Raw genomic sequence first — 115,343 nt, 5'->3', positions numbered from 1 at the left:
GTGAGAAAATAAGCAGGTTAATAATTGGGGAGCTCAGCCGTATGTCAAAGAATCATACTCTTCCAGAAAACGCGATTGAACACGTAAAAACCTACCTCTTAGAATTGCAAAATAAAATTTGTTCGAGACTTGAGCGACTTGATGGCCAAGCTCAATTTATTGAAGATGCCTGGAAACGTCCCACCGGTGGTGGCGGAATTACTCGTGTTTTAACGGAAGGCTCAGTCTTTGCAAAAGCAGGTGTCAATTTTTCTCATGTCTCAGGAACTCATCTTCCTGCTTCAGCAAGCGCACACCGCCCCGAATTAGCAGGGAGAGATTTTAATGCGCTCGGCGTATCATTAGTCATTCATCCTGATAATCCCTATGTGCCTACATCACATGCAAATGTTCGTTTTTTTCTTGCAGAAAAAGATGGATCTGAGCCAGTTTGGTGGTTTGGTGGCGGATTTGATTTAACTCCCTATTATGGATTTGAAGAAGATTGCAGGCATTGGCATCAAACTGCCTTACGTGCCTGCCAACCTTTTGGCCAAACGATTTACCCTAAATTCAAACAGTGGTGCGATAATTATTTTTTTATCAAACATCGGAATGAAGCACGTGGAATTGGGGGCTTATTTTTTGACGATTATAATGAAATAAGTTTTGATCACAGTTTCGCTCTGATGCAGAGCATAGGCAATCACTATATTGAGGCCTATGCTCCAATAGTGTCACGTCGCAAGTCACATTCTTTTAGTGAAAGAGAAAGAGCATTTCAACTTTATCGAAGAGGACGCTATGTAGAATTCAATTTGGTATATGATCGTGGAACCTTATTTGGCTTACAATCTAATGGCAGAACAGAATCAATTTTAATGTCCTTACCACCTGAAGTCACCTGGGAGTACAATTGGCAACCTGATGCACATAGTGCAGAAGCAAAACTTTATACCGATTTTCTGCCGCCACGCGATTGGTTAGCGTAATACCAATAATGTAGCCTGATCAGTGCAGCTGCACCCAGGTTGCACATGCACTATTATTTTTCTGGCAAAACCACCTTTTTGAAATTGATCTTAGCCAGCAATGCAACAACAGCATTTAATAGGCTCAAAATTAAAAAAATTTTCGGGATTGCTGCGCTAAAGTGTAATAAAACAATAACCATAAACGTCCCTGTAACCATGAATAAGGCGTTATAAATATTATTGGTCGCAATAATCCTAGCTCTAGAATGAGGGGGGCTGGCAACCTGTAAGTAGGTATATAAAGGAACTACAAATAAACCTGAGCTAAAAGCTAACATAAATAAATCAAAAGCAATACGCCAGTAGGTAAACCGTGTGAAAAAGGTATTTAAAGTAAGTAATGAACCTTGCTCTGTCAAAGGAGTAGCCCAATATAAATCCATAGTAAAACAGGAAAAAGCAAACATGGCCCAAGGAATCATAGGGAAACTAATTCGTCCTTGAAAAATAAAATTCACTGCCACTGAACCGCATGCAATTCCTATGGAAAACAAAGCAAGAAATAATGCAAAAACTGTATTATTTGCTCCTAAAACATAATTTGTATAATCAGGTAGTTTTGTCAGGATTACCGCTCCTAGCAACCAAAACCAAGATAAAATCAAAATAGATAATAAAATACCGAAATGCTCTGTAACCTGCTTTAACATCTTATACGTCACTCGCAAAATCTGAATATCGACTTTTATCTTTTCGGAGGTAGATGGGGCTTTGGGGATAAATAGACTTGAAGTTAAACCGGCAAGTGCAATTACCACTGTCAAGAAAATCGCCATATAAGGTTTAGGATTATTCATGCCAATAGATAAAGTACCCATAGTAGTTCCCAGTAATATGGCAATAAAAGTACTTCCATCAATCAAACCTGTTGCACCCAGTAAATCTTTCTTAGGCAAATGATCAGGTAAAATGGCATATTTTATCGGCCCAAAAAAAGTTGAATGTACTCCTAAACCAGTCAAAGTAAGCATCATCAGAAAAATATTACCCCAATACAGGGAAAAACTACCAATAATCATTAAAAGTAATTCTAATATCTTAATCAGCCGAGTCATTAAAGCTTTATCGTATTTATCTGCTAATTGCCCTGCAGTTGCTGAAAAAAGAAAAAAAGGCGTTATAAATAAAGCACCCGCTATTGCTTGGTAAAATTCAGATTGAGATTGGTCATGTGTTAAATGGTAACTAATTAAGGTGAGCATCGCTAATTTGAATGCATTATCGTTGAAAGCACCAAAAAATTGAGTAAGGAAAAAAGGCAAAAATCTACGTTCTTTTAAAAGGTAAAAAGCACCTGTGCCCATTGGAAAAACTCCATTGATTAATATAACCGTTCATATGTATTCACTAAAAGATGAATACTACACTGAACGGCTATATAATTCTGCACTTGCTATCAATAAAAAACATGTAAATCTGATTGATTCAACTTTAATGTTGAAGGAAGAAGATGATTATGCTTTAAAACCAATCCTGCAAGTTTATCATGTGCCACTGCCTCGCGTACGAGTTGAGACAAGCCAGTTTCTGAAATTCTATTATCCGATAAATCGACGTATTTTAAATTTTTATTTGATTTTAATGCTTGAGCAATAAACTCAGCTCCAGTATCTCCTATTTTGTTACTTCTAAGATTAAGATGAGTCAAGGAATTTGATTCAGTAATCATGGTGGAAATTTCCTTGGCACATTTTTCATCCAAATTATTGTAGGATATATCCAAAATTTCTAATGTTGAATGCTGCGACACAAAATGATGCAATGCCTTCATTCCGCCCAAACCAAAATCATTACAGCTTAGAGCCAACTCATTCAATTCAGTATTTGCTTCTATCGCTTCTAACAAATGCTGCACTCCGGCATCACGCAACCAATTTAATGATAAATCCAAAACCCTCAGCTTTTTCTTTTGTAAAAAGAAGAAAAAATCAGAAGGAATTTTTTCTCCTATCCAATTATCTACTAATTTGATTTTATCCAGCTTTTTACTGGATAGAGATTCAAATAAATAAGTAATGTGATCGGTATCAATATGATTTGAGTAAAATGAAATTTCATTAACTTTTGATAATAATTTAAGGATGTCATGTAATGCATGATAATCTTTGTCATCCAACCTGGAATGATCAACACTAATTTTTTTTATTGATTTACATTGCTTTGAACCCTTTGATTGTAAATACTTCTTAAGGTGGGGAAGCGCCAAGTGGTGTTGTAACTGAAAAAGTTCTATTTCTTCTAACTTTCCATGGTCATGTTTCAGTCGAACTGTCATATCGCACCCTCTGTAAATTGAATCACTATTTAAGTGTAGATGATATTTTTCTTTTGGATGTAATGACTTGTAAAATTTTAATGAAGATGTTTCTCTTGATTGGATATCCCATAAATACACGAAATTTTTTACAGAATATCCACTCTTCAAATAATTAAATTTGCGCAACTAAACGGGTTAGTACATTACCCGGTCCTACTTCTATAAAAACTGTTTCCCCTTGGTTTTTTAAATAACGAATTGTTTCAGTCCAACGAACAGGATGAGAAATTTGCTTTACCAAATTTTCCTTAATCATGTTGTCGCAATAAAACCCTGCCGTAACATTGGCAATCACTTTAGTCTTGAGTGGGGAGAATTCAAATGGAGTAATAAATTTTGCAAACTCATCAGCAGCTGCTTGCATATAACGGGAATGAAATGCACCACTAACTTTTAAAGGTACACACATCAACGCTTCATTGGCAAGTAACTCATTAGCTTTGGCAATATCTGCAGCGAGTCCAGAAAGAACAATTTGTTTAGGCGAATTAAAGTTGGCAAAATCTACAGAATCCAATCCATTGACTCTCAGTATAAATTTAATTCGCTCTTCAGGTAAATTAATTACTGCCAGCATTCCCCCGCCACTTGCTTGAGCCATCAATTCACCACGTTTTTGCACTAGCTTTAAGCCTGTAACAAAGTCAAAAGCACCTGCTGCAAATAAAGCAGCATACTCCCCTAAACTGTGCCCTATGAGATATTGGGGTGAGGGTTCTTCAGCAGTCCTAGCTAAAAAAGAAAGCGCTTCAATAACGTACAATGCAGGTTGCGTATATTCAGTATTACTCAATTGCTGTTTTGGATCATCTAAGCATAATTCTTTAATGGAATACCCTAAAATTTCATCAGCTTGTTTTATTTGCTCAGGGAAATGTGAAAATAATTCAATTCCCATACCTTTTATCTGAGATCCTTGTCCGGGAAACATATAAATAGTCATAAGATTTTCCTTTTCTAATGCATCATTCCAAATACCACTCATAATAAATAGAACCATGATTAATGTCATCTAATAAATTGAATGCAGTATGTGTCGTGATGAATCTAACTATTTCTTGTTTTAAAATAAGGCCTGTTTACATTTCTACTCTCTTGGACAAACTGTCCCTGTTTTTCTGTGCTTTGCTACTCGCAAATTAGTGCTATTTTGACACAAGCGAAATGTAAACAGGGCTCTAATATTCGCCAAGGAATTGACAGGCCAATTATTAAAAATAGAGCGATATCATCACCACTCCAAGAAATGTAATAAAAATTTGGAAACTCTAAAGAGTTTTATGGCAAGTAAATTGTGCCTTCTAAATAAAGATGACTCGTTCCATAAAGAAAAACTCGTCCCTCTTTTACCTCGCATTGCAATTTACCCTTACGGTTACCCCCTTGCATCGCATCAATGCGTGATTTACCAAATTGTTCACACCAGTAAGGTGCAATCACACAATGAGCTGAACCAGTCACTGGATCTTCTGGAACATTGCAACCTGGATAAAAACATCGTGAATAAACATCAGTATTTTTACCTGGAGCAGTTAAGATAAGACCTCTATATTCCAAACGTGCTACTGCATCTAAATCTGGATCTGCTGTCCTCACGTCGTTTTCATTTTCATAAACAAACATTAAATCAAACTGACTTTTTAAGATGTTCTGAGGTTTTTTTAAATTTAACTGTTGTAATTTGGATGATAGTTCAATTGGGTGACAAGGTAATTCTGGAAAATCCACCATTAAACCATTCTCATTGTTGTAAACAATAAGCAGCCCGCTTTTGGAGTTAAATTTTATTTTTTTATCCTTAAATCCTAATTTTTCAAAAATAATATACGCACTTGCAAGTGTTGCATGACCACATAAAGCGACTTCTTCATTTGGTGTGAACCATCTTATATAAAATCCGTCTCCTTCAGGAACAAAAAAAGCTGTTTCTGATAAATTGTTTTCTCTAGCAATATGCTGCATTTCTTTATCAGTTAGCCAATGTTCTAAAGGGCAGACTGCCGCGGGATTACCTTCAAAAAGAGCAGATGCAAATGCATCCACCTGATACATAGATAACCTTTTCATACCACACCCCTTAAAGTAAAAAATAAATAAACAAGAAGAAAATATATGAAGATACTTTAAGAAAAATTCAAGAGGCTTGAAATGTTTTTTGGGGGATTTTTTAGACAAAAAAAATCATTGATTAATTGTCACATCCATATGATTTAAGTTTTCTCGCGCTCAGCAAAGAGCATACGGAAACAAAATCCATATTGCAACCATAACCAAAAGTCCATTGCATGAGAAGTGAACCCAGGTTAAAACAAATTTCTAACCCAGGCTAAACTTAACACGCAGCGATAGCTGAGAATATATTGATTCGTTACCTTACTTATTCAGCAATAATTGTAACGTCTTGTGCTTTTAGTCCTTTAGGTCCTTTATCAAGCACAAAGGATACTGGATCATTCTCGTGAAGGGTTTTAAATCCAACACCTTGGATATCTTTATAATGAACAAAAATATCGTCACCAGTTTCATTAATGATAAATCCAAATCCTTTTTTCTCATTGAACCACTTTACATGGCCCGTTTCTCTTTGCGACATTAGCTATCCCCTTTGTCTTAAGCTTTACTATCCAACAAGTACAGACGTTTATTTTCAGCACAAAAATATTTACTATTAACGCACTGAGTAATAATAAACATACACTTATGCAGGAAATAATTCCTTACATACAGATAAGCATAGCAGTTTTTTATTGATTGTTAAGGATTTTTTAAAAAAATCGACATCTTTATAATTTTTTTTCTATTGGAAATACATAATGAATCAGATGAAATCAGCTTTTATAAAATTAGCACTTGATTGCCAAGTATTAAAATTTGGTGAGTTTACTTTAAAATCTGGCCGTATCAGTCCCTATTTTTTTAATGCAGGATTATTTTATCAGGGCAATGCTTTACGGCAATTAGGTCAATTTTATGCCAAAACATTACTAGAGTACCAAGCTGAATTCGACCACTTATTTGGCCCAGCTTACAAAGGCTTGCCTCTTGCTACAGCCACAGCTATTGCCTTAGCTGAATTAGGACAAGAAACCACCGTTACTTTTAATCGTAAAGAAATAAAAAATCATGGTGAAGGCGGCCAATTAATTGGTGCGCCATTAATTGGGAAAACAATTATCATTGATGATGTCATTACCGCAGGTACAGCTTTTAGAGAGTCACAAATTCTAATTAAGGAAAATGGTGGTCAATTAACTGGAGTTATTATCGCTCTCGATCGATGTGAGCGAGGACTAACTCAGGAATCTGCACTGGCCGAAATTAAAGCCCAAGGTATCAATGTATATTCAATTATCACTTTATTTGATTTAATCGATTATTTAAGAAGTACAAATCAAAACGAGCAAGTAAAAAAACTCGAAGCGTATCAAACCGCATATGGGTGTTGATCCCACAACACTCTAAACTCTAACCTGGGTACAGCGTAGCGGAACCCAGGTTATACCAGGTTATTTCTTCAATAAAGCAAGCGTTTATTTTTATTTCATTGACAGAATTAAAAACAGCCAGTATATTTGTCTAATGTTATAATACGCTAATACATTAATATGAAAACACATACAACAGTAAAACATTCTGCTCTTCCTGATTTAATGCACGCCATTAGTTTGCTTAAAAATAAAGAAGAAGCCTTGCAATTTTTTACCGATTTATGCACCCCAGCAGAACTCGAAGCAATGGCAGATCGTTGGCAGGTTGTTCCTTTATTACGACAAGGTATTCCCTATCGCACTATTCATGAACAAACTGAGGTCAGCGTAACTACAATAACTCGTGTGGCACGCTGTTTAAGTTTTGGTACTGGCGGTTATGAGCTAATCGCGAAGAGATTGGAGATGTCGTGAAAAATCGTTTACGTTTGGCCTTACAAAAAAAGGGGCGTTTATCTGAAGAATCTTTGAGACTTTTGCAGCAATGTGGTTTGAAATTTCGTATTAAGACAAATAGCTTACTTGCTCATGTTGATAACTTTCCTATTGATTTACTTTTTGTCCGTGATGATGACATACCTACTCTGGTATTTGATGGCTTATGTGATGGCGGAATCGTTGGTGAAAATGTCTTACTGGAAGCTTCTCTTGCCAATCCACAAAAATTATATAAAACAACAGCATCATTAGGCACTTGCACTTGCCGTTTATCCATAGCTATTCCTGAGTCCACAGAGTATCAAGGTCCAGGAAGCTTGGATGGCAAACGAATTGCTACCAGTTATCCTAATTTACTAAACCAATATTTACGTGACAAAAAAATATGTGCGGAAAGTCTTGTATTATCCGGATCAATTGAAGTTGCACCACGAATGGGTATGGCGGATGCAATTTGTGACCTCGTTTCAAGTGGTCAAACTTTGGAAGAGAACAAACTCTTTGAAGTAGATACCGTACTGTTCAGTCAAGCCGTATTGATCCAAAGCGATCGGAGCTTTTCTTACATGTTTCAGGAGTTATTTGACATGCTCGCACGAAGAATTCAGGCAGTACAACAAGCGCAGGAAAGAAAATACATTGTTTTTCACGCTCCGAAATCAGCTCTTAATGCAATTGCAGAAAAATTGCCTGGAGCTGAGTCACCTACAATCCTTCCTTTACCCGGAAATACGAATAAAGTAGCGGTTCAAGTTGTCTCCAGTGAGCGTGTATTTTGGAACACTTTAGAAACCATTCAAACCCTCGGAGCCAGTTCTATATTGGTTTTACCTATAGAAAAAATGTTGGAGTAGTATGATGTTATCGATTAAAAATTGGCAATCCCTATCCCAAGATGAAAAAGAAATCTGTCTCACACGTCCCATGCAAACATCCTCGGTAAAAAGCAAGGTACAAGAAATTATCAAACAGGTACGGACCCTTGGGGATCACGCATTACTTACCTTTACAGAGCAGTTTGATGGGGCTCGATTGAACAGTCTGCAAATCCCCAAACAAAAAATTGAAAATGCGTGCATTAGTAAACCGTCTCTTGCTGCCATTACTGAAGCAATTAAAACGATTACTACCTACCACCAAGCTCTTTTACCAGAAAATAAAAATATAGGTACAGCCAATGGTGTAACTATTTACAGTATCTACAAACCCATTCAACGAGTTGGTTTGTATGTACCAGGTGGCAATAGAACTCCTCTAATTTCTTCATTATTAATGCAGGCCATCCCTGCCCGTGTCGCTGGATGTCCTATAAAAATATTTTGTACCCCTCCTGATGCATCCGGTTCAATTAACGAACATTTATTGGTTGCAGCAAGATTATGCGGCATAGATACCATTTATGCGCTTGGAGGAGCACAAGCAATTGCGGCTATGGCTTATGGTACTGAAACCGTTACTAAAGTAGAAAAAATTTTTGGGCCGGGAAACAGTTATGTTACGGAAGCAAAAACTCTAGTTGCTTCAGATCCTTATGGCGCAGCAATTGATATGCCCGCTGGACCTTCCGAAGTCATGGTCATTGCTGATAATCAAGCAAATCCAGCATTTATCGCTGCTGATCTACTGGCGCAAGCCGAACATGGAGTTGATTCTCAAGTCATTCTGATTTGCGATTCACTGCAAATCGCGGAACAGGTAAACCAACAACTATATGCACAATTTAATACTCTATCAAGAACAAAAATAATCAAACAATCACTGGAAAACAGTTTGATTATTGTGTGTGCAGAAAAAAAAGAGCAACTGCATATGATTAACTCCTATGCTCCCGAGCATTTGATTATAAACCGCGAGGATGCAGACTCTTGGGTTGATGAGATACACGCTGTAGGTACCGTATTTCTTGGTTCCTGGGCAGCTGAAACACTTGGTGATTATGTAACTGGATCAAACCACGTTCTACCAACTAATGGTTTTGCCAAAAATCATAGCGGTCTTAGCACACTCGATTTTCTCACTCACTTTAATGTTCAATCAATTAGCAAAGAAGGAGTCAAAGCGTTAGGGCCTGCAGCAATTGCCCTAGCTCAAATTGAAGGATTAGATGCTCATGCGCACGCTGTAGAAATCAGGTTAAACTCACTGGAGATTTAAATGTCAGTACTTAACTTAATACGCCCTGAATTATTAGACAATCAACCCTATAGTGTTGGTAGTGCTCCCATGAGACATCGATTGCATGCAAATGAGCTTCCTTGGTCTGCATTAAGTACGAATATTAATTTAAATTTTTATCCAGAAAAACACCTGCAGAACAAACTGCAAGAACAATTGGCGAAACACTATCAAGTTGAAGAAAAGCAAATTGTACTCACTCGGGGTTCAGATGATGGAATTGATTTAATTACACGTTTATTTCTCAGTGCAGGAAAAGATGCATGCCTGCAATTTCCGCCTACTTTTTCTATGTATTCTTTTTATATCTATTTACAACATGCACAACTTATTGAATGTCCTTTAGATTCTCAAAACAACTTTCAACTTTCTCTACAAGACATTCGTGGTAATTGGCAAAATAACTGTAAGATTATTTTCTTGTGTAATCCCAATAATCCTACAGGTAACTTAATCGATATAAACTTTATTGCAACACTTTGTAATGAGTATAAAAATCGCTCTGTTATCGTTGTCGATGAGGCTTATATCGAATTTGCTCAAACTCAAAGTGCAACGCGCCTCATTTCTCAATTCGATAATTTAATTGTTCTGCGTACTCTGTCTAAAGCTTATGGCTTAGCTAATCTTCGTTTAGGAATCATTTTAGCTCAAGCAAATGTAATTCATGCCTTGAACAAAATTATGCCACCCTTCCCTCTTTCCAGCGTAGTGATTGATTTAGCACTACGAGCATTAGAAAAAAATGAGTGGTTTTTTCAGGCAATCAATACAATTAAAGAGTCTCGAGCAAAGTTAATGAAGGAATTGCAATTATGTCCTGTTATCAAGAAAGTCTACCCGACTGAAGCAAATTTTATTCTTGTTAAAACCAAATATACATCCGAATTGGTTTCTTGGCTTGCTCATCAAGGCATAGTAATCAAAAGTTTTTCACCTAATTCATCGTTACATAATCATTTACGAATTACCGTAGGCGATGAGCCACAAAATCAACTTTTGCTGCGCGCTTTATCTTCTTTTCAAAATAATGTTTCAGGATATTAAAATGCAAAAAATCTTATTTATCGATCGTGACGGAACCTTAATTGAAGAACCTTTTGATTATCAAGTAGATTCTTTAGATAAAATTAAGCTCACACCTCGTGTTATTCCCGCATTACTGCAATTACAAAAGGAAGGCTTTCGCTTTGTTATGGTGAGTAATCAAAACGGTATAGGTACCGCTGCTTTTCCCGAAGATGATTTTATGATTTGCCATGAATTTATCTTAGATATTTTCTCGTCACAAGGAATATTTTTTGATGAAGTTTTTATTTGCCCGCACATGCCCGAAGACAATTGTTTGTGCCGAAAACCTAATACGGGCTTGGTGAATCAATTCCTAAAAGAAAGAGCAATTAATAATTCATGTACCTGGGTTATTGGGGACAGAAAAACTGACCGACAATTTGCCGACAATCTGGGGATCAAATTTTTGCCCGTCTCCAAAGAGCATGGTTGGGAACAAATTACTCAAACACTACTGAATCAAAAACGAACTGCAGTAGTGCAAAGAAAGACAAAAGAGACCGAGATAAAGTTAATCCTGATTTTGGATACGGACCAGAGCAGCTCCATAAATACGCCATTTCCATTCTTTAATCATATGCTGGAGCAAGTAGCCAAACATAGTGGATTCAATCTTGAATTATATGCAACCGGTGATGTAGAAGTTGATGATCATCATTTAATTGAAGATACCGCGATCGCTTTAGGGGAAGGGCTAAAAAAGGCACTTGGCGACAAATGGGGTATTAACCGATATGGCTTTACTTTACCTATGGATGAATCTTTAGCCTCTATCGCCATAGATATTAGTGGTAGAGGTTTTTGCGATTTTAAAGGCCAATTTACCCGAGAATTTGTTGGAGGCCTGGCAACTGAAATGGTTCCCCATTTCTTTAATTCATTTGCCACTGCCCTTGGTGCAACCATTCACATTGAAGTGAAAGGCCAAAATCATCATCACATGATTGAAGCCTGTTTCAAATCACTAGGACGAGCACTAAGCCAAGCCTGTATGAAAACAAACCATACTCTACCATCTACCAAGGGAGTTTTATGATTGCCATTATTGATGTCAGCGGCACCAATCTAACCTCTTTAGTAAATGCATTAAAAAGACTAGGTTTTAATTATCAATTAACGCACGACGCAAAAGAAATTGAAAAAGCAAGCCATGTGATTTTGCCTGGAGTAGGCACTGCAGCCTATGGTATGAATGCACTACGCCAGTATGAGTTGATTGACGTCATTACTTCGCTAGAGCAACCCCTACTGGGTATTTGTCTTGGCATGCAATTATTACTCGAAAGCAGTGAAGAAGGTGATGTTCATTGTCTTGGTATGCTTCCTGGAAGAGCACAACGCATACGCCAGCAAGAAGGTTATCCAGTGCCTCATATGGGTTGGAATCAATTGCACTGGTGCAAAGAAACACTCTTGCTGCGAGAATTAAATAAAGAAGATTATGTTTATTTCGTTCACAGTTATGCGCTTGGTGAGAGTAAGTATGCTTTAGCATATTGTGAATACAATGAACTTTTTACAGCAATCATTCAAAAAAATAACATTTGGGGTATGCAATTCCATCCAGAAAAATCTGCGGAAACGGGAATGACTTTATTAAAAAATTTTTGTAGCTATTAAACTTTATCGGAAATTCGCTACAGAGAGGAAGTGCAAGGAGACGCGGGCAGAATCAGAGTGTACAACAAGTACATAAGGATTCGAGCACCGTCTCGACAAAGCAATCCCCCTCTGTAGCGAATATCCGAAAAGTCGTTAACTGATTTAAAATGTGGAGGCTGTATGATCATTATCCCTGCAATTGATATTCAAGCAGGTCGTTGTGTGCGTTTACGGCAAGGACAATTTGACCAAGTCACTCAATTCGATACGTTACCAGTAGAACGTGCAGGCTACTTCGCCCAATTAGGAGCAAAGCGTTTGCATGTAGTTGATTTAGATGGTGCTCAAACAGGAGCAATGCAACAACTGTCCTTAATCTGTTCCATGCAAAACACCGGGATCTCGGTGCAAGCTGGCGGAGGAATTCGCTCTTTAGAGCAGGCAATGCTATGTTGTTCAGCAGGGATATCCAATCTGGTTTTAGGTAGTATTGCCATTACCAACCCAGAACTGACTGCGCTCATTATTAAGGAAATCAATCCACAACACATTATCCTGGCTTTAGATATTCGCATGAAAAACAAGATACCTATCCCTGCTATTCATGGTTGGCAAACAACAACAAATAATAATTTATGGAATGTTGTTTCTCATTATCTGCAATTAGGAATTAAACAAATACTTTGTACTGATATTGCTTGTGATGGAATGATGCAAGGACCAAATTTTGAACTTTATGAGGAAGCAATAGAACGTTTTCCTCAAATTGAATGGCAAGCTTCAGGAGGTATCCGTAATGCGGATGATATTAATCGACTGGACACCTTGGGAGTTACTGCAGCAATCTTGGGATTAACCCTTTACCAAGGTACTTTTGACCTAAGCACAATGTTATCATAGTTTGCGTGGTCTATCTTATTAATTTGAGTATAAATTATGTTAACCAAACGAATTATTCCATGTCTTGATGTACGCGATAATCAAGTAGTCAAAGGCGTTAAATTTCGTAATCATCGTGTTGTTGGCAACATTCTCGGACTTGCCGCAGATTATTCTGCAGCAGGTGCAGATGAGTTAGTATTTTATGATATTACCGCAAGTTCTGAACAGCGTTCCGTTTGCCCAGATTGGATCCGTCAAGTTGCAGAAATAATTAATATTCCTTTCACTGTAGCCGGTGGAATTCGCTCACTTGCTCAGGCAAAATCTATTTTAAATTCTGGAGCCGATAAACTATCCATTAATAGCCCGGCATTAGAAGATCCTAACTTGATTAATGAACTAAGCCGGAATTTTGGAAGTCAATGTATTGTAATAGGAATAGATAGTCAATGGATAGATAATGATTATTATGTCTATCAATACACCGGAGATGAAAAGAAAGTCCTTAACTCCAAACGTAAAACTAGAGAATGGATCAGAGAAGTACAAGACAGAGGTGCAGGAGAAATTGTACTAAACTGTATGCAATCAGATGGCGTACGTACAGGGTATGATTTGTATCAATTGAAGCAGGTGCGGCCTTTATGTCAGGTGCCATTAATTGCGTCAGGAGGCGCCGGGTCGCTGGATGACTTTACTAAAGTATTCCTTGAATCTCAAGTAGATGGAGCTTTAGCTGCCAGCATTTTTCATAACAAAATTTTGTCGATACACGAAATTAAATTAGCACTTAAAAAACAAAAAATTGAGGTACGATTATGATTCATATGGAAATTAATTCTTTGGATTGGAAAAAAATGAATGGTTTATTACCAGCCATTATCCAAAATGCTGAAAATGGTAATGTCCTCATGTTAGGTTATATGAACCAGGAGTCATTGATCGCAACACTTACTACAGGTCAATTGAATCTCTACAGTCGAAATCGAAAGCGCTTATGGCGTAAAGGAGAAAGCTCTGGTAACAGCATGTCCGTACAGCATATCAGTGTAGATTGTGACAGCGACAGCCTTTTAATTCAGGTTTTGCCTAAAGGACCCGCTTGTCATTTAGGATACACGAGTTGCTTTCAGCCTGAACATAATACAAATCTTGGTTTTATACATGAATTGATCGAACTGATTCATGAGCGTGCAGAATCAAAAAATGAAAACAGTTATACAGCACAACTATTCGAATCCGGGCTCTCTCGCTGCGCTCAAAAAGTAGGTGAAGAAGCCATTGAAGCAGTAATTGCTGCAGTAAATAACAACCGTGAAGAATTAGTCAATGAGTGCGCGGATTTGGTCTTTCACCTGTTTGTTTTATTAAAAGCATGTGGGCTGAGTTTTTATGATGTATTGCAATGCTTACAAGACAGAGATAGATCGGTTCATACCTAAATATAAAATAACAAAACGGTTATTCAGTTTAGCCCTGGGTGCAGCACAGCACGCCCAGGCTACATTGAAATCTATTATACAACTGCCAATAAAATCGCAGTAAGATAATTTCCTTCTGGAAAAGCGGTTAATGTAGGATGACAACTTGCTGGGCCATAAATACCTAAAATACGTGCTTGTTTCCCTACTGCTCCAGCTTGAAGACTAACCAAAGAACAAAACTCCTGAGATGAAAGCGCTGAAGAACAATTACACGTCATTAATAAGGAACCTGATTTCATGTACTTAAATACCTCGCGGTGTAAAAACCGATAATAGTTTTTAGCACGCTCAACATGTTGCTTTGATGGAACCAACTTAGGAGGATCGAGGACAACGAGCTCATAATTCCCTGCTTTTCTTAAATATTCACGTGCATCAGCCTCGATAAATTCAATTTGATGCACATCATTTAATGCCGCATTTTTTTTAGCTTGAGTTATTGCTTGAGTAGAGCTGTCCACCGCTGTCACCTTTAAGGCCCCTGCTTTAGCAGCATGTAATGCAAAGCCACCACTATAACAATAAAGATCTAATACGCTCTTTCCTTTGGATAACTGGGCAATACGTTGGTGGTTCTCTCGTTGGTCAAGAAACAAGCCTGTTTTCTGTGCCTGAGCAAATTCAACCTCGTAAATAACCCCTGCCTCAAGAGCCTGAGTTTTATAATGTTGCTCTTGTAGGATAATATGTTTCCAGCCATCTTGACTCAAGGGTTTACTTTGCGATATCCATAGAATTTGATCTTGAGGAAATAAATTTTGTAATATTTGGATGATAATTTTTCGATTGAGCTCAACCCAATAAGCGGAGCTTGCAACAACGCAAGTTTGATTAAACCGATCAATTGTTAAACCAGAAAGTCCATCTGCTTCGCTATTAAACAATCGATAAGCAGTAGTTTCCTCATTAGGCAGATTTAAACATTCCCTTACTTGCTTTGCTTGGAATAATCGATGTGTAATCAAGGTATGTAAGTTACTGATATCGATGGATTCATTAGCAAGAGCCAAGACCCTAACTCTATAAAGAGAGTGCTCATTATAAACACCTACACCAATAAGCTCTTCGTCTGCATTATAAATATCAATCAAATATCCTGTAACTAATTTTCCATGAGTTTTTGCAATAGCCTTAGGGAATATCCACGGATGACCACGTAGTACAGTATTTTGTTTTGCTGCAAGCAAAATAACTTTTGCATTCATTTTCTATTTCCCAAAGAACAAAAATCGGCTAATCTACACAAAGAACGCTAGACCTGCAATAGTTCATAATTTTGTAAAACCTAAGAAAGCAGTTCCCCCCAATAAACTGGTGGAAAAATAAAAGTTAGGAACAGTATAACAAATATGAAAAAACTCTTTATCTCCCTTTTTGCTATTACATTTAGCAACGTATTCTGGTAATAGATATGGAAAATACACAAAAGTTCTCTTATGGCCTCACTTTAGGAGCATTAGGCGTTGTATTTGGGGATATTGGTACAAGCCCCCTATACGCCTTAAAAGTAACATTGGATAATATCCCTATTACTCAATTACATATTTTAGGGGTACTGTCACTTATTTTCTGGTGTTTGATTCTTATTATTTCACTCAAATACTTAATTTTGATTTTGCGGGCAGATAACGATGGTGAAGGAGGAATTCTCGCTCTTTTGGCACTAATGAAGTATAAAAGTACTAAATACACGCCTTTATTTTATATCATTGCAATTTTTGGAGCTGGATTACTCTTAGGTGACGGAATGCTGACGCCAGCTATATCTGTAATCAGTGCCGTAGAAGGTCTTAGTACTCTTTCGCATGCATTTACGCCCTTTATTCTGCCTATAGCTGTAATTATTCTGCTTCTTCTTTTCACATTACAAGCAAGTGGAACTGGAAGCATAGGAAATCTATTTGGACCAATTATATTGATTTGGTTCCTTACTATTGCAATTCTTGGCATCATACAAATTGCTAAAAACCCTATCGTGCTTACTGCAGTCAATCCTTATTACGCATTCGATCTGATGCGTGATACAGGATTAAAAGGATATTTGTTATTAGGCGGCATTTTTCTTGTTGTCACCGGAGGTGAAGCACTTTATGCAGATATAGGACATTTTGGGAAAAATCCTATACGTGCTGGTTGGTTTGCAGTTGTTCTTCCTTGTCTGATATTAAATTATTTTGGTCAAGGAGCGAACTTACTTTTAAATCCCGATGCAATCAGCAATCCCTTTTACATGATTGCACCTGAATGGTTTTATATTCCTTTGATTGCTCTTGCTACGATTGCCACGATAATTGCCTCACAAGCTGTAATTACAGCTACGTTTTCTTTGACAAAGCAAGCGGTTTTGCTCAGCTTATGTCCTCGTATACCTATAGTACAAACATCCAAGGAGTTTTCCGGGCAAATTTATGTACCGCAAATTAACTTTATCTTGTTTATTGGTACATTAACTTTTTGTATTGCCTTCCAAACTTCAGATAGACTTGCTCACGCATACGGAATTGCTGTGAATGCAGACATGCTTCTCATTGATGTGATGGTTGCCTATGCTGCAATATCAATTTGGAGATGGTCAAAATATACGGTCATGTTTATATTTGGCTTTTTTCTTATCGTAGACTTAGCATTTCTTGGTTCAAATTTACATAAATTTTTGACTGGTGGTTGGGTTCCGGTTATTTTTGCTTTACTCATTGCTACCATTATGTATACCTGGAGATTTGGCCTGGAATACTTACGTGAAAATTATTATATGAATAAGGATGATATTTCTAAGATTCTCAAGCAATTAGAATATAAAAGTTTAAATCAACTCACCGATTTGACAGCAGTTTTTATCACCGATGTATATGATAAAAGCGGAGGCAGTTTCCTGCATTTTCTTAAATTAAGTCGGGCAGTTCCTGAACGCGTACTTATTCTTAATTATGTTGTAGATAATACCCCACACATACATTACAGCCAGCGTTATGAAATTACATGTTTGCATGAAAAAGTGTTCAACCTCACCCTGCATTATGGTTTTATGGAAACTATTTCTATACCCAGAGCTTTGGAGCGAGCCTCTAACAAAAATCTTTTTCCTTTTAAATTAAATGTTGATCGCATTACATATATGGTAGAAATTCCTAATATTACCGCGTCAAAATCAAAAAAAACATTAACTTTTTATTGGCAAGAGAAGTTGTTTTCCTTTCTGATACGCAATTATTCCGCCAATTTAAATATCGAATTTTATAAACTACCGTACAACAGAACAATGGCAATCGGTACCTATTATATTATGTAATCTCAGGAGTTCTTTATGTGGTTTAACAATGCACTGATCTATCAATATGAGCTGGATGAATCTTGTGATTTAACAGCATCTCTAGCTGAAAATATTCTAAAACCTTGTCCTCCTCATGCTCGCTTTGTTTATGGCTGGCTTCCTGCTTTTGCAGATGAAATGGTTCAGGAGGTTGCAGGAAGCTCGCTGATTTGTATGGGCAAGGAAGAGCGTTTGCTCCCACGGGGCGTGGTTAACAAAATACTTGCCGAAAAAGTACAAATACTTGAAACCCAACAAGGTCGCTCAGTTAAACGAGCAGAAAAAGCGCAAATGGCCGAAGATATTGAGTTTGAATTATTGCCAAAATCATTTTGTATCCAAAAAAGGATGCTCGCTATCCTTGATAGTGCCAGCAAAAGAATTATCGTTAATGCTTCCAGTAATAATCAAGCATCACAACTCACCTCTCTTTTGCGTAAGTCCGTAGCAGGTATTTCGATTGAACCATTAACACATACAGAAAATCTGGCTTTACGCTTTGCGGAGTGGATTCATTCACCCAATACCCTCCCCAATCATTTTCAATTAGCGTCTGATTGTTTGCTTTTTTCTCTTGATGATGAAAAAAAACGAGTGCACTGTAAAGGTTATGAGCTACCAGCAGAGGAAATTTTAACTTTATTATCGCAAGGTATGGCAACCGCAGAAATTTCTTTAATCTGGAAAGAAAGAATTCAGCTTACTCTAACTCATGACTTTGCATTCAAAAAGCTCAAAAGTCTTGATTATCTTCTTGATGACTTTAACGAAATTAAACAACTTGATGAAGAATATCAACAACGCGACGCAGCATTTACTTTATTATCCGGAGAATTACGCGAATTGACTCATGATCTTTTAGCGGCACTCGCAATAAAAGAAAAAGAACCTAAGTTAGTGGAGGTTATATAAAGGGTTATACACAATAAAACCTGGGTATTATAAGTTCTATCCAGGTTGACGTTCAAGCTTTATTCGTAATAAGTCACCATCTACCAAGGAAGGTTTGTATTGGGTGCATTTTGGAGGAAAATCGCTCCAATCACAGAGCCACCTGTAGCCTAGGTGTAAGGCCGTGAAACCCCTGTTCAGGTCCTACGGAACTCCATCCAGGCAATGCACATCCAAATAATGTAAAAAATCCACCATAACCTGTTACGCATTCTTCTAGGCCGATTAGTTAGATACTATATGTTGCATTTTAGAGGTATGATAAGTTGCTTTGTAAACCACTAATGCTTCCTCAGCAGCTTGGTTAAAACCCAACGCCATATTCGCATCATACATAACCACTAAAGCCTGTTTTGCGCTTGGAGCTTGTGGGTAGTTTTTCACTACATAACTCGCTCTATTAATTGCTGCAACATACATCTTGCGTTTAAAATAGAATGTCGCAACATTCAATTCATGTTGGGCAAACATATTTCGCAAATACACCATACGCTGTAGCGCATTTGCTTTATATTTACTCTCAGGGAACTTTTGAATCAGAACACCGAAATCAGAATAAGCCTGAGTTTGTGTACCAGGATCTCTCCATGATTCATCTAGAGGTAAAAATTTTGCAAAAACCCCGCGACTTTGTTGGAAATTAGCCATACCACGCATGTAATAAGCATAATCAACATTCTTAGCCCTTGGGTAAAGATGGATAAATCGTTCCGCAGAAGCGGCAGCCGAAGGATAGTCTTCATTTTTATAATAAGCATAAATTAATTGCATCTGTGAATGCTCAGTATAATCACTAAATGGATACATTGTTTCGATTGCTTCAAGATGTTTTATTGCTGTTGCATATTCTTTTTTACGTAAATCTTTCTGAGCTTCCGTATAAAGTTGCTCGGCAGTCATTCCTTTGTAAGGATTAATATCTTCATCGTCTTTACCCCACCATGTCTTACATGCAGATAAAGAGACGATAAGACCTACTAGGAACAACATTTGAATTCGTTTCATAAACTACACCTATCTAATATATATATCTGTTGTATCCGCAACAACAGCCACAAAAATTTGGAACATTATACCTAGGACTATTTATTTTGCGAACATTCTTCTGCTTTTTTTGAAAAATGGAAAGAATAAAAACAATATCAAAAAAATTACTTGTAATTGTCTAGAACATTAAAAAAATATTTGCAAAACCAAGGTTGTTAGGATAGTATTCTCGCCTGGAGAGATGGCAGAGCGGTCGAATGCGGCGGTCTTGAAAACCGTTGAAGGGCAACCTTCCCAGGGTTCGAATCCCTGTCTCTCCGCCAAAATCTTGCTCCACCTCTTTATCACCTTCTTAATTCAATATCAAAGCAAATAATTTCATTATTGATATTATTTAACTCATTGATATAGTAGCATTATATAGGAATTAATGGAGAAAGCTCTATGATGAGGAATACACTAAAGCGTTTTGGCAGTGTGACAAAATTATTGCATTGGTTAATCTTTATTTTAATTATCGCCCAATTTTATTTTGTCTGGTCTCTTAGCGATAACTCACCACTCACAGCACTCTATATAATGCTGCACAAATCAGTAGGATTTACTATTTTATTACTCGGAATTTTATTTTTTATTTGGCATATTATAAGTATCAAACCACTTCCATCAATAACTCAGCCACGATGGCAATACATTACTTCAAAAGCAGTCCATCATACTCTTTTTATTCTTATAATACTCATGCCCATAGTTGGCTACCTTTTAACATGTGCTGGTGGAAAACCTATTAACTTTTTTGGTTGGTTTACTCTCCCTTGCCTTATCTCAAAGAATGATTATTTAGGTAGTATTATGTTTTCAACGCATCAAGCGATTGCCTATTTAATCCTCATTCTGGTAGGAATTCATTTCCTTGCAGCTTTATATCATCATTTCATTTGCAAAGATAATGTATTAAAACGCATGTTTCCTTTTACTTCTATTGAATAGTTTGAACACTAATGCTATGAAAACCAATGATTTAAACCGAGTAAAGAATTATACTTTACTCGGTTTAAATCATCTACGCATATTCAGGGGCGGAAGGATAAACTCTTGTATACGATCCAGAATATGGAGGTGGAATGTCAGAATATGTAGATGGTGTATCATTAATCGGATTATAGTAACTTGGGATATATACCCTTTGAGGGAGTCTGCAATCAAAATTCAGCTCCCCTACTTGAACCATATTGATATCCCCTTTACGTAAATGTCGTAATTTTTCTAATAGCTCCTGGACCTTTTCATTCTCTTTACTAAAATAACGCGAGAAAAAGGAAGGTATTGGTTTCTCGTTCCCTAACAATTTTGCCATTTCCGCACGCAAGGCAACCATCGCGCATCTTACGATTATGGGATCCAGACCTTTCTCATCTCTCAAAAAAGCTTCTTCTGAGGCAGTTAATCTAAATCGTTCCGGGTCTGATGGATCCATAGACTCATTATTCACTGACTTATTAAGCGTATCATACAACATACTCATCGCAAAACATCCAATACCTGCTCCAATGATAGTAAGCAGTACAGCTCCAGCAATCACTACACCAACAGGGTTAATCCCTGCTGCTACCGCAAGAGCAATTAATGGTGCAGCTCCAAAATTAAGCGTTAAAAAAGCTGAACCTGCACCAAATCCAATAGAAGTAGCGAACATTAATGCGCCCTTTAGCCAGCCTTCACCATAGCAAAAACGCTCAATGCTGTTTGCAAATTCATTAAGCATATAATACAAAGCAATAAAAGCTAAAACGACAGCAATCAAAGCCATAAGGATCAGAAGCAAGGCTGCCATCAATTTAGCCAAATCGTCACTTGAAGATGAATCATGGCCATGGTGGTTAGAAGGCCAGCAGCAGGAATCAGTGCCCGCATGGTGATGATATGAATGATTGTGGGAGTTGATTATGGAACTTAGAATTAACCAATCAAGAAGCGTTGGATCTTGATAACCATAATAATTATAACTATTAATCACATACTTAGCCTTTGGATTAAACTGAGGCGTTAACGGATTAAATGTACTTTGCTGAGAAGGCTGCATTCCTTGATACAAAGGTAACGCGTTAAATAGTGCATTAAAAGCGGCATATACTTTTAATTTCTCTGCTGGGGCCAATTTAGCGAGTGGGCTTTGACTCCATGGTGATTCTAGAGAATATTGCACCGCGAGAAACATTTCATTGTACGTAGCATTAACATCTAAGCCGCGATTAACACAATTTTGATAATGACTTAGTACATGACCATATAATTGCTTTAATTTAAGATCAGTAAACTTCTTGCTTAAATCAGGCATAGCGATACTCCTATATATTAGGTTACGTAGACAAACTTTGCTATCCCAGCCTTATTATATTAATTTTAAAAAAATAAATAAGTTAGCACATTTGTCTATAAACCTAGTGCCTCACAATTTGTGCGCGATTAATTAAACTTTTTACATACAAGTCATAATCCATCATGCCATAGCTTGCTTCTATTTGTTGAATTAAGCTATCTTGCTGCTCCCTGTCTAATGTACTTAATTTCCCATCATAAATTTGTTTCAATCTTACAACAACATAATCACCATTTGGCATGACAAGGCCATCACGGCTTTCTGGCCGTAATAAATTGAATGCCATATCATTTATATTCGTATCTACCTTATCATTGTCACGAGTAGACCTAGCTACTAATTTCCATGATAAATGGTTATTGTCAATCAATTCTTGTTGTTGCTTATCCTCAACTGGATTTAATAAATTCTTTCCAATTTCTTTTGCTTTAGCTTCAGCAATTTTTTTAATCAAAATTTTGTTAATTTGATCGTGAACAGCTTCTAAAGACTGCTCCATTTCATCCCAATGTTGATTGACCCTTACAACTACCAGCGAATCATTATCAATTTGTATTGGTTCGCTGTTATTGTTTAAATCAAGAACATCATGACTGAATGCAGCATTGATTACCTGTGTGTTTTTTGTAATATTATCTGTGCCACCTAATCTTGAAAAAGGCTGGGTTTTTTCAATTTTTAAATTCAAAGCTTCTGCTACAGGCTGGAGAGAATCTGGAGATTGATAGCTTAAATCAGACAATTGTTCCATCGCTTGCGTATACTTTGTTTGGGCCGCTTCAGCAATCAGTTGCTCTTTAATCGATGAGGCCACTTCGGGAAAAGGTTTTACTGAAACAGGCTTATATGCGATTAATTTAAAAATTTCATATCCATGTTTTGTTTTTTCAGGAGGAGAAATCTGTCCTGGCTTAGTTAAATGAGATAAAATTTGATTGTAATTATTTTGCCCCGCAGTAATCCAGGGAAGCACGCCTTTATCTATTACTGAAAGCTTGTCATCTGACATCTGTGAAACAAGATGTTCAAATTGCTCTGGATTTTTCTGTAATGTTTGATATGCATCGTTTGCTTTTTGCTGAATCTTTTCCAAATCAGATTGACTCGCATTCTCTGGAACAGCGAATAAAATATGTGCCACTTGCCAACTTGCGGGGATTAAATAGCTATTTTGATTGTCTTCATAATACCGTTTTACATCATCATCAGATATTTTTATCTTATTTTTAATATCATGCATCGATAAAGTGACATAATCTAAACTGACTTTTTCTGGCGCCATAAATTCTTTTTTATGCATCTTATAATAATTTGCAATTTCCTTTGGAGAAACATGAATATCTTTTTCGAAGTGCGTTACAGGAATAGTTAAATAATCATAGTCTCTACTTTGCATGTACAAACTCACAAAGCGATCAATTTCATCGGGTAAAGCAAAAGAACTACCCATAAAAACAAATCGCTGCTGATTTAGTAGCATTCCCTGTTTCACTTCATTTTGAAAACTTGATTGAGTGAATAAAGCGGCACTTAGTGCTTGCTGATATTTTTGAGCCGAGAAATGGCCATCTTCCTGAAATTGAGGAATACTCAAAATTGCTGCATCGGCTTGGTTCAAGCTCACATCAAACCCATTATTAAGAGCTGCTTGTACTAAAACCTCGTTAGTAATCATTTGATCTAAGACTTGATTTTGCAACTTTTTTTCATCAGCAGCAGTCATTTGTTCAATATCTTGCATGGAGCGGGCACGTCTGTAATTGTTTTCAAATGATTGTATTGTTAAAGGAGTTCCATTGACGAGCACCTTGGAGTTAGTTGTTTGATGTGATTGCAGATAATAATCTACACCAAAAAGTGTAAACGTAATACCGATTAAGATAACCACCAACCAAGCTACAACACCCTGTATGCGTTCATTTAACTTTTGTAACATGTCACGAGATCCATAGTATTAATAAATATAGCATTTTTGATTTAGCGAGGGCTGATTATAACCCAGACTGAAAAAAATCAAAACAAAAAAACGTTCACCTATTCAGCAAAACTTTTCTTTCCTGAATTAGCCAGAAATTAGAGTGAAGTGAGTATGTTACCTTTTTCATCATCCAATCTTTCTCTTAAAAACAAGTAAAAATGAGAAGGAAATAAAATTTTGAAGTAAGCATTCATCCAGATAAAAAAAACGCGCCTTTCAGCGCGTTAATCTGGCGGAGTGGACGGGGCTCGAACCCGCGACCCCCGGCGTGACAGGCCGGTATTCTGACCAACTGAACTACCACTCCATTTCTTGGTGGGTGCTGTAGGGATCGAACCTACGACCCTCGCCTTGTAAGGGCGATGCTCTCCCAGCTGAGCTAAGCACCCTGAAAACTTATGCTTCTTGCACTGCTTCTTTCAGGTTTTTACCCGCTTTAAACTTGGCTACTCGTGACGCTTTAATTTGAATAATTTTACCAGTTTGTGGGTTTCTACCTGTTCTTGCTGAACGATTGCCTGTTGAAAAAGAACCGAAACCAGGTATTACTACTTGATCACCACTTTTTAAAGCATCAGTAATAGTACTAGTAAAAGTTTCGAGAACTCTGCTTGCGTCAGCTTTAGTTAAACCCGAACCACTTGCTATAGCATCAACTAATTCGCTCTTATTCATTGCTTCCCCTATACTGTTAATCTTCCATACTTCTAAGTTAATTTAATCGAACTCATTAAACTAACCGGTCGAGTAGTTACTTCCTTGAAATGCCCGCTAGTAGCGGGCTACGAAACGAAATATACCTCTAATTAATGGGTATGTAAATCATTATTTTTAATTTTTTTTGATCTTTTACCCACTATAGTCTCAGATTGTACATTTGTTGGCTTTTCTACCCAAGGACAGCGTTGTAAAGCCAGCTCCAACACCTGTTCTATAGTCTTAACAGGGTGAATTGTTAGCTTACGCAAAACGTTATCCGGAATCTCTTCCAAGTCCTTTACATTTTCCTCAGGGATAATAACATGCTTAATTCCACCTCGATGAGCTGCCAATAACTTCTCTTTAAGACCACCAATTGGCAACACCTGCCCTCTTAGCGTTATTTCGCCTGTCATTGCCACATCCGCTTTCACAGGAATCTGGGTCACTACAGAAACCAATACGGTACACATACCTATCCCTGCGCTTGGACCATCTTTTGGTGTAGCCCCTTCGGGTACGTGGACGTGAAAATCATTCTTATCATAAAAATCATCGGCTAAACCAAATTTTTTAGCTCGGCTTCGCACAACCGTCATCGCTGCATGAATGGACTCTTGCATGACTTCACCCAGTTGACCTGTGTGAGTCACCTTGCCTTTACCAGGCATCATTGATGCCTCAATTGTTAATAATTCGCCGCCAACACTTGTCCAAGCCAAACCTGTAACTTGTCCCACTTGGTCAAACTCTTCAGCCAAACCATATCGGAATTTTTTTACACCCAAATATTTTTCAACATTGCTTGTAGTTACAGTCATTTTTTTTACTTTTTTGTTCGATAAAATTTCTTTTACGACTTTTCTGCAAACACTAGCAATATCGCGTTCTAAATTACGTACACCAGCCTCACGAGTATAGTGACGAATGACATCTCGAATCGCACCCTCACTAATATGTATTTCATTGTTACTCAGGCCGTTCAAGACGACTTGTTTCGGTACAAGATATTTCTCAGCAATGTTTACTTTTTCATCTTCTGTATATCCTGCAAGTCGAATCACTTCCATTCTATCTAATAATGGAGCAGGAATTTCCAGGGAGTTTGCTGTTGCAATAAACATAACGTCACTCAAGTCATAATCTACTTCAAGATAATGATCATTAAACGTATGGTTCTGCTCGGGGTCTAAGACCTCGAGCAAAGCTGCAGCTGGGTCTCCTCGGAAATCCATAGCCATTTTATCCACCTCATCCAGCATAATTAGCGGATTTTTTACACCAGCCTTACACAGTTTCTGAATAATCTTTCCTGGCATTGACCCGATATATGTTCTTCTATGGCCGCGAATTTCTGCTTCATCTCTAACACCACCCAGAGCAATACGGATAAACGTACGGCCAGTAGCATTTGCAATAGATTGTCCTAATGAAGTTTTACCTACTCCTGGAGGTCCAACAAGACAAAGTATAGGTCCCTTTAAGCGTTTTACACGTTGCTGAACAGCCAGATACTCAATAATGCGTTCTTTAACCCGTTCTAGACCATAATGTTCTTTATCCAATAATTTTTCTGCCTTAAGCAAATCAAATTGAATTTTGGTTCTCTTTTTCCAGGGTACTGAAAGCATCCAATCAAGATAATTACGGATAACAGTCGCTTCAGCAGACATAGGCGACATCATTTTCAACTTATGAAGCTCTGCATGCGACTTTTCTTTTGCTTCTTTAGGCATACCGGCTTTATTAATCGAATTTTCCAGTTGTTCAATTTCATTTCCTTCTTCGCCTAACTCGCCCAATTCTTTTTGAATTGCTTTCATTTGTTCATTGAGATAATACTCTCTCTGACTTTTTTCCATTTGCCGCTTAACACGTCCTCGCACGCGTTTTTCTACGTGCAACAAGTCAATTTCATTCTCTATAGCTGACATTAAACGCTCAAGCCGAGTTCCCACATCCTTTGTTTCAAGTAATTCTTGTTTATCATCTACCTTCAATGTTAAATGGGCAGCAATGGTATCTGCTAAACGTCCAGGTTCTTCTATACCAGCAAGAGGAGATAAAACTTCAGGTGGAATTTTTTTATTCAGCTTAATGTATTGCTCAAACTGCGACATTAAGGAGCGCATCAAAATGCCAATGTCGGGTTCTTGTACCGCTCTATTTTCATCTTCAATTATCTCAAGATCAGCTTCTAGATGGCCTTTAGCCTGATTGTATTCTTTTGCTCTAGCACGCTTTTCACCTTCAACTAAGACTTTTACAGTTCCATCAGGCAGTTTCAGTAACTGAAGGACACTAGATAATGTACCTATTTGGAAAATATCAGCAGCAGTTGGATCATCATTCGACGGTTTTTTCTGTGCTACTAAAAAGATTTGTTTACTATCAACCATTGCCGCCTCTAAGGCTTTAATTGATTTTCCTCGCCCAACAAACAAAGGAATAACCATATGAGGGTAGACCACTACGTCTCTTAATGGTAATACAGGTATGTTAGACAGATTTTCTGTCTCATTCGAAGTCTCTTTAATTTCAGTGGACATAATGAACCCTTATTCAAACGGAAAGCTTATTTTTATTCACGTGACTACCAAATTATAATTTAAAAGGAAGGGAGAGTTATTGCAAGAAATCAAAGCGTTATAATTAAGAAAGTTCCTTAAAGAATCTCTCCTACACTTAGTGTAGGAAAGATAAAGAGCAGAAATTCTACTCTTGGCCACCTGCTGCACTCTTTATCCCATCCTGTTCATAAATAAGAATGGGTTTAGATGAATTATTTACAGCATTCTCATCAACCACAACCTTAATTACTCCTTCAAGAGAAGGTAATTCATACATGGTGTCTAAAAGAATATTTTCAAGTATTGCACGTAAGCCTCGTGCACCCATTTTTCTTTCTAGAGCTCTTTTAGCAATGGCTGTCAATGCTTCTTCTCTAAACTCAAGCTCCACTCCTTCCATTTTGAATAAAGACTGGAATTGTTTGGTTAAAGCATTTTTTGGATTAGTTAAAATATCAATCAGAGCTGATTCATCCAACTCCTGTAACGTAGCAACCACAGGCAGCCGTCCAACAAACTCGGGTATTAATCCGTATTTAATCAAGTCGTCAGATTCCAATTGACTCAATACCCTGGATACTTCATCACTGGTTTCCTTTTTATTTTTTAATTGGGCAGAAAATCCAATACCTGACTTATCACTTCGCTCTCTAATCACTTTTTCCAATCCAGCAAAAGCTCCACCACAAATAAATAAAATATTTGAAGTATCTACTTGTAAGAACTCTTGTTGTGGATGTTTGCGGCCACCTTGTGGGGGAACTGAAGCAATTGTACCTTCTATCAGTTTTAAAAGTGCTTGTTGAACTCCTTCGCCAGAAACATCTCGGGTAATCGAAGGATTATCAGATTTACGTGATATCTTATCAATTTCATCAATGTAAACAATACCATGTTGCGCCTTATCTACATCGTAATCACACTTCTGTAGAAGCTTCTGGATAATATTCTCTACATCTTCACCTACATAACCTGCTTCAGTAAGTGTGGTTGCATCAGCCATAGCAAATGGAACATTGAGGATACGAGCTAATGTTTGAGCTAAAAGTGTTTTTCCGCTTCCAGTTGGACCAATAAGCAAAATATTACTTTTCCCAAGTTCAACCCCCTCTTCACTTTTATGTTGTAATCGCTTGTAATGATTATACACAGCTACGGACAAGACTTTTTTTGCATGTGATTGTCCAATGACGTACTCATCTAAGAAATTTGAAATTTCTTTAGGTGATGGTAAGCGTACGTCTGCCTCTTCATGTGATTCATGGGTTTCTTCACGAATAATATCGTTACACAGTTCAACACACTCATCACATACAAATACAGAAGGACCAGCAATCAACTTTTTTACTTCATGTTGGCTCTTGCCACAAAAAGAACAATACAAAATTTTATCACCACTTCCGTTACCGGATTTACTCATAACCAAACCCCTTCTTACAACGATTATCGGAAAATAGATAATATATGTAAAATATTAGTCAATCAGAAAAAGATATGCCACCGTTATTCAGTACAATTATTTTTAAAAATAAAGCAAAATACGAAGAAGTAATAATGAATCAACATAAAGGAACCCACTATCGCACTCCTCACCCTGGGTGCAGTGAAGCGGAACCCGATAAATCTGAACCACAAACCCAGGTTCCGCTTCACTGCACCTAAGCGACAATACATTATAGTTCAGTTCTTTAAATTTAATGAAAAAATAATTACTCTGATTTACTTGCTGACTCTCGATCATAAAGCACTTTATCAACCAAGCCGTACTCAACAGCTTGTGTGGCGCTCATAAAATTATCACGCTCAGTATCAAGCATAATTTGATCTGGTGTCTTTTTAGTATGCTTTGCCATAATAGTATTTAACCGCTCTCTTACAGCTAAAGTCTCGCGAGCATGAATTTCGATGTCTGTTGCTTGACCTCGATAACCACCTAAAGGCTGGTGAATCATTACTCGTGAGTTTGGTAAACAGAATCTCTTACCGTCAGTTCCAGCACAAAGTAACAAGGCAGCAGCACTTGCTGCTTGTCCTATACATAAAGTACTTACATCGGGTTTAATAAACTGAATGGTATCGTAAATTGCCAAGCCAGCAGTTACGACTCCTCCTGGTGAATTAATATAGAGAGAAATATCTTTCTCAGGGTTTTCAGACTCAAGAAACAACAACTGAGCAACCACCAAGTTAGCCATATGATCTTCAACTTCACCCAAAAGAAAGATAATACGTTCTTTCAATAATCTCGAGTAAATATCATACGAACGCTCACCTCGTGAGGTTTGTTCAATAACCATTGGGACTAATCCACTGGCATTGCGAATTATGTTCTCTGAATAGCCCGACATATAATTACTCTCCTTTTTTCTCTTCCGCTTCAGTGGCTGGTTTAGGATTCATTACTGAATCATAATCTTTGTTTTTATATTTAACTTTTGCATCCTCAGCGATTTTATCTGCAACCATTTCTTCCATAACAAGTGCTTCGATTTCAGCCATATTCTCTTTGCTATTTTGATACCAGGCACGAAGTTCATCAGGATTTTCATAAGCACTAGCAAATCGTTCAATCATTGCATTGACTTTATCTTTATTAGCAACAATTTGGTGCTTTTTAACATACTCTGAAAAGAGTAAACCAAGATGAACACGTCGTTTTGCTTGATCTTCGAAAAGCTCTCGTGGGAAATCAGGGATTTTTTCATTTTCATGATGTTCATGCCCAAAAAGACGATGATACATATCATGTTTTAAATGTTCGATTTCTTTGTCAATTAAAGCCATTGGCAATTCAATAGTATTTACTTCCATTAATTTATCAAACAACTTTTCCCTGTTCATCATGCTCACGCGACGCTCTAATTCACGAGTCATATTTTCTTTAATGTCTTTTTTCAGCGCGTCCATACCGCCTTCTTTGATATTAAACTTCGCTGCAAATTCATCATTAAGCTCAGGAAGTTTTCCTTCCATTACATTATGAATCGTAATTTTGAAAACAGCTTCTTTACCTGCTAATTCTTTATGACCATAATCCTCAGGAAAAGTTACTTTGATATCAAAAGGTTTCTCTTTTTTATTACCAATAATTCCATCTTCAAAGCCAGGAATCATTGATCCGGAGCCTAGAATTAATTCATGACCTTTAGCACTGCCTCCATCAAAAGGCTTCTCATCGAGGTAGCCTTCAAAATCGATAACGACTTTGTCATCTTTTTTGACAGTTCGAGATACATCATGCCATTCTTTATTTTGCTCGCGAAGTTTATCCAACATGCTTTCAACATCTTTATCAGTTACTTCTGAATGAGCTAGTTCAACTACTGCTTGATTTAATTCAGCAATCTCAAATACCGGCATCACTTCAAACGTCGCAGTATATTTAAAATCCTTCCCTTTCTCTACTTGTTCAGGTTCTACAAAGGGATAACCTGCAGGAATCAATTCATTTTTTTGCAATGCTTCATATAATGTGGATTGAACCATCTCGCGCGTAACCTCTTCGCGAACACTTTGAGAGTAACGGCCGACGACAACATGCATGGGTACTTTACCAGGACGAAAACCATCAACTTTAACTTTGCGAGCAAGATTCTTGAGACGTAAGCTCACTTCTTCCTCAACTTTCTCTGAAGGTACAGAAACTGTTACCTTACGTTCCAAACCTTTTAGGGTCTCAACAGAAACTTGCATCAATTTCACCTCTTGGAATTTATAATGTAATGGTGCGAAAGGAGAGACTCGAACTCTCACGGGTCGCCCCGCTGGAACCTAAATCCAGTGCGTCTACCAATTCCGCCACTTTCGCAAATCAGGTTGGATTATCAATCAGTAATTCGGTCTTGTAAAGACTCAGATAAAATCTTTAGCGATAAACCATTTTTTCTCAAATGGGGTGAACGATGGGACTCGAACCCACGACAACCGGGATCACAACCCGGGGCTCTACCAACTGAGCTACGCTCACCATAAAAACTTTTTACCAGAAATTCTTATGAACAAGATCTGGGCTGGCACGCCCGGCAGGATTCGAACCTGCTACCCTCGGCTTAGAAGGCCGATGCTCTATCCAGATGAGCTACGGGCGCATCTTGGTCGGGGTGGAGGGATTCGAACCCCCGACATCCTGCTCCCAAAGCAGGCGCGCTACCAGACTGCGCTACACCCCGTAAAACCCGTCCCAAGGACAGAGCGCAGATAATACTAGGTGCTTTCATCAAGGTCAATATCTTAAATCATTTAATTTTCATTAATTTTATTTAATGTGTGAAGATACTTATTTAGCTTAAACAAATCGATATTTTTTTGAACCATATAGCTGAATGTACATACAAATATTTAGACTCCTACTCCTACTCGTATATTCATCACTTTTCAGCTAGCATTAGTGATTATAATTAATTCCCAATGAATATTATGAAATTTAAACTACTTCCTATCTTCGACAATATGAATTACTTACATAAAAATCACGAACATGTCGTATTGCCAGATATGCGCTTTCAAAATGATTTTAATTACGCTTTAAGTTTTCTGAAAAGTTATACCGGTAGTCAAGGCACATTTAACAGCTACCGTAGAGAAACGGAGCGTTTATTGCAATGGTGCTGGTTAATTAAGCAAGCTGCAATAAACGAATTGAAACGTGATGATATAGAGCAATACATTCATTTTTGCCAAAATCCACCTAAATCATGGATCAGTTTAAAAAAGGTGCCCCGTTTTATTGAAAAAGAAGGAAAACGTATTCCTAATGAAGAATGGAAACCTTTTGTAGTTACCTTAAGTAAATCTGCAATAAAAAATGGACTTAAGCCTGAAATTGATCAATTCAATTTATCTCAAGGGGCTATTCAAGAAATATTTGCTATTTTAAGTACTTTGTTTAATTTTTTAATTGCTGAAGAGTATTTGGCCTCTAATCCGGTCACTCTAATTCGTCAAAAAAGTAAATTTATTCGAAAGAAACAACATAATGCTCCCATACGCAGACTTAGCTTGGTTCAATGGGGAGCAGTATTGGAAGCAGCCGAATCTCTTGCAGAAGAATCCCCCTTGAAGCATGAGCGAACGCGGTTCATGCTGAGCCTGTTGTTTGGTATGTATTTACGCATATCTGAACTGGCAGCAAGTAAACGGTGGATTCCGAGTATGAATGATTTTTCTAAGGACAGTAACGGCCACTGGTGGTTTACTACCGTCGGTAAAGGAAATAAAGAACGACAAATCGCAGTGAGTGATGCCATGTTAGAGAGTTTAATGCGATGGCGTTGTTTCCTAGGCTTGTCCCCTCTTCCCTCTCCAGCTGATAATACACCACTTATCCCCAAGATTCGTGGTAATGGTCCCATGAGTGATACTGCACCACTAAGAAGAATCATTCAGCGCTGTTTTGACTTAGCTGGTGAACAACTAAGAATAAAAGGTCATATTGAGGAAGCAGATAATTTGGCAGCAGCCACTGTCCACTGGTTAAGACATACCGGAATTTCTGAGGACGTTAAAATTCGCCCTCGTGAACATGTACGAGATGATGCTGGCCATAGCTCCAGTGCAACAACTGATCGCTACATTGATATTGAGAAACAGGCCCGCTACAAATCAGCCAGGAAAAAAACGATAGAGCCCGAACCAAGCTAGATATTTTTGTGTTAAAATTAATTCATTTGCAGCTAAAGATTTATCATGCTTACTCTTCGTCAAATTACTCTTAGTCGTGGCACTAAAATTTTATTGGACAAAGTCAATACCACTTTATATGAAAAGCAAAAAATAGGTCTTATCGGTCATAATGGTTGCGGTAAATCAACATTATTTGATTTTTTACTAGGAAAATTAACTCCGGATTTTGGTGAGTTTTTAATTAATCCTCAACTCACGATCAGTCATTTATCTCAGCAATTACCTGACAGCGATGAAAAAGCGTTAGATTTTGTCTTAGGCGGCGATGATAGTTATATGAAGTTACTCCATCGCTTGCACGAAGCAGAAACTATGGGTAATGATGCTGAAGTACTCGCATGTCATGAAGAATTAAGTCATACAGCAGGCTACAGTAAACCAGCCCAAGCAGCTACGATCATGTCTGGACTTGGTTTTAGAGGTGAACAACAACACGCCTCAGTAAATAGTTTTTCCGGAGGCTGGCGAATGCGTTTAAGCCTTGCTCGTTGTTTAATGAAACCAGCTGATTTACTTTTACTGGATGAACCTACGAACCATTTGGACATGGAAGCAATTTTTTGGCTCGAACGTTTTTTGAAGCAAAGTCCCAGCACGATTATTCTTATTTCTCATGACCGAGAATTTCTTGATGCTTTTGTTACTCATATTTTGCATATTGAGAAACAAAAGCTAACTCTTTATAGTGGTAATTACAGTTTTTTTGAAAAAACACATGCACAACAATTGGCTTTACAACAAGCTATGTATGAAAAACAACAAACAAAAATCAATCATATGATGTCTTTTGTAAATCGTTTTAGAGCAAAAGCAACTAAGGCAAAACAGGCGCAAGGACGTCTTAAAGCCATAGAGAGAATGGAAATTATTGCTGCAGCGCAAGTTGACTCACCTTTTTCTTTTGATTTCTTCCCCTGTCCGCGGGCAGGAAATCCATTAATTCAATGTAATATGGTTGATGCAGGGTATCAAACCGAAAAATCTATACTAAAAAGAATTAATCTTTCACTCAACCCTGGCGACCGAGTAGCCCTACTCGGTCCAAATGGTGAAGGAAAGTCAACTTTAATTAAAACATTAACCGGGTTTTTAGCTCCTTTGAATGGTACGATTCACCGTTCAGCACATTTAAAAATTGGCTATTATGCACAACATCAATTAGAACAATTAGACTGTAATTTAAGTCCAGTAGAAACAATTCAAGTTTTGTCGCCTGAAGTACGTGAACAGACAATTCGTGATTTTTTAGGCGGCTTTAATTTTACTGGTGATATGGCAGTACAACCTATAAATCACTTTTCCGGCGGTGAAAAAGCACGCTTGGCTTTAGCGAAACTTGTTTGGCTTAAACCCAATCTGCTCCTGCTTGATGAACCAACAAACCATTTAGATCTTGGGATGCGATCAGCCATTGAGCTTGCACTACAAAGTTATGAAGGTGCGTTAATCCTGATTTCTCATGACCGTCATATGCTCAGAACCAGCGTGGATAATTTTTATCTAATATACCAACAGAAAGTACAAGCTTTTGATGGTGACTTGGATGATTATTATTCTTGGTTACAAACTAAAGATGCCGTTAAAGAAAATACTATTGCCTCAGCGGTAAATGATTATAAAGAGAAGAAAACATTACAAAATCGTCTGAAAAAATTGGAACAATTAATTGAACAATATCAAAATGAAATTTCCAGGCTGGATACCCAACTGGGTGATTCCACTCTGTATGAGGACGATGCTCAGCAAAATAAACTCAATCAATTGGTACAAAAACGCACATCCACTCACTCATCTTTAAATCAAGCTGAAGAAGAATGGTTAGAAATTAGCAGCAGCTTGGAAGATTTGGTGTAGCCGAGGTAATGATCCTATAGAGGAACGAATTTATCCCAGACATTATAGTGAAGACGTTAGGATCAAAAATCCAGAAGATTTCTTTGAGATGATACAAAACCAAACAAGGTTGACTTGATGTTAGTCAGTCTGGAATGTGAAGATTTGGATCATGCTTACATTAGATGTAGATGAAGATGGAGAACCCTACCTTATTGATCCTGACAAGCAATTTTTTTTTGATTTAGATGAAAAAGAGGGTTTTCTTCAAAATGTTCAAGGTTGGATGAGGTTACGAAAATCAATTATTTAAATGGAGGCGTTAATTTTGATTTTAGGGATAAGGTCAATGTCTCAATATGTGTCTTAACTCAAGCAGATGTTGAGTACGGTCCCTGACCTGAGTATGAAAGTGAGTCTTCTCAACATCCGGGTTATCAATAGATAAAACTTTCTACTTACCAGAACGCAACAGTTCTAACATCGACTTTGCAGCCAATTGCTCAGCTTTTCGTCGATTAGATCCTTGACCAAAAGTCTTTTGCTTTGCCCCATTAACAATACAAGTAATATAAAAAATTTGATTGTGTTCATCCCCTTCAATCTTGGTCAAAGTGTACTCAGGAAGAGCAATTTTTTCAGCTTGCAAATATTCCTGCAGCCGAGTTTTGGCATCTTTTAAGCAATCATTTAAATTAGAATCTTCGAGTCTGGAACGATATAGTCCCAGAATGACCTTTTTTACAGGCTCTATTCCACCATCAAGAAAAATTGCTGCAAAAACAGCTTCCATCGCATCTGAAAGGATTGAAGCACGACGAAAACCACCACTCTTCAGTTCTCCCTGCCCTAAAAAAAGAAAATCTCCCAGATCAATTTCTTTTGCCAGCTCAACCAACATCTCGCCTCGAACCAAAAAGGAACGCAAGCGACTTAATTGACCTTCACTTTGGAAAGGAAATCGATGAAACAGTTCATTGGCAATTATAAAACTCAAAATTGAATCTCCAAGGAACTCGAAGCGCTCATAGTTTTCACTGCCTACACTACAATGCGTTAAAGCTTGCTTGAGATAAGCAATATTATTGAATTGATAATTTAATCGTCTGCATAACCTTTCTAAATCAACTTTCACTGCCTGTTATAACCTCTTCAGTATGATCAAAATCAAATAATAAGCTTACATTGTATACTAAAGGCTTAATTACCTGATATTTCAATTTCACTCTAAATTTATTAGCTCCAATGGGCTCAATCATTAACTGATTTCCCTTTAAACTTTCTACCCCATTAATATCCAGACGTTTATCCAAACTACTCTTTAGAGCATTAACATCAACCATGGGGTCGCCGGTTAATGAAGATGGAGATACCTCATTTAATCCTTTTATCGACTTGATAATGGAATAATACTGCAAATAAACTGGAACAACACGCATTACGATCGTTGCTGCCATAATAATAACTACTACTGTAAATAACATCCCTATAAATGTCATTCCCTTTTGTTTGTACATTCGTTATTCCTTTTTACTGGGGGCTATTCCAATTTACTATTGAGGCAAAATGGTGTGATTTTAGAACACCGAAACGCAGCATACATGAAGCATGTGAGTATCTGGGCACATAAAATCATACCATTTTGACTAAGATAGTAGAATTGAAAATAGATCCTAATCGAAGCATTTTACTCTGAAAATAAATACCAAATACTTAAGGGATTAACTTTCCTATTCTTGACCAACGAACGTTATCAGTCTTACCATTCCAACTCATCCAAACCAAAAATGCTTTACCTCGCAAATAGGGCTCAGGTACAAATCCCCAAAATCTGCTGTCAGCACTGTCATCTCGATTATCACCCATCATGAAATAATTTCCTTCGGGTACTACAATATCAAAGTCCACAGCAGGAACATCCATTCGCATGAAAATATTATGCACAGTACCATTTAAATTTTCTTGATATTTAGCAACAGGCTTTCCAGAACTTTCATCAATAGTGTACCCAAGAAAAGTCTGCTTTGCTTCCTTTCCATTAATTGTTAATACCTTATTGTGATAACTAATTTTATCTCCGGGAACTCCTATTACCCTTTTAATATAATCATAGGAAGGGTCAGGTGGCCATCGAAATACAGCGACCTCGCCTGTTTTAGGATCTGAGATTGAAACAACTTTCTTTTCCCAAACAGGAAGCCTTAACCCATAAATAAATTTGTTTACCGCTACGAAATCACCAACAAGCAATGTGGGTTCCAATGATCCCGAAGGAATACGAAAAGGTTCAATGAGGAATGAGCGTAAAATTAAGACAATAAAAAACACAGGAAAAAAGGATCGTGAATATTCAATAATACGATTGGGCTTTTGATCCTCAGTCCGTTTTTTTGACCAGAATATTATGTCTAAAAGGTAAATAAACCCACTGACAAAAGACAGGACAACCAATATTAAAGCAAAATTCATAAATTTATATCCTAATCAAACTTAAATTTTATAATGAGACGTATTAGCATTAATATGCCGCCCTTATATTAGGGTCTGTTTCCATTTCCACTATCTTTGCCAAACTGCACTGCTTTTCCGCGTTCTGATGATCTTATACTCCGTATGTGCTGCGTTTCGGTACTCAAAAATCAGGCCATTTTGGCTCAAGCTGGCGAAATGTATATAGACCTATTTCTTTTTATCCGTTTGAAAAACAGCCATAAAAGCTTCTTGAGGTATCTCCACATGCCCCACTTGCTTCATGCGTTTCTTCCCGGCTTTTTGCTTTTCCAATAATTTTCGTTTTCGGGTCACATCGCCACCGTAACATTTTGCCGTAACGTTTTTACGTAAAGCCTTTACCGTTTGTCTGGCAATAATATGACTGCCTAAGGCCGCTTGAATTGCTACATCAAACATCTGCCGTGGAATCAAATCACGCATTTTATCGGCAATTAGTTTTCCACGGCTATGTGCTGAAGAGCGATGAACAATAACTGAAAGCGCGTCCACTCGTTCACTATTTATCAAGATATCCATTTTCACCAAATCAGCTTCTTGAAAACGTAAAAAATTATAATCCAGTGAAGCATAACCACGACTCACAGATTTTAAGCGGTCAAAAAAGTCAGAAACCACTTCACTCATCGGAATATCATAGGTTACAGAAACCTGGCGACCACTGTAGGTCATATTAACCTGAACACCACGGCGTTCAATACACAAAGTAATAATTGCCCCAAGAAAATCTTGTGGCACCAGTATATTTGCTCTCACAATCGGTTCATACATCTCTTTAATTTGTGGAAGCGGTGGTAGAAGAGATGGATTATCAATCAACAGCGTCTCGCCTTTTTGGGTCAAGATTTGATAAACCACAGTAGGCGCAGTAGATATTAAATCAAGATTATATTCCCTCTCCAGACGTTCCTGCACTATTTCCATGTGCAACATGCCCAAGAAACCACATCGAAAACCAAAACCTAACGCTTCGGAAGATTCAGGCTCATAAAATAATGAGGCATCATTTAAACTTAATTTAGCTAAAGCTTCGCGAAATGCTTCAAAATCATCTGAACTTATAGGAAATAAACCGGCATAAACTTGTGGTTTTACACGCTGAAACCCAGGAAGTGGCTTATCTGCAGAATTTTTTTCCAGAGTAAGTGTATCACCTACCGGAGCACCTTGAATTTCTTTAATTCCAGCTACCAAATAACCTACTTCACCAGCATTTAATACATCGAGCTTAGTACGTTTGGGAGTAAATATGCCTACTTGATCGACTTCATAAGAACGGCCGGTAGACATCACCCTCATTTTATCACCTTTACGTATTGAACCATTTACAATACGAACTAATGAAACCACGCCAAGATAACTATCAAACCATGAATCAATAATCAATGCTTGCAAAGGTTCATTGATATTACCTTCTGGCGGTGGAATATGAGTCACTAAAGCTTCAAGCACATCCTCCACACCCAAACCGCTTTTGGCACTGACTCTTATTGCATCATGTGCATCAAGACCAATAATATCTTCAATTTCTGAGATAACACGTTCTGGTTCAGCTTGTGGTAAATCAATTTTGTTGAGTACAGGTAAAACAGATAATGATTGATCTATGGCAGTGTAACAAACAGCTACCGTTTGTGCTTCCACTCCTTGAGCTGCATCAACAACAAGAATAGCTCCTTCACAAGCCGCTAGAGAACGAGATACCTCATAGCTGAAATCTACGTGTCCTGGCGTATCAATAAAATTCAAGAGATAGGCTTTACCATCTTTTGCTGTATAATTTAACGAAACACACTGAGCTTTAATCGTGATGCCCCGCTCTCGCTCTATATCCATAGAATCAAGTACTTGAGCACTCATTTCACGCTCAGTTAATCCACCACAAATTTGGATAAATCGATCTGCCAAGGTTGATTTACCATGATCGATGTGGGCAATAATTGAAAAATTACGAATTCGCTTTAAATCACTCAACTGAAATAACCTTTTTGTAAATAGCGCATTTTAGCTTAAATATGCGTAGCCTTAAAGTATTTGCTAATACACCGCATTTTTAATAAGATTTAGAATTTAGGTTCATATTATTAGGAGGGGCTATGCGACAAATACCATGCTTGGGGTTTATTGCAATGATACTGCTACTTCTTTCATTCTCAACTTATTCAAATACAGCATTTACTCAAAGAAAAGATGTTCAACTTTTCATCAAAAACATGGTCAAAGAGTATCATTTTAATGCTAAAGAGCTTACACATATAATGAATCAAGTTGTCATTCGACCCGATATCATCGAATCCATGGAAAAGCCTTATGAAAAGAAAAATTGGGATGTTTATAAAGATTTGTTTCTGACCCCTATGCGCGTAAAGGGAGGATTAGACTATTGGATTGCTAACAGAAATGCATTAGAAAAAGCACAAAAAAAATATGGTGTTCCCCCAGAAATTATTATTGCGATTCTAGGTGTGGAAACTTTATACGGAGAACGACAAGGAGAACATAGAGTTCTTGATGCCTTGGCAACATTAGCGTTCAACTACCCCAAACGCGCACCTTATTTCACTAAAGAATTAAAAGAATACCTGCTTCTTTGTCGTGAGCATGGAGTACCTGCAACCCAATACAAGGGTTCTTATGCTGGTGCCATTGGTCAACCACAATTTATGCCAAGCAGTTACCGTAATTTCGCTGTTGATTTTAATCATACAGGCAAACGCGATCTCGTGTCTAACAATGCTGACTCCATAGGAAGTATTGCTAATTATTTCTACCATCATGGCTGGAAACCCGATGATGGAGTTGCCCAATACGCTAAACTAATAGGTACTCACTACAAACGCATTCAGGTCAATCCTAAAAGAGCAAATTATTACTATTCGCAATTAATTGCACATGGAGTTAAACCTGTAACTGCAGCACATAATCATCCTTCCCGTGCCGCATTGATTGAGCTGGTAACTGCTAAAGGACATGAATATTGGATAGCTTATCCTAATTTCTTTGTAATAACCCGTTACAATTCCAGCCCCCAATATGCGCTCGTAGTTTATCTGCTGGCACAACAATTGAAACAACAATGGACCGCAATGAATATAAAAAAACATAGAGCTTATGCTTAGGAATGGATACCCTTTTTCTTTTTGCAAAACATTTTGATGAAGCAGGATGTTTTTGCCTTAAAATAAATGTGGATGGAGCCTTAATTGCTCCACCAGCACGACGTAGTTTTGACGAAATTAAATCATTACAAACTGAATGTAAAACCTTAATTATTGAAACATGCGAATATGTTAGTCTTCTTAATCTGGAGTTATCATGGCTTCCAGAAAGAAAAGCAAGAGCTGCAATTCCTTATGCTTTAGAAGAGAAATTGGCACAACCTGTAGATGAGCTTCATTTCGCTTTTGATAAAGCACGATATCAAAACAATCAATACCTAATAACTGTTATAGGCAAACAGCGAATTCAATATTTAATACAAGTACTCAATGAGAATAACATCGAATTTTCTGCAATTACAGTAGATTGGTTTGCCTTAGAACCACAAGAACTATGTATCAGTGAAACGACATTAATCGTCAATGCAGATGATTTCAAAGGAGCACTTTCCGGGGAATTAGCAGAAATCTATCTAAAAAATCATCCACAATATCAACCCTTACTTTTTGCAGACAGTGCAATCCAAATTGATCCATCATTACCAAAAAGTCAGGAAACATCGTATACCTGGTTTGCTCAAAGAATAGTTAAATCTAAGTTAATGAATCTCTGTCAAGGAGAGATGCAACATGGAAATAAAGTAGATTTAATTAAAAAAGGATATCAGCTAGTTAGCGGCCTGTTTTGTTTTTGGTTAATTTCTCTACTCGTAGTAAATGGGATCAAACTGCATTTATTAAATAAGCAAACTCAAAAAATTGATGAACAAATTGCGGTGATTTATCATGAGTTTTTTCCTGATGCAAAACAAATCATTAGCCCTAAATTTCGCATTGCACAACTGTTAAAAAATAATAATACAGAAGAGCAAAATCGCTTTTGGTTTTTACTAAATCAATTTGCTAAGGCAATGAAAAACGAGCACAATACTCTAGAACAATTGCGCTATCAAAACAAAGTTTTATCTGTGACGATAATCAGTACAGATTTTGCCAGTTTAGAAGAGTTGGAAAACGAATTAAAAAAACTGCAACTCAAAGTAAAACAAACTCAGGCATCGACTCGTGAACAACAAGTTATTGCAACTTTGGAGTTAATGTGAAAGCATATTTAAGCACACTTAATGAAAGAGAAAAGTGGATGCTGATTGGAACTGCGCTGTTTCTTTGCCTTTATGTTTATTACTTGTTTTTATATAGCCCTTTGAGTCAACGAGTTACACAAAAATCAACTCAGTTAGTAGAGAAAGCAGCTACTCTGGAATGGATGCAAAAGATAAGACAGCAAAGTCAAGTAAAGCAAACAAAAAAGAAAGCAGTTGATAACAGTCAACTTTTGACAACACTGGCAACGCAGCTAAAAAATGATCTCACTCTAAAATTCCCCTATCAGTTGCAACAAACTGGCTCAGGAGATATTCAGCTTACTTTTGATGCTGTTGCTTTTAACCTATTTATTACCTGGCTGGAAAAAATAAATCAACACTATGCGATCACGGTGAAACAGTTTGAAGCAGATCGCTCGAAAACCCCAGGAATAACGCGATTAATGATTTTAATTAGCTCAGCATCTAAAATTACATAGCCTCATTTAATTATTTCATTAAAAATAGAGAAATTTCATGTCAAACTTATAGATTGTCTATCATTGGACACTGCTCCAGTTAATCACCGAGGCACTACTTTTAATTTCGGGAGGCAATGCGTTTAATGCTTTTTGTGCTTCTTCTGCTGTGTTGTAAGTTCCGTACACCCCCTTATAACGCGTTTTGCCATCTCGATCATATTTTACTTGAGCTATTCGATCATTTTTGGGTGCTTTATAAAGAACTTGTGCTACTCGAGATGCCTTATCATTTTCTACCAATTCAATAGTATATCCTTGCGGATTTTGACTATTGACCCAACTCTGATCCCTATCCTTAAATGAAGTTGGAGAATGCAATTCTCCAACATAATATGAATTAGGAACCTTAACTTCCTGTTTTTGTTGATATCTATAATCGTAATTAACCATATTGTAGCTCTTCATAGCATAAGGTTCTGTAGTGTCTGTGTATGAATACGCTGGATACGTCATGTAATCACTTTCTTTGGTACAAGAAGAGATTATGAAAGCACCAATTGCTATGAGTGCTAAATTTATTTTCTTATTCATTATCATTCCCCTATTTATAGTTCTTCTTATAGTTCTTCTTGTTTACTCCTTGTCTGTTATATCTACAAATTTAAGAAAAACTTTAGGAAATTGTGTTGTTAACGAACAAATTATGCCTTACAGTAATTGTCTTTTATTTTATATTGCAAAACTTATGTGGACATATCGACGCTCTGGACAAACAAATCAAAGAGGAAATCAGGATCATCGAGATCCTTATGAACGAGACCGAACACGAGTAATTCACTGTCCAGCATTCAGACGACTGCAAAGAAAAACTCAGATTTTAGGGACTGACGAAGGAGATTTTCATCGCACTCGCCTCACACATTCTCTGGAAGTTGATTCGATAGGTCGTAGCATTGTCCACAATCTTTTAATAAACCAAGAAAAACATATTGGACTCGCTGGTTTATTACCTAATGATGATCTCATTTCTGTTATTTGTTTACTGCACGATATTGGTCATCCTCCTTTTGGCCATGGTGGTGAGGTCGCTCTAAATTATATGATGCGCAATTATGGAGGATTTGAAGCAAATGGACAAACTCTGCGATTACTAACTAAAGTAGAAAGCAGCTATGGAACCTACGGTCTTGATTTAACACGGCGTGCGCTACTTGGTATTTTAAAATATCCAGTGAAACGTTCCGCTGTAGCAGCCCCCAAACAACCTCCAGTACATGAGTCCATCCATAAAACCATCAAAATTAATGACTGGTTACCACCTAAAGCATATTTTGATTGCGAACAACCTGAGATTGATTGGTTACTATCACCATTTTCTAATAGTGACAAAGAATTATTTCAATCACTTTCACAAATACCACATAATACAAAATCAGGAAAATCAGCCTATCATAGTTTTGATTGCTCCATTATGGATATTGCAGATGATATTGCTTATGGAGTCCACGATCTTGAAGATGCTATCCATTTACGTCTTATCAACCCTTCTCATCTGGATACAACCGAATTTAGACAATTATTAAACAACACCCTATTAACTGATCGACAAAATCATATAATTGATTCGCTATTTTCTCCAGATCTATATTCAAGAAAACAAACCATAGGGGAAATAGTTAATTATTTTATTACTTCGACGCAAATCATAATAACCAACGAAGATTTTGAGAACAATTTGTTCAAATACAATTTGTCACTCACTCCTGAAGCAAATGCCCTTCTAAATTATTTAAAGCAATGCATCTATAATAATGTCATTGATTCCCAGGAAGCCCGTACTTTTGAATATGGAGGTCAAACAGTTGTACTTAGACTCTTCGATGCTATTAGTTCAAATCCAGGTAGTTTATTAGATAACAAAAATAGAGTTTTATTTAAACAAGCTGAGGATGAAACCTCAGCTTATCGAATTGTATGCGATTATTTGGCCAATATGACAGATGAGTATGCTTATAGAATGCATGAACGGTTGTTTGGATTTAATACAAGAACAATTTTTGAACGACTTTAAGAATTACGTTAAAAAAGAATGGCATGACAGCTATTCCCCAATTATCACATAACGCTTAGCAGGAAATAATAGAATGATCAATTGAATGGCGTCCCCAAGGGGGTTCGAACCCCTGTTACCGCCGTGAAAGGGCAGTGTCCTAGGCCGCTAGACGATGGGGACCTTGAACGTTTTCCCATCAACATCAAAGATGTTGATGGTGGAGCTAGGCGGGATCGAACCGCCGACCTCTTGCATGCCATGCAAGCGCTCTCCCAGCTGAGCTATAACCCCAAAATTAGGTTCGCAGTTTAATGAGCCCCCCAAGATCTGTCAAGTAAATTTTTCACTTTTCCAAAAGAAGTTTATTTTATAATAAAATAATGAGAAATGAGTTTTTTTTCTTTTTACTGATGTTACTTCAAAGAAAGAGTATAGAGTGAATTATTGTGCAACCTACCCCTCTAAAAAAATACTCATTATATGAGTAATTTATTTACATATCGCATTGTATATATTCTTTTTTTTCCATTATAATACGCTTCACCATAAGCGAAATGAGAATACATTCATTGCATTTTTAACACTTAATCTCCAGTTAATAATAACGGTGTATGATTTTTATTTCTTTTGATTCTAGGAGTTTTGCTGTGCCCCAATATTCACAAAATAAATACCTTCAATCCTTACTAGAAAATCTGATTACTTCATACGAAACTGAAATAAACTACACTCCCTTAGAAATTGAACTGGATTCACAACAATTCGCTGAGAAAGATATTGATAGCCTATTCAACTTTATCAACGGCGATCGTAAGCGTCTCTTTATTTTCAAAATTCCAGAAAGTCAGCAGACATCTAATCGTCTCGCACTACTTGCTCGTCGAACAGTATTAAATAAAACAGCAGAAACCCTACTTAAAAATACATCGAATGAACCTAAAATTGACCCATTAAAGTATGCACTGAACTCTAAGTCACCTGCTGTTCGTGCACGAATCCAAATTCAGAGAAGTATTCTTTTACCTAAACCACCAACCGTTCAAAAAGACATTCATCTCGAACAAAGTGAATTTAGAGTAAACCCTGAGCTTACTTTAGTTCCTATTGTATTGCCTGATTTTCCTGAATTAGTCAAACAGCTCAGGGCCTTATGTATTGAATATCTTCAAGAATCAGCTATCCCACTCATAAAAGAACATAGTTATGCCTTTAAAGAGGGTATTATCCCGAGTAATCTTCCCAAAGGATTCTATATTAACAAAGACAAAAAAGCGCTTTGTTATACTGATGCACCGAGAAGGCTCCCTTCTGCGTTAGCTCCTGTACTTAAAAAACTAGAGTCCTTAACTTTACCTTCAGTTGAAGAAGTAACAGCGCTATTCCCTAATCTTCCTCGACAAACTCTTTCTACGCTACTGGAAACTAAATACTCAACTGCTCAAAAAAATATATTGTTCACTTTATTACCCACATATGAAAACGAACTCAAAACATTCTTACTTCAATTGTATCGATCGACTGAGCCGGCCCTCTCTACACAACAGCATGATGAATTCATTATTCCATTTCTTTGCAAACAATATCTACTTGGAGGTGAATCACATACTATTTTATTAGTGAGACTCTTTAATGCCTGTTTGAATAAAAAAATTAATCTTGAGTTTCTCAAAAATCCCGAAGTACAAAATTCATTATTAAGCACTCGCGGAATTAAAAATCTCCAAAAATTAATCCAACTTCCAGCAGAACAAAGAGAATGGTGGAACGAACTGGTTATTAACCATCTTAAATATGATAAAAATAGCTTTGATTTTAATACGTTTTTTGATGCTTATACTCAAATTTTTCTTCCTCGAATTGCAGAAAAAAATCTGACTTTACCCAATCCGTGCCCGATTAACCATCAAGGACATTTGCTTATTACCTTAAATCGGGTGCTGGATGTTATAGAACATGCTAAAAACCCACAGGAGCAGTGTCTTTCTTTGACAGAACTCAATTGGGGGCCAACAGGCGTACATTATGCCATGTTACAAAAACCTGCTTCAGAGCAATTTAAGCAAGTTGCTTCGTGTATGAAAATTGAAAATCCTGAGGACACCCTTACCGATCCTGATCTCATTTATCAACAAATCAACAGCGAAGACCTTGAGCTAAAGCCTTGGTTATTTAGATATATGGGACTGCATTGGAAAGCTGAGATCAGATTATCCGACATCCAAGAACAGCTTCACGAAATTGAGAAACTTGTATCTTGGTCCACAGTTCAAAAAAATCAACTCACTTTTATTTTAACATGCACTTTTGCAGATAAGACTGTACTAAGCCCCATACAATGGAAAGAAACTTTAAAAAATTGCATTCATTCGCTGCAGGAGTTGGATCCAAGTGACCGAAGTGACTTGCTGCAAGCATTTTCAAGGGGCTTTAAATTCAAACCCAGCCCGTCATTTGCACAAATCAATGCATTAATAAAACAATGCATTGAATTCAAAACTGCATTTCCCGATAAAAAATTCAAAGAAGATTTCATTGATCCATTTGTTTCATGTTTGGAAAATGAAGGACTTGAACTACTCAATACACTGCAAGAGCGTATTCAAAAAACGGATCCAGCCCCTGAAGTAAACCAATTTTCTCCGTCAGTTGTTGCATCTTTTGCAGCGATGCTGCAAAAAAATCGTCAGGCCTTCGCTCCAGAGGTGATCAAATTACTCGCGAAACTTAATGAACCCAATTTAACTCAAGAGAATATTGATAATTTATTATTAGCAATTCAAAACGTACAAAATAAAAAAGGTGAGGTTTTTCAGCGAGTTGTATTAAGTACTTTAAGCCAAATCAATCTCTCAAAATCACAAGTATTACCTAAAGTAGAACAAATTCAAGAGCTATTGGATACGCTTGCAAATTCAGCAGAAACTATTCCTGATGAATGTAAAATCTTAGACAAACAAGAAACCTGGTTAAAGGCACTCATCATTGAAATAAACCCTTTCCCAGGTTGTGTACTTGGAAATGGTGATATTTCCAAGCTCGATGACTTAATAGTTGATGCTCTAGTCGATGCGATTAAAAAAAGAAGCGCGATCTTTGACATAAAATCATTAAAAAAAGAACTGCAAGGACATTTGCAAAGTTTCATTGTTCCCAAATCATTACGCGAACAATTGGATCAAGAATTGATGCCACTTTTTGATGCAGTAGACGAATTAGTTACGCTATTACAAGAACCCAGCCCCAAGTTCCCACAGGTTATTGAAAAACTTCGATTTTTCGAAGATAAAAAACCTATATTACTCAATGGAATGTATAACCTCGTCGGAGAAACGAAAGGAGAATATATTTTAAGCTTTTTGCTGACAGGAAAAAGAAAAGCAACCGATCAAACTACAGGGAAAGCTTTAGCTGCTATTTTAGCTCCTGTCCATAACTTAATTGTCTCTCCAATGAAAGCTTTTTTTGAGAATCCTCAGAATAAACTCATTGTTAAAGATTTAGATTTTAATACCTGTCTTTCTTGGATGGCAACTTTTAATGAGACACATTCTTTAACATTCTTTTTCAAAGAAGAACTGATTCAGAAAAAAGTATTACCTGCTTTGAGAAAGACATTACTACAACTGAATACACAGGATCCTGAGTTTGACAAAAGCGTCCTTGCTGACGCTGCAGTAATTGATGAAAATGCCCCTTCTGATCTAACGCTTCAAAACTATAAAGAGAAAATTGAATCGATTGCAAATTATCTCAACTTGCTCATTGATCTCCATGACCGGCTTCCGCAACAATTTAATAAAATATATAAACAGCTTAATACAGGAGCCTTAGCTCGTCTCAATTATAAGCAAAAACAAATTTTAGTTGATCAGCTAATCAAAGAAAGCCCTGACAAGCTGGATCTTTATTTAAGGCTGACAACCCAAGCTTTAGAGGAGCAGCCCCATGCAGATAATACTGCGATTGAACGAGCGGTCAATGGAATAGTTGATCTCTTTAAGTTACCAGATCTTGAGCCAGATACCCAAATTATGTTCTTCAAAATGAGCATGGCTCATAATTTGAAAAATACAACTTCTTTCCCACTTGCGGCATTAAATGACTTCAAAAAATCGGAACTTCCAGACCCGATCAAGTCATCAATTATCAAACAAATTATTCAAATTTTAGGACTCTCTGATACAGATTTAGAACTCATTCAAGGTTTGGTCCATCAGACACAATTATTTTTACCCAATAATCTAGAGCAATCTGAACTTTGCATTGCATTACTTAATAAGGTCTCACAGGCTAACCCTAATCAAGATCTGCGCACCTATCCTCTAACTCTCCAAGAATTAGCTAAACTCAATCTTGATAATAGAACAAAAATTGCTAAGATTTTGATTGGCTTAGCCCAAAATAAAAAAGACTCCACAGTCAACCTACCTGCCTTGCTGGAAGTCGCAAGAGGTTTAGGACGACGTTCTCCTAATGATATAGATAGAGTTCTTAAATTATTTACTACACCCCCTTATCCCAATGCACAAAGTCTCAACTCTACGCTACTTGCGCATGGCTCTGATAAACTTCATGCCTATTGTTTAAGCTTTGATACGAATCCTTTTGCTAAAACCAATGAAAAAAGGGACTTAGCCCAGCAATTTGCAACGGATCGGATAAAATATGCTTTAGAAAATTTGCGCCATTTACTGCATGAAACAGATTTTCCTCATGCATTGCAAATGAAACTAGCAAGACAATTAACTTTTATTGAAACATTAGGCTACACTGACCCATTAAATCCTGGAGATTTTACAGATCTAAAAAATTTAACTGCCTCCTCACGTCAAGATTTAAAAGAAAATGCAAGCACACTCCTTAAACAACTGCGCTCAAATTCTATAGGTCCTGAACAAAGAGAAATAACCCATCTGAAGCTTTTAGCTTATTTAAGAGAAATCTACTTCCGAACTACGGGTTTATTTCCGAATACCACACAAATGCTTGTGCTGTTACTTGCATTACAAGATCCGTCATCCAATTTATTAATGCGTATCAAAACTGGAGAAGGAAAAAGCATTAATACCCCAATGCTTTCTGTTTTGCAGTGGGCACAAGGCGGTACTGTTGTTCAATGGACAGCCAATCCAACACTACTGGCTCGAGATTATGAAAACAACTGTGAACCTTTTTTTAATTTTTTGGGGATTCCGTCTGCACTCATTCAAGGGAATATCCCTACTGAAGCATTTCAACTGGATGGAATCAACTGCTCCACAGTTGAAGATATGGCCAGTTTCCATTTAGCGGCTAAAATAGCCAAAAAAGAAAAACTACTTAAAACTAATGGCCCAGTGCATATTGTTTTAGACGAATGTGATGATGCACTTTTAGACCAATTAACACTTTATAAATTGGTTGCAGAAGCTGAAACCGCTCATACCGAAAACCCTGCTCAATGGATTTATCCACTAGCCTACCAATTCATTAATTTACCAGCATATCGCAATGTTGATCCGGCACGAAGTGAAGTTTGGGATGAAGATGAAGATTTGGATCAATTCCGATTGTTTCTTAACAAACAAATTAATGAACAATTTAACGGTGACGTTGATAAACAAAATTATTTGATGGCATCAAGTAATACACAGCTGAAACAATGGATACATGCCAGTGGTGTCGCTGCAACTCTGATTGAAAACAAGCATTTCATAACTCAACCTGTTAAAGAAAAGGATGAAGCCGGCCATGAAATTACTAAAAAAATTGCCTGTGTTCCTCTAATTCGCAGTATCCCTAAAGCAGGCTCAATTTTCACTGAAGCAGTACAACAGGCTTTACAGGCCCGACTCAAAGCTGAATGTAAAGATCAAGCTCAATATATTTTTATTGATCCGGTTCCTTCTGTACTTGCCAGTCAATCTGCACAAGGGTTAATTAAATTTTTTCAAAAAACTTTAGGGCGTTTGCTTGGAGTTTCAGCAACTCCGGGAGATAAACGCGAGCTGGAAAGTTTAGATACATCACTGGGAACCCAAGCAATTAGTATCGCGCCTCATGCTGGTGACAAACGCATCGATCATGATCCAATTTTTACTTTAGATCGTGAACAAACCATCAAAGCAATACATCAGACATTTGATAAAATCAAATGTCCTATTACACCAACCACGATGACAATTGATCCTAATGAAGAGATTCAAACCTACGAGGAATATGAAAATTTAATTGCTAAAAGAAAAAATGCTATTGAAGAATGGAGTCGCAAGCAAACTCAACCCATCCTTATTATTAATGAAGATTTTGATGAAGCACAGACAATCGGCAATAGTTTAAATATATATAAAAAACAAGGACTTAAAATTCAGATTATTACCGGTAAGGAAACCCCTAGTGAACTGGATAAAATCATTAAGCAAGCAGGTCAAGTCAATACCATAACTGTAGGTACAGCAATGCTTGCAAAAGGAATAGACATCAAGACAGATCATCCTAAAGGTTTATTTGTAATACAAACTTATCTTGATACAGAGAGAATGACCACTCAGATTCCTGGTCGTACTGCTCGTAATGGAAAGCCCGGTGAATGGTTGCCAATTTATCAAGTAAAACCACCTGAAGATCTACTCAATAAGTTTTTTTATTATGTTTTCCCATGGACTCGACAACATATTAATGAACATGCGATTGAAGTATTAAGAGAGAAAATCCAATTACAAGCAACAGTTGACAGAATATACACTCAGAGTATCGATGAAGCACAACAAGTCTTAATGCAACAAATTGAAGCATGGGAAAGCTTAATCCTTGAGCTCTATCCTGATGATCCCAAAATACAATTCGAGCTCTATCAATGGCGTGAAACACTGTTGAACGAATTGACTCGCGCACAAGATCCAAATGTATCTCAAAGTTCTCTTAATGAGAGTATTGCTCAGTTTAAAAAATCTGCTTGCAAACTTTGGGAATCTGCACGAGAGGGAAAATGGGCAGCTAAGGCAGAAACGGCAGTTCATATGAGTCATGAACAATCCCTAAGGTTTAAGTATTTAAAGCAATTGGATTTCATTCAAGAATTAAATATTCAAGTAAAGCTGCGACAAAAAAGCAAACCATTTACTACTGGAATAAAAGCATTAATGCACCAAAATCTTGAAACAGTGATTGCAGATAAAGCAGGAGCAGTTCTAGAATATACTAAGCCCGCTGGTCAAGAAAAAAGTGATTTGGAATTGGCACAAAGCAAGCAAATTTTACCTCATTTGATTGGAGATTTTTGCGCTGTTTATCCAGAAGCTATAAAAGTTTTTTTCCCTAAAAATACATCACAAAATTCCTCCTTTATCCCTGAAATAGTTAGAACAGTAATTAATAAGTTAATCGAACAAAAAAATAAGGTATTACACCGCAAAGAAAAACAAGAAGTTACTGAAAGTATCATTCAATTTTATCAAAAAAAATTAATGACCGCCGAGGGCAAAGAAATTCAGGAATTATTAGCCCAGATCAGGCCCTTAATTATAGATCATTGCACTGATTTGACGAGGTTTTCGCTCGTCGAACAATTTAAAATGCAAGGCTTAGTCCTTACTTTTTCTACCCTTTATCGAAACTTAGGCTTACCTGAAGATCCAAATTTAAATAACTTACAAAAGGCATATAACGAAAAAATTATGAAAAAACTGGCCCAACATTTACTCAATGAATTTGCTTGGGTACATGAAAATCCAGTTCCCTTCCATGCTCTCTGCGAACGTACTGTAGCCAAAAAAGCTGCTTTGAATATTTATAACTTAGCTGAAGAGTTAATCAATTCACCTCAGGATAAAGACAAAACTCAACAACTCTATACAGCACTTCAGCATCACAGAGTCATTTTAAAAGATAAATATCTGTTTTCAATAAGTCACTCATCACCTCGAAATGTGATTAATGATGCTTTAGATGCCATTGATTCATTAAATAATGCGCCATATTGTGATCTTGACTTTAGACAAAAATGTCATGATAAGGCAGTTGCAGAACACCAAATTACTGTATTTCGTAGATTGTTAACAAATACCTCTCCTTATTTTTTCAATACTTATGATCCTACATGGGAGCATATGAAAAAAACACTACTCGAAATATGCCGCCAAAGCGAAGGCAATCCAAGTCATATTGTGCATGAATTGTATGAGGCAGCCGTACGTTTTAGCTCGTATAAAGCATATCATCCCTATTTAAGTCAACTTAATACTTTGAAAAAACAACTTTCACACTCTATAGAAGAACTGGATAAAGCCGATGGACTGAATCAAGACGCTCAAGAAAGTCTGTTTGCGCAAAAACAGAATCAATTGGCTACCTTATTGAAAGTAAATCCAAAACAGGTACGCATTCAAAGTGGTAGTGATGGTATGCAATCCTACATAGAACTACAAGTTGAAGATGCACCATTGCAAGAAGATTTTACTGGATATCAATCCACCTTCCTAGCCCGAGTAGAAGCAGAACGAAGTGAGCTCAGAAAGTTTCGCTCAGCTCTTGAGGAAAATAAAGATGCTCTTCTTATGTTAGCCAATGTACAAATAATTGAAATCCTTCCTGCGCAAAAACGTCCTGCATTTGAGAAATTATTTAGATTAAAAGGACTTTTAACTCTTGATTGGAATGTAGATTTTGATCGCAGCGAACTCCCCGATTTAATTCGACAAAAACTGGAAGATGCAGATGAGTTGAAGCGTTGGAATTGGAAAATAAATTCTGTAGATCAAAGTCGACTCAATATGATTTTTGGTAAAGAACCTGATATAAGTATTGTTAACTCTATTGATGAACAATCAAGAATCCAAAATGAGCTTGATAAAATTAAAGCAAGGATACAGAATGTTAATGAACAAATTCGTCTCAAACTTGAAGACATAACAGCTACAGAAAATATCATTAAAGCAGCAGATCAACGCATGCAAGAAGATGACTGTGGTTACTTTGAAAAAGGAAGCTTAATGGGTAAAAAATTGCTTCAACAAAGATCTATCCGTTCCTTTCAAGGCGAACTTGAACGACTATCGGATGATTTAGCTTCTATTAAAGAAAAAGAAAGAGAGTGTATGGATGCATTAAGTGATCATAATGTAAGGTTAGATAGAAAAAGAACTGAACTTATAGAAAAATTCCTTATCCAAATCAAACAGGATCTTACATCTTATCTCGATGAAACATCCAAACAATACGTCGCAGGAATAGAGAAAGAGCTTTTGGAAACCGAGCCAGCTATTGAGAAAATTGAAAAGGAAGAGATCCAAAAAACACGTTATCAAACACGGCGATTCTTCAAAACAAGTGAGCTGTTACGTTATGAAGCGAGCTTAGTTGGTGAAGAAGAAGAAATTCCAGCAAAAAGTGATAGGATAGCCCCCTCAGCTGTACATAATGAACAAGAAAATACAGGGGTTTTAGTCTATTAGTAATGGAAACTCTGAAAATAACTGTTTGTTTAAAACCATTGACAACAATTTAATAATGATGATAAAAAAACTCACCCAAACTGATTAGGCATAATAATGATTAAATTTTACACTTTTCTTTTGCTGGGTTTAATTGCTGGAACGAGTTTTGCAAAACCGTGCGGCAGTATACATAGAAGTTGTTTAAAACTCAAAAATCAACATTCTAAATCTGCTAAAATTGAATGTAATTGGCTGAATGAAGTAACCTCTTCGGGACACTCACAGGGATCCACTCAATTAGATTTAGGTTATGGTGACGGCCTTGGAGCTCCAGAACCGCGACAAGTTTCTTGCAAGTTAACGACTGGACAGACCAAGCAAGTTTTTGAATTTCATAATCCTTATTGGGGCTCGTTAATCGAATTTAATCTGGTCTCTGAAAAACAGCTTGAAGTACACATCACGGATGGGTGGAGTTCCAGAGAAACACGGTACACATTTAGCTGGTAATTCTAATAGAGCAGATCTCGTGTTTGGTATTTACTCGAATGGTTATGTTTTAGTGCAGAAACATTTTTTTCTATGTAAGCGCAGCATACCATCAGTGTGTGTATTGATTAGGAAAATTTTCACAAGATGCGTCAAATACAGCGGTTCCCTGATAGAGACTGAGCATTTATGATAATTCATGTAACGTAGCCTGCACGTTATCCAGGCTACGAAATCTTCAGCGGATCCTGACGGTAAAATTTAACGAGTAAATCATAAATCTCAGGATAATAGTGTCTGATTATTTCGGGGTTTTCAAAAAATAATTCAGAAAATACAGCAAAAAATTCAGCTGGCGATGTAATAGCATAAGGATCGATTGGAATAGAGTCATCTCGTTGAATACGACTTACCAAATCATCATAGCCCTTGTTAAAAATCTCAGTCCAATGCTGCGCGGACATTTCTTTATGGAGAGGAGGAAATCCATTCGCTCCACCGTTTCGCATATCCAATTTATGGGCAAACTCATGAATCACCACATTACGCCCACTTACTCCACCATGATGTAATGCATCGTCCCAAGAAATAATAACTGGTCCACGCTGCCATGACTCTCCGCTTAAATTCGATCTTCCCAAATGCTCTACCCCAAACTCATCGATTATCATACTGTCATGTGAGTATGCTCCGGGATATATTACGACTGAAACCCAGCCATCATACCAATCGAATCCAAGATTCAGAATGGGAATACACGCCTGCAAAGCGATATTTAATTGCATGGCTGGAGTTATTTGCAGGCCGCCAACCCCTTCCAACGATTTGTAATAAAGAAATAAAATAGCTAATTGCTTAAGTCTTATTTTTTCTTGCTCATTCAAACGTTGCAGCAAAGATAAATTTTGAAATGCTTCACTCCACTCTTCATCCGTTATAACTGAGTGGCGTACTATACGTTCGTACCACCATTTCTTTAACCAGTGAAACATGATGATAACCTTACTGTGACTAAAGAATAAACATATTTTTTAAAAATTTTAGGAAATTAACATCCTGTATCCATCTTCTCCAAATTCATGTTCCGCTACTTGATTAAGATTTAATTCTTTAGCTTGGCTATTAAAATGAGTCGAATCATTTCAGAGCTCTAGATTTTACCCTAATTTAACTCAAGAAATAAATTCCAATGTTCGATGAATAATGGATTCAAATAGTAAGCACTAAATGCATCGCAAATCACACCTATCCTCATTTATATCAACGTCTCTCTCGTAGTGCAATATCTCGGCATCTTCAGGAACTGCGGTACCTGCAGCAAGTACCGTGGCAACAGAGCGGGTAACGACAGAGAGTATGCTGTGAGGAAAGCTAATAATCGCCAATAGAGCACTAATTGCAGTGGTTAAAAGAGCAATACCGGAAAAAAATAATGCATAACCAGCAAACTGAAGCGCATTATCTCGAAGCTTTGGAGCACTAAATAAGGCACTCCCAGCAGCAACAAGCAAAGCCCCCATACAAAAAGCAGCTGAAGCAACAAAAGCAAATGCAGAAAATCCTGCGGTAACTATACCCGCTAGTGGATATACACCAGGAGCAATTAACTCTCCTGCAAATTCATAGCCATTTTTATAAGGAGTAAAAAAGCCTGGACGATTTCTATAAGTGGTGATTGCTCTTCGGGTGTTCTCCGCGACGGTTCTCCCTTCAAAAATGTCATTTACTTCTTTTTCGCCAATTAAATAAAGCATAAGATCATTCCTCATTTTGATCTAAAAACAACTTTAGTTCAATTAAATACTAACTGATTAAGAAAAAACATTAAAATAACACTATACTAATAAAAAAACGCTTTTCCACCGTATTTCAATGAGTTTCACCCAGGAGAGATATATGGAAATAAAGACTTTTCAATTCCTTAAAGATAAAGGATGGAGTTTGAAAGAGTTTCCTGATCTTGATTCAGAAAGTACCCTGGTTCTTATTTTTGCAGCTCCAGAATTTCTGGATTTTCAAGAGCCAATAATTCAATTGACTGGCTTTTACTCGAAATCCAAAATCATAGGTTGCTCTACTGCTGGTGAAATTTTAAATGATCATCTTTTTGACCACAGTATTTCAGTTGCGGTGGTTAAATTCGCAAAAACCTCATTAAAAATCGCAAAAGCTGAAGTAAGTCACAGCAAAGAATCCAAGAATACAGGCAAACTAATCTCTGAACAGTTAAAAGCAGACAATCTGCACAGCATTTTTATTCTGTCTGATGGACTTAATGTAAATGGTTCTGAATTAGTAAAAGGTCTAAATTCAACTAATAACATTGCTCAACTAATAATGACTGGTGGTTTAGCTGGCGATGGCAGTAATTTCAAGAAAACATGGACTATTTTAAATAATGAAATCCTTGATCATTATGTCGTTGCAGTAGGATTTTACGGTTCTGATATTCATGTTGGCCATGCCTCTAAGGGAGGATGGGATATTTTTGGTCCCGTTCGTCGAATTACCCGCTCTGAATCGAATGTATTATACGAACTTGATTATCAACCTGCATTACAACTTTATAAAGAATACTTAGGGGAAAAAGCTTCTGAGTTACCTTCATCAGGATTGCTTTATCCATTGGCTATTAGTAACCCTGCAACATCTGATAATGTCCAATTGGTTCGTACTATTCTAGCAATTAATGAGAAAGAGCAATCCCTAGTGTTTGCGGGAGATATTCCAATGGGATGGCATGCGCAATTGATGAGAGCAAATTTTGATCGATTAATTGATAGCGCTAACGAAGCGGGTTTGCTTGCAAATAAATTGATGTTAAACGACAGCTTAGAAAAATTAGGACCTGTTCTAGCTATTGATATCAGTTGTGTAGGCAGAAGACTGCTTTTGGGTGAACGAACAGAAGAAGAAATCGAATCTACTATGTCCGCCTTGCCGTCAGGTTCAACTCAAGTAGGCTTTTACTCGTATGGTGAATTATCCCCATTTACTGTAGGGAATTGCGAATTGCATAACCAAACGATGACGATTACAACTATTTATGAGACATAAACATTTAATGTTTAAAGTAAGATAATATGGAAATTCACAAATTATTAAAACGACAACTTGAACATTCACACATTGCTCAAGATAAAAAGCCAGAAACCGAAGAGCAGTGGAACACTTTTATCCAGCGTGTTAATAATGCGTATATGGAAGCAGATCAAGAGCGTTATTTACATGAACGCTCTATGAGAATTTCTTCCCGCGAAATGATGAGCTTGAATGAGAAGCTTGAGTTTGCGCAACACATCGCAGGATTAGGATATTGGTCTTGTGATGGCAACACGGGACATACAATCTGGTCTAATGAATTATTCCATCTCTTCCACTTAAATGTTATTAATAAACCCCCTTCACTTGAAGAGTTTCTGGAGTCAGTTCATGAGCAAGACAGATTTGAGTTATCTCAAAAGATAGAGCATGCTTTAAATAATCGTGTTGATTATGAATGTGAGGTACGTGTAAGAAACCCTAATGGAAAGTACCACTGGTATCGAATAATTGGACAATGCCAAAATGGGGATAAACAGCTTGCTGGTATTGTTATTGATATTCATAAAAGTAAAATTACCGAAGAAAAAATTAAAGAGTTAAATCAACAAATCTCATCCGCCGCACGTCGTGCAGGGATGGCTGAGGTAGCTACAACCATTTTACACAACATTGGAAATATATTAAACAGCTCCAATGTCTCAATTACGTTATTAAAAAATAGCTTCCAACAAGATTATCATAAAAAATTATTGAAAATTATGGAAATGATAGAAAAACATCAAATGGATTTGGCTGATTTTTTAACCCATAATCCCAAAGGCAAGATTATTCCCGAATATTTAATCACACTAACAAAAATTATCGTGGAAGAAAATGAAAAAAATAATATTGAAATTGAAAATCTGCAGAATGATTTGCACCATATAAATCAAATCGTAGATACGCAAAAATCGATTAGCGGGTTATCGAGCGTGAATGAAAAAATCTATCTTCCAGAGTTAATCGAAACTGCCTTAAATATTTCGTTGAGTTCTTCAAAAAATGCCAGTATTAAAATTACTAAAGAGTTTAAACCAGCACCTTTAGTTAGCGTTGATAAATCCAAATTGCTGCAAATATTAATTAATCTAATGCAAAATGCTAAAGAGTCAGTTCTAGAACACACAATTTCCTCCATTAAAGAGATCAAATTGATTGTACAGAAAACGGAAAAAAATTCAGTACAAGTCATTATCAAAGACAATGGGGTTGGCATTAATAGGGATAATTTACAGCGTATCTTTGCTTTTGGATTCACTACAAAAAAAAATGGTCATGGCTTTGGTTTGCACAGTTCGGCCTTATCAGCTCGCGAAATGGGTGGCTCCCTTTTGGCCAAAAGCGAGGGTAAAGGCCATGGCGCGCAATTTACCTTAACCTTGCCGATTACTAAATAGTTCTAGATGAATATGGAGAGCCTGATGAGTGATATACCGCTACATATTATGATTATTGATGATAATCCTTCGATACATCAGGATTTTATTAAAGTTCTGACTTCTTCAAATACCAGATCAGAACTGAATTATTTGGATAAACAATTATTTGATGATGAATCTTCTTTTATGGGATCCTGCGGTTTTGAGATTGAGAGTTTTTTACCTAAATTTATTTTTAATACCGCATGTCAAGGCCAAGAAGCAATTCAAAAAATTCAAAAAGATCTCACGAAAGGAATACATTATGCCTTGGCATTTGTCGATATTAGAATGCCTCCAGGTTGGGATGGCATTGAAACCATCAAACACATGTGGGAGATTGATCCTGATATTCAAGTAGTGATTTGTACTGCTTACTCTGATTACAGTTGGGAGGAAACAGTAAAAAAATTAGGTATGGGAGATAATTATCTTATCTTGAAAAAACCTTTTGACGTGGTTGCAGTAAGACAACTTGCCTGTGCATTAACAAGAAAATGGATCTTAGCTAATGATTCGAAGCTTCATGAGAAGATACTCCAGAAAACAGTAGAGGAGCGAACCGAATCCTTACAACAATCATTATCACTCTTAAGGTCTACATTTGAATCATCCGCTGATGGAATTTTAGTAATCGATTTGAATAACAAGCTCATTGATTGTAATTCGAAGTTTATTTCCATGTGGAATATCCCAGAATCAATGTTAGAGACTAATAATGGCAATATCCTTTTGTACTATATGCTTAACCAGATCATTCAGCCCAAAGAGTATTTGGCTGACATTAATCGTCTTAGAAAAAATATTGATGAGGTCAGTAGGGAAATTGTAACATTTAAGAACGGTAAAATACTGGAATGCTATACTCTTCCACACCGGTTGAATGAGGAAACTATTGGTCGCGTATGGAGTTTTCGTGATATTACAGAACAAGCAAATCTTGAAAAACAACTTAAATATCAAGCCCTGCATGATCCATTGACTCAATTACCTAATCGAGCCTTGTTAATCGATAGAATACAGGCCAGTATTGATCATGCGAAAAAACATGGGCAGCGATTTGCTCTCCTGTATTTCGATTTAGATCGATTTAAATTAATCAATGATAGTTTATCACATGAAGTTGGTGATCAGTTATTGAGCTTAGTTGGACAGAGATGGTCTACTTTAATTCGTGAAGAAGATACCTTGGCCAGGATTGGTGGTGATGAATTTGTTATGATTTGTCATGTATCGAAAAATCAAAATATTGGGAGCATTGCCAGTAAAATTTTAAATTCCATGAGTGAATCATTCAAAATAGCAAATCGAGACATAATAATTACTACTGCTATTGGAATAAGTATTTATCCGAAAGATGGAGAAACCCCAGGTGATTTATTAAAAAATGCCGATTTAGCGATGTATCAGGCTAAAGAGCGAGGAGGAAATCAGTATTTTTTTTATGCTTCTCAATTGCATGAATATTCGGATCAATGTTTTAAACTCGAATCTGATTTACACAACGCCATTAAAAATGAAGAGTTTTTTTTACTGTATCAGCCTCAATTTAATCTTGATAAGAAAGATTTACACTCTGTAGAAGCTTTAATTCGTTGGAATCATCCAGAAAGAGGGTTATTACTTCCCATGGATTTTATTCCTCTGGCAGAAGAAAGCGGATTAATTATACCCATAGGCGAATGGATTATCAGTGAAGTGTGCCGACAAATAAAGTCTTGGCATAAAAAAGGGATGCCATACATCCGAGTGGCGATTAATATCACTACCCGCCAATTACAACAACACAATTTCATATATACTGTAGAAAAAATTTTAAAAACACATTTACTTGATCCCCAATATTTGGAGTTTGAAATTACTGAAAATGTGGTTATAACGCATAGAGACATTATACACGCACTCAATCAACTCAAACAACTTGGCATTCGAATTGCTTTAGATGATTTTGGAACAGGAAATTCCAGTATCAATTATCTGAAACAATTACACATTGATTGCTTAAAGATAGATCAGTCTTTTATACAAAATATAGCTGCTTCACGTAGTGATGAAGTAATTATAGAAGCTATTATTTCTATGGCTCGTAGTTTTAATTTTAAAGTTCTTGCTGAAGGTGTAGAAAACCAAAAACAATTGGATTTTTTAAAACAACAGCACTGTGACGAAGTCCAAGGGTATTTTTTCAGCAAACCGCTGACATCCGCTGGAATTGAAAAACTTTTAAAGCACCGAACCTAATTGTTGGAACATAGGGACCATGATTCCTTTTAGTACCCTGGTGCAGCGCAGTGAGCCCCAGGATCTCAGGCCTTATAAACGAACCTCTTAAATCCCGGGGTCCACTGCACTGCACCCAGCTTACAAATAAACAGAACTCACCTCAGGTCTAATCTTTTTCCATGCGTTAAATGGGGAATGATTTGGAGCAGTCATTTTATCGACGGGAAGGTAAAAAGTTTGCTCTAACAAATGCTGGCCGCTCAATGCTGCATGCGACACATGATCAGTAAAAACTATCCAAGTGCTCTTGGATGGGAAATCAATTTGCACTTTTTCAACACTTTCCTGATAAGTGTCATCCAACTTCATCGAGTCATGTAAATGCAACATGTAATGATCATAAGGAGAACGCAAAGTTTTGGTTGCTTTAACAAGCCTCAGCATTCTTGCTTTTATTTTACTGTAAGGAGCAATTTTAGGTGCAAAACGATTAAGAACATCAATAAATGGCTCGCCAAGATTCCAAACTCGTGGTTCATTATGTGGATTAATATTACAAAAAACACGTAAAATTCTTAAACCATGTACTGGGCTCGCCGAAAATGAATCAACATGTAATCGAGTATCATCTTTACGTTTTGAGGAAATACGTCCATTAATTTGCGCAGGCCTGAAACTTGTTCTTCCCCATTGTAAATGAGGTACATAAGAAGGTAGAACCGTTTGAATTAATTGATGTGCAAATTCTGCATAACCATGCATCATATGCCTAAGCTTAGAATCCAAACTGTTAACATCCTTTTTAAAGGCACTTAACTTTTTGTTACGAATATCGTAACTTACATTTTTACGGCTGCCATCCAGCACGTTTTCTGACAGCAAAAGTGGGTCTACATCAGCGAAAAAATATTCTGGGAAAAACAAAACATTGCCTGTCTCCAATAGATCCACACTTTTTTGATGATCGATTTGTTCTATATTTTGTGTAAATAAATAAGAATTCATTATTTTACCCTAAATAATGTGTAATTCAGTAAAAATTTAATGCTATATCGCATATAATCCAAAAATCCAATTTTTACTTTTAGCTGGATCATATCATGTCATCTTGTCCTTGTGGATCACAAAATACTTATGAAGTATGTTGCGGCTTATACCTCTCCAACAAGCAACTACCAGAAACTCCTGAGCAATTGATGCGTTCAAGATATACTGCTTACAGCATGGGCAAAATTGATTACATCAAAAATACAATGAAAGGTAAAGCGTTATTAGGCTTCAATGAAGTAGAAGCTGGGCAATGGGCTAAAAGTGTAACGTGGATTGATTTAGAGGTAATGCATACAAGTATGACTGGTCCTGATCAAGGCTTTGTTGAATTTGCGGCACGTTTTTCAGAGCATAATCAAATAAAAATTATTCATGAGTTAAGTGAATTCCATAAGGAAAATGGTCGTTGGTTCTATGTCAGTGGGGTGCACAAAGAAAAATTAAATAAAGTCAGTACACCCAAAGTTGCGCGTAATGCGCCCTGCCCTTGTGGAAGTGGGAAAAAGTTTAAAAATTGTCATGCGAAATAAAATTAGAGTTAAATTATGAATGGTCACTTATTACTTAATATCTTTATCTTTCTTGCTTCAGCCAGCATCATGGTTCCTATTGCGAGTCGTTTCAAACTGGGCTCAGTCCTGGGCTATCTTATAGTTGGTATTCTTATTGGTCCATTTGGATTAAAACTGATAGGAAACTCCCAACAAATTATGAATTTTGGTGAGTTTGGTGTGGTTATGATGTTGTTTCTCATTGGTTTGGAACTGGAACCAGTAATGTTATGGAAGCTTCGCAAACTCATTATAGGCTTAGGTGGTTTACAAGTTCTCTTAACTACAAGTATCTTAACGACAATTGGACTCATGCTCGGTTTTGATTCGCGAGCAACTTTGACAGTAAGTATGGCTCTGTCGCTTTCATCAACAGCTCTTGTATTGCAAATGCTCCAAGAAAAAAACCTGCTCAAAACAGCAGGAGGTGAAACTTCATTTGCTGTATTGTTATTTCAAGATATTGCAGTAATTCCAATATTAATTATTATCCCTTTACTCGCGCAACATGGAAACATACAAGTTAATATCCATGAGACTGCATTCATTATGCATTTGCCAAGATGGTTATATGCTATTTTTGTTGCTGGCGTCATTGGATCCGTTATCCTAATTGGTCATTATTTATCTAGTTATTTGTTTTTAATTATTGCCAAAACCAATTTACGCGAAGTATTTACCGCTTTTTCTCTTGCTTTGGTAGTTGGTGTCACTTTATTAATGGAATCTATAGGTGTTTCTCCTGCCTTAGGTGCATTTATAGCGGGTGTTGTATTAGCCAACTCTCAGTACAAACATGCAGTTGATGCAGACATTCAGCCGTTTAAAGGAATTTTACTTGGATTATTTTTTATTTCTGTGGGGATGGGAATGAATTTCTCTCTATTTTCTCAGAAAGCAATGCTGATTCTCATCGCGGTGTTTGCCTTAATTACGCTTAAAGCTGCAATTTTATATTTTCTAGGATTCTTGTTTGACTTAAGCAAGCTGCAAGCCATAGGTTTTGCTTTTGCTTTATCTCAAGGGAGTGAATTTGCCTTTGTACTCTTTAAATATGCCGGTACAATTAAAGTAATCAGCCCAGAATATGAAGCTTTTTTTACTCTTGTTGTTGCTCTATCCATGCTTGCTACTCCCTTTTTAATCCTTCTTTATCATCGTCTTATCATACCCAAATTTATGAGTTTCTTACCCGAACATGAATATGACTCCATCAACGAAAGAAACGATATTATTCTTGCAGGTTATGGACGTTTTGGGCAAATTATTGGACGTTTGCTTAATGGTGAAAATATAAAAATTACGGTATTAGAAAAAAATGCAGAACAAATTGAGTTACTCAGAAAGTTTGGTTATGTCGGATATTTTGGAGACGCCAGTCGCTTGGATTTGTTAAAAAGTGCTGGTGCTGAACATGCCAAACTCCTCATAGTTGCTGTTGGAAATCCAGATGCGAATCTAAAGATTGTCAAGTTAGCAAAACAACATTTCCCTCACCTCAAAATTTTCGTTCGAGCTCGTAACCGTCGTCATGCTTATGAATTATATCGAGTGGGTGTTGATTATTTCATTAGAGAATTATTTGACTCCTCTTTGAGCATGACCAAGGAAGTTATGAAATTTTTGGGTTACAAACATGAGGACATTCAAAAAAAGGCAATAGCATTCCAAAAGCATGACGAAGAAACATTAATTCAATCGTTTGATTTTTTTGAAAAAGAAAGCGACCTAATCAATTTCTCGCGGCAAGCAAAAGGCGAATTGGAACGCATTCTGCAATCGAGTTAAAAGCTTAGGTGCAATGACTACAACAACACATAGCTATGGAGTATTAACTGTACATGATCAATTTTCAGCAAATTTCTTTAAAAACCTTTCTCAGTGAGTATTGGCAAAAAAAACCTCTAGTGATTCGCAATGCCATTCCAGATTTTACTAACCCATTATCTCCTGATGAATTGGCAGGACTTGCACTCGAAGAGGATGTTGAAAGTCGCCTTGTCTTTGAAACACCCGATGAAAAACCCTATTGGCATTTAAAGCGCGGACCATTTTCTGAAAATGACTTTAATCTCCTACCCTCAACCCATTGGACTGTGCTCGTACAAGGCGTGGATAGATTAATTCCCGAAGTTTATAATTTACTCAATCATTTTGATTTCATTCCACAATGGCGGATTGATGATATTATGATTAGCTATGCCACACTCCACGGCAGCGTTGGGCCTCATTACGATAATTATGATGTTTTTTTATATCAAGCTCTGGGACAAAGAGAATGGTCACTTACTACGAAAAGATGCAATAATGAGAATTACATCAAAAATCTCGAACTTCGTATCATGGAACAATTTGACGTCGAAGAGCGTTTGACTCTTGAAGAAGGAGATATGTTATATTTGCCCCCACATATAGGCCACCATGGTATTTCACTATCCGAGGACTGTATGACCTACTCTTTTGGTTATCGTAGTTATCAAGGCCAAGAATTATTGGATAGTCTTGGTGATTATTTAGCTGAAAAAGGAATGTTCAAAACATTATATCAAGATCCTGATTGGTCACATTTGCACAATACCTCTGAAATCAATCGCCCTGCCTGGCAAACTGCACAAAAATTGTTACAACAATTAATCAGTGACGATAAAATAATAAAATCCTGGTTTGGATGCTTTGCAACACGGCTGGATCAACAGGCAGAGATGCAATTACCTTTGCCGTTAGAAGAAAATGAAATAGCTGATTTATCGCATTTTATTAAGGAAATAAAAACAGGATCAGACCTCACCCGAGACGCAATATGCCGTTTTGCTTATCAAAATTCAGATGGACAATTCGAATATCAGTTTTATGTTAATGGCTGTGAATGGGATACAACTGGAGTTTCTCCTGATTTGCTAAGCTATATTGCCAATAATCGCCATCTATCCCATCAATCTATTGCTGATTATTTAAATACTACACAAAATCAAATATTTATTTATAATTTATGGAAATTGCAATGGCTATACATTGCAGAAAACTAGGGTCTTTTCCTATTTAGCTAACCTGAGTCAAAGTGGCATTTAATTTTCGTGTACCGGAGTACAGAAAATCAGGACAGTTTAGCGAAGATAGTAGAAAATAGAAATAACCCCTAAGGTTTAGTGACTTTCTGCCGCTAAATTAAGTTAAAGACAAAAAATTGTGTGTAAATTGGTTAAATTCAAAAACATAGAGTATAGTTAATATACATACCATAATAAGGACAGGTAATGAAAAAAATAATACTGGCTGTAATCTTGGTGTGCTCAACTGCCTTACTCGTTAACTGCGGCGGCCGTAATCCCTGTTGCGGGACTTGTGCGAGTGATTGTGGTGGCTGCGGCGGTTGCAATGGAAGTTGGTATTAAAAATATCAGGTAACTGCTCACACAATAGCGTTAAAATATGCAGCCTGGGCGAAAGTACCAGGCTCCAATTCAATTCTGCTACATTTATGAGAATAGCTACCCCATGTCTTCATTGCGTACAAGCTGAAACTGCAATTGGCCAAGATTGATTTTATGGCTAAATAAAGTAATAAGTGCGCCAGTTAATACGAATACAATGCCTACAGCGCCCCAGAAATTCAATTTTTCTCCTAGAAGCAATATACCAAAAATTACTACAAATACCGGTTCTAAAACGGATAAAATAGAGGCTTTTTCTGAACTGATGTATTTTAAGCTGTACAGCAACAAAACTATGGGAATTACTGTAGCAATAACAGAGATTCCAACTAAATAATACCACACGCCTATTGAGGATGGGATGGCGAAAGAGTGATTAAAAAGAGAAACCAATAAACTGGTTACCATACACCCCAGACAAACCATAAATGTAGATATATTTGGAGAGAGAGTGTTCCTTTTGCTGCCTATAATATAGCACGCATAAAAAAAAGCAGAAGCAATGCCCAGTAAAATACCCCACAGGTTAAACGACAATGCATCCAAGTCCACCATAAGCGTCATTCCCATTAAAATCACTAAAATGGCTAAATAATAAACCCGGGGTATCGATTGCTCGTAAAAAAAATAGTTGAGCAACATGATAAGTACTGGATAGGTAAAAAAGATAACCATCGCCAGTCCAGAACCTATGTAATAAGTTGCTAAAAAGTAAAGCCAGGTTGATATGCCATAAAAGAAAGCGCCCGTTAAAAAGGCAAAAAACATACTCTTATAAGAAGCGTTGTTTTTTTTTATTTTTGGCAGCATGATAATTAAAATAATCATGCTGGAAATTAAAAAGCGCCAAAACAACATGGTGCTCGCAGATAAATTGCCATTTATTGCGCTTAAACCAAAATAACCAATAAAACCATAAAGAAATCCAGATAAAATAGCAAAGATAGAACCGCGATACTCTTGATTTAATATCATGATAATACTGCCTGAAAAGCTGACTTAAACAAAAAAACGGGTTAGGCTCTTAATCCCACCTGAAAGCACAAAGGTAAAGTTAACCCTACATAAAAAACAAGGACTAGTGTATCATTTTTCCGCATAATAGCATATTGAAAATAAAAAATACATCCTGTATCATTTATTGACTTATAATTGAGACTGTAATCATGCTTCGTTTTTTGCTTTTTATCACTTATTTCTTTGTAGTAGCCACTAATATTTATGCAGACTCTGCTTCGTGTACTGAACATCAATGTATTGCTGTTGTTGATGCAGGGAGTACGGGATCAAGACTTCATGTTTTTGCTTATGATCTTGATGGAACAAACACACCTTCTCATATCACAGAAATATGGTCTAAGAAAATCAAGCCTGGATTTTCAATGATTGAAGCAAATCAAAATACTGTAGATGCCTACATGACAACGCTTTTCTCAGGAGCACCTACTCAGCACATACCTGTTTATTTTTATGCAACTGCAGGAATGCGTCTTGTGCCACAAACCAAGCAAAAAATTTATTATCAGGAAGTACAAAAATGGTTTAATCAGAAATCTGAATGGAGACTTGTAGAGGCAAAAACCATTACAGGGCATGATGAAGCATTATATGACTGGCTTGCGGTAAATTATCATATAGGAGCACTTAAATCATCTCCTAATGAATCAGTAGGTGTTATTGATATTGGGGGGGCATCAGTACAAATTGTTTTCCCCATGCGAAATAAAACGGATAATAAAGGAACACACGTTGAATTAGATCTTTACGGCCGCCATATCGATTTATCTGTTCACAGTTTTCTGGGTCTTGGACAAAATGAAATGGCTCACCAACTTCTGGACACAGCTTCCTGCTTCTCAGATGGTTATCCTCTTTCTGATGGAAGTTCTGGACAGGGTGATGCGTTTACCTGTGAGCAAGAGGTAACGCCTTTAATTAAAATGCACAAGGTCAGTAATGAAGTGCAACCTGATCTTTCTGCCAGCCAGATTAATTCGTGGTACGCCATTGGTGGGTTTCCAAATCTTGTAGAAAGCAAACCGTTCCAATTCCAAAACAATCAGTTGACCATTCAAGATTTGCTGCAACAAGCAAATACTCTGATTTGTCATCAACAATGGGAAAATCTCAGCAATCAATTCCCAAACAATGAATACATCGAGTCATATTGCCTCTTACCTGCATTTTATTATGCTTTGATAGTAGAAGGATATGGTCTAACAGTAAATCAACAGGTGAACTATATTCCTTCAGCACAAAATCTGGACTGGACTTTAGGTGTAGTATTGCATCATTGATGCTAAAAGACATTTAATACGGCTGCGACTAATGCAAGTTCACACGGCACCATTCCCTAACGCGTTTTATACACGGTAGTACCAGAGATCTTGCTAATAAAATACTCAGCATCTCATAAAATCTTATAATTCGTCTAAAGAAAAATCCTCGAGCCTTAAAGCGATTGGTTGGCCATAAAAAGAACATAAAGCATCACGAAATTTTTGCGCACGATGTGATAATCCATGTTTACAATAATGAACTACCTGCATATATACTGCCTGTTTAAAAACACTAGTATCTGATTCCGTACCATTTAAGTTGTCGATACTAATATAAAATTTATGCCCAGCAGCCTTTGAAAGAATCCATTCCATTGCTTGCGGTTTTACTTCAACTTGTTGAAACAAAGCCTGTTGTTCTGTAGTACGTCCATCAGGCATATACCAATACCCAAAATCGACTTGCTTTCTACGCTCTTCTCCGGCAATGAGCCAATGGGAGCATTCATGCAGAGCGCTGCTAAAAAAACCATGGGCAAAATATAAAGCGTTGTAAGGTTGCTGTTCACCGGCAGGTATATAGATAGGCTCATTATCTCCTTTAACCAGCCTGGTATTAAATTCTTCACCGAAGCAATTATAAAAAAGTGTTATTAAATCCTGATATTGATGCACAAATAGCTTTTCACTCATTAATTTATACATACTGGCTAATTTATACTAATATATTTAAAGAGTCATTATTTTTATGAGTTCTAGGAATATTGGAGTGCCGAAGATAAAAATGCAAAAAAAAGCACTGTCGTATCGATTAGGAAGATTTATAAATAAGCTTCGCTGGCCAATTATAGGCTTATGGTTGCTTGTGATATTACTCTGTATCCCTTTTTTACCGCACATCATTGCTCCATTTAAAACAACTGGATTTATTGATGAGAGTTCATCAAGTGCTCATGCTGAAAATTATATGAATAAAAAATTGGGATATAACGATAAGAATAAATTTCTTATTATGTATCATAGCAATAAACTTTTAGCGACCCAGGCTCAATTTAAGAAAAAAATTAAAGAATCATTATCTGATTTAAAAGATTTTCCAATTAAACACGAAATTATTTACCCTGACGACAAACATCAGATTTCAAAGGATAAACATACCGCTTATGTGGTGGTGATCATCAAAACCAATAAACAGCTTAGTGATGATTTATTAAAACAATTTACAGAAGCAATAAAGAAGCCATCACGCATGACCATGGAAATTGGCGGAGAGCCTCTTTTTATACAAAATGTGAACCAACAGACACAAAAAGACCTTTTTAAAGCGGATATTGTTGCAGCCCCAGTAGCGATTATCACCTTAATTCTTGTATTTGGATCGGTAATTGCAGCCACACTCCCCATTATTTTAGGTGGTGGGTGCGCCATAATTATTCTAACTACACTCTATTTTTTAGGACATCTGTTTACTCTTTCTATTTTTACCATCAACATTGCCTTATTACTCGGCCTGTGTCTTTGTTTGGATTATTCATTATTTTTTATTAGTCGATTTAGGGATGAATTAAAGAATGGATTAAATATTGAAGAAGCGATAGCAACAACTCAAGAAACTGCAGGTAAAGCAATTTTCTTTAGCGGTTTAGCAGTTTTTGTGAGCCTCAGCGCATTATTTTTATTTCCGGTCAATATTCTTTTTTCAGTTGCAGTTGGTGGCTTAGCTGCTGTTTTTTTCGCGGTACTCATATCAACTATATTTTTACCAGCAATTCTTGCCGTCCTGAAATCAAAAATAAACTTGCTATCAGTACGTCTATTTAGGAACAAAAATCACTCCAGTTGCTGGCGTTGGCTTGCGGAACGTGTGGTTCATCGCCCCTATCTCTTTTTCTTCCCCATCCTTATTTTTTTATTAGTACTAGGATATCCTTTGTTAGTGTCAAAATTTGGTATTTCAGACTATCGCATTTTCCCAGAAAAATCAGAAAATCGAGCATTCTACGATACGTATGCAAAGAAATTTCAGATTGAGCAATTAAATCCTATAATACTGGTTATCGAATCACCGTCCTCATCAATTTTGTCACGTAATAATCTTTCTAAAATATATAATTTTGTTCAAAAATTAAAGCGCAATCCACTGATCAAAGAAGTCAATGGTATCATTAGCAGTAATTCGGATTTAAAAAAGGGACAGTATTACACTCTTTATCATTTAGATAAAAAATTACTCGATCCCAGCGTTAAACAATTGCTTAAAACAACGACAACCAAGCATATGGCCATCATTAATGTGATTAGCAAATATCCAGCCGATTCCGAAGAAACCAAAGAACTTGTTAATGAATTACAGCAAATAAAAATAGGATCGGGTTTAAAACTACAAGTTACTGGAGTAGCTGCGAGTAATATTGATGTGCTTCATAGTATTTATCATTATCTACCTTATGCCATCATATGGATAATGGTATTTTCATATCTGATACTCCTCCTATTATTGAGATCTCTATTTTTGCCATTAAAAGCAATTATAATGACCTTATTAAGCCTAAGCGCTTCATATGGAGCCCTGGTTTTTATATTCCAGGAAGGATATTTATCTGGAGTTCTTAACTTCCAGCCACAAGGGATGCTCGACATTAGTTTATTAGTTATTATATTTTGTGCTCTTTTTGGTTTTTCAATGGACTACGAAGTATTTTTATTGACTCGAATAAAAGAGGCACATCAGTTAACCAAAGATAACAAAAAGAGTATTATTTTTGGTATTGAGAAAAGCGGTCGTATTATTACGAGCGCTGCACTGATTGTCATCGTGATTTGCTGTGCTTTTTTGATCGCTGATGTATTAATGGTTAAAGCTTTTGGCCTTGGCATCGCAGTTGCTATTTTCGTAGATGCCTTTTTAATACGAAGTTTTTTAGTTCCCGCAACAATGACTCTCTTTAAATCTTGGGTCTGGTATCTCCCAAAATGGTTGGATCGGCTCCTGCCCAAGCTGTAGTCCATCACTTAACATGAAGAACAATTTTTTTGAAATTCAGAATTTTTTTAGAACTTTCTTCCTAAAATAGGGGCTGTTTACTCATAATTAAAATCAATATTCACGCCCAAAGCAAGATCATACCATTTTGGGTTAATTTAACACTGAATTTCTGTGCAAACTATCACCATCCAAAGCAAAGAGATTCCCTCGCCTCACTCAGGACAACACGTTTTGCTTGTATTTTAGGCAAAACATGATTTTACTTTATTCATGGCAATGTCTTTTGCAGCCAGACTAATTTTCTGATAGAGTAACACGGATATTTCGGATCTAAATAAAATAGAGGATATTAAAAATGATACGAGGATTTTTTGCAGGTTTAATGTGTTTGCTTAGTTTCTCTGTTTTTTCATACGGTAGTCCTTGTGGTAATGCTGTTCCTACAAATGATGTAAATTTTTGTGCTTCATTTAAAATCGTTGCAACGTGTTATTGTACTTCTTCTGGTTTACCTTCCGGTATGTGTCAAGATATGAATATGCTTTATGCACGTATGGTAAGTGTATATGGCTCATTGGATAAAGCATGTGCGGCTCAACCCTACACTACAAAACAAGATTGTCTTGATAATTGGAATTGTTACCGCCTTGGTGGTGTGGATTCTCGCGGAAGAATATGTAGTTCCACTCGGAAATCTTGTCAATAAATTTATTAAATTATTAAAGTCAAAAAAATTTGATTCAGTTGGACTTCGGTCCAACTGAACTTCTATTGATTAAAGCGATCTTGGTAGAGTAATTATTGTGCATAATAAAAAATCAAAATTATTTTTATTCTCATTCTTATTTCTTTCTATATCTTGTTGTTTGGCAGAGAAAAGTGATCTACCACAGCACCCTTTTTATGTAGGTGCAATCGGCGGCTTCGGCTCAACCACCTGGAAAGGTTTAGTTCCAACTAAAGAAAATCAGAATATAGCTCTGATGCTCTCAACGCCAATAAAGGTTGAAGAAGGTGGAAGCGTGTGGGGTGTTTTAGCAGGATATGAATTTACTCACTTCTTTGCAATTGAAGTGAATTACACACACTTTCCGGAAGCGAATGTTAATTTCGACTCTATAAGTTTATTCAGCTTCAATCATGATGGATTAGAAACGTTGACATCTCAAACTGAAGTCCTAACTTTGATGGGGAAGCTCATGGTTCCTATTCCTCATTCTCAAATGAAAATTTTTTCCGGCGCTGGAGTGGCGGGCGTACATCGTAAAGATATTGTTGTTGATAATTGGCGTCCAGGACCTAATTTTAGTGTGGGCGTAAATTATAATTTTACAGAGCGGATAATGGGAGAGATTGCGGGATCTTTTACTGCTGGCTATGGTGAATCGCAGCTTAACCCAGCAGACGCGTATTATCCTTTTCTTTACTCAGTCGCTGCCCATCTGATTTTTCGTTTTTAATGTTTTTAAAACGAAAATGCTATAACGTCCCAACTTAATATAACTCGGATTATTGTATAATCCGGGTCTTCTATTACAACCTTTAAAATAATCGTTTAGCTCGGCGTACTATCTTATTTGCAACAATAGATGTGAACGGCTATCTTGCAGACACTTTTATAACTAATTTAACAAAACCCTAAGGTGATGGGTTTCCAAACTTACCTCTCTTATAAATGATATAACCTGATAAGAATAAAAATAACTACATGTGTTTACCAATATAGTATTCAGCATAGCATTTTTCTAAATTCGATTTTAGATTTACATTTTCAATCCCTAATCGCTCTACTAAAGTCAAGGTATGCCGTATATGGGCTGCTTTCGCTCGTGTAACTTTGAAAGGCATAACACAATTAATCTTCTGGGAATCTGAGCTTTCTTCAAGTAAATTTTTTTTGGTAAGCGCATCAACATGCTTGCATTTCTTTTCTGCATCCGGTAGAAAATTTTTTTCTTTTATAAGACAACGCATTACATGATAATAGGTATGTATTTGCTGATAAGTCAAATCAATATGTACTACATTATCATCACTATCATTATAAATATCCATAGTTGGATTTCGAGAAAGCAAAGGATTATGCATTCGTGCAAGACCTACTTTTTCTATAAGTTTATCTTGGATAGAAGAAGCTTTTGAGCTTTTATCGGAAAACCAATAGGAAAATATAAGAGCACTTGCAAATATACCTCCAGCAATACTCAGAAAAGTAAGTGCCGGTAAGATACCGACAAATGCAAGACATGTACCAATAAAAACTTCCAATGCAGGTATAGAAAACTTCCAATTTTTTATAAGAAAATACATACATGGTCGGACTGCGTAAGTATACGGAAATAAAAAAAGACTATAAATTAAGCTTCTACCCAGTGTATAAAACCAAAAATTGCGTGTTTTCCGTTTGGCATTATCCAGTTCTGCCTCAATGTAAGTAAAGTTTGTACCTGCAAAACCAGCATAATTTAAAAAATGGTCACAAAAACTATTAGGTCCTTGTTTTTCTTTGGGCGGGGTTACCTGAATAATATACCAATCATCCTTCCAAATTCCAAAAGCCGACACGGGATCATTTCCTTGTTTTTGCACAACAACTTCTGGTTTCTCAGTTAGTTTATCCCAATGATCAAATCTTCTTTTAAACCAGGCATCATGAAGTCCAGCAGGATTTAATGCATCAATGCGTGAAAGTTTATACTTTCCTTTATCAAGAGCAAGCAATAAACTTAAAGATCCTCCCAAGCTTACCCCGCATACATGTATTTTATTTTTTTGTGAGTCGAGCCATTCATGAATTCTTTTTCGTCCCATGCGATAAAGAGATTCACCAACTGTCGCAAAACCCTTGGAATCAGTATTAATCTGAGGTAAAAAACCCTGTCCTGCTGGATAAGTAGTTCCCATAAAAATTAAATGTGACTCTGCCTTCTCATTAAAAATTGGCTCAAGTCCATAAGCAAAAACACGATCTCTATCATGGATAAAATAGTGTCGCCATCCTGTTCTTCCTGTTAACTCAATTGGTTTAACCTGATATTCAACTAACTCCCAATGTCCATTAATGCATTGAGGGATTTTTATGGATTCAAACGGAGTTAAATCGCTATAAGGAAGTAAAGTTAAACAATTACTCAAGTAAAGATTGACTTGTTCTTGTTGCGTATCAGTTAACTTTTTCTCTTTTAGTTGTTCAAAAAGCTCTGAAAAGCCTTGTTGGAAAGCGAAACGTAATTCTCTTAATAATTCATGATCGCGTTGTACAAAAACAGCATAGGCTACTGCAGGAGTTAAAAACTCAGTCCACTGCTCCGTCCATCCCATCATTAAAAGTCGTACTGCATTGCGAGCAATAATTGGTGCCTGCCTCTCTCGATCTACGCCCTCAATAGGTTCAAATTTATGTTGTGGAGAAAAATTAAGATCCATTTCACCTCGAAAAGTAGCTTTTATAGGCACAATATGCATCCCCAAATAATTACAGTTTGTCATTATAACGCCACCCACTAAGTTCTATACATCGTTGCGAGCTCGTTCGGAGTGGATAACGCTATACCTTATCCCGGAGCAAAATTTTGAGAACATTCGAATTTAAATGCATTTGGATGTATTAAATAGGAACGTTCTTGATAGAGGAAATAAGTGCTTATTATAGTTTTTCTTGTTGCAGCGAAGTCACAACAGCCGGACGTTCTGCAGCAATGCTCATGAACTGCTCTATATGTTTATAGGCCGAAAGATCCATTTTAAAATAATAAGCCCATCGGACTATGACAAACAAATAAGCATCTGGTAACGTAAAGTCTTTACCCATCAAATAGGGTCCATTCGCAAGACGCTTATTAACATAGTTCAATCTGGCACTAATTACAGGCATAAAAATGCTTTTTGTTTCCTCATTAAGATTAGGATAGAAAAACATGCCTACCGTTTTGTGCAATTCTGTAGCAATGTAATTGACCCATTCCAGAGTGTGGTATCTTCCTAAATCACCTACTGGTGGTAATAGCTTTTGCCCCGGAGTGATATCTGCTAAATATTGCAAAATAACCTGATTTTCAGTCAGTAAATCTCCATTATCAAGATGAAGCGAAGGAACTGCCCCTTTAGGATTAATCAATAAATAGTTTTCGTCTGATCGTGTTTTTTTTGCTTTCAAATCAACTTCTTCGTCTTGAAAATCTAGCCCTAACTCATTAAGAACGATACGTACAGCTAACGAACACGCTGATTTAGTGTAATAAAGCTTCATATTCACTCCTTTGATTCATATTAAGGTATTAGAAAAACTCAAAAACTACTTATAATATGCTTTTTGTACACACTTGAACACTACTAAAAAATTAGCTCCTCTAACTAAGTCTATTCGTGATTTCCGTTGCAAGATCGTCTTCCACTTCTGCAAGTAAACTCATAGTAGCCGATTGTCTTTTAATGAAAGGAAGAGAGTCCCAGAAATATTCCTTTCTTAAAACGTTTAATACTTTCTGATTATCCTTATCCTCTTTCCACGTATGGATATTTCTTAATAATTCATCAAGAGATAAATTGTTTTGAGGTCCCACGATATTTAAATACAATTCTTTCAATTTCAAAAACTTATCCTGAGTATACTGAGAATTAGGCTCGAGAAATAGCATATTTTCCATTCGTGAATATAACTTTATGATTATCTTTTCTTTTGCCTTATCCGATTCATGAAAAGCTGTTGGAGGAGGTGGGAGCACATAAAAAGGAATATCTTCACTTGGTCTACCATATTGCAATACCGTTTCATACGGTAGATTCACAAAAAAAGAAGAAGAAACTGAAGAAGAAATGTGGGTATGCTGAATTGCTTCAACAAGCTCTATTGCTGAATGTCTGCACGTATTACTAATATTTAATTTACTAAGGTGTGTTTTTAACAGTTCTGTATTGATTGGAAGAAGTAACCTTTTTTCATCGGTAAATTCTAATGTCACCGCATCACTGTTCGTTATACTAGGTGATTTACAGGGCTTATAACATTTAAATTTATTATTAGATGATTGCAACGATTCTAATATCCTTACAAATTCCAAATATTGCTCATAGGTAATATCATAAGCTTGATAAGTGATCGAGCGTGCATCTTTACAAGATCGACTAATTCCTTCATCTTCTAAATGTGCGTCATTCGCAAAAAAAAGAGAATTACAGACGAATCGCAAGCTAAAGAGAAAGTTGGGATTTTCAATACCATCGCCAAACTTACCCACGCGACACAGCACATGTTGAACTTTGTTCTGGTCGTATAATCCAAGCATTAAAAAAGAATGGGGTCCTTGTTTATTAATTGAAATAAAAAAATGAGCTGTTTTTTTATTAAATTTCAAAAAACGTGGAGTTTTTGACATAACTAATCACTTTGAATCTAAGATGATGAATCATATCACCGATTATTTTATTGAACAATATGAGCCAATTTGATGCACTCAGAGCATTTTAAAATATACATCTCGTACATACAGAGCTGCAGGTCATACATGCATCAACCTAGAGTCATTGAAGGTACTTTATCAATTATTTGCTTGAGCTCTGATTTTCAATTGTTCCAAAGCATTTTGAAGGCGAGTTAACGCCCTTTCCCTTCCCAATAAAGTCAATGTCATATCGATAGACGGAGACATACCAGAACCTGTTACTGCTACTCGTAATGGTTGTGCTATTTTCCCCATATTAATATCAAACTGCGCGCTGATGTCATTAATGCATTCTTGTAAATGATCCTTTTCCCAGGATTTTACCGTTTGCAAACGTTCATAAAGTGCAGTCAATGGCTCTAAAATAACCGGTCGCAAATGTTTTTTTACTGCAGCTTCATCGTACTCAATTGAATCAGTAAAAAAGTACAGACTCATTTGACACATTTCAGTCAAAGTTTTACATCGCTCAGCTTGAATGGCAACTAAATCCGTTAATTTTGGCCCTTTAGAGAGATCAATACCTGCCTGTTCAAAGTACCAACGCAAGGACTCAGCCACCGCCTCGACTGGATCATTTTTTTGATAATGTTGATTTAACCAATACAATTTCTCATAGTTAAAACTTGAAACCCCTCTGCTTACATTCCTTAAATCAAAGCACTCAATCATCTCATTGATGCTAAAGATCTCTTGATCGCCATAAGACCAGCCTAAGCGTACTAAATAATTTAACAAAGCGTGGGGTAGAACGCCTAACTCTTTAAATTGCAATACACCCACAGCACCGTGTCTTTTTGACAAACGCTTACCATCTTCTCCTAAGATCATCGGTAAATGCGCAAATACTGGAATGGAGGCCTTGAGCGCCTGAAACAGATTAATCTGTCTTGGTGTATTGTTAATATGATCATCACCACGAATTACATGAGTGATTCTCATATCTATATCATCGATAACCACAGCAAAATTATAGGTTGGATGACCATCGGAACGTACCAGAATCAAATCATCCAGCTCGCTATTTGCCACATGGATTTCTCCATATACTTCATCGTGAAACGTTACAGTTCCCTGTTCAGGATTCTTAAAACGAATCACAAAAGGCTTATCAGATAAAGACAGATTTTTATCTCGACAATAACCATCATACCGAGGTTTCTCTTTAGCAGCTAATTGTTCCACCCGCAAAGCTTCCAGGCGCTCTTTGCTGCATTCACAACGATAAGCCTTACCCTCATCTAGAAATTGCTGTGCCACTTGTTTGTATCGCTCATAACGCTCAGTTTGATAAAATGGACCTTCGTCATAATCCATGCCTAACCAGGCCATGCCATCCAAAATAGCTCGTACCGATTCTTTGGTTGAACGCTCATGATCAGTGTCCTCTATGCGCAAAATAAATTCACCATGATGACGCTTTGCATAAAGCCATGAAAATAAAGCAGTTCTCACTCCACCCACATGTAAAAATCCAGTTGGGCTTGGTGCAAATCGGGTTCTAACTGTCATAATCTCTTCCACATTGTAAGGAATAAAATAATCGGGCTATAATAACTGACTTTGCAGCCTGGGTGAAGCAAGACATTTGAATATTTAGACTTCTTCCAGAGTAGTCTATATGCACAAATCATATCAGGTTACACAGTGCTGCACTCAAGCTAAAATAAAAATATTACCCGAACTACTTGGTGAGTTATTTTGAAAAGCATTGGTATTAAATATCAACTGAGAATTACTACCCTAATCCCTGCCTTTTTAGTCGCCCTGCTTCTCGCTATTTTTTATAATGGACTATTTGGTAATGACTTAAAACAACATATGTCGCGTCTGGGAGAAGCTTATATCCGTCAATTACTTCCTGCAGCTCAATACGCTATGCTCCGACGTGATGGTCGTACTTTGCAGGGGTTAATCAATGCCTCTACAATTAACCCTGAAGTAATCGCTCTTTCCTTTTACAGTAGTGATGGACAACTGCTAGCCTATCGTGGTGGGAAACATTCTCTGAATAAACCATTTAATCCACCTAAATTTACAGGAGATTACATTGAAAGCAAGCAAATTAATCCTTTCACTATTAATTTCATCGCACCAGTTACTATTCCCAAATTTAATCTTTACTCCAACTCATCCTTCAAGAATCTCCTAAGTCCTATGGCTACTCGTGCAGACGATATTTTAGGTTGGTTATCCATTGATATTGATACGCGCTCCATGATAATAAAGCGCTATCAAATGCTCATAGTCACTATTTTTATTACTCTGTTTGGCTTGCTTATGGGATTAACCATCCACTATTTTCTCTCCAAGCGTATTTATTTACCTATTTCTCGTTTACGTAGAAGCATGAAACAAATTTTGCGAAATGAATTCGAAACGGAAATAAAAACAACCAGCCCCGGTGAGCTAGGTATTATTGAACAAGGTTGTGCTCATTTGCAAAAAAAATACCTCGAAACAATTCGTGATTTGAATCAACATATTGAAGTAGCCACTGAAGATTTGCAGCAAAGTCTTGAGTTGCTAGAAGAAAAAAATATCGAGCTGTCACTCGAAAAGAAAAAAATAGAAGAAAAAAGTCGACAAAAATCAGAATTTATTGCCAATATGAGCCATGAAATTCGCACACCGATGAACGGAGTAATTGGGTTCACTAATGTTTTACTGGAAAGCAAACTTGATCCATTGCAATTGGATTATGTAAAAACAATAAAAACTTCTGCACAAGATTTATTAGGAATAATTAACGACATTCTTGATTTTTCCAAAATCGATGCAGGAAAACTTCTCCTGGATTGTATTCCATTAAATATTCGTCATTGTATTGATGAAGTCCTTACACTGGCAGCACCGAATGCACATAAAAAAGGAATTGATTTAATACCCATAACCGACATTAATGTGCCTAAAATTGTTTTGGGAGATCCCTTCAGAATAAAACAATTTATCACCAACTTGGTGACTAACGCCGTTAAATTTACAGATCATGGTTATGTGCTGGTTCGCACCAAAGTAGAACAAGAAACAGATAAAGATTATACTTTATGCATCACAATTACTGATACCGGTCTGGGTATTTCTCCCGAAGATCAAAGTAAATTGTTTACAGCATTTAACCAAGCCGATACAAGCATTACGCGACGTTATGGCGGTTCAGGCCTCGGTTTAGTTATTTGCAAAAAACTCTGTGAAGAAATGCATGGTCGGATTACATTTACCAGTGAACTCAATAAAGGCTCTAGCTTTACTGCTCATGTTAAAGTCGAAAAGCTGGTCGCTTATGAAATAGAAAAGAACCAAATACACCCCTTCGCTCATTTCAAAATGTTATGTTTTGACGATAATTCTCTACACTTGGAAGCTCTATGTAATGGCTTGGGTTATTGGGGAATACAATGCGTACCTGTAACCTCGTTAAACCACCTTGAAAAAGCCCTGGAGAATAACAAAGACTGTAAAATTGCTTTTCTCAATATTAATAGAGGCTACGAGCAAAAGATTGCTAAAATTATCTCGGAACATAATTATTTTCCTTATGTATTGATTTCCAAATGGCTCATTAATGATTACACTGCACTTGGTAGTAAAGGCTTTTTATATAAACCAATTAGTATTCAAAAGCTTCAAGATGTTATTGAATCACTTACTAGCCAGGAAAATATTGAAAAACCGATCAATCATGAATTGGATAGCTTAAGGGAACAATTACGTTTTATGCACCCGGATTTGCTTATTGCCGAAGACAACCCCGTCAATAAAATGCTTTTGAACTCTTTATTAGGCACCCATGCAAACATGACTTCAGTTGATGATGGTGAAATGGCTGTATCCGCGTGCCATGAAAAAAAGTATGACTTGATTTTACTTGACTTACAAATGCCGAAAATAAATGGTTTAGAGGCAGCGCAACTCATTCGCCAAAAATCACAACTTAACCACCATACGCCCATAGTCTTAATTAGTGCGAATGGCAGTGATGTGAATAGTATTGATCTGAAGAAAGCAGGCGTGGACTACTGTTTACAAAAACCTATAGATGAAAAACAATTACTCACACAAATTCTTCGTATTACAGAGAAAGCAAAACATGCTGCAATCGATTGGCAATTATGTGTACAAAAAGTATCGGGGAATCAAGCACTTGCAGAAGAGTTTCTTGCACGATTTGTTGAAGAACTTCATAAAAATCGTGAAGAATTTATCCAGTTAATGCATGATAAAAACATTAAAAAATTAGGAGAGGCAGCACATAAACTTCACGGGGCATGTTGTTTTTCTGGTGTACCCACGTTACAGAAAAAAGTAGTTCATGTAGAAAAACTGGCTGTACATGCTGCTTCAATTGAAGAATTGGCTACTCCTTTTGCAGAATTAATTCAAAGTATTGATGCAGTAATTAATGAGTACGAAAATCAGAAAATAAGAATTTAATGATTAACTAGCTCTATGCAACTTCTGCAAAAGATAATGAAGATGAGTAGTAACCTAACCAGGAGAAAGAATGACTGTAAAAAATGCAATATATGCTCAATCAGGTGGTGTAACAGCTGTAATTAATGCCTCAGCTTGCGCTGTAATTCAAACCGCCAAGTTATATCCTCAACACATAGGCAAAGTATATGCGGCCAAAAATGGAATTATTGGTGCTTTAAATGAAGAGCTTATTGATACATCACTTGAAAGTGATGCAGATATTGCCAAATTACTGCAAACTCCTTCTGGAGCATTTGGTTCATGCCGGTACAAACTCAAAAATGATGGTGATGAATATGAACGGCTGATTGAGGTGTTTAAAGCACATAACATCGGTTATTTTTTCTATAATGGTGGTGGCGACTCTCAAGATACAGCACATAAAGTATCGCAATTAGGTGCTAAAATGGGTTACCCAATTACGTGTATTGGAATACCTAAAACAGTAGATAATGATCTGCCTTTCACGGATGCCTGCCCAGGATTTGGCTCAGTTGCCAAATATGTAGCCGTGTCCACTAGAGAAGCTGGTTTTGATGTCGCTTCAATGGCTGCATCATCGACAAAAGTCTTTATTCTTGAAGTAATGGGGCGCCATGCAGGATGGATTGCAGCAGCAAGCGGCTTAGCCAGCCAACAACCGGATGAACCGCCGCATATTATTTTATTACCCGAAGTTCCTTTTCAACAAGCGAAGTTCTTGAGTAAAGTTGATGAATGCGTGAAGACTTATGGTTATTGCGTTGTTGTGGTTTCAGAGGGTATTCGCACTACAGAAGGTAAATTTTTAAGTGAAGCAGGAATTCGTGATGCATTTGGTCATGCCCAATTAGGAGGTGTTGCGCCAATTATTGCGCAGTTAATCAAAACTGAACTGGATTATAAATACCATTGGGCTGTCGCAGATTATTTACAACGTGCTGCGCGTCATATCGCCTCAAGAGTAGATCTGGATCAAGCTTATGCTTTAGGTAAGGCTGCGGTAGAATATGCTATCAAAGGTCATAATGCCATCATGCCTATTATCATTCGCGAACGAGATAAACCTTATCAATGGTCTATTGGCCATGTCCCACTAGCTGATGTTGCCAATCAGGAAAAGGCCATGCCTGCAGAATATATTGCTGCAGATGGAATGGGCATTACTGCTTCCTGCAGACAATATTTATTACCCTTGATTCAAGGTGAAGCCTACCCTGATTATATGAATGGACTACCTGATTATGTTCGTTTAAAGAATCAACTGGTACCTAAAGTGCTTAAATAGTCATAATTGTAGCTGAGTGAAACTTAGCCTTGTAGCCTGGGTGCAGCGCAGCGGAACCCGGGGATTTTTGATATAAATAAAGCCTCTTAATCCTGGGTTCCCGCTGCACTGCACCCAGGCTACAGTATCTAGATTTTCTTCAAACAGTTCCATTGTGATAAAAGAAATCATACCTTTTGAAAAAAATAAAAAAATTGTCTGATTAAATATTCAGGTTAGACAGCCTTACCTGTTAGGCAACCCTTCTATCATCTGCTACAATATTATAAAGGAAAAGAGAGTAAAGACGACTTCAGGACTTCCTTTTCTTGCCATGGCAGGTTGTATCGTTGTTCTGGCTATTAATGAGTTGTAACTTATTTGATAAATGGCATATTTTTTGCTTATTTATCGTTGTACCAATCATTAGGAGCAAATGATGAAAGAAAAAGGCTTTACTTTAATTGAATTAATGATAGTGGTAGCAATAGTCGGTATTCTTGCTGCCATAGCTATCCCGGCGTATCAGGATTACGTCGTCAGAGCGCGGGTAACCGAGGGATTAAGTATTGCTTCTTCAGCAAAAACGACTGTCTCTGAAAATGCAACAACAGGTAACAATGATTTAAGTCAGGGCTGGAGTTTTGCAAACCCAACTGCTAATGTGCAAAACGTTGTTGTTACTGCCGCTACGGGTGTAATCACAATTACCTATACAGCGCTTGCACAAAGTGTGGTTCTTACTTTAACTCCGCAAGCTAATGGAGCTGCTCTTGTTGCTGGAACACCACCAACTGATCCAATTACGTGGGTATGTGCCGTAAATAATGCGGCCAACAACCGATACGTTCCTGCAAACTGTAGAATTTAATTATATTCTTAAAAGCCGCTTCAAGGCGGCTTTTTTATTATGAGTTTTAAATATATTAAGAGTTTAATATGTCACGTAAAAATCGTATTGAAAAATTGCTAAACCAAGAATTAGTTCCTATTTATCTAAATGTCGAGGATGAGTCAGCCAATCATCATGTTCCTGAAGGTGCACAAACTCATTTTAAAATCACTCTGGTTTCTTCACGATTTATTGATTTATCACGAATTGCACGACATAAATTATTAAATCAGTTACTCAAAGGAGAGTTTGAGCTTGGATTACATGCCCTAAGCATGCATTTATTTACTCCAAACGAATGGGAAGTTAGGAACCAAACTGTTTTGCAATCCCCTGTTTGTAAAGGCGGTTTTAATAAAGAAAAAAAAGAGACATAATTTTGTATAAATACAAATTGGTTTAGTTAATTTAAAAGGATTAAAATGAGGTTAGAAACATACAAAGCAAAATTTGTTGAATTTACAGAACAAGCAATGAAACTCTGCAGCAACTACAAATCAAAAGTTGATTTACAAAGAAAAATAATGAGCCTCAGTAGTGAAGCAGTTCAATTTTACCAAACAAATAGCGATCATAAAAAATCTGATTACCAATTAAGAATAGAAGTTTTCCTCAAATTTGATAATGTCTTAAAATCGGTAAAAAAAGATTTTCCACCTCAATTAACGGAGAAAAAAAGAAAATTTTTCTTTACGATTCCGAAACAAATAAAACAATCTAGCTTACAAGAGACGGCACCTCTTTTGGACCACTCAATAACACCAGAATTTTAAAGTATTATTTACATATTTTAGCGATTAAATAGTACTGGAGTTAACCCAGAGCCATCCGAAAACGGTTACACGCAATACAGTAAAAAATAGGTTACTGCATGTAAGCTAAATATATAATTCAGGTTCCGCAGTAATTTTTTTACATAACCGCAACAAAGTTAACACTATGTGATAAAATAAACAGTAACGTCCATCGCCAACTTCCTATATAATGCCTGGCATTTTTAATAAGTCTATTTAATTAATGAACAATTGGTCTTCTGAAAAAATATCCGTATTTGCCTTGGTTTTATTAATTACAGGTGCCATTGACAGCATTAGGAATTTACCAGGCACTGCTTTGTTCGGCTCTTCATTAATTTTTTTCTTTATCTTTTCTGCAATTGTTTTTTTAATTCCTGTGGCTTTAGTATCAGCAGAACTATCGTCCACCTGGTCCGATGAGGAAGGCGGTGTTTATAGTTGGGTCAAACATGCATATGGTGAAAATTTAGCCTTTTTTACTATCTGGCTGCAATGGATCAATACCTTAGTCTGGTATCCAACTATTTTATCTTTTATTGCTGGAGTATTAGCTTATTTAATCAACCCTGAGCTTGCCCAAAATAAATATTATTTGATTACAGTAATTCTCGTTATATTTTGGTCATTAACACTAATCGCTTTATCTGGTTTACGTGCCTCTGCGCATTTTGCAGGTCTTTGCGCCATATTGGGAATGATACTTCCTATGGGGTTTATTATTATTCTTGCACTGATATGGGTCATTAAAGGAAACCCTATAGCAATTGATTTGAGCGTTTCGAATTTACTGCCACACTGGAAAGACAGCCAATCCTGGGTATCACTTACTGCAATTATGACTTCGTTTCTAGGCATGGAGCTCGCAGGAGTACATGTCCGCAATGTACATAATCCGCAAGTCAATTTTCCTCGGGCGATGTTTTTTTCAGTACTGCTTATTTTAACCACAATGATTTTTGGTTCTTTGGCTATTGCTTTTGTTCTGCCAAAAGAGAAAATCAGTCTAATTGACGGAGTACTCCAAGCCTTTAATAACTTTTTCCAGGCATATAACCTGGAATGGCTCTTACCTTTACTTATTGCATTACTCCTTTTAGGAAGTTTAGGCAGCATGATTAATTGGATTATCTCACCCGCAAAAGGTCTGCTTATGGCCGCCAATCATAACTTCTTACCAAAATCCATGTGCCAATTGAACAAACAAGGAGTTGCCTCACGAATTTTAATCACCCAAGCAATTTTGGTTACTTTTTTGTGTAGTGGTTTTCTCTTGTTTCCTAGTGTTAATGCCATATATTGGTTATTTACTGCTTTAAGTACAGAACTCTACATCATGATGTATGTTTTGATGTTTATTGCAGCTTGGAAATTAAAAGATAAATACGCGCATCTTAAGAGACCCTTTGCAATACCAGGGAAAAAAACCGGCTACTATATAACCTGCATTTTGGGTTTATGCGGATGTACTATGACTTTAATTGTAGGCTTCATCCCACCCGTCGAATTTGTGAATTTTGGCAGTGCTGCACATTTTCGTATGGTTTTCTCTATAGGAATTGTAATCATGATGACCCCTGCATTTTTACTGTATTGGCGTAAAAAATACATTACAAAATCATGATGTGTTTTCTTAGGTGAAAACGTTACGTAACCCACAGGATTGAAGGTTTATTCAGATCCCAAATGCAGGATCCGCTGCGTTGTAGCAAGATTACAAAGTTTTCAGGCTAAAATATTCTTATTACAATTTATCCTTTTCTTCCAGTGAAAGCACTCGAGCTTCATGTTCCAACATCACAGGAATATCATCATGAATAGGGAATGCTAATCGGTCAAATTTACAAATAAGTTCTTGCTTTTTTATTAATAACTTCCCTTTACATAAAGGGCATACCAATATTTCCAATAGTTTTTTATCCACAAAACGCTCCTATGATCTTAAGTCACTTTATTTCGTACATATACAGGTTGTGCTTGAGCAGCTACAATAGGTTTTTGCGCAGAAAATTGAGCAACCCGAATCATAGCTGCTGCAGAAGGATAGACTGTTAATTTATCACTTACTTGTGATTTAACTTCTGGAGTAAAATCATCCCAATATGAGTCTATCCCTATTCCTGCAAGAATTACTGATTGCTGTTCAGGGAGACTGAGTTCATGTACTGGAGTAACATGTTCCTTTACTATCCATTGATTTTCAGCAAAATAAGCCCAATACATCTCATGCATCCGTGCATCCAATACAGCCAATACAGGTGAATTGCTCATTTGCATCTGTTGACGAACTGACCAAGCAATCGCAACAAGACTACTCACCGGAATTAAAGGTAAATCATTGGCAAAGGCGAGGCCTTTTGCAATACTGCACGCAATTCGCAAACCGGTAAAACTTCCTGGTCCGCGACCAAACACTATGGCATCCAGCTGACTCATTTGTAAATTAGCACTTACCATCAGCTTATCAATCATAGGTAGAATAAATTGGGCGTGTGTTTTTTGATTACTTTGTTCCTCACAAAGTAACTCTTTTCCAGTAAGCAAGGCTAAACTGGCCATTTCTGTAGATGTATCAATCGCTAACAGTTTCATAATCCAGCTCTAACTCTCTAATAAATTGAAGTACCTTGTGCTCATCACGAGTTTTTGGTAACTGAGGCAAACTCGCTAAGATACGTCCACCATAATCTCTGCTGGTTAAACGGGGATCGGCTATCATTAAAACACCTTTATCCGTATTATCCCGAATTAAACGCCCTACTCCTTGCTTTAAAGCAATCACTGCCCCAGGCAAAGATAATTCATCAAACCCCGATAAACCTTTTTCTTTAAAATAAGCCATTCTACCTCGAATTACAGGGTCAACTGGGCTGGAGAAAGGCAATTTATCAATAATAACACAAGAAAGAGCTTCTCCTTTAACATCTACTCCTTCCCAAAAAGTTGCAGTTCCCAATAAAACAGCATTGCCTAGTTGCCTAAAACGCTCAAGTAAAATGGGTTTTGCCTCAGTTCCCTGAATCAATAAAGGATAGTTTAAAATGTTGATCATCATTTGGGCAACTTGTTTTAACGCTTTATGGCTAGTAAATAGAAAAAAGCAACGCCCACCTAAAGCTTCAATTAAAGGAATAGCTCGAGATACTAATAATTCATAATAAGTGGAATCTTTGGGATCAGGTAAACCTCTTGGCAAATACAGCAACGCTTGTTGCCGATAATCAAAAGGACTGGGCAATAATAAAGTTTTTGCCTCATACAATCCTAATGGTTTACAAAAACAATCAAAAGAGTCAGCAATAGTTAAGGTTGCAGAAGTAAAAATATAAGTACACTCTTGACGCTTGAGTACACCACTGAACGTTTCAGCAACATCATACGGTGTAATATGAAAAACTAAAGTATGTTTAAAGCGCTCTAGCCAACGTATTTTATTATTACTTTCTTGAGTAAAGAACAATAAAACTCTGGCAAACTCCATCAATCGTTCTTTGCAACGCGCAAGCCCAGGAAATTCAGCAAGCGATAATTCGCTAAAACATGCCATGACTTCGTCTTTTAATGTCAACCAATTATTCCAAACATGCATAAAGGATTTGTTATACTTTATTGGCTCCCAACTAAACCGGTCATCAGCTTCAGGTAAACTACTTAATAGTTCATCCATCAACTTGTCTGCTTTATGGCTTAAAGCTTTTAAGGGTTGATTTGCAAGGTCTACAGCAGGCCATTCTTTAATAAGATCATCCAATAAATCACGAAACTGACGCGTTCCAATACGTTCACCATTAAAATGAGTTGCTGTTTCAGCAAGTTGATGAGCCTCATCAAAAATAACCACGTCAACACCAGGCAATAATTCTCCAAATCCTTCTTCTTTCAAACGTGAATCAGCAAAAAAAAGATGATGATTAATGACGACTATATCAGCATCTAACGCACGTTTGCGTGCCTTAAGTAGAAAGCATGTTTCATGATCAGGACATTCAGTACCTAGGCAATTATCTATCGTTGAGGTCACATAATGCCAAACCGGAGAATCTTCATTAAGTTCAGGCAACTCCGATCGGTCACCATTTTTCATTTGCGACAATTTACTGCGTACGTGAGCTACTTCATGGGCACATTGCGGACTTTGAAATTGTCCTTCTTCGGAATGCAATACAACACGATAGTGACAAATATAGTTGGATCTTCCTTTTAAATTTTGTATGCGAACAGATAATCCCAAAGCCCGGACTAACGTAGGTAAGTCTTTTTGATACAGTTGATCTTGTAACGTTTTGGTTGCTGTAGAAATCAGGGTTTTTTTTCCACTTAATAAACAAGGAAGTAAATAGGCAAAAGTCTTGCCTGTTCCTGTACCTGCTTCGGCAATTAAAGTTGATTTTTCTTCGATTGCTGCGGCAATTGCAACGGCTAAATCGGACTGTGGCTTGCGCGCCACAAACCCAGGAATAGCAGTGGAAAGTCGTCCTTTCTCACTAAGAATTCGCCGACACGATTCAGCGAGTGAAGTGATGTCTACCACTCTTTCTGCAAATGTTGAAGTTTATCCTTAACTTCTTCCCAATCTTTGGCATCAGGCGGAGCATCTTTTTTCGCGGTAATGTTAGGCCATGTTTTAGCAAGCTCAGCATTTAATTCTTTAAATTGCTGCTGCTCAGATGTTAAATCATCTTCAGAGACAATTGCATTAACAGGACATTCCGGCTCACACAATGCACAATCGATGCATTCATCAGGATGAATCGCCAGAAAATTCGGCCCTTCATAAAAGCAATCAACAGGGCATACTTCTACACAATCAGTGTACTTACACTTAATACAACTTTCTGTTACTACAAAAGTCATGATAAACCTTTCTTAGGCTGGAAATAGTAAATATTAAATCATAAAACAGACCACTTAAGATAGTGGTTTTCTTAGGAATTACATCATCTAAACCTGTCTTCTCAAGTTAAAACGACTTCGTGCTCGTAGCTAAAAAATGAAAACGATTGAATGCTGCAATTATTCATTTTTTATTCAAATACACTTCTTGAAAGATAAATGGGTCTATGTTTTAATTTTATGCATTTTTAAAATTACTGATGCGAGTGAATGTTTAAAATATTTCTGCTGTTTTGTTTCCCACAGCTTATCAATGGAAATAAAGTCTCAGTAGCGAAAATAATTGTCAACTTTTAAGATGACATCGATACCCATTTTCTGATTTTTGACGTTGGAGTAGTACCATGGGATTAACAGTAATACCGATTAATGTAAAGCAGCGGAGGCTAATACGCCAAATACATGCATTTAATAAAATACCTGATGAAGATGTAGTCCAGCGTTTATTCTACTTACAGAAAATCAATTATCATATTAATTCAATACCTATATTTGAAGGAGAATTTAAATGGCTTGCTGCAAGAGGACTTGAAAGTTGGCAAGCTCATCTAGAGATGCATGGAATAAATCCTGACGGCTCGTTCCTTTTTAAAGGGATTCAATTTGCAAAAGCTGTTGCGCAGGTACCAGCGTCCCTCATATCATCTAGAATAAAAGATAAAGTAGAAGGAAAGGATATCTATCAATTAATGCAAGAACGAGATGCATTATTAAAAAGCGCGAGTCCTTTTGATGAAATAAGAGAACAATTCTTGGCCATAAACGCGCGCCTTAGTATGTTGGCTGAAAAAGATAATATTCTAAAAAAGAATCTGGATGAACATGCTCAAATTCTGAGTTTAGCCAAAGAAAAAATCAGTGCAATTAAAGGTGAAAGTGATTTAAGTAGCTCTGACTATAAGACAGAAGTTCTAGGCAAAAAACAAGTCAATAATTTTAATTTTAAATTCAGAATGAGAGGTTGGAAAAAAACTCTTGTTTTTCGGGTAGAAGATCGAAATGATTTGAGCTTTGAACAAGATCTGCACTCTTATCCCGTATCCAAATATTTCGCTAATGACGTCGCTTTATTTATGATGCAATTCAAAAGTGAAGACCATAAGGAAATTGAATTTAAACCTGTAGTTTTAAGTCAATTTGCCAATCAGGGAAGTTTATTAGATATTGCAAAAAAACTGAGAGGGAAGCCACAACAAAAAATCGCGGCCAGAACAAAATATTACTTCAATCAGATTAATGATTTTTGTCTCAAACTCAAAGAAGCAAATGCCTATCATCCTGATATTAAATTAAGTAATTTTTTGGTGCATAACCATAAATTACTGGTAAGTGATCGAAAAACATTCGTACGCTCTCCAAGACCACTTGCCAGTATGCTACGAAGCAGTCCACGCTATGCTCCACCTCAATATCTCGCTTGTCTTGATGAAGAGTGTGAGGATTACATTACTAAAGCGTACACTACTCAAATCGACGTAGAACAACTGATGTCCTACCAAATGGGCAAGGCGCTCAGAGAATTCCTTATCGTAACTCAACTGGGTGAAATACCTGAGCAATCCGATGAGGAGCATAGAACTGTACTCGCTCATTTTGAAAAGCCAAGTCGTGTCATTATCAATTTATCCATGCTCGTTGAAGAGCTAACCCGTTACGAGGAAGGGAAAAGGCTTACAATAGAACAGTTCCAGAGATTACTTCCCTATATTAATCAGAATATCGATGATTTCTATAGACAACTTGAAAAAGAACTACCTGCCAAAAATCTAGGAATTGAACGTGAATTAAATGAAATTGAGCAACTCTTACATAACAATAGGCTCAAAGGTATAAACTTCTTGGAACAAGCAAACATAATTTTTACTGTCGTTTCAGAACAAAATTCTAAAGAACCTCGCTTCAATCGAATGGCTGAACAGTTAGCGGTAAAGTGTTATCAAGAATGCTCAGAAAGTTATTTTTACCAAATTTCCAAGGAAATTGAAACCGCACTTTTAACAAAAGATTGGAGTTCTGCAAGTTGGTGGAGACGAGTAGTCCATACCTTATCTTTTGGTTTTTTCAGAGTAGAAAGAGTAACTACTGCGAATAATATAGAGATTTCATTGAATTTTAATGATCAAGAATTCCGGACACATTTTATTCAAATGGAGTTTTTACCTGCAACAACTCTGGATAGTCTGGGCGCCAGTGAAGCAAATAACTTTAAAGATTATTTTCAAGCACATTTAGATGAAATCAGAGCTCTAAACGATACTGACTCAAATAGCGAAGAAAGCGGAGAAGAAGAACCAGTTGATATATCAGAAAAACAAAACAATCCAATTGAGGCAGCCAGTACCCTTCCCCCAAAAAAATGTGCAAAAAAATCACAGGAAGAGCTTCTGTCAACTGATACGATCGTAGTTAAAAATAACGACACTAAAAAATCAGGAAAAGCAATATCCTCCTCTAAAACATCTGCTCATGAAGAATCACCCCCTAAGCAGCATAAAACTACTTCTCAAACCCATACAAAGCCGAAGCACAAGAAGAGAACATCCGTTGACCTTAAAGAAAACTATAGATTTTTCGCAGAACTTGCCAAGGGCACCAAAAATGATGACCCGAAGGTTAGGAAAAGATCAATACGTCGAGTGGGCAGTACGCTCTTTAGAGGCGAGAAAAGCTCGCATTACACTAAAGCTCAGGATATTTTTAAACAACCTACAGTACCCCAGGAAAAAGTCAGTCACAGGTAAATTTAACCACCAGGTAATACAATAAAATAATGGGCTCGGGGAAGAGCCCCAACAGCTCAAAATTACTCTTTATCTTCAACTAAAAAGTAATTAAGTACTTTACGTGATTGTGTCTTCTTCTCCGGGTTTACTTAATTACTTCTAAAACCTGTACAGTATGAGCCCCGTATTTAAGATTACTTATTTTATATTTTTATATGGAAAAAGTGTAAATTTTTCGTAAAAAAAAATCAATTCATTCAATTAATCAACAATTAGTATTCTCTATGGTCTACAAATATTAATAGTAATGTAAAAAAGAGATTAAAATGGGTAGATTAAAAGTGTTCACTAATTTGGCTAATCGAATAAAAAAGGTAGTAGGAAAAAAAGAAGGATCAACTCACATCACCCCTGAAGAAATAAGAGATGTAAGTTCATACGTCAAGATGGAATCAGTTTTGCATACTGAGAGGAAGAAAGGAACAGTTAGGCCTCAAAAATCTGATCTAATAGATGATATAGGAAAAATTAGAACTGCTTTTCAACTTTATAATGGCGCTAAAAATCGTATAAGGCTCCATGATGGCGGTATAAAAGATAAAGATTCCGGATATCTTGGTGATGAAAAAAAAACCATGAAAAACGAAGCACTGAAAATAACAGCTCAGTTAGAGGATAAAGGTTGGAAGAAGTATTTTGAAATGCCATATCAGCAAGCGTTGGCAGCGATTGATGAAGACAAAAGTATGCCCCAAAAAGTGAGTAACAATTTAAAAGAGCTTTGCAAAGAGTACGGTTCTGATTTTAAAAATTTTAAAAACGAACTTCAGAGTGAAACATTTAAAGTACCAGAAGAAAATAACTCTATTACTGCCCCCACTTTTTAAATGAAGTAAAGTCTATATACAGAGCTTCTTAACAGTAAGTTTTTATGCCCTTTCTTTCAGAAAGACTGATCATTTGACTCAATGTGTCAATTAAATCATCTCAGAAACTCCTATTTTATATGCTACTCAATGAAAAGATTATAATTTCATATAGTTTTCATCTGTACTCGCATTGATTATTATACGGAAATCCCTAATGTACTTTTTGACCAAAAGCATAAAAATTGTCTATATTTATAAACAGGTCAAATTGGTTTTATAAGGACATAACCAATGGAGTTGGAGCAAAAAAACAGGATTATTAAACGTTTTTTGAAAGAAAAAAGTGAGAATCCTGTTGCAGTGGAACTGAAGAACGAAGAGCTGACGATTTATGCTGATCTTCATAAGTTACTCGATCATATTGATCTCCATCAAAATGGCTTATTTGACCTGGAAACTCTGGAAACGGATCCAAACCAGTGGCGAGAATTTTGTAGCATTATTAAATACGCTTCTACTTTTGAAAAAGAAGGCTCTCCTCCTCTGCTAAAGGGGATTGATCTTAAAAAAGCAGAAGAAGGAATACGATATACATTGAATGCACATGAAATTATTCGATTACCCAAAGATGATTACTATGAACGCCCGACCAATATACCCCAAGATATTGATACCCAGTTAGATGAGTTAATAATTAACAGCAGAACAAAACTGTATGCACTGACACAAACCTTTCAGGAGGCCCAGCCTTTTGATGCATCCAACTCAGCACAAGTCACCTCGCAGATTCAACACCTGCAAGAAGGTATGGCACGATTGTCGAATAATGATTTAGAAAGAGAGAACATAGAAAAAAGATTAAATATCTTCTTGGATCTCAATAAAATCAATGAATTAAAACGAATTAATATTCCACAAGACAATGGCTCAATCCTCTTCTATTGTATCTTACAAGAAAATGTGGGCGGAGTGACAGAAAAAATCTCATTAATCAGTCTGGAAAGTGTAAAAAAACAGTTACATCGTTTATGTGAACGTGCAGAAGGTCTGAACATCGAGAATTACCATACTGAAAGAGAACAATATAAACTCAGCACCCAAGCCATTATTAAATTACCCAAACATGGAAATATTAAAGAAGTTCAACATGAAGCCTTGGCACTCAATATTTCTCGATTAATGGGATTAGATACGGCTGCTGCAACTACAATTTCTCATAATGGACATCCAGGATTATTTATACCTTTTGAAGAGATACGTTTACTGAATGAGTTTTCTTTAGGGAAAACATTTTATGCATGGCTCGCGGGAAAAACCTATACCCACTATTCAACGATTAAAACCCTAGGTGAAGGAATACAATCAGATTACTTTATCGAAGATTTTGGCAAGGTACTTGGTTTACTTTATCTATGTAGTGATACTGATGCAATTGGGGGAAATTGCCAAAATAAAGCATTAAGGAATGCAAAATCACTTTTTATCTTTGACCAATCACTCATGGATACTGATAGTTTTATTCTTGATTCACGATTGTGTCTCATACCCGGCGATTTTATTAGAAAGCATACTCGTCATGGCTTGGGACGCAATCGCACCATCATTGAAGATTCATCCATGTACTCTAAATTTGAAAGCATCATGCAATTGCGCTCTATTGGAGATAAAATTATCCAATATATCAATCACATTGCATGGCAACATCACCAACAAGCATCTCGAATTAAACGCCAATTTAAAAAACATCTTAGTACCGAAAAGCAAGGCCAATTAACTTCTGAGTTAAGTGATCTGATGGTTCTTGAAAAAGATGCAGAAACCCTGCAAACAAGAGTATTAGAACGTCTTGAAGCAATTGATAATATACTTCCTCAAACAACAGGCGACGTCAACTCCCTCGAAATAAGACAAGCCTTAATTTTTGAAAAACTCTTGCATAATCCTATATTATTTAGCGACGACGGCCGAGCCTTTAAATATCCGTGGACTCACAGACAGCAAAATAAAGTTAAAAAAGTAGAGGATCTTGGGAATGGCTTGATACAACTGACTTTTAGTGACAAAGTCTCTTTGCCCATGCTTGATTTTATTAAACGACGAAGTGGAGTTGACTCAATTCTCAGTACCTCAACCAAGACTGTAACCCTAAATAAAGTGCACTTTGCAGTATTGCGAGAAGACACACTCCATCCTGAGCATCAATTAGTCCTGGAACCTACTACAAACTATTTGGATCTGGCTGATTTGGGAGTAATCAGGGATGCTTATAATATGGGAAATAGAACCTATATTATGAATACAATCACACGCTATTGTAAAAAGATGAAGTGCGATACAGCTTCTACTGATGAAAAATTGAAATGCATCATTGAAACTGAAGAGCGACTTAGAGAGCTTATTATTACAGCCCGTGATAGAGGTTTTGGCATGCACGTCATTAAAAAATTCTTTTTTGATGCACAACAACAATTACAAAAAATGATTTCTCCTTTGAAATTCCCGATGAGGTTGAATGATGCTTTTACCGCTGCTTTAAAACTTGATAGAGTATCTGAGTTTAATGCCGTAGTATTGGAAGCAATAAAGCACGATAAAATTACCGATCAACAATTCACCAGCTTTTTGAATAAGTGCGTACTCCAAGCAAGTGCTGCAACAAACTACTTGCAAGCACAAGAAAAAAGCCAAGAACTATCCGATACTGCGAAAAATGTAATACATCAACTAGAAACATTTTCCACGTCTTGGAGTCAATTTCTAGCAACAAGTATACGGCAAAAAGGATTGAGTCAGACCGAGCCCATAGTTATCACTAAAACAATACAAGAGAGGGAAGAGGATGGGTGGGTAATAAAGTTATCCCCTAATTCATCGATATTGGACATGATACAAGAGGAACAAATAGGAATATCATGCAAATAATAAGTCTAAGTGACTTGTTCACTAAATGCAGTTAATGGAGCCACTATGCCTATACATGAGAGACGTCAACATTTTCGGGTAGAAGATCATATCTATTTTAACTACCGAACTATGGAGCCTGGAGAGCTGTGTCCTGATCGCGCAGTTGTGGATCAACTTTTAGGCAAAAATGGACAAAGATATCTTGAGGCAGCACATTATTTTCAAGAAATTGATTATGAACTGGCTGAACTCACCCAAGTTATTGCTCTTAAAGAACCAACAATAGCGCATTATCTTAACCTTTTAAATGCAAAAATAGATTATTTATCCCGACAAATGCTGATGACGAACACCATTCAGTTACGTAAAGTCAATATTAGTCTAGGTGGAATGGCATTTAAAACGCCCGACCTAATTAAAGAAAAAACCCTGATAAAATTGGTAATCTATACTAAACCCAAAATGATTCCCATAATTGTAGAGGGTACTGTAGTCTACAGCCAATATCAAAGTGAGCATAATTACCGCACGGCAGTACAGTTTAACGGATTAACAACAGAGCAGGAGCAAATTCTTTCCCAACATATTTTATTGGCTCAGGCAAAACATCGTTCAGACTAAAAATAAAAGTAATTTTAAGTACAAAATTGCCAAATAACACGTAAACTATACTCCATTTATGATGTTGGAACTAAGAGGCAAAACATGACTAGAATAGTATATTGCTGTAAATTAAAACAAGATGCCGAAGGTTTATTAAAACCACCCTTCCCCGGCGCATTTGGAGACCGGATTTATAATGAAGTATCAAAACAAGCCTGGAACATGTGGCTAAGCCATCAAACCATGCTCATCAATGAATACCGCCTGAATTTGATGGAAGCTAAAGCCCGCGAGTTTTTAAAAGAAGAAATGCAAAAGTATTTTTTTGGTGAAGGCTCTGAAAAACCATCAGGCTACTCTCCTGAATAAATCAAGAATAAGACTTTGCAAAAGATTATAAAATAGCACGCAATAGTCCCGTGCATAAAACTCTGAAGAAAGGTCATAAAATTTAAACAGGTTTTATTATTAAATATTGAATTTTTATGACCCTACTACATATGCGCTTTAAGTATTGCATTGCTTATAGCCACTACGTACTATGCTTTATGCACGCGCAATCCAGGAAGTAAATTGTATACTTCCTAAAGTTTGAAATAAATTTAACACAATAGAAAAATAACCTTCCATTTTGAATTTAATTATGCAAAAAAGACTGTTAAATACTAAAATCATGATAAAAATTAACAGACCACTCATAAAAAAAACTATGATTTTAAAAAACGCATAAGAAAAATATGCAAGATATAATCGCGTTGAATTGAAAAACATTTTTTTTTAAAAAAAAATGCATTCAACACTTGACTCAAAACGCTTCTCGGAGTCTAATAGCAACCCTCGGGGCCAGATAGCTCAGTCGGTAGAGCAGAGGACTGAAAATCCTCGTGTCGGCAGTTCGATTCTGCCTCTGGCCACCATGAGAATCAATGAATTAGGGTGAATTTCCGAGACTTCAAAATTTCCATGTAGACATAATGTTATCCGAACCCCAAAAACCGGTTCTTTCCCATTTAAGGGGGCAGCTATAATCACCCGCAGAGCACCATAACACGTACTCTATAACTTAGACAATTGGGTTCAGCGTACCAAACACTACCACTGACAATTAGGGTTGACCACATTCCACGAATTCAACCCATAAATCTAAATAAGACAACAAGCCTATCTCTTATAGACTGGTTGAGTAGGATTGACTAACCTTCGCAAGTTCTTGAGATGTTGAAATTAGCTCGAGCTTTTCAGTTGCAAGCTTAATCCAAGCATCACCAATACAGTTTATTGTCATAATCTTAGCAGCCCAACCAGCAATCAACATCATATATGCTGATAATTCTCCTCCAGAAACCATACGATAATTTTTCGCTGCTGTAAGAAATGTTTTATATTCTGCTGGGTTATCAATTAAGTTTTCTGTCCTTTTCATCAAATCAATCGATTCTTCAGATGAAAGCTGTTCATTTTCTAGTAATTTAGCAACTAACTCGATCATCTCGTTGCAAGCCTTTTTAAAATCAATAGGATAGTCAAGATGTTGTGATAATTTTGTTTCGATATTTTGATGAAGCTGACGTAATGATTTAAATAAATCATTTTTCATGATACTTTTTATAGAATTAAAAATATATTGCTCTAAATTCTTCTCAGCATCAGGAGTACGATTTTCACCACCTAAAAACATTACTTGCTTTACAACATTTGCAGCATCAAATTGATGACGGCCTACTTTTCCCAAAGGATAATTATTAAAATCGTAACCTTTATCATAGTTTCGGACCTGAAGATTGTCTGATAAAAATAGATAATCCATGTCATCACTAGTAGCATATGCATCCCAATTTAACTTCAAGCGTAACAGAAATTTTTCATTAAAATTATGAGCTATTTCTTGGGCTAAATAAGGACATTGGCTTGTAATAAATTCTAAAGGGGCTGTCGTTGATGTAGAGGTATAAAAAGAAACTAGCTTTTTAGCTTCAGACTCAATCGACATAAGTTCCAATTTAAAATAAAACGCCGTCATTACATCATTTTTTTGATAAGATAACCGTTTCTTAGCATCGCCAATATTATTCTTTGCGGCATAATGCAGTATCAATCGAGGCATGCAATCATTTGAGTGGATATCAATTTTCTTGTATCGATTATAGATAGCCTCCATTTGATCTTTTGGCGGTTCAGAAATAAAAGATAACGTTACAAATTCTATAATATCTTTAGCTCCACCAAGATGAGATAATGGTATTGCGTCGCCAAATCCACCTGATTTAGCTTCATTAGTATTTCCTGTGAGCCTTAAACCTAAATTACTTTTAGCTAAAGGTACGAGATCTTGTGAGGTAAATAATGGCACATATGCTCCAATATAATATATCTTTGATTAAAAAATGTGATATTACTAGAAAATAGATTTATGTGGAATTATGATCAGTTAAGTTGAAAAGCTGACTGAAACCTGGAAACTAAAGATCAAAATAGAAAAATTGATTGATTTTTAGACTGATCATTTTTGGAGACCCCCTAACCAGAACCCCTATATCACTCAATTAGAACAAAAAATATCGCTCTTGGTCTCACAAAATATCCTGACTTAATGCTTGTAGACATATATGGCTATATCGATTTTTATGAACTAAAGTGCAGTAATACTAAGTTGCTACAGTATGATAAGAACCATAAAACCTATTACTGGTCCCCAAGAAATGTCGATGGCGATTGCTCAAACATCAGATTATTTACAAAAGGCGAAAGAAAATGGACCTTCTTTCTCTCAAACCATCAAAAATGCAACCAGCATCGATGGTGATAGAGGATTGGAAATTAACATTATCAATCCAAGAGCAATTATAGTAGCGGGAGCCTCAACTGACCTTAAAAAATAGCCATAAGAAATCAATTCAAGAGTCTTTGAGAAAGCCTCAAAGACATTGAGTTTTGCTGTATGACGAACTACTTCAAAGACTACAAAATCTTCTAGAAAATATAAAGATAAAATGAAAGATACAAAAAACAACCCAAATAAATGCTGTGGGGAATTTGCGTATTTGGGTACGACACTTTTATACATCGCAGGACATTTGTAGTGTTTCCCGAGATACAATTTAATTTAAAATCAATTAGTTAATTCTCAAGTAGGTGACTGAAAATCCTCGTGTCGGCAGTTCGATTCTGCCTCTGGCCACCATGAGAATCAACGACTTACGGTGAATTTCCGAGATTTCAAAATTTCCATGTAGACGCAATGTAGACAGATTATAAAAACGAAGCTAATTGAGTAGTCCTCATTAATCAGTATCTAAGTAAAACTGCCCAGCTCTACCCCATTTAAGGGGGCAGTTTTAATCATCCGCAGAGCACCCTAACACGCACTCTATAATTTTCAAAATTTCTAAAACCATAAGCCCTTCGCTGAATGAGTTTCATTTTGCGATGAAAGTCTTCTGTTATTCCATTAGATTTACTAAAACGTCACATTCTGGCAACTTCATCTTTCCAAGCACAGAGTGTTCTACCTAAAGAGGCTAGTGCCTTAAATGCACTTTGTTTTAACTCAGAAAGCATATCTAAGAAAGTAGGTATTATCATACGGCACTCATTTTGCGTTAACGCCCTTTTTATTAATAGTGAGTGCAGCTGTTGCTGAAATTGATAAGTGGACTCTATTGCAGGATTTTTTCATTTAATTCTTATGAATTAAAATATCATAAATGACGGTGAACACATGGTGAATTAAGTGGTGAAAGAAAATTCCTCTACTCCCCTGAATTAGAAACTAATACTTCACCACTCATGCACCAAAAGTTCACCAAGAAAATAGGGTATTTAAATAATTTTATCTTACCATTGTTTCAGTTTGTGTTTAGATGGGGGTTGTTAATCTTGGAAATTTCGGGATAACATATTGGATAATTCGGGATAACAATCTGGATTTTTCGGAATAAACAACGATATACTTTATCAATTATATTAATTAAGTCCCAAATTATCAGGCGATAAAATGTTTGAAAGAAAATTAACTGCTATTGTTATTGAATTGTTAAAAGAGTTTCGAATCGTTTATCTTACCGGACCACGTCAGGCAGGAAAAACAACGTTAACAAAATCGATTTCACCTGATTGCGGACTTGAGTACATTTCATTTGATAATCAAAATATACTTCAATCAGCTCAAAACGATCCAATTGGCTTTATAGATTCTTTTAAAAATAAAAAACTGATATTAGATGAGTTTCAATATATCCCAGAATTAATCCCAGCAATAAAACAAGCATCAGATAATCTTCCTGCCACTGAAAAAGGTAAATTTCTTTTAACTGGTTCTGCTGATATTTTCAGATCAGGAAAAACACAGGAAGCTTTACCAGGCCACATGGCTAGACTTGAACTTTATCCCCTTTCCTTATCGGAGAAATTTAATACGCAAAACAACATCATCGATTTATTATGTAACCAAAACTTTAATATTAATCTGTTAGAGAGTTTCAGCCATCAACAATTGGCTGATTTGATCCTTCAAGGTGGCTATCCTGAAGTCCAAGATAAAAGTCCAAGGGGTAAACAAATTTGGTATGATTCTTATCTCGAGGGTCGCTTATTTAAAGACTTTGAAACATTATATGCTGCTCGAGGTGACTATCGTTCCAAACTGAAATCATTAGCACCTTATCTGGCAGGGCTTGCTGGTAATCTAATTAAGTATTCAAATATTTCGAATGATCTTGGCCAAGAAGACAAACTTATAAAAGCATACATAGAGATTCTTGAATTAATGTTCATAATTAAAATCGTTCCCGCATACTTAAAAAACAAGGCTAAACGGCAAGCGATTACCATGCCAAAACTTCAAATGATTGATACCGGTCTGGCATGTAGTCTTCTCGGTATTAAGAATGATGATCAATTAATAAATAGTTCTTTTTTTGGCGGACTTTTAGAAAATCTGATTTTCATGGAATTATTAAAACAAAATGGTTGGTCAAATGAACAGGTTGAGCTTTTCCACTTTCGAGATAAATATAAGAATGAAGTGGATATAGTCTTAGAGCGAGATAATAATCAAATTATCGGAATCGAAGTTAAGGCTTCTGCTACTATAAAGCAACATGATTTTAAAGGACTAATCAAACTGGCAGAATTCAATCCAGCAAAATTTCAATATGGAATTGTCTTTTATTCTGGCAAAGAAGTATTACCTTTCCCACAAAATAATATTCAATTATATGCTCTACCAATCGGTTTATTTTTAAAATAATTACTCTCCGAAGAGGCTTCATATACCGTCTAATAGCTATTACTAAACAAACTATCGAGTAATCCTCGGTAGTTGACTATGGTACTTCTACATCACAAGACATCTGACTAACTAAAAAATCCCTGATTCGTTGCATAGGCTTTCGTAAACGTTCCACATCACGCATGATATACCCTGCAGTTACATCATTAGTCATCTTATGATTTAACAAACGCTTTAAGGCATAAGCAGGTAAATCTAAACTCTCTGTAGTTGTGGCAAATGTTCTTCTTAGATCATGTACTGTAAATGGTATGCCCGATAATTCCGCTACTTTTAACATAGCTTTTCTTGGCTCCATAATATGACCGCTTTGACTTGGTGCTGGAAAGACAAATTCACTAATTTTAAATTGTTTTCTACGCCACAGCAATTCATACAGAAAATCGGTCATAGGTAATGTATGGATTTCTCGATTCTTTGTATCTTGCACAGTAAAAGTTTTAGCTTTGAAATCTACATCATTCCAACGCAAAGAGGCCGCTTCCATTCTCCGTAATCCAGTAAACAGAATTAATAAAAAGTAATCTTTCCACATCATGGCTTGTGGATAATCATTCTGTTCCCCTAAACGGGTTAATCCTTCATGCCATGCAGCGAGTTGATGGCTTTTAATTACTGTACTCTTACGATCCACTCGAAACCAACTGAGATGCCACTGGAGCTCCTGGATATGAGAAAGATCAAAGAGGTTCTACGGTTAAAATACAATTGCGGATTAAGTAATGTAAAATAGCACTAAGCTGCAATATCTCATGGGAATCAGTACGTCTGTATTTGTTATGTGCATCAGCTGCTGGCTTGAGTTGGTCTGTGCCTGAAACATTGCACAGACCTGTAAGAGCCAAATAATTTGGCTTGTGAAGTAAGAGAATCATATATATCAAGAGAACGGAAAATCATATGAGATTGAATCTTATGCACCTTATATCGCTGCAACTTCTCTTTGGTTAAGATAAATGTCGGCCGAACTTAGTCCAAACGCATTTCCACTTTAATAGGAGCCATTATTTTTTCCATAGATTCATTTTTAGACAAAGAGTCTCGAATCACCCTGAAATTTATATGGCTCGGCTGACTAAATACATCAATAATTTCCAGAGTATTATGGCTATGATTCCTTTCATCTGATTTATTTATCCTATCCTTGATTTGAATAATAGCCGCGGCAATTTTTTTATCATCTGAATAATCAATATCCTCCATTATATTGCGTATTTCTTGAATAATAGTAGGAATATTACCATCTTGTCCTTTCATTAAATTATCATTATTTAATACCGCGTTAACAGCGAAAATGTTTTCCTCTCTCTCACTAGTAGGGATTCTAATAATATTACTCCTAGCTTTTAATTTATCCGGAAGAGTAGTAGGTGGAGATAAAGTGGAAGTCACTGTAGTTTCTTCTATTTGAGGCATACTTAATGCAGTTGGGGTTGTAATATTATAAATAGGCTTTTCAGTCTCTTGAGATAAAGACAAGTCGCTTTTTGCTTCATTCGCTATAATTTTTTCTAATTTGTTAATTTCCAATTCAATTTCGTCTAAATCTTGGGGAAGGTTTTGTAAGGCAATTAATGCTTCTTCGCTTAACTCCTCCGTCAAATTATCTGGTCCGGACTCGTATTTCTCTGATCTGTCGAATTTAGGTTGCTCCATTTCTTTACAAACTTTGGCAATATCTAAAAACTTAGAATATACTTTTTTTGTATCGATTCTCAAAAGTTTATCATTTGGCTTTCTAGTTTCATCATTAAACTCTCTAAACTCTTTAATAATTTGATCTATGACTAGAGGATTTTGATTAATATATTGCCTAAATTCAGGGATAGCTATTAGTGTTGTTGTTAATAGGAAAGTTCTTTCAATTTTATCTGCAACAAGTTGTTTTCTTAATGCCTCCGAACTAACGGTTGCTTTTGCTATTTCCATGTAATTAAGGTCATCAATAAGAATGCGTTTCAGAAAACTATAGTATTTTTGTGAAATAAAATGTTCATTATGAACTAATTCATCAACATCTAATAATTTTTTTGGATATTCATGGACAAAGCTTGCCGGGCCTGCGTCTTTTAATCTTGGGAAGTTAATTATATCATGAGCAGTAATAATAAATTGACTTTTAGCAGGAATGTCTCTTTGCTGGGATAAAACAGGATATGTACTTTCACCATGATCTATTTTAACCGAAATTATTTCACCTTCCTTATTGCGTCCAAACCCAAAATTTTCTGCGTTTAAATCATTTTCTTCTTCGCAATAAGCTGCAACTAAAATTTGCGGAAACTTGAGTTTAATAAAATCTTCTGTGCTAACTCCCATCTTGTTATTCTGTTTATAGTAGCTGTAAAAAGATAAATACTCAGGAATAAGTTTTGAAATAACAGCAATGGTGACATTTGAATCATCATGAACTCCCCTCACTTTTGCAGCATGTTCTCCGAGTAGCATGCGATAACATAAGCCATTAAAAGCTTCTATTTCACCAAAGTTAGAATCGAGGGCTTCTTTGTATACATAAGAACGCTGAGAATGTTTTTTGTCCTCTTTTCTCTTAACAATAGATATTTCAGAGGTAGACTTTACTATCTCATTAGATTCCTGTTGTTTTTTGAATAAGCCTCCACTCTTACTTTTATAAGGCTTCTTTCTATGTTTCATTTTATGCGCATTATGTAGCGTATCCTTATATAATTATATTAGGTAATGTCCAAATTTCCATGTTATGTCCCAAGAAGACAAAAGACCCTCCGCTACCTTTAGCAGACTTAATCCAAGTTGCAATGAAATACCATCCTAATTGCAGCGAGCTTATTTCATCCTGGAGTAATTTATTTAAAACCCTTTCTCAATGTGCGACACCAAAAATGCTTAGTCTTCCATATCACTCCAACCCAACAAAAGATATCTTTTCTCGGCACTTTAATCATCTTTTGATTGCAGAATCAAAGAGTTAGATTACTATAATCCGATTAAAGTGCCCCTACATTTAGGGATAGAGCCGTCATTTGGGGACGCGAATTAAAATGACCAATACGTACTGGGGCGGTTTAATAGATTTTTACCTCCATTTAAGTAAATTATCTCTTATCTGGAGTGTACAAATCTATTAAACCACCTCAGTTTTTTTGATTCATAGGACTAGAGCCAAAAAAAGTATAAGGCTGGCAAAGCAGTAAGAATGACAATCACCTCGAGGGGGACGCCTAACCATAAGTAATCAAAAAATTTGTATCCTCCTGGACCTAATATAATAGTGTTGTTTTGATGACTGATGGGCGTTAAACAAGAACATGAAGCTCCAATGCCAATCGCGATTAAAAAAGCATCCGGGCTCATATGAAGCGATTCGGCGATATCAGCCCCAATTGGCGCCATTACCACAGCAGTAGCGGCATTGTTCATTACATCTGATAAGGTCATAGTAATTACTAAAAGTAAGCCTAAAATTACTAAAACGGAGGCATCGCCTGTTATGCTAAGTAGGGCATCACCAATTATTTTTGCAGCCCCCGTACGTTTTAAAGCATCTCCCAGAGGAATTAATGCTCCCAACATTATGATAATTGACCAATCAATGCCTTTATATACTTGACGAATTGGAGTAACGTTGAATACCACCATGGAAATAACCACCAGTGTGAACGCTATTTCTATGGATAAAATTTGAAAAGTCGTTAGCAATAGGCCGCCTATAAATAAGATTAGAGGCAAAAGAGTGCTTCGCCTAAAGCCAACGTTAATCGTTCGCTCTGCAATGGGTACAAGCCCAAGGTGAACAACATTTTCTTGTAAATCTTCTGTACTACCTTGGATTAAAAGCACATCGCCCGGAATAAAATTGACATGATTTAAACGGTTCTTTAATCCTTTCCCTGAGCGCGCAATAGCCAGCAGATTTAATCCAAACCTTGAGCGCACCCGTAGTCTTTGCCAAGAGCGGCCCTGTATTCGCGAACCTGGAGTAACAACCGCTTCGATGGTGCTGATGTCTTCGCCGTGAAAACTCTCCGGCGATACAATCTCACCGTGAAATAACTCAAGTTGTCCTTTAAGGATTAGGTTGCTCAAGTCTTCGTGCGAAGCTTCTATAATAAGTATGTCATTTGCCAGCAATTCTTCATCAGAAGGCACTACGAGTCTTCTTTTGCGGCCTCGGATTAAACCCAGGATGGAAAAGTCCCCTACAATTAGCTTTTCAAGTTGGGCACGGCTCATTCCTACTATCGGTGAATCTTCTGGAACGCGTATTTCACTTATGTAATCTTGTATTGGATACATTTCGCTCGTATCACTTCCAGGTTTACGCCGCTCCGGGACGAGTTTCCATCCTAAAAAAATAATAAACAGCAAGCCGCTGGTCGCAACTACTAAGCCTACTGGCGCAAAATCAAACATGGAGAACGGGGTGCCTACCAGCGTTTCTCTGTAAGAGGAAATAAGCAGGTTTGGTGGAGTGCCAATTTTAGTTGTCATTCCACCTAAAATGGTTGCAAACGATAACGGCATGAGAGTTTTTGATGGGGAGAGATTAGCATCTATTGCGCTTTGTATGGCTACCGGCATAATAAGGCATAATGCTCCGACATTATTCATAAATGCCGATAATAACGCTGCAACGAGGCAGATAGAGCTAATTAACCAGAGCGGAGACACAAGAAATGGTTTTACATAGGTAAGAAGCTGCTCCACAAGTCCTGCTTGAATAAGGACAGAAGATATAACCATAACAGCAGCGACGCTGATAACAGCAGAGTTTCCAAAACCTAAAAATGCATATTCGGTAGGAACCAAGCCAGTTAAAACCAACGCCATAAGGCTCATCAAGGCCACTACATCATATCGGAATCGCCCCCAAATAAACATGCTGAGGGTTAATATAAGAATTATGAATAGCAGGTATGCATCATGCATAATAAATTCATCTTGAAAAAGTTAGTTAATAATAGACTAGGGCGGATTTTTAAACTTTCAGCCATAGCAACAAAATACTTATCACAGTTAATGCACCTAAAAACATGGCGGCAGTTTTATCATACCGCGTAGCGACTCTTCTGAACCTTTTGATTCTATTAAAAAATCGCTCGATATAACTCCTTTCTTTATAAATATGATCATCACATCTTGTGCCATTCGTGATCGCCATCTTTTTTTTAAATTTCAAGTATTCCATTGAAACTCTCTTTTTTATCCATCGGTTATAACGACCATAAATGGTCTGCTATTTCCCCTAATCTGGCAGTAAATATCTCCAAGACGTCCTCCTCCTGATTATCCAACAAACTGCTTCAATAAATAATCGATCATTTTCTCCATGGAGACCTTTCGAAGCAGGCAGTAATTCTTCTAATTTGCTCTACAAAAACAAATCTTGACATCCATTTGCTCCATTTTCAATATGGAGTCTTTTTATCAGATTTTTAATCGTTTGAAAAACTTTAAAAAAACGTCCTAATTTAATAAACTAAATTTAAATTTTCTGTTGAAAAAACAAATTAACCCAGAATTTAACATCTGATCTTATCAAGGATTAAAAACCCGGACACAACGTACTAATTGTCCAAAAAGTTTATTACTCTGGAAATTGATCCCAGATGGAAAATCAATGAACCAAGCATAATATTCATCGTACTGCGATGAACTCCAATAGAATGCAGATAAAAAATCACCAAAATTACAAGGAATTTTAGCATTAGAACAAAGTGAGCTATGGATTGTGGTCAACTCATTTCTCGCTGGTAAATACCATTCGTCACCAATTTTTCTGCAGGATAAGGCTGCACAATAGGACGGCTCACCAATACAAGCTGGGTTCATCGTTATCAAACCTGTGTTAATGACGCCATCTTCATAACCTGTACCAGCAATATCAAAATTGCTGTGGGTCCACGAGCTTTTAAATTGTTGGGTTACATTGGCTACCACCTTGCCCCTACCGCCATTTTCTTGAAATACCAATCCTCCCAAATGAGAAAAAGCAATCAAAATTTCCAGGCTGTTAGCAGTATTACTACCCTCGATAGTAATTAAACATGGGGCATAAGGAGTATTCGAACTTAATTGCAAAATGCAACTATCTCCAGGAGCCACATTGCTACAATCGCTGTCATTAACCTCAAGATTTGGGCAGTACGTTTTTTGGGTAACAGTAATTGCATTGGCGTTGATTGTACTAGTAGCATCATTATTTATCTTTAAAACTAATTGATTACCGAATACGGTTACAATGCGCTTTTGCTGGACGGGGGCCGTAACATTGATTTGCGGTGGAGAAGCGTGTATCTCTGAGCTAATAAATAAAAAACTTAATCCTACCTTAACAAAAAGGCTCTGCAATTTTTTTTGCATCTGCCATCTCCTTTTTTAGATAGTTATATAACATATCATTTTTAATTATGGGGTGTGGCGACGCGAACCCCTTAATTCATTCAAAACTTGTTCTGGTCGTTGTCGGTTTTCAAGAAGTGTTTATGAAGTCAAATTTAGTTTATAAATCTACGCCCCACTTAATACTCCAATTTTTTTATCAACATAGAGGCGAGTCACAATTTACGTCGTTATGTGTTCCTTGCGCTCTTTTCTCGTCAACAAAGTAAAGTTGGTCTCAACACAGTGCCTTGTTGCTTCATAATGTACTGTTTTGCTGCTTAGGTTTGACTGGCGTAATTGATTTATAAGCGTTTCATTGTGACGAAAACTGTTCATCCATTTTTTGATCTTTTTTAGACGCCATATATGTTTATAAATTTTCTTATTCTTTATCTCTTTTATAACAATAAACTTAGGCAACTTAAAAGGCAGTAATTCTTCATTGACAAGAAGTATTGCCAGTAGCCAACGTAGTGAAAGAAATGAAGGGTGAAAATCACCACTGCGGTGGCTGATATTTTTTAAAACAGCTCCTGTTTTATCTTTAAATTTTATATTTCCTGCGGTCAAGCAGCATGCAGTCTCTAGAGGAGCACCAGTCATTTGAAAATGTTTCGGTGCTTTATTATGAGGACGAGTTTCAAAAGCAAACCACAACTTACCTTCTGTATCAACTAAAAAGCGAAAAATGGTTTCTTTTTCTTGCACCAGTAATTGTTTTAAAGTAGATAAAGAGTTTACAGAAAAGGAATTAGCTTCACAATTAACGGCTGTTTTTCCTGCATAAAAAATATCTGCTGGATCTGGTGGACATGAGAAAAATTCTTTAGCTAATTGGGTTGAAAATGTAATCATGTTTTTCATGTAGGATAAATGCACTAAAAACATGAAGCATAACACACATAGACACCATCAAGTTAATAAATCCAGGGTTAAAAATACCAATATCTTGGATTTTAGATGCAAAAAACCCAAAAACAGTATCGTCCCAAATTTGTTTTCTGTCATTGTATAAATTCGGGATTTGACGTTTTTAGAGATAAAGGGATTGCAAATTTAATATAAAAATCGATAACATGAGCTACAAAAGAAAAATAACAAGGGAATGCTATGAAACGTGCACTATTTACTACTGCTTTATTAGCCGCTGGAGCCGTATCTGCCTCGGATACAGTTAATGGTTGGTATGCCAGCGGTTTTGGCGGTTACACTTACTCGCCTTCTAATGTAGAAAGACTTTATTATGGTTTCTTGCTCTCTGATGTGCATTATCGCTGGGGCTATAATGCTGGTGGTGGCGTTGGATACCAAAGTAATACTATTCGTTATGAATTACAATATACTTACTTATATGTTGATACAAATCAGTATAGTGTAAATTATAAAAAAGCATTGGATATCGATGGTGGTACTAAAGCAAATATCCTTATGGCAAATCTTTATTATGATTTTCCTGAAGTGTTGACTCAAATTTCTCCCTTTCTTGGGGTAGGCATTGGTTATGCCTTTATGCACGCCACTTTAAACAGTACAAGCCGTTTCAAAAAACCTCATTTTAACATAGACCAAAACTCCTTTGCTTATCAAGGAACTGCAGGATTAACCTATAATTTTCGGAAAAATTTTGCAGTAAATACAGCATATCGCTATACAGCAACAACCGATAAAAGTAATTGGGGCAAAAACCTCCAAGCCCACATGGGTAATATTGGAGTAATATATCGTTTTGATATAAGCAATTATAAGTAGTGGTTCTTCGCGTCTTTGCGTTGAAATCCTCCAAATTTAGCATACTCCGATGACGGCCAATTTACCTGTTATGATTATGCCTTTTAGGAACAAATAAGGCTGATTGCAAAAACTAAATTTACAATCGAGATCTACCCGAGGATGGATTTTTGACCTAAATTTAGTTTTTTTGCAACGGAGCCTGAAGTCTCCCGAAATTGTGGAAGAACTTGGTCCTTTTTTAAACCTCTCCCTTATCGTGATTTTCGCCTTGCATGTAATTTTTCAAAAAAAGATTAAAAATATTGCTATTAAATTAAAATTAGTTAATATTGAAAAATAATTTTTCATTAAATTGATTCATACAAAAAGATAAATTTATGCTATTAGAATTTTTAATTCCGCAAATAAGGGAAAACAATCCTCCTATCCTCACTCTGGATCTAAACGGCGGAAAAATTGGTGATGATGGTCTGCACGTGTTAAGTGCGGAATTGAGAACCAACAAAACTATTACCACTATTGATTTATCATACAACGATTTTGGTCCAGATGGGATAAAAGACTTCATCGGAGCGCTACAAACAAATCAAACTCTAACTAATATTAACCTTTCCCACAACAAGATTGGTCCTAAAGGCGCTAAATACTTACGTGATGCACTTAAAACTAATACCAGTCTTCGTGTTCTTAACCTCGCAAACAGTGCAATTTATCTTGCGCTTGAGTCTCGCGGTATTCAATATTTATGCGAACTAATCAAAACGAACCAACATCTTGAAAGCCTTGATCTTTCATACAACCAGATAGAATCTATCCATACTAAAGACTTAAGCGAGGCACTTAAAGCTAACTGCGGATTAAGTACTTTTATTATTAAAGGCAACCCGATTGGCTCCATAGGTATTCAGCATATATGTGAAGCTCTCAAAACGAATAACACCCTCTCTGTACTTAACCTTGCAACTACCCAGATGGTAGATTCAGATAGCGAATTTGTAAGCGAGATGCTTACAGTCAACCCAAGCCTTACTGAGCTTAACCTTGGATTTAACCAGATTGGTTCTAATGGTACCCAAAAATTAAGTGAAGCACTTAAGAGAAACACAGTACTCACCAAGTTTTTTCTGGGGTCAAACCCAATAGGTCCAATTGGTGCTCGATATTTGAGTGAGGCACTGAGAAGCAACACCACCCTCACTGTGCTTGATCTTGGCGTCGCTGATCTTGGTGATACTGGAGTTAAACATATATTTGAGGCGCTTCGAGTTAACAAGACGCTGACTTCTATTCGCCTCGTATATAACGAAATTAGTGATGTGGGGGTCAACTATGTATGTGACGCGCTCAAGGTTAACAAAACTCTAAAAACTATTGATCTGTCGTACAACAACATTAGCAATGCGGGGATTAGCTCGTTGTCTGAAGTACTCAAAGTTAACAATACCCTGACGACAATTCATCTTGGGCTAAACAAGAAGATTAGTCCTGTTGGTATCAAAGTATTAAGAGAGACGCTTAAAACAAATTATACATTACTGGAAGTATCTGGCGTAGATGATCCCGTTATTAAAAAATATCTAGAGAGAAACGCAGCTATTGCCGCTTCTTTTGACGCTTTTACTAAAGATCTTAGCGAAGGATTAAAACCTGAAGAGATCAAAAATAAATTAACCTTAGTAAAAGGATTAATTGAATCACATACTGAACCCACGAATCCAATTTGTGAAGATCATTATCTTTGCGAATGCTATCGTCTACTTACTGCTTTAGGCCTGTTAGCAACTCCAGATGCCAACATCAATACACTAGTTAATTTACTCACCTCGTTTGCTCATCCTTCCTTACAAAAGCTTGCTGATCTGGCATTGGGTTTGTTGAACACTAATATTGCTTCACAACTCGATAAATTCAATCTAAATGACCAAAGTAAGCGATGTCGACTCTTATTGTATGGCTTAAAAGATGAGTTACAAAGATCTGTGCTTAATAACATTGCTTATATTGCTCTTTTTCAAGTCGTTTACCCCCAAAAACCTTTTGTACTTTCAGAGTTCAACTCCTTTAAAAGCACTACAGTCCTACTCAATCAAAGCATGCTTAAGAAGATGATTCATAAGGCTTTAATTGCTTGTCAAAGAAGTCAAGAAAACCAGGAATTGGAGATTAATTTTTTAAAAACTATTCTCGTACAAAATAATTATTCTCCCACGGTAGTTGCCCGTTTAGGGCAATCTCCAGCATTTCTGGCAGCATTGCGCAATCAATACCCAGAAGCAACCCACTTTACATTAATTGAACATGTTGTTCTTGCTGACGATAACCTGTCATTTTTAATACCTGTTAACGAACTGGCTCCTACCATCACTCAACAAACATATGATGAACTAAACGCTTGCATTCAAAACGCATCAACTTTTCACTCCAATCTCCTCACTGCACAGGCAAAAAAATTAAGGCAATTACTAAGCGATACCCTTGCGGAAGCACCGATGAAACACCCAACACCTTTTAATTTATCCTTTTTTGCAGAAAAAAACTCTCAGAAGAAGAAAAATTTATCCCTTAATTTAAATTCCGCAACTTTAAACTCAAGTCTTTCCAAGGAACAATTACTGCAAATCAAACAATTAATCAATTCATTAGAAAAAGAAATTGATTGCTGTTGGTATCCCAATAAAAAGATAAAGCAAATTAAAGTAGATGCCCTTTCTAGTTTGATTTTTAAAGCAAGAACTATGGACATCACTAAGGCTGTCAGTGAGATTGAGTTAGAATATCCTGAAGTTCGCCATGGCCTAATTAGTACTCGTACCGCTGATTTACTTGATGGGCTAAGGAGAGTTATCAAACACCCTCAAGGAGAACTATTGAAAACCGATGAAGTAAGCAGGCCTCATTAATCTATAATAGATTAGCATAAGCATCCTAAAAAAATTAATTATTGAAACGGTTCTACCTTTTTGTGTAGGTTGAAAAGTTCCTCCTTGAGATAAATCCTAAATACAACATCAAATTAAACGTTATAGTTGCATCATCACAGACATTTTCTTGTATTGTGAACTCCTAACTCTTAAAAAATGTATTGCATTTTCCAGAATGGTTCAATGCTGGCATTTTATGTCGAGGGAACTTTTTTTACTTTAAATTTATCCATTTTAGAGCAGTTAATCTTCTCTTTAAATGGCTTTCTGCAATGGGTAAAATGGCACAACCTAACTGCCCTTCCTTGTAAGAGTCTTGCTAAACCTAGTTGACATTGGCAATTACATCCTAAACAAGGCTCTGGCATTATCACTTAAAATTTTTCTGACGAGATCTTCAGGGAGATTAGCCTGCTTAATATAATCTACAGCCCTAACGTATTTATCATGATTCGCATAAGGGTAATCTGTACCTAACAGTAAATGATCTGAGGGGTAAACATCAACTGCATTATGCAAGGCGGGAATGTGGCCATGAGCTACTGTGTCAACCCAAAATTTTTTTATAAAATCACTGGGCTTACCTTGTATCTCACCTTCCCCCCAATCTGTATATAAATTATCAATACGTTGCATAATCATAGGCAAATATCCGCCAAGGTGGGTGCTAATAAACCGTATATCCGGAAAACGTGAAGTGACACCGGATAAAATCAAATGCAGCACGCCGTAAGTGTCCTCAAATGGAGCCCCAATCATCCACGTTAATCCAAAGACCTTAGTCTGCTCTCCGGTGCAACAACCGGCAGGATGCAAGAATACTACAGCTTTTCGGCGATTTAGCTCAGTAAAAATGTCTTCAAACCGGTTTGCTTCGACAATAGAATGCTGCAAGACAGTGGTCGTCAGGGTAACTCCCCACATTCCTAATTCATCAAAGCAGCGTTTAATTTCATCTAATGATTCCTGGATATGCGGCAGAGGGAAAATTCCAAATGCCTGAAAACGTTTGGGATATTTGGCAATAAGTTGTGCATAAAGATTATTGGCCATTTTTGCACTGTTCACAGCATCCTCTTTATTTGCAAAATAGGGAACTTGAGGCACGATTGAAAGCACTTGTAAATCCACACCAGCACTTTCCATTACAGCAAAGCGTGCCGCTAATTCTTGCTCATCCGCCCCTGCTTTCATATAACGAGCCACATTAACCAAATCCCCTCCCTTTTTCTCAATATCATCAAGATATTCTTTGGGAAAGCAATGTGCATGAACGTCAATGATCATAATAAATTGCCTCTAATGAAATATGAATTAACTTTAAGTATAGCTAGATTAACTCGAGGAGCAATAAACATGTCAGCACTTGCATTGATTTAACTACCACCATCATCATGAGTTCGATTGCAAGAAACCTGTGCTCTTATACAGATTCAGCTATAATTTTATTTAAATCAATCAATTTATTTAATCATGATACTTCCAAAATCTATTGTCCCTTATTCAAATAAGGATGCCGCTCACCTTGCTAATAAATACGCCAGAGAATTTATAATAGAAGGTGGAACTCAACTTATTAATAATACCTATCTTATTGATAAGAAAAAAAGTCTTAGTAATGCGGTAAAAGCTATAAGAGAAAAATCGCAGGAATCTGCAAGCTCATGGTTAGAGTTTGACTATTACATTTACGAATTTTACCAATCTATTGAGTGCAGTAAAAAATATTCAATTGGGAATTGTAATGAACTTTCTGAGCTGGCTTTAGATTATATTGCTCATTATGTTCCTCACGTAAATGCAGAAGTTTTTCAATTAGTAGGCGGCAACCACGTCGTACTTGTAGTTGGGAGACAAAAAGGCAGTGATCCCAAGAAACCAGAGACCTGGGGTAGGGATGCTTATATTTGTGATCCTTGGTCTGATGATGTATATCCAGCTTCAGAATACCTTTCTCGAACCCAAAATTATTATCAGAAATATGACGAAGTTTTAGATGTCTATACCAATCATGTAGAAGATTTTAATCCTTCCAAACATACTTTTAGCCCTATTAGAAATTATAATACCGATTACCTCAGAAAATATAATACTAAAGAGCATATTGCTGCAGTTTATGAACTATTTCAAAAAAAACAGGGAATGATTGTTGCAGCAGCAGTAAATTTGGAGCGAGCTCTTATAGAAGTTAGCAATAAATTAGAGAAAAAATATGGTGTAAGTAATGAAAAATACCAAATGATACAACGCAAAATAAATGGGGTGCGGAGGGCTACTGAACTACTCACTAGAGACTTTGCTAAGCCTATTGATGAATCAAATAATTATTATGAAGTTATATCTCAATTAGATAAGACTTTGCGAAAATCAATTAAGATCTATATTAAAGCAGCAGAAATAACAGATGAAGAGGCAATTGCTTTAGCCAAACCTGTTGCAAGGACCAGACACTCCCCTAAATTTTTTCATTCGAATTACGATGTAGTATCAAAAATTAATGATGCTTTAGAGGCGTCTGATGATATGTTAAAAAGTGTTATCGTAAAAAAGTAACTCATTTTTATTTTATTTAGAACATCACCTAGAAACAGGATTCATCGATTTAGCGCGCGTTTGGCAAGTACCCTCTTATCCATTATCCTCCTCCACAATGGAGGACAAAGAGCCAGAATTATCATTCCCAGATAACCTGAAGGAAGCTGAGGACTTGAGTCAATATGTCTTAATAATTGATAAGGGCGTGCTCCATGAACATGATGATCTGAATGTCTTTGCAGTTGAAAAAGAAGCATGTTACTAAGCCAATGACTCGCATTCCATGAATGTTGTTCTGAAACTTTCTCATAGGATCCATTGGTGAGTTTCTTGCGCTCCAAACCATAATGTTCAATATAGTTAATGACTTCCAACAAAATAATAGCGGTCAACGATTGAAGAATAAAGAAGAAAAGAGCGATCCATCCACCATAATAAAAAAGAGTCATTGCCAAAACAACGGGCATGCTAATTATCCACCAGAATTGATTTTTTAAATGGAACCATGAATATCCTAGTCGATTTAAACGCTTACACTCTATGCTCAAAGCAGAACGAAAAGAACCAATAATTGTTCTAGGTAAAA

General features: G+C 36.6%; 89 protein-coding genes, 10 tRNA genes and 3 pseudogenes (1 of these 102 only partly in view). 52 read left to right on the top strand and 50 right to left on the bottom strand.

All coding sequences use genetic code 11. The annotated features are described in order from the left end of the window. The first annotated feature begins 41 nt into the window (after positions 1-41). Positions 42-971 carry an oxygen-dependent coproporphyrinogen oxidase gene (gene hemF, locus Ltuc_RS04535; protein WP_058520125.1) on the top strand — a complete coding sequence of 310 codons (930 nt, stop codon included), beginning with the start codon at positions 42-44 and terminating at the stop codon, positions 969-971. A gap of 53 nt (positions 972-1,024) precedes the next feature. Here hemF and Ltuc_RS04530 read toward each other — a convergent pair whose 3' ends face one another. The 5 genes from Ltuc_RS04530 to Ltuc_RS04510 form a co-directional block, all read right to left on the bottom strand. Beyond that, the gene (locus Ltuc_RS04530; RefSeq protein ID WP_058520124.1) at positions 1,025-2,317 is read right to left on the bottom strand and encodes an MFS transporter; all 1,293 of its coding nucleotides are present in this window, start codon (positions 2,315-2,317) and stop codon (positions 1,025-1,027) included. Positions 2,318-2,409: 92 nt separating this feature from the next. Further along, complete coding sequence (locus Ltuc_RS04525) at positions 2,410-3,288, bottom strand: leucine-rich repeat domain-containing protein (RefSeq protein ID WP_058520123.1); 879 nt, start codon at positions 3,286-3,288, stop codon at positions 2,410-2,412. Positions 3,289-3,442: 154 nt separating this feature from the next. Further along, on the bottom strand, positions 3,443-4,273 hold the full coding sequence (gene fabD / locus Ltuc_RS04520) for an ACP S-malonyltransferase (protein ID WP_058521604.1): 831 nt from the start codon (positions 4,271-4,273) through the stop codon (positions 3,443-3,445). 335 nt (positions 4,274-4,608) lie between these two features. Then, the gene (locus Ltuc_RS04515; RefSeq protein ID WP_058520122.1) at positions 4,609-5,397 is read right to left on the bottom strand and encodes a PhzF family phenazine biosynthesis protein; all 789 of its coding nucleotides are present in this window, start codon (positions 5,395-5,397) and stop codon (positions 4,609-4,611) included. A gap of 310 nt (positions 5,398-5,707) precedes the next feature. Further along, positions 5,708-5,923: a cold-shock protein gene (locus tag Ltuc_RS04510; RefSeq protein ID WP_058520121.1), complete on the bottom strand. Its 216-nt coding sequence runs from the start codon at positions 5,921-5,923 to the stop codon at positions 5,708-5,710. A gap of 220 nt (positions 5,924-6,143) precedes the next feature. On the opposite strand from Ltuc_RS04510, the gene pyrE reads away from it, so the two are divergent. The 10 genes from pyrE to hisIE all read left to right on the top strand — a co-directional run bounded on the left by pyrE (position 6,144) and on the right by hisIE (position 14,428). Beyond that, positions 6,144-6,776: an orotate phosphoribosyltransferase gene (gene pyrE, locus Ltuc_RS04505; RefSeq protein WP_058520120.1), complete on the top strand. Its 633-nt coding sequence runs from the start codon at positions 6,144-6,146 to the stop codon at positions 6,774-6,776. Between the two features lie 159 nt (positions 6,777-6,935). Then, the gene (locus Ltuc_RS04500; RefSeq protein WP_058520119.1) at positions 6,936-7,232 is read left to right on the top strand and encodes a YerC/YecD family TrpR-related protein; all 297 of its coding nucleotides are present in this window, start codon (positions 6,936-6,938) and stop codon (positions 7,230-7,232) included. After that, positions 7,229-8,110, top strand: a complete 882-nt coding sequence (gene hisG, locus Ltuc_RS04495) for an ATP phosphoribosyltransferase (RefSeq protein ID WP_058520118.1) — start codon at positions 7,229-7,231, stop codon at positions 8,108-8,110. The genes Ltuc_RS04500 and hisG overlap by 4 nt, the downstream gene beginning before the upstream one ends. 4 nt (positions 8,111-8,114) lie before the next feature. Next, positions 8,115-9,410 (top strand): histidinol dehydrogenase, encoded by a 1,296-nt coding sequence (gene hisD / locus Ltuc_RS04490; RefSeq protein WP_058521603.1) that lies wholly within the window; start codon positions 8,115-8,117, stop codon positions 9,408-9,410. After that, on the top strand, positions 9,411-10,478 hold the full coding sequence (gene hisC, locus Ltuc_RS04485) for a histidinol-phosphate transaminase (protein ID WP_058520117.1): 1,068 nt from the start codon (positions 9,411-9,413) through the stop codon (positions 10,476-10,478). 1 nt (position 10,479) lies between these two features. Then, positions 10,480-11,538, top strand: coding sequence for a bifunctional histidinol-phosphatase/imidazoleglycerol-phosphate dehydratase HisB (hisB, locus tag Ltuc_RS04480; RefSeq protein WP_058520116.1), 1,059 nt, complete (start codon positions 10,480-10,482; stop codon positions 11,536-11,538). After that, on the top strand, positions 11,535-12,122 hold the full coding sequence (hisH, locus tag Ltuc_RS04475; RefSeq protein ID WP_058520115.1) for an imidazole glycerol phosphate synthase subunit HisH: 588 nt from the start codon (positions 11,535-11,537) through the stop codon (positions 12,120-12,122). The genes hisB and hisH overlap by 4 nt, the downstream gene beginning before the upstream one ends. Before the next feature lie 162 nt (positions 12,123-12,284). Beyond that, positions 12,285-13,004, top strand: a complete 720-nt coding sequence (locus Ltuc_RS04470; RefSeq protein ID WP_058520114.1) for a 1-(5-phosphoribosyl)-5-[(5-phosphoribosylamino)methylideneamino] imidazole-4-carboxamide isomerase — start codon at positions 12,285-12,287, stop codon at positions 13,002-13,004. A 36-nt stretch (positions 13,005-13,040) separates the two neighbouring features. Beyond that, a complete protein-coding gene (gene hisF / locus Ltuc_RS04465) occupies positions 13,041-13,808 on the top strand; it encodes an imidazole glycerol phosphate synthase subunit HisF (protein WP_058520113.1) in 768 nt (255 codons plus the stop codon). Next, entirely contained in the window at positions 13,805-14,428 is a 624-nt protein-coding gene (hisIE, locus tag Ltuc_RS04460) for a bifunctional phosphoribosyl-AMP cyclohydrolase/phosphoribosyl-ATP diphosphatase HisIE (RefSeq protein WP_058520112.1), read from the top strand. Before hisF ends, hisIE begins: the two co-directional genes overlap by 4 nt. A 74-nt stretch (positions 14,429-14,502) precedes the next feature. Here the strand turns inward: hisIE and Ltuc_RS04455 are convergent, their stop codons facing one another. Next, positions 14,503-15,675 carry a class I SAM-dependent rRNA methyltransferase gene (locus Ltuc_RS04455; protein WP_058520111.1) on the bottom strand — a complete coding sequence of 391 codons (1,173 nt, stop codon included), beginning with the start codon at positions 15,673-15,675 and terminating at the stop codon, positions 14,503-14,505. A 206-nt stretch (positions 15,676-15,881) separates the two neighbouring features. Here Ltuc_RS04455 and Ltuc_RS04450 point away from each other — a divergent pair, with 206 nt between their 5' ends. Beyond that, on the top strand, positions 15,882-17,759 hold the full coding sequence (locus tag Ltuc_RS04450; RefSeq protein ID WP_058520110.1) for a potassium transporter Kup: 1,878 nt from the start codon (positions 15,882-15,884) through the stop codon (positions 17,757-17,759). A gap of 15 nt (positions 17,760-17,774) precedes the next feature. Beyond that, positions 17,775-18,692 carry a recombination-associated protein RdgC gene (locus Ltuc_RS04445; RefSeq protein WP_058520109.1) on the top strand — a complete coding sequence of 306 codons (918 nt, stop codon included), beginning with the start codon at positions 17,775-17,777 and terminating at the stop codon, positions 18,690-18,692. 264 nt (positions 18,693-18,956) lie between these two features. Here the strand turns inward: Ltuc_RS04445 and Ltuc_RS04440 are convergent, their stop codons facing one another. Beyond that, positions 18,957-19,736 (bottom strand): outer membrane protein assembly factor BamD, encoded by a 780-nt coding sequence (locus tag Ltuc_RS04440; protein ID WP_058520108.1) that lies wholly within the window; start codon positions 19,734-19,736, stop codon positions 18,957-18,959. A 217-nt stretch (positions 19,737-19,953) separates the two neighbouring features. Between Ltuc_RS04440 and Ltuc_RS04435 the strand changes: the two genes are divergently transcribed. Beyond that, a tRNA-Ser gene (locus Ltuc_RS04435) sits at positions 19,954-20,041 on the top strand. A 121-nt stretch (positions 20,042-20,162) separates the two neighbouring features. Then, positions 20,163-20,708, top strand: a complete 546-nt coding sequence (locus Ltuc_RS04430; protein ID WP_058520107.1) for a cytochrome b — start codon at positions 20,163-20,165, stop codon at positions 20,706-20,708. A 73-nt stretch (positions 20,709-20,781) separates the two neighbouring features. Here the strand turns inward: Ltuc_RS04430 and Ltuc_RS04425 are convergent, their stop codons facing one another. The 13 genes from Ltuc_RS04425 to Ltuc_RS04365 all read right to left on the bottom strand — a co-directional run bounded on the left by Ltuc_RS04425 (position 20,782) and on the right by Ltuc_RS04365 (position 31,514). Continuing rightward, positions 20,782-22,056: a hypothetical protein gene (locus Ltuc_RS04425; RefSeq protein WP_058520106.1), complete on the bottom strand. Its 1,275-nt coding sequence runs from the start codon at positions 22,054-22,056 to the stop codon at positions 20,782-20,784. Positions 22,057-22,159: 103 nt separating this feature from the next. Further along, a complete protein-coding gene (locus Ltuc_RS04420) occupies positions 22,160-24,034 on the bottom strand; it encodes a SurA N-terminal domain-containing protein (protein WP_058520105.1) in 1,875 nt (624 codons plus the stop codon). 272 nt (positions 24,035-24,306) lie between these two features. Then, a tRNA-Asp gene (locus tag Ltuc_RS04415) sits at positions 24,307-24,383 on the bottom strand. 6 nt (positions 24,384-24,389) lie between these two features. Next, positions 24,390-24,465: transfer RNA gene (locus tag Ltuc_RS04410), tRNA-Val, on the bottom strand. Between the two features lie 7 nt (positions 24,466-24,472). Continuing rightward, positions 24,473-24,751 (bottom strand): HU family DNA-binding protein, encoded by a 279-nt coding sequence (locus tag Ltuc_RS04405; RefSeq protein WP_058510057.1) that lies wholly within the window; start codon positions 24,749-24,751, stop codon positions 24,473-24,475. A 131-nt stretch (positions 24,752-24,882) separates the two neighbouring features. Then, positions 24,883-27,324, bottom strand: coding sequence for an endopeptidase La (gene lon / locus Ltuc_RS04400; RefSeq protein ID WP_058520104.1), 2,442 nt, complete (start codon positions 27,322-27,324; stop codon positions 24,883-24,885). Between the two features lie 166 nt (positions 27,325-27,490). Beyond that, positions 27,491-28,765, bottom strand: a complete 1,275-nt coding sequence (gene clpX / locus Ltuc_RS04395) for an ATP-dependent Clp protease ATP-binding subunit ClpX (protein WP_058520103.1) — start codon at positions 28,763-28,765, stop codon at positions 27,491-27,493. Positions 28,766-29,054: 289 nt separating this feature from the next. Then, positions 29,055-29,693 carry an ATP-dependent Clp endopeptidase proteolytic subunit ClpP gene (gene clpP / locus Ltuc_RS04390; protein ID WP_058520102.1) on the bottom strand — a complete coding sequence of 213 codons (639 nt, stop codon included), beginning with the start codon at positions 29,691-29,693 and terminating at the stop codon, positions 29,055-29,057. Between the two features lie 4 nt (positions 29,694-29,697). Then, a complete protein-coding gene (gene tig, locus Ltuc_RS04385) occupies positions 29,698-31,038 on the bottom strand; it encodes a trigger factor (protein WP_058520101.1) in 1,341 nt (446 codons plus the stop codon). A gap of 30 nt (positions 31,039-31,068) precedes the next feature. Then, positions 31,069-31,153, bottom strand: a tRNA-Leu gene (locus Ltuc_RS04380). Between the two features lie 83 nt (positions 31,154-31,236). Further along, positions 31,237-31,312, bottom strand: a tRNA-His gene (locus Ltuc_RS04375). A gap of 44 nt (positions 31,313-31,356) precedes the next feature. After that, positions 31,357-31,433, bottom strand: a tRNA-Arg gene (locus Ltuc_RS04370). Between the two features lie 4 nt (positions 31,434-31,437). After that, a tRNA-Pro gene (locus Ltuc_RS04365) sits at positions 31,438-31,514 on the bottom strand. A 247-nt stretch (positions 31,515-31,761) separates the two neighbouring features. Between Ltuc_RS04365 and Ltuc_RS04360 the strand changes: the two genes are divergently transcribed. The 3 genes from Ltuc_RS04360 (at position 31,762) to Ltuc_RS15270 (ending at position 35,173) form a co-directional block, all read left to right on the top strand. Further along, positions 31,762-32,985 (top strand): tyrosine-type recombinase/integrase, encoded by a 1,224-nt coding sequence (locus Ltuc_RS04360; RefSeq protein ID WP_058520100.1) that lies wholly within the window; start codon positions 31,762-31,764, stop codon positions 32,983-32,985. A gap of 45 nt (positions 32,986-33,030) precedes the next feature. Next, positions 33,031-34,881, top strand: coding sequence for an ABC-F family ATP-binding cassette domain-containing protein (locus Ltuc_RS04355; RefSeq protein ID WP_058520099.1), 1,851 nt, complete (start codon positions 33,031-33,033; stop codon positions 34,879-34,881). Positions 34,882-35,032: 151 nt separating this feature from the next. Then, positions 35,033-35,173, top strand: coding sequence for a hypothetical protein (locus tag Ltuc_RS15270; protein ID WP_157064597.1), 141 nt, complete (start codon positions 35,033-35,035; stop codon positions 35,171-35,173). 141 nt (positions 35,174-35,314) lie between these two features. Here Ltuc_RS15270 and rnc read toward each other — a convergent pair whose 3' ends face one another. The 4 genes from rnc to lepA form a co-directional block, all read right to left on the bottom strand. Beyond that, entirely contained in the window at positions 35,315-35,995 is a 681-nt protein-coding gene (gene rnc / locus Ltuc_RS04350; RefSeq protein WP_058520098.1) for a ribonuclease III, read from the bottom strand. Beyond that, positions 35,985-36,377, bottom strand: a complete 393-nt coding sequence (locus tag Ltuc_RS04345; RefSeq protein ID WP_058520097.1) for a DUF4845 domain-containing protein — start codon at positions 36,375-36,377, stop codon at positions 35,985-35,987. The genes rnc and Ltuc_RS04345 overlap by 11 nt, the downstream gene beginning before the upstream one ends. Before the next feature lie 196 nt (positions 36,378-36,573). Beyond that, positions 36,574-37,329: a signal peptidase I gene (gene lepB, locus Ltuc_RS04340; protein ID WP_058520096.1), complete on the bottom strand. Its 756-nt coding sequence runs from the start codon at positions 37,327-37,329 to the stop codon at positions 36,574-36,576. Between the two features lie 210 nt (positions 37,330-37,539). Then, positions 37,540-39,345, bottom strand: a complete 1,806-nt coding sequence (lepA, locus tag Ltuc_RS04335; protein ID WP_058520095.1) for a translation elongation factor 4 — start codon at positions 39,343-39,345, stop codon at positions 37,540-37,542. 122 nt (positions 39,346-39,467) lie between these two features. On the opposite strand from lepA, the gene mltB reads away from it, so the two are divergent. From mltB to lspM, 3 genes are read left to right on the top strand one after another with little or no spacing between them, the layout of a single operon-like run. Next, positions 39,468-40,490, top strand: a complete 1,023-nt coding sequence (mltB, locus tag Ltuc_RS04330) for a lytic murein transglycosylase B (RefSeq protein ID WP_058520094.1) — start codon at positions 39,468-39,470, stop codon at positions 40,488-40,490. Positions 40,491-40,492: 2 nt separating this feature from the next. Continuing rightward, a complete protein-coding gene (gene gspL / locus Ltuc_RS04325; RefSeq protein WP_058520093.1) occupies positions 40,493-41,632 on the top strand; it encodes a type II secretion system protein GspL in 1,140 nt (379 codons plus the stop codon). Continuing rightward, positions 41,629-42,114, top strand: a complete 486-nt coding sequence (gene lspM, locus Ltuc_RS04320; RefSeq protein ID WP_058520092.1) for a GspM family type II secretion system protein LspM — start codon at positions 41,629-41,631, stop codon at positions 42,112-42,114. Before gspL ends, lspM begins: the two co-directional genes overlap by 4 nt. A 60-nt stretch (positions 42,115-42,174) precedes the next feature. On the opposite strand, the gene Ltuc_RS04315 is transcribed toward lspM, so the two are convergent. Further along, entirely contained in the window at positions 42,175-42,687 is a 513-nt protein-coding gene (locus Ltuc_RS04315; RefSeq protein ID WP_058520091.1) for an SPOR domain-containing protein, read from the bottom strand. 154 nt (positions 42,688-42,841) lie between these two features. On the opposite strand from Ltuc_RS04315, the gene Ltuc_RS04310 reads away from it, so the two are divergent. After that, positions 42,842-44,167, top strand: coding sequence for an anti-phage deoxyguanosine triphosphatase (locus Ltuc_RS04310; protein ID WP_058521602.1), 1,326 nt, complete (start codon positions 42,842-42,844; stop codon positions 44,165-44,167). An 86-nt stretch (positions 44,168-44,253) separates the two neighbouring features. On the opposite strand, the gene Ltuc_RS04305 is transcribed toward Ltuc_RS04310, so the two are convergent. Beyond that, positions 44,254-44,329, bottom strand: a tRNA-Glu gene (locus Ltuc_RS04305). Positions 44,330-44,364: 35 nt separating this feature from the next. After that, positions 44,365-44,440, bottom strand: a tRNA-Ala gene (locus Ltuc_RS04300). 356 nt (positions 44,441-44,796) lie between these two features. Between Ltuc_RS04300 and Ltuc_RS04295 the strand changes: the two genes are divergently transcribed. Beyond that, entirely contained in the window at positions 44,797-53,580 is an 8,784-nt protein-coding gene (locus Ltuc_RS04295; protein ID WP_083498038.1) for a hypothetical protein, read from the top strand. A gap of 96 nt (positions 53,581-53,676) precedes the next feature. Next, positions 53,677-54,072 carry a hypothetical protein gene (locus Ltuc_RS04290; protein WP_058520090.1) on the top strand — a complete coding sequence of 132 codons (396 nt, stop codon included), beginning with the start codon at positions 53,677-53,679 and terminating at the stop codon, positions 54,070-54,072. A 206-nt stretch (positions 54,073-54,278) separates the two neighbouring features. Here the strand turns inward: Ltuc_RS04290 and Ltuc_RS04285 are convergent, their stop codons facing one another. Together Ltuc_RS04285 and Ltuc_RS04280 are read right to left on the bottom strand one after the other, a co-directional pair. Then, entirely contained in the window at positions 54,279-55,043 is a 765-nt protein-coding gene (locus tag Ltuc_RS04285; RefSeq protein ID WP_058520089.1) for a M90 family metallopeptidase, read from the bottom strand. A 231-nt stretch (positions 55,044-55,274) separates the two neighbouring features. Further along, a complete protein-coding gene (locus Ltuc_RS04280) occupies positions 55,275-55,805 on the bottom strand; it encodes a hypothetical protein (protein ID WP_058520088.1) in 531 nt (176 codons plus the stop codon). A 142-nt stretch (positions 55,806-55,947) separates the two neighbouring features. Between Ltuc_RS04280 and Ltuc_RS04275 the strand changes: the two genes are divergently transcribed. The 3 genes from Ltuc_RS04275 to Ltuc_RS04265 are packed head-to-tail and all read left to right on the top strand — an operon-like array spanning position 55,948 to position 60,794. Continuing rightward, positions 55,948-57,108 carry an FIST signal transduction protein gene (locus Ltuc_RS04275; RefSeq protein ID WP_058520087.1) on the top strand — a complete coding sequence of 387 codons (1,161 nt, stop codon included), beginning with the start codon at positions 55,948-55,950 and terminating at the stop codon, positions 57,106-57,108. Between the two features lie 26 nt (positions 57,109-57,134). Then, the gene (locus Ltuc_RS04270; protein ID WP_058520086.1) at positions 57,135-58,532 is read left to right on the top strand and encodes an ATP-binding protein; all 1,398 of its coding nucleotides are present in this window, start codon (positions 57,135-57,137) and stop codon (positions 58,530-58,532) included. A 24-nt stretch (positions 58,533-58,556) separates the two neighbouring features. Continuing rightward, entirely contained in the window at positions 58,557-60,794 is a 2,238-nt protein-coding gene (locus Ltuc_RS04265) for an EAL domain-containing protein (protein ID WP_058520085.1), read from the top strand. 120 nt (positions 60,795-60,914) lie between these two features. Here Ltuc_RS04265 and Ltuc_RS04260 read toward each other — a convergent pair whose 3' ends face one another. Further along, on the bottom strand, positions 60,915-61,781 hold the full coding sequence (locus Ltuc_RS04260) for a Kdo hydroxylase KdoO (RefSeq protein WP_058520084.1): 867 nt from the start codon (positions 61,779-61,781) through the stop codon (positions 60,915-60,917). Between the two features lie 95 nt (positions 61,782-61,876). Between Ltuc_RS04260 and Ltuc_RS04255 the strand changes: the two genes are divergently transcribed. The 4 genes from Ltuc_RS04255 to Ltuc_RS15265 all read left to right on the top strand — a co-directional run bounded on the left by Ltuc_RS04255 (position 61,877) and on the right by Ltuc_RS15265 (position 65,769). Next, positions 61,877-62,356, top strand: coding sequence for a YchJ family protein (locus Ltuc_RS04255; protein WP_058520083.1), 480 nt, complete (start codon positions 61,877-61,879; stop codon positions 62,354-62,356). Between the two features lie 15 nt (positions 62,357-62,371). After that, a complete protein-coding gene (locus Ltuc_RS04250) occupies positions 62,372-64,165 on the top strand; it encodes a monovalent cation:proton antiporter-2 (CPA2) family protein (protein WP_058520082.1) in 1,794 nt (597 codons plus the stop codon). 53 nt (positions 64,166-64,218) lie between these two features. Continuing rightward, a complete protein-coding gene (locus tag Ltuc_RS04245; protein ID WP_058520081.1) occupies positions 64,219-65,403 on the top strand; it encodes a JmjC domain-containing protein in 1,185 nt (394 codons plus the stop codon). A 228-nt stretch (positions 65,404-65,631) separates the two neighbouring features. After that, positions 65,632-65,769 (top strand): hypothetical protein, encoded by a 138-nt coding sequence (locus tag Ltuc_RS15265; RefSeq protein ID WP_157064596.1) that lies wholly within the window; start codon positions 65,632-65,634, stop codon positions 65,767-65,769. Between the two features lie 96 nt (positions 65,770-65,865). On the opposite strand, the gene Ltuc_RS04240 is transcribed toward Ltuc_RS15265, so the two are convergent. Further along, a complete protein-coding gene (locus tag Ltuc_RS04240; RefSeq protein ID WP_058520080.1) occupies positions 65,866-66,783 on the bottom strand; it encodes a DMT family transporter in 918 nt (305 codons plus the stop codon). 191 nt (positions 66,784-66,974) lie between these two features. On the opposite strand from Ltuc_RS04240, the gene Ltuc_RS04235 reads away from it, so the two are divergent. Beyond that, on the top strand, positions 66,975-68,105 hold the full coding sequence (locus tag Ltuc_RS04235; RefSeq protein ID WP_058520079.1) for an acetate and sugar kinases/Hsc70/actin family protein: 1,131 nt from the start codon (positions 66,975-66,977) through the stop codon (positions 68,103-68,105). A gap of 123 nt (positions 68,106-68,228) precedes the next feature. Here the strand turns inward: Ltuc_RS04235 and Ltuc_RS04230 are convergent, their stop codons facing one another. Then, a complete protein-coding gene (locus tag Ltuc_RS04230) occupies positions 68,229-68,762 on the bottom strand; it encodes an elongation factor P hydroxylase (protein ID WP_058521601.1) in 534 nt (177 codons plus the stop codon). A gap of 109 nt (positions 68,763-68,871) precedes the next feature. Between Ltuc_RS04230 and Ltuc_RS04225 the strand changes: the two genes are divergently transcribed. From Ltuc_RS04225 to Ltuc_RS04215, 3 genes are all read left to right on the top strand, one after another. Further along, complete coding sequence (locus tag Ltuc_RS04225; RefSeq protein WP_083498037.1) at positions 68,872-71,091, top strand: MMPL family transporter; 2,220 nt, start codon at positions 68,872-68,874, stop codon at positions 71,089-71,091. A gap of 337 nt (positions 71,092-71,428) precedes the next feature. Further along, the gene (locus tag Ltuc_RS04220; RefSeq protein WP_058520077.1) at positions 71,429-71,779 is read left to right on the top strand and encodes a hypothetical protein; all 351 of its coding nucleotides are present in this window, start codon (positions 71,429-71,431) and stop codon (positions 71,777-71,779) included. Positions 71,780-71,876: 97 nt separating this feature from the next. Continuing rightward, positions 71,877-72,533, top strand: a complete 657-nt coding sequence (locus Ltuc_RS04215) for an outer membrane beta-barrel protein (RefSeq protein ID WP_058520076.1) — start codon at positions 71,877-71,879, stop codon at positions 72,531-72,533. A 244-nt stretch (positions 72,534-72,777) separates the two neighbouring features. On the opposite strand, the gene Ltuc_RS04210 is transcribed toward Ltuc_RS04215, so the two are convergent. From Ltuc_RS04210 to gltX, 4 genes are all read right to left on the bottom strand, one after another. Then, positions 72,778-74,562, bottom strand: coding sequence for a hypothetical protein (locus tag Ltuc_RS04210; protein ID WP_238584065.1), 1,785 nt, complete (start codon positions 74,560-74,562; stop codon positions 72,778-72,780). 157 nt (positions 74,563-74,719) lie between these two features. Then, positions 74,720-75,322 (bottom strand): glutathione transferase GstA, encoded by a 603-nt coding sequence (gstA, locus tag Ltuc_RS04205; protein ID WP_058520075.1) that lies wholly within the window; start codon positions 75,320-75,322, stop codon positions 74,720-74,722. Between the two features lie 100 nt (positions 75,323-75,422). Then, positions 75,423-76,448, bottom strand: a complete 1,026-nt coding sequence (locus Ltuc_RS04200; protein ID WP_058520074.1) for a hypothetical protein — start codon at positions 76,446-76,448, stop codon at positions 75,423-75,425. 162 nt (positions 76,449-76,610) lie between these two features. Further along, positions 76,611-78,026 carry a glutamate--tRNA ligase gene (gltX, locus tag Ltuc_RS04195; RefSeq protein ID WP_058520073.1) on the bottom strand — a complete coding sequence of 472 codons (1,416 nt, stop codon included), beginning with the start codon at positions 78,024-78,026 and terminating at the stop codon, positions 76,611-76,613. Between the two features lie 186 nt (positions 78,027-78,212). On the opposite strand from gltX, the gene letS reads away from it, so the two are divergent. The 6 genes from letS to Ltuc_RS04165 all read left to right on the top strand — a co-directional run bounded on the left by letS (position 78,213) and on the right by Ltuc_RS04165 (position 85,546). Then, the gene (letS, locus tag Ltuc_RS04190; protein WP_133138257.1) at positions 78,213-80,948 is read left to right on the top strand and encodes a two-component system sensor histidine kinase LetS; all 2,736 of its coding nucleotides are present in this window, start codon (positions 78,213-78,215) and stop codon (positions 80,946-80,948) included. Between the two features lie 70 nt (positions 80,949-81,018). Continuing rightward, positions 81,019-82,257 (top strand): 6-phosphofructokinase, encoded by a 1,239-nt coding sequence (locus Ltuc_RS04185; RefSeq protein WP_058520071.1) that lies wholly within the window; start codon positions 81,019-81,021, stop codon positions 82,255-82,257. 418 nt (positions 82,258-82,675) lie between these two features. Continuing rightward, entirely contained in the window at positions 82,676-83,107 is a 432-nt protein-coding gene (locus Ltuc_RS04180; protein WP_058520070.1) for a pilin, read from the top strand. Between the two features lie 68 nt (positions 83,108-83,175). Then, positions 83,176-83,505, top strand: a complete 330-nt coding sequence (locus Ltuc_RS04175; protein WP_058520069.1) for a BolA family protein — start codon at positions 83,176-83,178, stop codon at positions 83,503-83,505. A gap of 45 nt (positions 83,506-83,550) precedes the next feature. Next, a complete protein-coding gene (locus Ltuc_RS04170; RefSeq protein WP_058520068.1) occupies positions 83,551-83,901 on the top strand; it encodes a hypothetical protein in 351 nt (116 codons plus the stop codon). Positions 83,902-84,145: 244 nt separating this feature from the next. After that, positions 84,146-85,546: an APC family permease gene (locus tag Ltuc_RS04165; RefSeq protein ID WP_058520067.1), complete on the top strand. Its 1,401-nt coding sequence runs from the start codon at positions 84,146-84,148 to the stop codon at positions 85,544-85,546. A 120-nt stretch (positions 85,547-85,666) separates the two neighbouring features. On the opposite strand, the gene Ltuc_RS04160 is transcribed toward Ltuc_RS04165, so the two are convergent. The 4 genes from Ltuc_RS04160 to fdxA are packed head-to-tail and all read right to left on the bottom strand — an operon-like array spanning position 85,667 to position 88,776. Next, positions 85,667-85,846: a Trm112 family protein gene (locus Ltuc_RS04160; protein WP_058520066.1), complete on the bottom strand. Its 180-nt coding sequence runs from the start codon at positions 85,844-85,846 to the stop codon at positions 85,667-85,669. A gap of 17 nt (positions 85,847-85,863) precedes the next feature. Next, positions 85,864-86,514: a tRNA (adenosine(37)-N6)-threonylcarbamoyltransferase complex dimerization subunit type 1 TsaB gene (gene tsaB, locus Ltuc_RS04155; RefSeq protein ID WP_058520065.1), complete on the bottom strand. Its 651-nt coding sequence runs from the start codon at positions 86,512-86,514 to the stop codon at positions 85,864-85,866. After that, positions 86,495-88,453 (bottom strand): DNA repair helicase YoaA, encoded by a 1,959-nt coding sequence (locus Ltuc_RS04150; protein ID WP_058520064.1) that lies wholly within the window; start codon positions 88,451-88,453, stop codon positions 86,495-86,497. The genes tsaB and Ltuc_RS04150 overlap by 20 nt, the downstream gene beginning before the upstream one ends. Beyond that, on the bottom strand, positions 88,447-88,776 hold the full coding sequence (gene fdxA / locus Ltuc_RS04145) for a ferredoxin FdxA (protein WP_058520063.1): 330 nt from the start codon (positions 88,774-88,776) through the stop codon (positions 88,447-88,449). Before fdxA ends, Ltuc_RS04150 begins: the two co-directional genes overlap by 7 nt. Before the next feature lie 383 nt (positions 88,777-89,159). On the opposite strand from fdxA, the gene legK7 reads away from it, so the two are divergent. The 6 genes from legK7 to Ltuc_RS04110 all read left to right on the top strand — a co-directional run bounded on the left by legK7 (position 89,160) and on the right by Ltuc_RS04110 (position 96,831). After that, positions 89,160-91,556: a LegK7 family Dot/Icm T4SS effector kinase gene (gene legK7, locus Ltuc_RS04140; RefSeq protein ID WP_058520062.1), complete on the top strand. Its 2,397-nt coding sequence runs from the start codon at positions 89,160-89,162 to the stop codon at positions 91,554-91,556. Positions 91,557-91,864: 308 nt separating this feature from the next. Then, complete coding sequence (locus tag Ltuc_RS04135; protein ID WP_058520061.1) at positions 91,865-92,425, top strand: hypothetical protein; 561 nt, start codon at positions 91,865-91,867, stop codon at positions 92,423-92,425. Positions 92,426-92,698: 273 nt separating this feature from the next. Next, complete coding sequence (locus Ltuc_RS04130; protein WP_058520060.1) at positions 92,699-95,329, top strand: hypothetical protein; 2,631 nt, start codon at positions 92,699-92,701, stop codon at positions 95,327-95,329. A 45-nt stretch (positions 95,330-95,374) separates the two neighbouring features. Continuing rightward, positions 95,375-95,932 (top strand): PilZ domain-containing protein, encoded by a 558-nt coding sequence (locus tag Ltuc_RS04125; protein ID WP_058520059.1) that lies wholly within the window; start codon positions 95,375-95,377, stop codon positions 95,930-95,932. Between the two features lie 84 nt (positions 95,933-96,016). Further along, entirely contained in the window at positions 96,017-96,283 is a 267-nt protein-coding gene (locus Ltuc_RS04120) for an oxidative damage protection protein (protein ID WP_058520058.1), read from the top strand. 472 nt (positions 96,284-96,755) lie between these two features. Next, positions 96,756-96,831, top strand: a tRNA-Phe gene (locus Ltuc_RS04110). Between the two features lie 251 nt (positions 96,832-97,082). Here Ltuc_RS04110 and Ltuc_RS04105 read toward each other — a convergent pair. After that, the gene (locus Ltuc_RS04105; protein WP_058520056.1) at positions 97,083-98,264 is read right to left on the bottom strand and encodes a hypothetical protein; all 1,182 of its coding nucleotides are present in this window, start codon (positions 98,262-98,264) and stop codon (positions 97,083-97,085) included. 310 nt (positions 98,265-98,574) lie between these two features. On the opposite strand from Ltuc_RS04105, the gene Ltuc_RS15260 reads away from it, so the two are divergent. Beyond that, on the top strand, positions 98,575-98,793 hold the full coding sequence (locus Ltuc_RS15260; RefSeq protein WP_133138256.1) for a Shedu anti-phage system protein SduA domain-containing protein: 219 nt from the start codon (positions 98,575-98,577) through the stop codon (positions 98,791-98,793). 460 nt (positions 98,794-99,253) lie between these two features. On the opposite strand, the pseudogene Ltuc_RS15855 reads toward Ltuc_RS15260, so the two are convergent. After that, positions 99,254-99,586: pseudogene (locus Ltuc_RS15855) on the bottom strand (transposase); the annotation flags it as partial. 322 nt (positions 99,587-99,908) lie between these two features. On the opposite strand from Ltuc_RS15855, the gene Ltuc_RS04095 reads away from it, so the two are divergent. Then, positions 99,909-101,162, top strand: coding sequence for an ATP-binding protein (locus tag Ltuc_RS04095; protein ID WP_058520055.1), 1,254 nt, complete (start codon positions 99,909-99,911; stop codon positions 101,160-101,162). A gap of 76 nt (positions 101,163-101,238) precedes the next feature. Here the strand turns inward: Ltuc_RS04095 and Ltuc_RS04090 are convergent. From Ltuc_RS04090 to Ltuc_RS04065, 6 genes and pseudogenes are all read right to left on the bottom strand, one after another. Continuing rightward, positions 101,239-101,850 (bottom strand): annotated as a pseudogene (locus tag Ltuc_RS04090) (tyrosine-type recombinase/integrase); the annotation flags it as partial. 323 nt (positions 101,851-102,173) lie between these two features. Beyond that, positions 102,174-103,862, bottom strand: coding sequence for a hypothetical protein (locus Ltuc_RS14930; RefSeq protein WP_058520053.1), 1,689 nt, complete (start codon positions 103,860-103,862; stop codon positions 102,174-102,176). 480 nt (positions 103,863-104,342) lie between these two features. Then, positions 104,343-106,115: an SLC13 family permease gene (locus tag Ltuc_RS04075; RefSeq protein ID WP_058520052.1), complete on the bottom strand. Its 1,773-nt coding sequence runs from the start codon at positions 106,113-106,115 to the stop codon at positions 104,343-104,345. Between the two features lie 49 nt (positions 106,116-106,164). Further along, positions 106,165-106,320: pseudogene (locus tag Ltuc_RS14925) on the bottom strand (IS5/IS1182 family transposase); the annotation flags it as partial. A 404-nt stretch (positions 106,321-106,724) separates the two neighbouring features. Further along, positions 106,725-107,549: an Lcl C-terminal domain-containing protein gene (locus tag Ltuc_RS04070; RefSeq protein WP_058520051.1), complete on the bottom strand. Its 825-nt coding sequence runs from the start codon at positions 107,547-107,549 to the stop codon at positions 106,725-106,727. 201 nt (positions 107,550-107,750) lie between these two features. Then, positions 107,751-108,425 carry a hypothetical protein gene (locus Ltuc_RS04065; RefSeq protein ID WP_058521598.1) on the bottom strand — a complete coding sequence of 225 codons (675 nt, stop codon included), beginning with the start codon at positions 108,423-108,425 and terminating at the stop codon, positions 107,751-107,753. A 255-nt stretch (positions 108,426-108,680) separates the two neighbouring features. On the opposite strand from Ltuc_RS04065, the gene Ltuc_RS04060 reads away from it, so the two are divergent. Next, complete coding sequence (locus Ltuc_RS04060; RefSeq protein WP_058520050.1) at positions 108,681-109,319, top strand: outer membrane protein; 639 nt, start codon at positions 108,681-108,683, stop codon at positions 109,317-109,319. A 359-nt stretch (positions 109,320-109,678) separates the two neighbouring features. Then, positions 109,679-112,201: a leucine-rich repeat domain-containing protein gene (locus tag Ltuc_RS04050; protein WP_058520048.1), complete on the top strand. Its 2,523-nt coding sequence runs from the start codon at positions 109,679-109,681 to the stop codon at positions 112,199-112,201. Positions 112,202-112,564: 363 nt separating this feature from the next. Here Ltuc_RS04050 and Ltuc_RS04045 read toward each other — a convergent pair whose 3' ends face one another. Next, positions 112,565-113,509, bottom strand: a complete 945-nt coding sequence (locus tag Ltuc_RS04045) for an amidohydrolase family protein (RefSeq protein ID WP_058520047.1) — start codon at positions 113,507-113,509, stop codon at positions 112,565-112,567. Positions 113,510-113,695: 186 nt separating this feature from the next. Here Ltuc_RS04045 and Ltuc_RS04040 point away from each other — a divergent pair, with 186 nt between their 5' ends. Then, a complete protein-coding gene (locus Ltuc_RS04040; protein WP_058520046.1) occupies positions 113,696-114,775 on the top strand; it encodes a hypothetical protein in 1,080 nt (359 codons plus the stop codon). Between the two features lie 41 nt (positions 114,776-114,816). Here Ltuc_RS04040 and Ltuc_RS04035 read toward each other — a convergent pair whose 3' ends face one another. Continuing rightward, on the bottom strand, positions 114,817-115,343 hold the 3' portion of the coding sequence (locus Ltuc_RS04035; RefSeq protein WP_058520045.1) for an alkane 1-monooxygenase. Its footprint extends 526 nt past the window's final position; the window shows 527 of its 1,053 coding nt (coding positions 527-1,053); the start codon falls outside the window, past its right edge; it ends in the stop codon at positions 114,817-114,819.

The sequence above is a fragment of the Legionella tucsonensis genome (genome assembly GCF_001468035.1).
Lineage (GTDB): Bacteria > Pseudomonadota > Gammaproteobacteria > Legionellales > Legionellaceae > Legionella > Legionella tucsonensis.
The sequence above is the reverse complement of the archived record's forward strand: the minus strand, read 5'-3'. Positions and strand labels throughout refer to the sequence as shown.

Coding starts and splice junctions, on each gene's coding strand:
- Ltuc_RS15270 (WP_157064597.1), top strand. CDS start 35,033: ATGCTTACATTAGATGTAGATGAAGATGGAGAACCCTACCTTATTGAT.
- Ltuc_RS04275 (WP_058520087.1), top strand. CDS start 55,948: ATGGAAATAAAGACTTTTCAATTCCTTAAAGATAAAGGATGGAGTTTG.
- Ltuc_RS04240 (WP_058520080.1), bottom strand. CDS start 66,783: ATGATATTAAATCAAGAGTATCGCGGTTCTATCTTTGCTATTTTATCT.
- Ltuc_RS04250 (WP_058520082.1), top strand. CDS start 62,372: ATGAATGGTCACTTATTACTTAATATCTTTATCTTTCTTGCTTCAGCC.
- fabD (WP_058521604.1), bottom strand. CDS start 4,273: ATGACTATTTATATGTTTCCCGGACAAGGATCTCAGATAAAAGGTATG.
- Ltuc_RS04255 (WP_058520083.1), top strand. CDS start 61,877: ATGTCATCTTGTCCTTGTGGATCACAAAATACTTATGAAGTATGTTGC.
- Ltuc_RS04420 (WP_058520105.1), bottom strand. CDS start 24,034: ATGTTACAAAAGTTAAATGAACGCATACAGGGTGTTGTAGCTTGGTTG.
- hisF (WP_058520113.1), top strand. CDS start 13,041: ATGTTAACCAAACGAATTATTCCATGTCTTGATGTACGCGATAATCAA.
- Ltuc_RS04440 (WP_058520108.1), bottom strand. CDS start 19,736: ATGAAACGAATTCAAATGTTGTTCCTAGTAGGTCTTATCGTCTCTTTA.
- Ltuc_RS04430 (WP_058520107.1), top strand. CDS start 20,163: ATGATGAGGAATACACTAAAGCGTTTTGGCAGTGTGACAAAATTATTG.
- Ltuc_RS04315 (WP_058520091.1), bottom strand. CDS start 42,687: ATGAATAAGAAAATAAATTTAGCACTCATAGCAATTGGTGCTTTCATA.
- Ltuc_RS04405 (WP_058510057.1), bottom strand. CDS start 24,751: ATGAATAAGAGCGAATTAGTTGATGCTATAGCAAGTGGTTCGGGTTTA.
- Ltuc_RS04530 (WP_058520124.1), bottom strand. CDS start 2,317: ATGGGCACAGGTGCTTTTTACCTTTTAAAAGAACGTAGATTTTTGCCT.
- Ltuc_RS04265 (WP_058520085.1), top strand. CDS start 58,557: ATGAGTGATATACCGCTACATATTATGATTATTGATGATAATCCTTCG.
- Ltuc_RS04290 (WP_058520090.1), top strand. CDS start 53,677: ATGATTAAATTTTACACTTTTCTTTTGCTGGGTTTAATTGCTGGAACG.
- Ltuc_RS04360 (WP_058520100.1), top strand. CDS start 31,762: ATGAAATTTAAACTACTTCCTATCTTCGACAATATGAATTACTTACAT.
- clpX (WP_058520103.1), bottom strand. CDS start 28,765: ATGAGTAAATCCGGTAACGGAAGTGGTGATAAAATTTTGTATTGTTCT.
- Ltuc_RS04515 (WP_058520122.1), bottom strand. CDS start 5,397: ATGAAAAGGTTATCTATGTATCAGGTGGATGCATTTGCATCTGCTCTT.
- Ltuc_RS04235 (WP_058520079.1), top strand. CDS start 66,975: ATGCTTCGTTTTTTGCTTTTTATCACTTATTTCTTTGTAGTAGCCACT.
- Ltuc_RS04355 (WP_058520099.1), top strand. CDS start 33,031: ATGCTTACTCTTCGTCAAATTACTCTTAGTCGTGGCACTAAAATTTTA.
- lon (WP_058520104.1), bottom strand. CDS start 27,324: ATGTCCACTGAAATTAAAGAGACTTCGAATGAGACAGAAAATCTGTCT.
- Ltuc_RS04170 (WP_058520068.1), top strand. CDS start 83,551: ATGAGGTTAGAAACATACAAAGCAAAATTTGTTGAATTTACAGAACAA.
- fdxA (WP_058520063.1), bottom strand. CDS start 88,776: ATGACTTTTGTAGTAACAGAAAGTTGTATTAAGTGTAAGTACACTGAT.
- Ltuc_RS04345 (WP_058520097.1), bottom strand. CDS start 36,377: ATGTACAAACAAAAGGGAATGACATTTATAGGGATGTTATTTACAGTA.
- Ltuc_RS04180 (WP_058520070.1), top strand. CDS start 82,676: ATGAAAGAAAAAGGCTTTACTTTAATTGAATTAATGATAGTGGTAGCA.
- tsaB (WP_058520065.1), bottom strand. CDS start 86,514: ATGAAACTGTTAGCGATTGATACATCTACAGAAATGGCCAGTTTAGCC.
- tig (WP_058520101.1), bottom strand. CDS start 31,038: ATGCAAGTTTCTGTTGAGACCCTAAAAGGTTTGGAACGTAAGGTAACA.
- lepB (WP_058520096.1), bottom strand. CDS start 37,329: ATGAATTTTGCTTTAATATTGGTTGTCCTGTCTTTTGTCAGTGGGTTT.
- Ltuc_RS04425 (WP_058520106.1), bottom strand. CDS start 22,056: ATGCCTGATTTAAGCAAGAAGTTTACTGATCTTAAATTAAAGCAATTA.
- Ltuc_RS04060 (WP_058520050.1), top strand. CDS start 108,681: ATGAAACGTGCACTATTTACTACTGCTTTATTAGCCGCTGGAGCCGTA.
- Ltuc_RS04445 (WP_058520109.1), top strand. CDS start 17,775: ATGTGGTTTAACAATGCACTGATCTATCAATATGAGCTGGATGAATCT.
- hisB (WP_058520116.1), top strand. CDS start 10,480: ATGCAAAAAATCTTATTTATCGATCGTGACGGAACCTTAATTGAAGAA.
- Ltuc_RS04310 (WP_058521602.1), top strand. CDS start 42,842: ATGTGGACATATCGACGCTCTGGACAAACAAATCAAAGAGGAAATCAG.
- Ltuc_RS04220 (WP_058520077.1), top strand. CDS start 71,429: ATGATACGAGGATTTTTTGCAGGTTTAATGTGTTTGCTTAGTTTCTCT.
- Ltuc_RS04285 (WP_058520089.1), bottom strand. CDS start 55,043: ATGTTTCACTGGTTAAAGAAATGGTGGTACGAACGTATAGTACGCCAC.
- Ltuc_RS04525 (WP_058520123.1), bottom strand. CDS start 3,288: ATGACAGTTCGACTGAAACATGACCATGGAAAGTTAGAAGAAATAGAA.
- Ltuc_RS04200 (WP_058520074.1), bottom strand. CDS start 76,448: ATGTCAAAAACTCCACGTTTTTTGAAATTTAATAAAAAAACAGCTCAT.
- hisIE (WP_058520112.1), top strand. CDS start 13,805: ATGATTCATATGGAAATTAATTCTTTGGATTGGAAAAAAATGAATGGT.
- hisH (WP_058520115.1), top strand. CDS start 11,535: ATGATTGCCATTATTGATGTCAGCGGCACCAATCTAACCTCTTTAGTA.
- hemF (WP_058520125.1), top strand. CDS start 42: ATGTCAAAGAATCATACTCTTCCAGAAAACGCGATTGAACACGTAAAA.
- Ltuc_RS04225 (WP_083498037.1), top strand. CDS start 68,872: ATGCAAAAAAAAGCACTGTCGTATCGATTAGGAAGATTTATAAATAAG.
- hisC (WP_058520117.1), top strand. CDS start 9,411: ATGTCAGTACTTAACTTAATACGCCCTGAATTATTAGACAATCAACCC.
- Ltuc_RS15260 (WP_133138256.1), top strand. CDS start 98,575: ATGATAAGAACCATAAAACCTATTACTGGTCCCCAAGAAATGTCGATG.
- Ltuc_RS04500 (WP_058520119.1), top strand. CDS start 6,936: ATGAAAACACATACAACAGTAAAACATTCTGCTCTTCCTGATTTAATG.
- Ltuc_RS04260 (WP_058520084.1), bottom strand. CDS start 61,781: ATGAATTCTTATTTATTTACACAAAATATAGAACAAATCGATCATCAA.
- Ltuc_RS04175 (WP_058520069.1), top strand. CDS start 83,176: ATGTCACGTAAAAATCGTATTGAAAAATTGCTAAACCAAGAATTAGTT.
- Ltuc_RS04095 (WP_058520055.1), top strand. CDS start 99,909: ATGTTTGAAAGAAAATTAACTGCTATTGTTATTGAATTGTTAAAAGAG.
- Ltuc_RS04135 (WP_058520061.1), top strand. CDS start 91,865: ATGGGTAGATTAAAAGTGTTCACTAATTTGGCTAATCGAATAAAAAAG.
- Ltuc_RS04185 (WP_058520071.1), top strand. CDS start 81,019: ATGACTGTAAAAAATGCAATATATGCTCAATCAGGTGGTGTAACAGCT.
- Ltuc_RS04470 (WP_058520114.1), top strand. CDS start 12,285: ATGATCATTATCCCTGCAATTGATATTCAAGCAGGTCGTTGTGTGCGT.
- gltX (WP_058520073.1), bottom strand. CDS start 78,026: ATGACAGTTAGAACCCGATTTGCACCAAGCCCAACTGGATTTTTACAT.
- hisD (WP_058521603.1), top strand. CDS start 8,115: ATGTTATCGATTAAAAATTGGCAATCCCTATCCCAAGATGAAAAAGAA.
- Ltuc_RS04165 (WP_058520067.1), top strand. CDS start 84,146: ATGAACAATTGGTCTTCTGAAAAAATATCCGTATTTGCCTTGGTTTTA.
- Ltuc_RS04070 (WP_058520051.1), bottom strand. CDS start 107,549: ATGCAAAAAAAATTGCAGAGCCTTTTTGTTAAGGTAGGATTAAGTTTT.
- Ltuc_RS04510 (WP_058520121.1), bottom strand. CDS start 5,923: ATGTCGCAAAGAGAAACGGGCCATGTAAAGTGGTTCAATGAGAAAAAA.
- legK7 (WP_058520062.1), top strand. CDS start 89,160: ATGGGATTAACAGTAATACCGATTAATGTAAAGCAGCGGAGGCTAATA.
- Ltuc_RS04040 (WP_058520046.1), top strand. CDS start 113,696: ATGATACTTCCAAAATCTATTGTCCCTTATTCAAATAAGGATGCCGCT.
- clpP (WP_058520102.1), bottom strand. CDS start 29,693: ATGTCGGGCTATTCAGAGAACATAATTCGCAATGCCAGTGGATTAGTC.
- Ltuc_RS04455 (WP_058520111.1), bottom strand. CDS start 15,675: ATGAATGCAAAAGTTATTTTGCTTGCAGCAAAACAAAATACTGTACTA.
- Ltuc_RS04065 (WP_058521598.1), bottom strand. CDS start 108,425: ATGATTACATTTTCAACCCAATTAGCTAAAGAATTTTTCTCATGTCCA.
- Ltuc_RS04280 (WP_058520088.1), bottom strand. CDS start 55,805: ATGCTTTATTTAATTGGCGAAAAAGAAGTAAATGACATTTTTGAAGGG.
- Ltuc_RS04245 (WP_058520081.1), top strand. CDS start 64,219: ATGATCAATTTTCAGCAAATTTCTTTAAAAACCTTTCTCAGTGAGTAT.
- Ltuc_RS14930 (WP_058520053.1), bottom strand. CDS start 103,862: ATGAAACATAGAAAGAAGCCTTATAAAAGTAAGAGTGGAGGCTTATTC.
- Ltuc_RS04210 (WP_238584065.1), bottom strand. CDS start 74,562: ATGACAAACTGTAATTATTTGGGGATGCATATTGTGCCTATAAAAGCT.
- gstA (WP_058520075.1), bottom strand. CDS start 75,322: ATGAAGCTTTATTACACTAAATCAGCGTGTTCGTTAGCTGTACGTATC.
- mltB (WP_058520094.1), top strand. CDS start 39,468: ATGCGACAAATACCATGCTTGGGGTTTATTGCAATGATACTGCTACTT.
- Ltuc_RS04125 (WP_058520059.1), top strand. CDS start 95,375: ATGCCTATACATGAGAGACGTCAACATTTTCGGGTAGAAGATCATATC.
- Ltuc_RS15265 (WP_157064596.1), top strand. CDS start 65,632: ATGAAAAAAATAATACTGGCTGTAATCTTGGTGTGCTCAACTGCCTTA.
- Ltuc_RS04075 (WP_058520052.1), bottom strand. CDS start 106,115: ATGCATGATGCATACCTGCTATTCATAATTCTTATATTAACCCTCAGC.
- Ltuc_RS04130 (WP_058520060.1), top strand. CDS start 92,699: ATGGAGTTGGAGCAAAAAAACAGGATTATTAAACGTTTTTTGAAAGAA.
- Ltuc_RS04120 (WP_058520058.1), top strand. CDS start 96,017: ATGACTAGAATAGTATATTGCTGTAAATTAAAACAAGATGCCGAAGGT.
- Ltuc_RS04045 (WP_058520047.1), bottom strand. CDS start 113,509: ATGATCATTGACGTTCATGCACATTGCTTTCCCAAAGAATATCTTGAT.
- Ltuc_RS04450 (WP_058520110.1), top strand. CDS start 15,882: ATGGAAAATACACAAAAGTTCTCTTATGGCCTCACTTTAGGAGCATTA.
- Ltuc_RS04050 (WP_058520048.1), top strand. CDS start 109,679: ATGCTATTAGAATTTTTAATTCCGCAAATAAGGGAAAACAATCCTCCT.
- pyrE (WP_058520120.1), top strand. CDS start 6,144: ATGAATCAGATGAAATCAGCTTTTATAAAATTAGCACTTGATTGCCAA.
- gspL (WP_058520093.1), top strand. CDS start 40,493: ATGGATACCCTTTTTCTTTTTGCAAAACATTTTGATGAAGCAGGATGT.
- Ltuc_RS04270 (WP_058520086.1), top strand. CDS start 57,135: ATGGAAATTCACAAATTATTAAAACGACAACTTGAACATTCACACATT.